The 109,830-nt window shown below is 62.9% G+C and carries 116 protein-coding genes, 1 tRNA gene, 1 other RNA gene, 1 pseudogene and 1 other annotated feature (2 of these 120 running past the window's edge); of the genes and pseudogenes, 78 read left to right on the forward strand and 41 right to left on the reverse strand.

Going from position 1 to position 109,830, the window contains the following annotated elements; genetic code table 11:
* The 13 genes from murG to JEQ47_RS03470 form a co-directional block, all read left to right on the forward strand.
* Positions 1-144: the final stretch of an undecaprenyldiphospho-muramoylpentapeptide beta-N-acetylglucosaminyltransferase gene (gene murG, locus JEQ47_RS03410; protein ID WP_198874981.1), read on the forward strand. The gene continues 975 nt to the left of window position 1, outside the view; 144 of the gene's 1,119 nt are visible here — the last part of the coding sequence; its start codon lies off the left edge, out of view; its stop codon occupies positions 142-144.
* Positions 141-1,559 (forward strand): UDP-N-acetylmuramate--L-alanine ligase, encoded by a 1,419-nt coding sequence (murC, locus tag JEQ47_RS03415; RefSeq protein WP_198874982.1) that lies wholly within the window; start codon positions 141-143, stop codon positions 1,557-1,559. Before murG ends, murC begins: the two co-directional genes overlap by 4 nt.
* Positions 1,556-2,476, forward strand: coding sequence for a D-alanine--D-alanine ligase (locus tag JEQ47_RS03420; RefSeq protein WP_198874983.1), 921 nt, complete (start codon positions 1,556-1,558; stop codon positions 2,474-2,476). The genes murC and JEQ47_RS03420 overlap by 4 nt, the downstream gene beginning before the upstream one ends.
* Positions 2,464-3,351 carry a cell division protein FtsQ/DivIB gene (locus tag JEQ47_RS03425; RefSeq protein ID WP_198874984.1) on the forward strand — a complete coding sequence of 296 codons (888 nt, stop codon included), beginning with the start codon at positions 2,464-2,466 and terminating at the stop codon, positions 3,349-3,351. Before JEQ47_RS03420 ends, JEQ47_RS03425 begins: the two co-directional genes overlap by 13 nt.
* Positions 3,348-4,661, forward strand: a complete 1,314-nt coding sequence (gene ftsA, locus JEQ47_RS03430; protein WP_198874985.1) for a cell division protein FtsA — start codon at positions 3,348-3,350, stop codon at positions 4,659-4,661. The genes JEQ47_RS03425 and ftsA overlap by 4 nt, the downstream gene beginning before the upstream one ends.
* Positions 4,662-4,928: 267 nt before the next feature.
* The gene (gene ftsZ / locus JEQ47_RS03435; RefSeq protein WP_198874986.1) at positions 4,929-6,596 is read left to right on the forward strand and encodes a cell division protein FtsZ; all 1,668 of its coding nucleotides are present in this window, start codon (positions 4,929-4,931) and stop codon (positions 6,594-6,596) included.
* Between the two features lie 108 nt (positions 6,597-6,704).
* Positions 6,705-7,661 carry a UDP-3-O-acyl-N-acetylglucosamine deacetylase gene (gene lpxC, locus JEQ47_RS03440; protein WP_198874987.1) on the forward strand — a complete coding sequence of 319 codons (957 nt, stop codon included), beginning with the start codon at positions 6,705-6,707 and terminating at the stop codon, positions 7,659-7,661.
* A 93-nt stretch (positions 7,662-7,754) separates the two neighbouring features.
* Positions 7,755-8,591 carry an outer membrane protein assembly factor BamD gene (locus JEQ47_RS03445; RefSeq protein WP_198874988.1) on the forward strand — a complete coding sequence of 279 codons (837 nt, stop codon included), beginning with the start codon at positions 7,755-7,757 and terminating at the stop codon, positions 8,589-8,591.
* Between the two features lie 172 nt (positions 8,592-8,763).
* Positions 8,764-10,434 (forward strand): DNA repair protein RecN, encoded by a 1,671-nt coding sequence (recN, locus tag JEQ47_RS03450; RefSeq protein ID WP_198874989.1) that lies wholly within the window; start codon positions 8,764-8,766, stop codon positions 10,432-10,434.
* Positions 10,435-10,600: 166 nt separating this feature from the next.
* Positions 10,601-12,817: an NAD-dependent DNA ligase LigA gene (ligA, locus tag JEQ47_RS03455; protein WP_198874990.1), complete on the forward strand. Its 2,217-nt coding sequence runs from the start codon at positions 10,601-10,603 to the stop codon at positions 12,815-12,817.
* 16 nt (positions 12,818-12,833) lie between these two features.
* The gene (locus tag JEQ47_RS03460) at positions 12,834-14,120 is read left to right on the forward strand and encodes a hypothetical protein (RefSeq protein ID WP_198874991.1); all 1,287 of its coding nucleotides are present in this window, start codon (positions 12,834-12,836) and stop codon (positions 14,118-14,120) included.
* Positions 14,120-14,635: a hypothetical protein gene (locus tag JEQ47_RS03465; protein WP_198874992.1), complete on the forward strand. Its 516-nt coding sequence runs from the start codon at positions 14,120-14,122 to the stop codon at positions 14,633-14,635. The genes JEQ47_RS03460 and JEQ47_RS03465 overlap by 1 nt, the downstream gene beginning before the upstream one ends.
* 99 nt (positions 14,636-14,734) lie before the next feature.
* A complete protein-coding gene (locus tag JEQ47_RS03470; RefSeq protein ID WP_198874993.1) occupies positions 14,735-15,604 on the forward strand; it encodes a hypothetical protein in 870 nt (289 codons plus the stop codon).
* Positions 15,605-15,704: 100 nt separating this feature from the next.
* Here JEQ47_RS03470 and JEQ47_RS03475 read toward each other — a convergent pair whose 3' ends face one another.
* Positions 15,705-17,522 (reverse strand): aminopeptidase P family protein, encoded by a 1,818-nt coding sequence (locus JEQ47_RS03475; protein ID WP_198874994.1) that lies wholly within the window; start codon positions 17,520-17,522, stop codon positions 15,705-15,707.
* Positions 17,523-17,643: 121 nt separating this feature from the next.
* On the opposite strand from JEQ47_RS03475, the gene JEQ47_RS20900 reads away from it, so the two are divergent.
* Together JEQ47_RS20900 and JEQ47_RS20905 are read left to right on the forward strand one after the other, a co-directional pair.
* Positions 17,644-17,778, forward strand: a complete 135-nt coding sequence (locus JEQ47_RS20900) for a hypothetical protein (protein WP_268905698.1) — start codon at positions 17,644-17,646, stop codon at positions 17,776-17,778.
* A gap of 118 nt (positions 17,779-17,896) precedes the next feature.
* Complete coding sequence (locus JEQ47_RS20905) at positions 17,897-18,028, forward strand: hypothetical protein (RefSeq protein WP_268905699.1); 132 nt, start codon at positions 17,897-17,899, stop codon at positions 18,026-18,028.
* A gap of 202 nt (positions 18,029-18,230) precedes the next feature.
* Here JEQ47_RS20905 and JEQ47_RS03480 read toward each other — a convergent pair whose 3' ends face one another.
* Positions 18,231-19,100 (reverse strand): 50S ribosomal protein L11 methyltransferase, encoded by an 870-nt coding sequence (locus tag JEQ47_RS03480; protein WP_198874995.1) that lies wholly within the window; start codon positions 19,098-19,100, stop codon positions 18,231-18,233.
* A 94-nt stretch (positions 19,101-19,194) separates the two neighbouring features.
* Between JEQ47_RS03480 and JEQ47_RS03485 the strand changes: the two genes are divergently transcribed.
* On the forward strand, positions 19,195-19,485 hold the full coding sequence (locus tag JEQ47_RS03485) for a putative quinol monooxygenase (protein WP_198874996.1): 291 nt from the start codon (positions 19,195-19,197) through the stop codon (positions 19,483-19,485).
* Positions 19,486-19,511: 26 nt separating this feature from the next.
* Here the strand turns inward: JEQ47_RS03485 and JEQ47_RS03490 are convergent, their stop codons facing one another.
* A complete protein-coding gene (locus JEQ47_RS03490) occupies positions 19,512-21,854 on the reverse strand; it encodes an ATP-dependent helicase (protein ID WP_198874997.1) in 2,343 nt (780 codons plus the stop codon).
* 206 nt (positions 21,855-22,060) lie between these two features.
* Between JEQ47_RS03490 and JEQ47_RS03495 the strand changes: the two genes are divergently transcribed.
* Positions 22,061-24,241 carry an esterase-like activity of phytase family protein gene (locus tag JEQ47_RS03495; protein WP_198874998.1) on the forward strand — a complete coding sequence of 727 codons (2,181 nt, stop codon included), beginning with the start codon at positions 22,061-22,063 and terminating at the stop codon, positions 24,239-24,241.
* 77 nt (positions 24,242-24,318) lie between these two features.
* On the opposite strand, the gene JEQ47_RS03500 is transcribed toward JEQ47_RS03495, so the two are convergent.
* The gene (locus JEQ47_RS03500; protein ID WP_198874999.1) at positions 24,319-24,693 is read right to left on the reverse strand and encodes a tudor domain-containing protein; all 375 of its coding nucleotides are present in this window, start codon (positions 24,691-24,693) and stop codon (positions 24,319-24,321) included.
* Between the two features lie 273 nt (positions 24,694-24,966).
* On the opposite strand from JEQ47_RS03500, the gene JEQ47_RS03505 reads away from it, so the two are divergent.
* Positions 24,967-28,605, forward strand: a complete 3,639-nt coding sequence (locus tag JEQ47_RS03505; protein WP_198875000.1) for an AsmA family protein — start codon at positions 24,967-24,969, stop codon at positions 28,603-28,605.
* 127 nt (positions 28,606-28,732) lie between these two features.
* On the opposite strand, the gene JEQ47_RS03510 is transcribed toward JEQ47_RS03505, so the two are convergent.
* The 3 genes from JEQ47_RS03510 to ssrA all read right to left on the reverse strand — a co-directional run bounded on the left by JEQ47_RS03510 (position 28,733) and on the right by ssrA (position 29,914).
* On the reverse strand, positions 28,733-28,945 hold the full coding sequence (locus tag JEQ47_RS03510) for a ribbon-helix-helix domain-containing protein (RefSeq protein ID WP_198875001.1): 213 nt from the start codon (positions 28,943-28,945) through the stop codon (positions 28,733-28,735).
* Positions 28,946-28,957: 12 nt separating this feature from the next.
* Positions 28,958-29,440 carry an SspB family protein gene (locus JEQ47_RS03515; protein WP_198875002.1) on the reverse strand — a complete coding sequence of 161 codons (483 nt, stop codon included), beginning with the start codon at positions 29,438-29,440 and terminating at the stop codon, positions 28,958-28,960.
* Between the two features lie 115 nt (positions 29,441-29,555).
* Positions 29,556-29,914: a transfer-messenger RNA gene (gene ssrA, locus JEQ47_RS03520) on the reverse strand.
* Between the two features lie 64 nt (positions 29,915-29,978).
* On the opposite strand from ssrA, the gene JEQ47_RS03525 reads away from it, so the two are divergent.
* A complete protein-coding gene (locus JEQ47_RS03525) occupies positions 29,979-30,506 on the forward strand; it encodes a thermonuclease family protein (protein WP_236020634.1) in 528 nt (175 codons plus the stop codon).
* 17 nt (positions 30,507-30,523) lie between these two features.
* On the opposite strand, the gene JEQ47_RS03530 is transcribed toward JEQ47_RS03525, so the two are convergent.
* Positions 30,524-32,002, reverse strand: coding sequence for a SulP family inorganic anion transporter (locus JEQ47_RS03530; RefSeq protein WP_198875003.1), 1,479 nt, complete (start codon positions 32,000-32,002; stop codon positions 30,524-30,526).
* Between the two features lie 66 nt (positions 32,003-32,068).
* Positions 32,069-32,124, reverse strand: a sequence feature (sul1 is cis-regulatory element that is thought to sense ions involved in sulfur or methionine metabolism; They are found in Alphaproteobacteria).
* Positions 32,125-32,226: 102 nt separating this feature from the next.
* Entirely contained in the window at positions 32,227-33,465 is a 1,239-nt protein-coding gene (locus JEQ47_RS03535) for an alpha/beta hydrolase family protein (protein ID WP_198875004.1), read from the reverse strand.
* Between the two features lie 155 nt (positions 33,466-33,620).
* Between JEQ47_RS03535 and JEQ47_RS03540 the strand changes: the two genes are divergently transcribed.
* Positions 33,621-34,172 (forward strand): hypothetical protein, encoded by a 552-nt coding sequence (locus JEQ47_RS03540; protein WP_198875005.1) that lies wholly within the window; start codon positions 33,621-33,623, stop codon positions 34,170-34,172.
* A gap of 155 nt (positions 34,173-34,327) precedes the next feature.
* Here JEQ47_RS03540 and JEQ47_RS03545 read toward each other — a convergent pair whose 3' ends face one another.
* On the reverse strand, positions 34,328-34,567 hold the full coding sequence (locus JEQ47_RS03545; RefSeq protein WP_236020635.1) for a YdeI/OmpD-associated family protein: 240 nt from the start codon (positions 34,565-34,567) through the stop codon (positions 34,328-34,330).
* Positions 34,564-34,962 (reverse strand): RidA family protein, encoded by a 399-nt coding sequence (locus tag JEQ47_RS03550; protein WP_198875006.1) that lies wholly within the window; start codon positions 34,960-34,962, stop codon positions 34,564-34,566. Before JEQ47_RS03550 ends, JEQ47_RS03545 begins: the two co-directional genes overlap by 4 nt.
* 157 nt (positions 34,963-35,119) lie before the next feature.
* On the opposite strand from JEQ47_RS03550, the gene JEQ47_RS03555 reads away from it, so the two are divergent.
* From JEQ47_RS03555 to JEQ47_RS03570, 4 genes are all read left to right on the forward strand, one after another.
* A complete protein-coding gene (locus JEQ47_RS03555) occupies positions 35,120-35,914 on the forward strand; it encodes a thymidylate synthase (RefSeq protein WP_198875007.1) in 795 nt (264 codons plus the stop codon).
* Positions 35,911-36,240 (forward strand): nucleoside triphosphate pyrophosphohydrolase family protein, encoded by a 330-nt coding sequence (locus JEQ47_RS03560; protein ID WP_328768085.1) that lies wholly within the window; start codon positions 35,911-35,913, stop codon positions 36,238-36,240. Before JEQ47_RS03555 ends, JEQ47_RS03560 begins: the two co-directional genes overlap by 4 nt.
* Positions 36,241-36,272: 32 nt before the next feature.
* Positions 36,273-37,280, forward strand: coding sequence for a DUF4424 domain-containing protein (locus JEQ47_RS03565; RefSeq protein ID WP_198875008.1), 1,008 nt, complete (start codon positions 36,273-36,275; stop codon positions 37,278-37,280).
* 116 nt (positions 37,281-37,396) lie between these two features.
* Positions 37,397-37,891 (forward strand): GNAT family N-acetyltransferase, encoded by a 495-nt coding sequence (locus JEQ47_RS03570; protein WP_198875009.1) that lies wholly within the window; start codon positions 37,397-37,399, stop codon positions 37,889-37,891.
* Here JEQ47_RS03570 and JEQ47_RS03575 read toward each other — a convergent pair.
* On the reverse strand, positions 37,888-39,021 hold the full coding sequence (locus tag JEQ47_RS03575) for a YihY/virulence factor BrkB family protein (RefSeq protein ID WP_236020636.1): 1,134 nt from the start codon (positions 39,019-39,021) through the stop codon (positions 37,888-37,890). The two genes, JEQ47_RS03570 and JEQ47_RS03575, sit on opposite strands and share 4 nt — an antisense overlap.
* 103 nt (positions 39,022-39,124) lie before the next feature.
* Here JEQ47_RS03575 and JEQ47_RS03580 point away from each other — a divergent pair, with 103 nt between their 5' ends.
* From JEQ47_RS03580 to arr, 3 genes are all read left to right on the forward strand, one after another.
* The gene (locus tag JEQ47_RS03580) at positions 39,125-39,475 is read left to right on the forward strand and encodes an ArsR/SmtB family transcription factor (protein WP_198875716.1); all 351 of its coding nucleotides are present in this window, start codon (positions 39,125-39,127) and stop codon (positions 39,473-39,475) included.
* Positions 39,468-39,971, forward strand: a complete 504-nt coding sequence (locus tag JEQ47_RS03585) for an SRPBCC family protein (RefSeq protein WP_198875011.1) — start codon at positions 39,468-39,470, stop codon at positions 39,969-39,971. The genes JEQ47_RS03580 and JEQ47_RS03585 overlap by 8 nt, the downstream gene beginning before the upstream one ends.
* A 115-nt stretch (positions 39,972-40,086) precedes the next feature.
* Complete coding sequence (gene arr / locus JEQ47_RS03590; protein ID WP_198875012.1) at positions 40,087-40,506, forward strand: NAD(+)--rifampin ADP-ribosyltransferase; 420 nt, start codon at positions 40,087-40,089, stop codon at positions 40,504-40,506.
* Positions 40,507-40,588: 82 nt separating this feature from the next.
* Here the strand turns inward: arr and JEQ47_RS03595 are convergent, their stop codons facing one another.
* Complete coding sequence (locus JEQ47_RS03595; RefSeq protein WP_198875013.1) at positions 40,589-41,134, reverse strand: hypothetical protein; 546 nt, start codon at positions 41,132-41,134, stop codon at positions 40,589-40,591.
* Positions 41,135-41,370: 236 nt separating this feature from the next.
* On the opposite strand from JEQ47_RS03595, the gene JEQ47_RS03600 reads away from it, so the two are divergent.
* The 3 genes from JEQ47_RS03600 (at position 41,371) to hflC (ending at position 44,178) form a co-directional block, all read left to right on the forward strand.
* Entirely contained in the window at positions 41,371-41,892 is a 522-nt protein-coding gene (locus JEQ47_RS03600; protein WP_198875014.1) for a dihydrofolate reductase, read from the forward strand.
* Positions 41,893-41,955: 63 nt separating this feature from the next.
* The gene (hflK, locus tag JEQ47_RS03605) at positions 41,956-43,056 is read left to right on the forward strand and encodes an FtsH protease activity modulator HflK (protein WP_198875015.1); all 1,101 of its coding nucleotides are present in this window, start codon (positions 41,956-41,958) and stop codon (positions 43,054-43,056) included.
* Between the two features lie 3 nt (positions 43,057-43,059).
* Entirely contained in the window at positions 43,060-44,178 is a 1,119-nt protein-coding gene (gene hflC / locus JEQ47_RS03610; protein ID WP_198875016.1) for a protease modulator HflC, read from the forward strand.
* A 67-nt stretch (positions 44,179-44,245) separates the two neighbouring features.
* On the opposite strand, the gene serB is transcribed toward hflC, so the two are convergent.
* The gene (gene serB / locus JEQ47_RS03615; RefSeq protein ID WP_198875017.1) at positions 44,246-45,118 is read right to left on the reverse strand and encodes a phosphoserine phosphatase SerB; all 873 of its coding nucleotides are present in this window, start codon (positions 45,116-45,118) and stop codon (positions 44,246-44,248) included.
* 27 nt (positions 45,119-45,145) lie between these two features.
* Between serB and miaA the strand changes: the two genes are divergently transcribed.
* A complete protein-coding gene (gene miaA / locus JEQ47_RS03620; protein WP_328768092.1) occupies positions 45,146-46,039 on the forward strand; it encodes a tRNA (adenosine(37)-N6)-dimethylallyltransferase MiaA in 894 nt (297 codons plus the stop codon).
* On the opposite strand, the gene JEQ47_RS03625 is transcribed toward miaA, so the two are convergent.
* Positions 46,036-47,460, reverse strand: a complete 1,425-nt coding sequence (locus JEQ47_RS03625) for an MATE family efflux transporter (RefSeq protein WP_198875018.1) — start codon at positions 47,458-47,460, stop codon at positions 46,036-46,038. The two genes, miaA and JEQ47_RS03625, sit on opposite strands and share 4 nt — an antisense overlap.
* 83 nt (positions 47,461-47,543) lie before the next feature.
* Here JEQ47_RS03625 and JEQ47_RS03630 point away from each other — a divergent pair, with 83 nt between their 5' ends.
* The 4 genes from JEQ47_RS03630 (at position 47,544) to JEQ47_RS03645 (ending at position 49,330) form a co-directional block, all read left to right on the forward strand.
* Positions 47,544-47,912 carry a DUF423 domain-containing protein gene (locus tag JEQ47_RS03630; protein ID WP_198875718.1) on the forward strand — a complete coding sequence of 123 codons (369 nt, stop codon included), beginning with the start codon at positions 47,544-47,546 and terminating at the stop codon, positions 47,910-47,912.
* Between the two features lie 62 nt (positions 47,913-47,974).
* Positions 47,975-48,244, forward strand: a complete 270-nt coding sequence (locus tag JEQ47_RS03635; RefSeq protein WP_198875019.1) for a YMGG-like glycine zipper-containing protein — start codon at positions 47,975-47,977, stop codon at positions 48,242-48,244.
* Between the two features lie 307 nt (positions 48,245-48,551).
* Positions 48,552-48,767, forward strand: coding sequence for a cold-shock protein (locus tag JEQ47_RS03640; protein WP_046104661.1), 216 nt, complete (start codon positions 48,552-48,554; stop codon positions 48,765-48,767).
* Between the two features lie 104 nt (positions 48,768-48,871).
* Entirely contained in the window at positions 48,872-49,330 is a 459-nt protein-coding gene (locus tag JEQ47_RS03645) for an NUDIX hydrolase (protein WP_198875020.1), read from the forward strand.
* A 27-nt stretch (positions 49,331-49,357) separates the two neighbouring features.
* Here the strand turns inward: JEQ47_RS03645 and JEQ47_RS03650 are convergent, their stop codons facing one another.
* A complete protein-coding gene (locus JEQ47_RS03650) occupies positions 49,358-50,860 on the reverse strand; it encodes an inorganic phosphate transporter (RefSeq protein ID WP_198875021.1) in 1,503 nt (500 codons plus the stop codon).
* 380 nt (positions 50,861-51,240) lie between these two features.
* Between JEQ47_RS03650 and JEQ47_RS03655 the strand changes: the two genes are divergently transcribed.
* The 4 genes from JEQ47_RS03655 (at position 51,241) to JEQ47_RS03670 (ending at position 55,039) form a co-directional block, all read left to right on the forward strand.
* Positions 51,241-53,010: an acetolactate synthase 3 large subunit gene (locus JEQ47_RS03655; protein WP_198875022.1), complete on the forward strand. Its 1,770-nt coding sequence runs from the start codon at positions 51,241-51,243 to the stop codon at positions 53,008-53,010.
* A 23-nt stretch (positions 53,011-53,033) separates the two neighbouring features.
* On the forward strand, positions 53,034-53,588 hold the full coding sequence (gene ilvN / locus JEQ47_RS03660; RefSeq protein WP_198875023.1) for an acetolactate synthase small subunit: 555 nt from the start codon (positions 53,034-53,036) through the stop codon (positions 53,586-53,588).
* Positions 53,585-54,214, forward strand: a complete 630-nt coding sequence (locus JEQ47_RS03665; RefSeq protein ID WP_198875024.1) for an Asp/Glu racemase — start codon at positions 53,585-53,587, stop codon at positions 54,212-54,214. Before ilvN ends, JEQ47_RS03665 begins: the two co-directional genes overlap by 4 nt.
* A 78-nt stretch (positions 54,215-54,292) precedes the next feature.
* Complete coding sequence (locus tag JEQ47_RS03670; protein ID WP_198875025.1) at positions 54,293-55,039, forward strand: pyridoxine 5'-phosphate synthase; 747 nt, start codon at positions 54,293-54,295, stop codon at positions 55,037-55,039.
* 24 nt (positions 55,040-55,063) lie between these two features.
* Here the strand turns inward: JEQ47_RS03670 and JEQ47_RS03675 are convergent, their stop codons facing one another.
* A complete protein-coding gene (locus JEQ47_RS03675; RefSeq protein WP_198875026.1) occupies positions 55,064-55,390 on the reverse strand; it encodes a hypothetical protein in 327 nt (108 codons plus the stop codon).
* A 393-nt stretch (positions 55,391-55,783) separates the two neighbouring features.
* Between JEQ47_RS03675 and JEQ47_RS03680 the strand changes: the two genes are divergently transcribed.
* On the forward strand, positions 55,784-56,401 hold the full coding sequence (locus JEQ47_RS03680) for an NADPH-dependent FMN reductase (protein ID WP_198875027.1): 618 nt from the start codon (positions 55,784-55,786) through the stop codon (positions 56,399-56,401).
* A gap of 157 nt (positions 56,402-56,558) precedes the next feature.
* Complete coding sequence (locus JEQ47_RS03685) at positions 56,559-58,481, forward strand: potassium transporter Kup (RefSeq protein WP_198875028.1); 1,923 nt, start codon at positions 56,559-56,561, stop codon at positions 58,479-58,481.
* 36 nt (positions 58,482-58,517) lie between these two features.
* Here the strand turns inward: JEQ47_RS03685 and JEQ47_RS03690 are convergent, their stop codons facing one another.
* Positions 58,518-58,952 carry a hypothetical protein gene (locus tag JEQ47_RS03690; RefSeq protein WP_198875029.1) on the reverse strand — a complete coding sequence of 145 codons (435 nt, stop codon included), beginning with the start codon at positions 58,950-58,952 and terminating at the stop codon, positions 58,518-58,520.
* A 105-nt stretch (positions 58,953-59,057) separates the two neighbouring features.
* A complete protein-coding gene (locus tag JEQ47_RS03695; RefSeq protein ID WP_198875030.1) occupies positions 59,058-60,179 on the reverse strand; it encodes an NADH:flavin oxidoreductase/NADH oxidase in 1,122 nt (373 codons plus the stop codon).
* A gap of 148 nt (positions 60,180-60,327) precedes the next feature.
* Here JEQ47_RS03695 and JEQ47_RS03700 point away from each other — a divergent pair, with 148 nt between their 5' ends.
* Entirely contained in the window at positions 60,328-61,212 is an 885-nt protein-coding gene (locus tag JEQ47_RS03700; protein WP_198875031.1) for an alpha/beta hydrolase family protein, read from the forward strand.
* Between the two features lies 1 nt (position 61,213).
* Here the strand turns inward: JEQ47_RS03700 and JEQ47_RS03705 are convergent, their stop codons facing one another.
* Together JEQ47_RS03705 and JEQ47_RS03710 are read right to left on the reverse strand one after the other, a co-directional pair.
* A complete protein-coding gene (locus JEQ47_RS03705) occupies positions 61,214-61,705 on the reverse strand; it encodes a putative immunity protein (RefSeq protein WP_198875032.1) in 492 nt (163 codons plus the stop codon).
* A 44-nt stretch (positions 61,706-61,749) separates the two neighbouring features.
* Complete coding sequence (locus JEQ47_RS03710) at positions 61,750-61,977, reverse strand: hypothetical protein (RefSeq protein WP_198875033.1); 228 nt, start codon at positions 61,975-61,977, stop codon at positions 61,750-61,752.
* Positions 61,978-62,050: 73 nt separating this feature from the next.
* Here JEQ47_RS03710 and JEQ47_RS03715 point away from each other — a divergent pair, with 73 nt between their 5' ends.
* From JEQ47_RS03715 to JEQ47_RS03730, 4 genes are all read left to right on the forward strand, one after another.
* The gene (locus tag JEQ47_RS03715; RefSeq protein WP_198875034.1) at positions 62,051-62,839 is read left to right on the forward strand and encodes an exodeoxyribonuclease III; all 789 of its coding nucleotides are present in this window, start codon (positions 62,051-62,053) and stop codon (positions 62,837-62,839) included.
* A gap of 48 nt (positions 62,840-62,887) precedes the next feature.
* Positions 62,888-63,193 carry a TM2 domain-containing protein gene (locus JEQ47_RS03720; RefSeq protein WP_198875035.1) on the forward strand — a complete coding sequence of 102 codons (306 nt, stop codon included), beginning with the start codon at positions 62,888-62,890 and terminating at the stop codon, positions 63,191-63,193.
* Between the two features lie 216 nt (positions 63,194-63,409).
* A complete protein-coding gene (locus JEQ47_RS03725) occupies positions 63,410-64,303 on the forward strand; it encodes a sulfurtransferase (RefSeq protein ID WP_407931774.1) in 894 nt (297 codons plus the stop codon).
* A gap of 206 nt (positions 64,304-64,509) precedes the next feature.
* Positions 64,510-65,691, forward strand: a complete 1,182-nt coding sequence (locus JEQ47_RS03730; protein WP_198875036.1) for a YeeE/YedE family protein — start codon at positions 64,510-64,512, stop codon at positions 65,689-65,691.
* On the opposite strand, the gene pepT is transcribed toward JEQ47_RS03730, so the two are convergent.
* Positions 65,688-66,917, reverse strand: a complete 1,230-nt coding sequence (gene pepT, locus JEQ47_RS03735) for a peptidase T (protein WP_198875037.1) — start codon at positions 66,915-66,917, stop codon at positions 65,688-65,690. The two genes, JEQ47_RS03730 and pepT, sit on opposite strands and share 4 nt — an antisense overlap.
* 159 nt (positions 66,918-67,076) lie before the next feature.
* Here pepT and JEQ47_RS03740 point away from each other — a divergent pair, with 159 nt between their 5' ends.
* The 15 genes from JEQ47_RS03740 (at position 67,077) to JEQ47_RS03805 (ending at position 80,897) form a co-directional block, all read left to right on the forward strand.
* Positions 67,077-67,913 carry a MurR/RpiR family transcriptional regulator gene (locus JEQ47_RS03740; protein ID WP_198875038.1) on the forward strand — a complete coding sequence of 279 codons (837 nt, stop codon included), beginning with the start codon at positions 67,077-67,079 and terminating at the stop codon, positions 67,911-67,913.
* A gap of 123 nt (positions 67,914-68,036) precedes the next feature.
* On the forward strand, positions 68,037-69,167 hold the full coding sequence (locus tag JEQ47_RS03745; protein WP_198875039.1) for an ABC transporter substrate-binding protein: 1,131 nt from the start codon (positions 68,037-68,039) through the stop codon (positions 69,165-69,167).
* A gap of 190 nt (positions 69,168-69,357) precedes the next feature.
* Positions 69,358-71,103 carry an ABC transporter permease gene (locus JEQ47_RS03750; protein ID WP_236020637.1) on the forward strand — a complete coding sequence of 582 codons (1,746 nt, stop codon included), beginning with the start codon at positions 69,358-69,360 and terminating at the stop codon, positions 71,101-71,103.
* A gap of 9 nt (positions 71,104-71,112) precedes the next feature.
* Entirely contained in the window at positions 71,113-72,147 is a 1,035-nt protein-coding gene (locus JEQ47_RS03755; RefSeq protein WP_198875040.1) for an ABC transporter ATP-binding protein, read from the forward strand.
* On the forward strand, positions 72,144-72,746 hold the full coding sequence (locus tag JEQ47_RS03760; RefSeq protein WP_198875041.1) for a histidine phosphatase family protein: 603 nt from the start codon (positions 72,144-72,146) through the stop codon (positions 72,744-72,746). The genes JEQ47_RS03755 and JEQ47_RS03760 overlap by 4 nt, the downstream gene beginning before the upstream one ends.
* A 140-nt stretch (positions 72,747-72,886) precedes the next feature.
* Entirely contained in the window at positions 72,887-73,534 is a 648-nt protein-coding gene (locus JEQ47_RS03765; protein ID WP_198875042.1) for a TetR/AcrR family transcriptional regulator C-terminal domain-containing protein, read from the forward strand.
* Between the two features lie 30 nt (positions 73,535-73,564).
* A complete protein-coding gene (ilvC, locus tag JEQ47_RS03770; RefSeq protein ID WP_198875043.1) occupies positions 73,565-74,584 on the forward strand; it encodes a ketol-acid reductoisomerase in 1,020 nt (339 codons plus the stop codon).
* A gap of 37 nt (positions 74,585-74,621) precedes the next feature.
* A complete protein-coding gene (locus JEQ47_RS03775) occupies positions 74,622-75,341 on the forward strand; it encodes an NUDIX hydrolase (RefSeq protein ID WP_198875044.1) in 720 nt (239 codons plus the stop codon).
* Between the two features lie 80 nt (positions 75,342-75,421).
* Positions 75,422-75,886: a GFA family protein gene (locus JEQ47_RS03780; protein WP_198875045.1), complete on the forward strand. Its 465-nt coding sequence runs from the start codon at positions 75,422-75,424 to the stop codon at positions 75,884-75,886.
* A 3-nt stretch (positions 75,887-75,889) separates the two neighbouring features.
* Positions 75,890-76,387 carry a heme-degrading domain-containing protein gene (locus JEQ47_RS03785; protein ID WP_198875046.1) on the forward strand — a complete coding sequence of 166 codons (498 nt, stop codon included), beginning with the start codon at positions 75,890-75,892 and terminating at the stop codon, positions 76,385-76,387.
* Complete coding sequence (locus tag JEQ47_RS03790) at positions 76,384-77,265, forward strand: PhzF family phenazine biosynthesis protein (RefSeq protein ID WP_198875047.1); 882 nt, start codon at positions 76,384-76,386, stop codon at positions 77,263-77,265. The genes JEQ47_RS03785 and JEQ47_RS03790 overlap by 4 nt, the downstream gene beginning before the upstream one ends.
* A 286-nt stretch (positions 77,266-77,551) precedes the next feature.
* Complete coding sequence (locus JEQ47_RS03795; RefSeq protein ID WP_198875048.1) at positions 77,552-77,986, forward strand: hypothetical protein; 435 nt, start codon at positions 77,552-77,554, stop codon at positions 77,984-77,986.
* 100 nt (positions 77,987-78,086) lie between these two features.
* Complete coding sequence (locus JEQ47_RS20910) at positions 78,087-78,212, forward strand: hypothetical protein (protein ID WP_268905700.1); 126 nt, start codon at positions 78,087-78,089, stop codon at positions 78,210-78,212.
* Positions 78,213-78,326: 114 nt separating this feature from the next.
* The gene (locus tag JEQ47_RS03800; protein WP_198875049.1) at positions 78,327-79,889 is read left to right on the forward strand and encodes a 2-isopropylmalate synthase; all 1,563 of its coding nucleotides are present in this window, start codon (positions 78,327-78,329) and stop codon (positions 79,887-79,889) included.
* A gap of 63 nt (positions 79,890-79,952) precedes the next feature.
* Positions 79,953-80,897 (forward strand): endonuclease/exonuclease/phosphatase family protein, encoded by a 945-nt coding sequence (locus tag JEQ47_RS03805; RefSeq protein WP_198875050.1) that lies wholly within the window; start codon positions 79,953-79,955, stop codon positions 80,895-80,897.
* Here JEQ47_RS03805 and JEQ47_RS03810 read toward each other — a convergent pair.
* Positions 80,882-81,991, reverse strand: a complete 1,110-nt coding sequence (locus JEQ47_RS03810) for a pyridoxal phosphate-dependent aminotransferase (RefSeq protein WP_198875051.1) — start codon at positions 81,989-81,991, stop codon at positions 80,882-80,884. The genes JEQ47_RS03805 and JEQ47_RS03810 overlap by 16 nt on opposite strands.
* Positions 81,992-82,252: 261 nt before the next feature.
* Here JEQ47_RS03810 and JEQ47_RS03815 point away from each other — a divergent pair, with 261 nt between their 5' ends.
* The 7 genes from JEQ47_RS03815 to JEQ47_RS03845 all read left to right on the forward strand — a co-directional run bounded on the left by JEQ47_RS03815 (position 82,253) and on the right by JEQ47_RS03845 (position 85,706).
* A complete protein-coding gene (locus JEQ47_RS03815; protein WP_198875052.1) occupies positions 82,253-82,471 on the forward strand; it encodes a hypothetical protein in 219 nt (72 codons plus the stop codon).
* 157 nt (positions 82,472-82,628) lie between these two features.
* Positions 82,629-82,704: transfer RNA gene (locus JEQ47_RS03820), tRNA-Lys, on the forward strand.
* Between the two features lie 1,251 nt (positions 82,705-83,955).
* Entirely contained in the window at positions 83,956-84,255 is a 300-nt protein-coding gene (locus JEQ47_RS03825; RefSeq protein WP_198875053.1) for a hypothetical protein, read from the forward strand.
* Positions 84,256-84,305: 50 nt separating this feature from the next.
* Positions 84,306-84,557, forward strand: a complete 252-nt coding sequence (locus tag JEQ47_RS03830) for a sunset domain-containing protein (RefSeq protein WP_198875054.1) — start codon at positions 84,306-84,308, stop codon at positions 84,555-84,557.
* 261 nt (positions 84,558-84,818) lie between these two features.
* A complete protein-coding gene (locus JEQ47_RS03835) occupies positions 84,819-85,049 on the forward strand; it encodes a hypothetical protein (protein ID WP_198875055.1) in 231 nt (76 codons plus the stop codon).
* Positions 85,050-85,102: 53 nt separating this feature from the next.
* A complete protein-coding gene (locus JEQ47_RS03840) occupies positions 85,103-85,477 on the forward strand; it encodes a response regulator (RefSeq protein WP_198875056.1) in 375 nt (124 codons plus the stop codon).
* 25 nt (positions 85,478-85,502) lie between these two features.
* Complete coding sequence (locus tag JEQ47_RS03845) at positions 85,503-85,706, forward strand: hypothetical protein (protein WP_198875057.1); 204 nt, start codon at positions 85,503-85,505, stop codon at positions 85,704-85,706.
* 41 nt (positions 85,707-85,747) lie between these two features.
* On the opposite strand, the gene JEQ47_RS03850 is transcribed toward JEQ47_RS03845, so the two are convergent.
* From JEQ47_RS03850 to JEQ47_RS03860, 3 genes are all read right to left on the reverse strand, one after another.
* A complete protein-coding gene (locus JEQ47_RS03850; protein ID WP_198875058.1) occupies positions 85,748-87,826 on the reverse strand; it encodes a hypothetical protein in 2,079 nt (692 codons plus the stop codon).
* Entirely contained in the window at positions 87,813-87,989 is a 177-nt protein-coding gene (locus JEQ47_RS03855; protein ID WP_198875059.1) for a hypothetical protein, read from the reverse strand. Before JEQ47_RS03855 ends, JEQ47_RS03850 begins: the two co-directional genes overlap by 14 nt.
* Before the next feature lie 71 nt (positions 87,990-88,060).
* Positions 88,061-88,240 carry a ChuX/HutX family heme-like substrate-binding protein gene (locus JEQ47_RS03860; protein WP_198875060.1) on the reverse strand — a complete coding sequence of 60 codons (180 nt, stop codon included), beginning with the start codon at positions 88,238-88,240 and terminating at the stop codon, positions 88,061-88,063.
* 113 nt (positions 88,241-88,353) lie between these two features.
* Here JEQ47_RS03860 and JEQ47_RS03865 point away from each other — a divergent pair, with 113 nt between their 5' ends.
* Positions 88,354-88,800 carry a hypothetical protein gene (locus JEQ47_RS03865; protein WP_198875061.1) on the forward strand — a complete coding sequence of 149 codons (447 nt, stop codon included), beginning with the start codon at positions 88,354-88,356 and terminating at the stop codon, positions 88,798-88,800.
* A gap of 1,485 nt (positions 88,801-90,285) precedes the next feature.
* On the opposite strand, the gene JEQ47_RS03870 is transcribed toward JEQ47_RS03865, so the two are convergent.
* The gene (locus JEQ47_RS03870; protein WP_198875062.1) at positions 90,286-90,708 is read right to left on the reverse strand and encodes a hypothetical protein; all 423 of its coding nucleotides are present in this window, start codon (positions 90,706-90,708) and stop codon (positions 90,286-90,288) included.
* 115 nt (positions 90,709-90,823) lie between these two features.
* Between JEQ47_RS03870 and JEQ47_RS03875 the strand changes: the two genes are divergently transcribed.
* Entirely contained in the window at positions 90,824-91,000 is a 177-nt protein-coding gene (locus JEQ47_RS03875) for a hypothetical protein (RefSeq protein ID WP_198875063.1), read from the forward strand.
* 86 nt (positions 91,001-91,086) lie between these two features.
* Here JEQ47_RS03875 and JEQ47_RS03880 read toward each other — a convergent pair whose 3' ends face one another.
* The 5 genes from JEQ47_RS03880 to JEQ47_RS03900 form a co-directional block, all read right to left on the reverse strand.
* Positions 91,087-91,605: an HK97 family phage prohead protease gene (locus JEQ47_RS03880; RefSeq protein WP_210337932.1), complete on the reverse strand. Its 519-nt coding sequence runs from the start codon at positions 91,603-91,605 to the stop codon at positions 91,087-91,089.
* Positions 91,592-91,777, reverse strand: a complete 186-nt coding sequence (locus tag JEQ47_RS03885; RefSeq protein ID WP_198875064.1) for a hypothetical protein — start codon at positions 91,775-91,777, stop codon at positions 91,592-91,594. The genes JEQ47_RS03880 and JEQ47_RS03885 overlap by 14 nt, the downstream gene beginning before the upstream one ends.
* Positions 91,770-92,357 (reverse strand): hypothetical protein, encoded by a 588-nt coding sequence (locus tag JEQ47_RS03890; RefSeq protein ID WP_198875065.1) that lies wholly within the window; start codon positions 92,355-92,357, stop codon positions 91,770-91,772. The genes JEQ47_RS03885 and JEQ47_RS03890 overlap by 8 nt, the downstream gene beginning before the upstream one ends.
* Positions 92,358-92,360: 3 nt before the next feature.
* Positions 92,361-92,876, reverse strand: coding sequence for a hypothetical protein (locus JEQ47_RS03895; protein ID WP_198875066.1), 516 nt, complete (start codon positions 92,874-92,876; stop codon positions 92,361-92,363).
* A gap of 158 nt (positions 92,877-93,034) precedes the next feature.
* Positions 93,035-93,961: a hypothetical protein gene (locus JEQ47_RS03900; protein WP_198875067.1), complete on the reverse strand. Its 927-nt coding sequence runs from the start codon at positions 93,959-93,961 to the stop codon at positions 93,035-93,037.
* 333 nt (positions 93,962-94,294) lie between these two features.
* Here JEQ47_RS03900 and JEQ47_RS03905 point away from each other — a divergent pair, with 333 nt between their 5' ends.
* Positions 94,295-94,900, forward strand: coding sequence for a hypothetical protein (locus tag JEQ47_RS03905; RefSeq protein WP_198875068.1), 606 nt, complete (start codon positions 94,295-94,297; stop codon positions 94,898-94,900).
* 284 nt (positions 94,901-95,184) lie between these two features.
* On the opposite strand, the gene JEQ47_RS03910 is transcribed toward JEQ47_RS03905, so the two are convergent.
* The 8 genes and pseudogenes from JEQ47_RS03910 to JEQ47_RS20915 form a co-directional block, all read right to left on the reverse strand.
* On the reverse strand, positions 95,185-95,910 hold the full coding sequence (locus JEQ47_RS03910; protein ID WP_198875069.1) for a toll/interleukin-1 receptor domain-containing protein: 726 nt from the start codon (positions 95,908-95,910) through the stop codon (positions 95,185-95,187).
* A gap of 129 nt (positions 95,911-96,039) precedes the next feature.
* Complete coding sequence (locus JEQ47_RS03915; RefSeq protein WP_198875070.1) at positions 96,040-97,860, reverse strand: DUF3987 domain-containing protein; 1,821 nt, start codon at positions 97,858-97,860, stop codon at positions 96,040-96,042.
* Positions 97,850-98,104: a hypothetical protein gene (locus tag JEQ47_RS03920; RefSeq protein WP_198875071.1), complete on the reverse strand. Its 255-nt coding sequence runs from the start codon at positions 98,102-98,104 to the stop codon at positions 97,850-97,852. Before JEQ47_RS03920 ends, JEQ47_RS03915 begins: the two co-directional genes overlap by 11 nt.
* Before the next feature lie 117 nt (positions 98,105-98,221).
* On the reverse strand, positions 98,222-98,518 hold the full coding sequence (locus JEQ47_RS03925) for a hypothetical protein (RefSeq protein WP_198875072.1): 297 nt from the start codon (positions 98,516-98,518) through the stop codon (positions 98,222-98,224).
* The gene (locus JEQ47_RS03930) at positions 98,515-98,748 is read right to left on the reverse strand and encodes a helix-turn-helix transcriptional regulator (RefSeq protein WP_198875073.1); all 234 of its coding nucleotides are present in this window, start codon (positions 98,746-98,748) and stop codon (positions 98,515-98,517) included. The genes JEQ47_RS03925 and JEQ47_RS03930 overlap by 4 nt, the downstream gene beginning before the upstream one ends.
* Before the next feature lie 88 nt (positions 98,749-98,836).
* Entirely contained in the window at positions 98,837-99,199 is a 363-nt protein-coding gene (locus JEQ47_RS03935; protein WP_198875074.1) for a hypothetical protein, read from the reverse strand.
* Complete coding sequence (locus JEQ47_RS03940) at positions 99,192-100,100, reverse strand: tyrosine-type recombinase/integrase (protein WP_236020712.1); 909 nt, start codon at positions 100,098-100,100, stop codon at positions 99,192-99,194. The genes JEQ47_RS03935 and JEQ47_RS03940 overlap by 8 nt, the downstream gene beginning before the upstream one ends.
* Before the next feature lie 12 nt (positions 100,101-100,112).
* Positions 100,113-100,397, reverse strand: a pseudogene (locus tag JEQ47_RS20915) (Arm DNA-binding domain-containing protein); the annotation flags it as partial.
* A gap of 432 nt (positions 100,398-100,829) precedes the next feature.
* Between JEQ47_RS20915 and JEQ47_RS03945 the strand changes: the two are divergent.
* The 4 genes from JEQ47_RS03945 to JEQ47_RS03960 all read left to right on the forward strand — a co-directional run bounded on the left by JEQ47_RS03945 (position 100,830) and on the right by JEQ47_RS03960 (position 105,220).
* Positions 100,830-101,714 carry a dioxygenase family protein gene (locus JEQ47_RS03945; RefSeq protein ID WP_198875076.1) on the forward strand — a complete coding sequence of 295 codons (885 nt, stop codon included), beginning with the start codon at positions 100,830-100,832 and terminating at the stop codon, positions 101,712-101,714.
* Between the two features lie 161 nt (positions 101,715-101,875).
* Positions 101,876-102,577 (forward strand): YjbE family putative metal transport protein, encoded by a 702-nt coding sequence (locus JEQ47_RS03950; protein WP_198875077.1) that lies wholly within the window; start codon positions 101,876-101,878, stop codon positions 102,575-102,577.
* Positions 102,578-102,725: 148 nt separating this feature from the next.
* Positions 102,726-103,901 carry a lipid II:glycine glycyltransferase FemX gene (locus JEQ47_RS03955; protein ID WP_198875078.1) on the forward strand — a complete coding sequence of 392 codons (1,176 nt, stop codon included), beginning with the start codon at positions 102,726-102,728 and terminating at the stop codon, positions 103,899-103,901.
* Positions 103,898-105,220 (forward strand): lipopolysaccharide biosynthesis protein, encoded by a 1,323-nt coding sequence (locus JEQ47_RS03960; RefSeq protein ID WP_198875079.1) that lies wholly within the window; start codon positions 103,898-103,900, stop codon positions 105,218-105,220. The genes JEQ47_RS03955 and JEQ47_RS03960 overlap by 4 nt, the downstream gene beginning before the upstream one ends.
* Positions 105,221-105,423: 203 nt before the next feature.
* On the opposite strand, the gene JEQ47_RS03965 is transcribed toward JEQ47_RS03960, so the two are convergent.
* Positions 105,424-105,987 carry a GNAT family N-acetyltransferase gene (locus tag JEQ47_RS03965; RefSeq protein WP_198875080.1) on the reverse strand — a complete coding sequence of 188 codons (564 nt, stop codon included), beginning with the start codon at positions 105,985-105,987 and terminating at the stop codon, positions 105,424-105,426.
* Between the two features lie 182 nt (positions 105,988-106,169).
* Here JEQ47_RS03965 and acs point away from each other — a divergent pair, with 182 nt between their 5' ends.
* The 3 genes from acs to JEQ47_RS03980 form a co-directional block, all read left to right on the forward strand.
* Positions 106,170-108,122 carry an acetate--CoA ligase gene (gene acs / locus JEQ47_RS03970; protein ID WP_198875081.1) on the forward strand — a complete coding sequence of 651 codons (1,953 nt, stop codon included), beginning with the start codon at positions 106,170-106,172 and terminating at the stop codon, positions 108,120-108,122.
* 214 nt (positions 108,123-108,336) lie between these two features.
* Positions 108,337-109,419 carry a glycoside hydrolase family 3 protein gene (locus JEQ47_RS03975; protein WP_198875082.1) on the forward strand — a complete coding sequence of 361 codons (1,083 nt, stop codon included), beginning with the start codon at positions 108,337-108,339 and terminating at the stop codon, positions 109,417-109,419.
* Between the two features lie 189 nt (positions 109,420-109,608).
* Positions 109,609-109,830, forward strand: partial view of a UDP-2,3-diacylglucosamine diphosphatase gene (locus tag JEQ47_RS03980; protein WP_198875083.1) — the beginning only. It continues 579 nt past the right edge of the window; the window shows 222 of its 801 coding nt (coding positions 1-222); the start codon lies at positions 109,609-109,611; its stop codon lies beyond the right edge, outside the window.

Here is a 109,830-nt window from a genome sequence, read left to right on the forward strand (position 1 = left end):
CTGTTGACCGATCCGGCCCAGCTCATCAACGCCGCCGCTGCCGCTCAGACGCTGGGCCAGCCCCGGGCCGTCGAAAAGCTGGCGGACCTGGCTGAAATGCTGGCCGGCAAGCATACCCAGATCCAAGGGAGTTCCAGACCATGAAGATGCCCCGCAATATCGGGCCGGTCCATTTCATCGGCATTGGCGGCATCGGCATGAGCGGCATTGCCGAAATCCTGCACAACCAGGGTTATGTGGTGCAGGGGTCCGACGCGGCGCTCAATCCCAATGTGCAGCGCCTGCGCGACATGGGCATCACCGTCGAGATCGGCCAGAGCGGCGATAATCTCGGCAAGGCCGAAGTGGTCGTCGTCTCCTCGGCCATCAAGAAGGACAATCCGGAGCTGATGGCGGCGCGGGCCCGCGCCCTGCCGGTGGTCCGCCGCGCCGAAATGCTGGCCGAGATCATGCGCTTCAAGACCGCCATCGCCATTGGCGGCACGCATGGCAAGACCACGACGACGACGCTTGTCGCGACGCTGCTCGATGCGGGTAATCTCGACCCCACCGTCATCAATGGCGGCATCATCAATGCCTATGGCACCAATGCGCGCCTGGGTGGCGGCGAGTGGATGGTGGTGGAGGCCGATGAGAGCGACGGCACCTTCGTCAAGCTCCCGGCCGATGTGGCCGTAATCACCAATATCGACCCCGAGCATCTCGACCACTATGGCGATTTCGAAGGGGTAAAGAAGGCCTTCCACCAGTTCGTCGAAAACGTGCCCTTCTACGGCTTTGCGGTGATGTGCCTCGATCATCCCGTCGTGCAGTCGCTGGTGGGTGACATCCGCGATCGCCGCGTCATCACCTATGGCCGTAATCCGCAGGCCGATGTGCGCCTCGTGGAGCTCGAAAATCGCGGCGGCGTGCAGCATTTCTCGGTCGAGATCCGCGACCGTATCCGCCAGACGCAGCTCCGGATCGACGGGCTCGAACTGCCGATGCCCGGCATTCACAATGCGCTCAATGCCTTGGCCGCCATCGCGGTGGCCGACCAATTGCACGTGCCCGCCGAAGCCATTCGCAAGGGGCTGCGTGGCTTTACCGGGGTCAAGCGCCGCTTCACCAAGACCGGCGAAGTCGCCGGTGTCACTGTAATCGACGACTATGGCCACCATCCGGTGGAAATCGCCGCCGTGCTCAAGGCCGCACGCCAGTCGGCCAAGCGCGACGTGGTCGCCGTGGTGCAACCGCACCGCTATAGCCGCGTCCACGACCTGTTCGACGATTTCGCCGCCTGCTTCAACGATGCCGACACCGTCATCGTCGCGCCCATCTATGCCGCCGGCGAGCAGCCGCTGCCCGGGGTGACGCACGAGGAACTGGTCAACCGCATCCGCGCCCGCGGTCACCGCGACGCCCGGGTCATCGACCGCCCAGAAGCGCTCGCGCCGCTGCTCGCCTCACGCGTGGGCGAAGGCGACTATGTCGTTTGCCTCGGCGCCGGCAACATCACCCAATGGGCCGCCGCCCTGCCGGGCGAGCTGGAAGCCCTGATCGGCGAGGGCGGCAAATGACCAAGCACGTCGCCGTCCTCATGGGTGGGCTCTCCAATGAGCGACCGGTCTCGCTCAGCACCGGCAAGGGTTGTGCGGAAGCCCTGCGCCGGGCCGGCTATCGCGTGACCGAAATCGACGTCGGCTACGATATTGCCGAGCGCCTGCGCGACGTCGCGCCGGATGTGGCATTCAACGCGCTGCACGGGCGCTATGGCGAGGACGGCACCATCCAGGGCGTGCTGGAATTCCTGCGCATTCCCTATACCCATTCGGGCGTGCTCGCCTCGGGCCTGGCCATGGACAAGCACCAGGCCAAGATCATGCTCAAGGCTGCCGGCATTCCGGTGACCGACCATGTCATCGCCAGCCGGGCCGAGGTCGGGCGTGCGCATGTCCTGCCGCCGCCCTATGTGGTCAAGCCGATTGCTGATGGTTCGAGCTTCGGCGTCATCATCGTCAAGGCCGGTCAGTCCCATCCGCCGCAGGAAATCCTCGGCGAGGAGTGGAATGGCGGCGAAGAGCTGATGGTCGAGCGCTATATTCCGGGCCGCGAGCTGACCTGTGCCGTCATGGGCGATGTGGCCCTGCCGGTCACCGAGATCGTCACCGATCTCAGCTTCTACAACTACGAAGCCAAGTATGCGGCAGGTGGATCACGTCACATCCTCCCAGCCGAGGTTAAACCTAAAATTTACGACAAAGTGCAAAAGCTTAGCCTGGCTGCGCATGCGGCTCTCGGCTGCCGGGGCATTACGCGGACGGACTTCCGCTACAATGACGCGGTGGGCGAGGATGGCGAGCTGGTCTGTCTGGAAATCAATACCCAGCCAGGCATGACGCCGACCTCGCTGGCGCCAGAGCAGGCCGCCCATGTGGGCCACAGTTTTGAAGATCTGGTCTCCTGGATGGTGGAGGACGCGAGTTGCAACAGGTAAAGAGCGAGACCTTTCTCGCCGGGGCGCGGTTGGTGGACCCCCGCGCGCTGCCTGTTCCGACCCGCACGCCGCGTCAGAAACTCGCCAACCGCTTCAACCGTGCCTTCGTGCTGCATGGCGGGCTGATCCGCCGAGGGGTCATGATCGCCGCGCTGCTGGCCGGCTGCGTCGCCCTCTATCAGGTCCGCGAGCCGATCGGGATGCTGGCCAACACGGTCGTCGGCCTGGCGCAGGGCCATTCCGCGCAGGCGGGCCTCGCCATCGGCGAGATCGTCATCTCTGGCCAGACTCTCACCAGCGAGCAGCAGATTTTCGATGCGCTGGGCATCCAGCCGCACACTTCGACGCTGGGTTTTGACGTGGAAGCGGCCCGGCAGCGCATTGCCGAATTGCCGGCCGTGGAAACCGTCACCGTACGCAAGACCTATCCGGGCGACGTCGCTGTAGTGATCACCGAGAAGGAACCGGTGGCGCGCTGGGCCGTGGATGGCATCACCTTCCTCATCGATGGCCGGGGCGACCAGATCGGCGAGGCGCAGGGCGCCTATCAGGAATTGCCGCTGGTGATCGGCGATGGCGCGGCCGACGACGCGCTGGTGATGATCCGGGCGCTCAACGGGTTTCCGCTGTTGCAGGAAGGGCTCGTGGCCCTGTCGCGCATCGCCGACCGTCGCTGGGATCTCATCTACGACACCGGCCTCAGGGTGCAACTGCCCGAACAGGGCGTGTCCCAGGCCATGACCCGCCTCGTGACCTATCAGAACGATTACCAGCTTCTCGACCGCGACGTGTCCATCATCGATCTTCGGATCGACAACATCGTTGCCGTTCGCCCTAACAAGCCCGCCGAAGACACCGAAGACTCTGAATCATGATGACCGATGCGATGACCTCCCGGCTGCGGCCGGTTCAGCCGGGCAAGACCACGCTGGTGGCAGTGCTTGATATCGGCTCCACCAAGATCTGCTGCGTCATCGCGCGTCTCAGCCCGCGCCCCGAGGGCAGGGCGCTCAAGGGGCGGACGCACCAGGCCGAGGTCATCGGCTTTGGCTACGGCCCGTCCTCCGGGGTCAAGAGCGGCGTCGTCACTGATATCGAAAAAGCCGAGCATGCCATCCGCAATGTCGTGGGCATGGCCGAGCGTGCCGCCGGGCTGACACTTGAATCCGTGCTGGTTAATGTCACGGCCGGCCGGCTGGGTTCGGAAACCTTTTCGGCCGCGGTGTCGCTTGACGGCCAGGAAGTGGAAAAGGCAGACATTTCTCGCGTCCTCAAGGCGGTCAACGCCCGCTCGGTGCGCCCCGAGCGGTCCATCATCCACGCCCTGCCGATCGGCTATGCGCTCGATGGTCAGAAGGGCATTCGCGATCCCAAGGGCATGGTCGGCGAAAAGCTCGGCGTCGATGTCGCCGTGGTTTCGGCCGAGACGCTGGCCATGCGCAATCTCGAACTGGTGCTGCATCGCTGCCACCTGCAGATCGAGGCGTTGGTCGCCACCCCTTATGCCTCGGGCCTCGCGACCCTGGTCGACGACGAAGCCCAGCTCGGCGTCGCGTGTATCGACTTCGGCGGCGCGACCACGACAGTCTCGGTCTTCAATGACGGCCATATGGTCTATGCCGACGCCATCGCCATTGGCGGCCATCACCTGACCCTCGACATTGCCCGCCAGCTTTCCGTCAGCGTTGCCGATGCCGAGCGCCTGAAGACCCTCCATGGCTCGGTGCTGCCCGGCCAGGCGGACGAGCGCGAGATGATTGCCATCCAGCCCGTTGGCGCATCGCATGACGAGGCGCCGGGCCAGATCCCGCGCGCCGTACTCACCCGCATCATGCGCCCGCGCATCGAGGAAATCCTCACCGCCATCCGCGACCGCATGCAGGCCACCGGCATGATGGATGTTTGCGGCCGCCGTTTCGTCTTGACCGGTGGCGCGAGCGAAATGACCGGCCTGCCGGAAGTCGCGCGTCGCACGCTTGCCCGCAATGTTCGCAACGGCCGCCCGATGGGCATTTCCGGTCTGCCCGAGATCGCCAAGAGCGCCGCCTTCGCCACCATGGCCGGCATGCTGGTCTATCCGCAGGTCTGCTCGCAGGAATATGCCGAGCCCCGCGGTTCGCGCAAACTCACCGGTACAGACGGCTATATTGCCCGCGTCGGCAACTGGCTGCGCACCAGCTTCTAGGCAGGCGCGCATGGGCGAGTTTGCTCCAACAGCGCCATGATCACATTTAACGTCGCTGATCACGCGATGTGCCGTCCGGGCTGCCTGGCCCGGATGTCACATCCGTCCCAGCATGCCTGGAGTTTTGGCGTGGTTAACGCCTCGTGAATGCGTAACGCCGCCGTGTCGCAATTTGCGCGGAAGTTAACGCGATCGATGCACTTGTTAGGCTGGAGTTAACGAATTGGCGGGTAAATCTTAACCAACCACGCCACTATGGGGCCACCTATGACCATCAATCTCACCATTCCAGACATCCAGGAACTGAAGCCCCGCATCACCGTGTTCGGTGCCGGTGGCGCCGGCGGCAACGCCGTGAACAACATGATCGAGTCCGGCCTGGATGGCGTCGACTTCGTCGTTGCCAATACCGACGCGCAGGCCCTGGCGCTTTCCAAGGCGCAGCGCATCATTCAGCTCGGCGTCGGCGTTACCGAAGGTCTCGGCGCTGGTTCGCACCCGGAAGTGGGTCGTGCGGCAGCGGAAGAAAGCTGGGATGAGATCAACGATCACCTCTCCGGCTCGCATATGGTATTCATCACCGCCGGCATGGGTGGCGGTACCGGTACCGGTGCGGCTCCGGTGATCGCCCGCGCGGCGCGCGAGCAGGGCATCCTGACGGTTGGCGTGGTCACCAAGCCGTTCAATTTCGAAGGCAATCGCCGTGCACGTCTGGCTGAGGACGGCATCGACGAGCTGCATCGCCATGTCGATACGCTGATCGTCATCCCCAACCAGAACCTGTTCCGCGTCGCCAACGAGAAGACCACCTTCGCCGATGCCTTCGCCATGGCCGACCAGGTGCTGTTCTCCGGCGTCGCCTGCATCACCGACCTGATGGTCAAGGAAGGCCTGATCAATCTCGACTTCGCCGACGTGCGCGCTGTGATGCGCGGCATGGGCAAGGCGATGATGGGTACCGGCGAAGCTTCGGGCGAGGATCGTGCCCGTCACGCCGCCGAAGCCGCCATTGCCAATCCGCTGCTGGACGACGTCTCGATGCACGGGGCTCGCGGCCTGCTGATTTCCATTACCGGCGGTCCGGACCTCACCCTTTACGAAGTCGACGAAGCGGCCAGCCGCATCCGCGAGGAAGTGGACGCCGACGCCAACATCATTCTCGGCGCCACCTACGATCCGAACCTCAACGGCACCATCCGCGTGTCCGTCGTGGCCACCGGCACTGATGCGACCATGGTCCAGGCCATGGAGCCGCCCAAGCCTAACGCGTCGCGCACCCCCCTTTCGGTCAAGCGTCACGTGCCGGCCGAGCGCTCGGTAATTCCTCAGGCTGTGGCTACTCCCGCTGTTGCCGAATTCGAGGTCGAAGAGATCGAGCATCAGGTCGAGGCCGCCGTGGCTGAAGCCTTCGCCTCGCATCAGACCGCTCCGTCCTATGCCCACGAAGACGACGGTATCCTGGTCGAGCCCTATGTCCCGGCTGCGGAATCACTGGCCGAGCCCGAAGACGTTCCGGTTGCTCACGAGCAGCCGATTCCCAGCGTCTACGTGCCCTCGCACGCCGCTCGCCCGGAAGGGCAGCGCCGCATGCCTCGCACCGAGGAGCTTCCGGTTGTTGCGCGCCGGACACAGGAGGCGCAGGAACGTCATCAGGACGAGCCGCGCAATGCCCGTGCGCTGTTCAAGCGTCTGGCCTCCAATGTGGGCCTGAACCTTGGTCAGCAGCAGGCCGAGACCCGTGCCGAACCGAAGTCGGAAATGGCTGACGATGCCGCTGCCCGCAGTGCCATTGAGGCAGGCGGCGCAAGGACTTCCCGCGTGGCTCCGGCCAGCGAGGGTGCCCGCGGCCAGCTCGACAATCAGGGTCGTGCCCCGGCCGCGCCCGCCCAGAAGGATCACCTCGAAATTCCGGCCTTCCTGCGCAAGCACGGCTAATCGGGCGTGGATTGTACCCAAAAGCTCACTCGGTGCGGCTTCCGCACCGAGTTTTTTTTGGCTAACAGTTCACAAGAGTGAGAAATCACCGGTGGAGCAATTCCAGGCATGAACAAACTATCCACGCGCCAGCGCACGCTTGCCGGCGAAGTCAGCTTCGCGGGCTATGGCGTTCATGGGGCGCAGCCTGTGACCCTGACGATGGGCCCTGCGGCCCCCGACAGCGGCTACATGATCCGGCGCGATCTGGGCAATGGCAACTTCACCAAGCCGGTGCAGCTTCATCATTCGCGCGTGACGCGCACGACCCTGTGCACGACTCTCGACCTGGGCGACAGCATCAGCGTGGCGACGGTCGAGCATGTCGCTTCGGCCCTCTCGGGCATGGGCGTCGACAATGCCCTCATCACCCTCGATGGCCCGGAATGCCCGATCATGGATGGTTCGGCGCATCCGTTTGCCTCTGCGATTCTGCGTGTGGGTCTGGAAATTCAGCCCGCGCAGAAGAAATTCCTCAAGGTGGTCCGCGCTGTTACCGTGCGCAACAACGACGCCTTTGCCGCGCTTGAACCCTATAATGGCCGTGCCCTCGATCTCGAGATCGACTTCGACTCCAAGGTCATCGGCCGTCAGCGCATGATTTTCGATTGGACGCCGCGCCGCTATTACGAAGACGTGGCCCAGGCCCGCACCTTCGGCTTCGTTCGCGATGCAAAGATCCTGCGCCAGGCCGGGTATGCGCTGGGCTCCAGCCTCGACAATTCGATCACCCTGCACGAGGACCGCGTCCTCAATCCGGGTGGCCTGCGTTACGAAGACGAATTCGTTCGTCACAAGCTGCTCGACGCGATCGGTGACCTGTCGCTGGGCGGACTCGCCATCTGGGGCAAGTTCCGCTCCTACAAGGGCGGGCACGCGCTCAATGCGCATGTTCTGGCCTCGCTCTTTTCCAGCGAAGCCAATTATGAAATAGTCGGCGCAGAAGACCTGCCGCTGGAATTCGAGAGTTTCGAAGATCAGCCGGATGGTCTGGAAGTCCACCACTACTTGCGGTCCGTTCGCTGACGGGGCCCAGTGCTCCTCCGCCGCGCCACAGTTTTGATCCATTTGCCAAATAGGCCCGCAGACCTATTGCGGTATGATTTTACGGGGCAGTTCGTGAAGCTTGACGTCTTGAGCCAGTTTTCCAGCCGGGCTGCCCGGATCGTTGCCATCGGGCTTGTTGCTGCAGCGCTTGCCGGCTGCAGCATGTTCGGTCCGCCCAAGATCAAGGAAGAGCCGATCGTGCCGGCCCAGACGCTCTATCAGGGCGCGCTGGATGACATGGATCGCCAGTACTACCAGACCGCGATCACCAAGCTCGAAAAGCTCGAGCGCCAGCACCCGCGCGATCCGTTGTCCGAGAAGGGCAAGCTGATGCAGGTCTATGCGAACTATCGCATCGGCCAGTTCGACGAGGCCATTCTGGCCGCCGACCGCTATCTCGCGCTTTATCCGCAGAATTCGGAAGTTCCCTATGTGCTCTGGCTCAAGGGCACGTCCTACTTCGCGCAGATCAAGGACATCACCCGCGATCAGCAGCTTTCGCGTGATGCCATCGACACCTACAACCTGCTGATCAGCAATTATCCCCAGTCCGAGCACGCCGCGGACGCCAAGGAAAAGCTGCTTACCGCCTATGACCAACTCGCCGGCAAGGAAATGTCCGTCGGCCGCTACTACCAGGGCAATGGCCAGTATGCCGCCGCCATCAACCGCTTCCGCGAAGTGGTGGAACGCTGGCAGACCTCGACCCATATCGAAGAGGCGCTCTATCGCCTGACCGAGACCTATCTGCTGCTCGGCCTCACCAACGAAGCCATGTCGGCCGCCGCTGTCCTCGGTCACAATTATCCGGCCAGCGACTGGTACAAGCGCGCCTTCGAAACTTTGGGCAAGCAGGGCCTTGCTCCGCAGCTCAACTCGGGGAGCTGGCTGGCGTCCCACCGCACCTGAGGGCGGTCGCCGCAATATCGATGTTGCTATTTTGTTCCGGGGCGCTATCATGCGTCCCGGTTTCGTTTGTGCGGGCCTAAACTGTGGAAGCGGCCGGCATGGACCAGCCAGCCACGGCAGGCAGTGCTACAAGCGGAACTGAACAGTGGGGTCGCCACGGGAATTTCGCGCAATGCTCACCGCGCTATCAGTCCGCAATATCGTCCTCATCGACCAGCTCGACCTGGCGCTTGATTCCGGCATGACCGTGCTCACGGGCGAGACCGGCGCCGGCAAGTCTATCCTTCTCGATGCCCTGACACTTGCGTTGGGTGGCCGAGGCGACGCCTCGCTGGTGCGACAGAGGCAGGAGAGCGGGCAGGTAGTGGCTGTGCTCGAGCTGTCAGCCGACCACCCGGCGCGGGCCCTCTTGCGCGACAATGCCATTGCCGACGACGAGGACGTCATCCTGCGCCGCGTACAGTTCGCCGACGGGCGTACCCGGGCCTTCATCAACGACCAGCCGGTCTCTGCCTCGATGCTGCAGAAGGTGGGTGGGCAGATCGTCGAAATTCATGGCCAGCACGACGACCGCGCCCTGGTCGATGTCGCTACCCATCGTGCTGCACTCGATGCCTTCGGCGAGCTGGCGGTCGAGGCCAATGCCGTGCGCGAATGCTGGGCGCGGCTGGCGGAGGCGCAGCAGGGCGTCGCCGAGCAGCGGGCACAGGTGGTCGCTGCGCTGGCTGCCGAGGACTATGCGCGCCACACGGTGGAGGAACTGGGCAAGCTCAAGCCAGTAGTGGGCGAGGAGGACGAACTGGCGGAGCGCCGGCAGCAATTGCAGCAGGCGGAAAAAGCTTCATCCGACGTGGTCGAGATCGACGAGATCCTCAATGGGCCCAATGCGCCCACACCGGCCCTCGCTTCCCTGATGCGCCGGCTGATGCGCAAGATCGACGGTGGCGCAAACCTGTTCCAGCCTATTGTCGATGCGCTCGACGCATCGCTCGCCACGCTCGATCGTACCACCGACGCGCTGGACGAATTGAAGCGCGAAATGGCTTTCGATCCGGGTGAGCTGGAAGCGGTCGAGGAGCGGCTGTTCGCGTTGCGCGCCGCCGCCCGCAAGCACCAGACCACACCGGACGAGCTGGTCGCAGTGCTGGACAAGTATCAGTGCGATCTCGATACCCTGCAGAGCGGGGAAAGCCGCCTCAAGGCGCTGGAGGCCGAAGAAGCCACGGCCCGCGCGCGCTATCGCGAAGCCGCGGATATTCTCAGCACCGGCCGCAAACAGGCTGCCAAGGCGCTGAGCGCGGCTGTCGAGGCCGAATTGCCCGATCTGAAGCTAGGCGCCGCAAAGTTCATCGTCGATCACGAGGTGAATGCCGACCGCGTTGCCGCTACGGGTTTTGACCAGATCGCCTTCCATGTGCAGACCAATCCGGGCACCGCCGCCGGTCCGCTGCTGAAGGTCGCATCGGGTGGCGAGTTGAGCCGCTTCCTCCTTGCCCTCAAGGTGGTGCTGGCCGATCGCGGTTCGGCACCGGTGCTGGTGTTCGACGAAATCGACACTGGCGTTGGTGGAGCCGTGGCCGATGCCATCGGCCGGCGGCTGGCGCGTCTCGCCTCGACCGTACAGGTGCTCACTGTCACCCACGCGCCGCAGGTGGCTGCTCGCGCCAACCGGCACCTGCTCATCGAAAAGCAGATGGTGGAGGAGGGGGCCTTCATGCGCACCCATGTCCGCCCGCTCGACAAGCCGGCCCGCCAGGAGGAAGTCGCCCGCATGCTGGCCGGCGCCGAAATCACCAACGAAGCCCGCGCTGCTGCCAGGAAATTGCTCAACGCGGTGGGATGAGATCCCGGGTTTCCCCCTCTCCCCTTGCGGGAGAGGGTGCCCGAGGGGCGGGTGAGGGGTTGCCTTGATCGCTCCGATAGACCAACCATCGCTTACCCCTCATCCGGCGCTACGCGCCACCTTCCCCCGCAAGGGGAGAAGGAAAGGCCGTTGATTGAGTATCCCCATGTCCGACCTCCCCCTCAAAGACGTTTCCGATCTCAGCGAAGACGAGGCCCGCGGCGAGCTAGAGCAGCTTGCTGCCGCGATTGCCGCGGCCGACCAGGCTTATCACCAGAACGATGCGCCCGAGATCACCGATGCCGAATACGATGCCCTGCGCATCCGCAATGCCGAGATCGAGGGTGCCTTTCCCGAGCTGGTTCGGTCCGATACGCCCACCGGCAAGGTCGGGGCAGCGCCCGCCGAGGGCTTTTCCAAGGTGCGCCATGCCGTGCCGATGCTCAGCCTCGCCAAGGCGTATACCGATGAGGACGTGGCCGATTTCATCGAGCGCGGCCGGCGCTTCTTCCAAAAGGACGAGGGCCTCGAAATCGCCTTCACCGCCGAGCCCAAGATCGACGGTCTGTCCGCCTCGCTGCGCTACGAGAACGGCGTTTTCGTGCAGGGCGCGACGCGTGGCGACGGTTCGGTGGGCGAGGACATAACGGCCAACCTCAGGACCATTGCTGATATCCCGCACAAGCTGAAAGGCTCGGGCTGGCCCGAAACCATCGAAATCCGTGGCGAGGTCTACATGACCTATGCCGAATTTCAGGCGCTCAAGGAGCGCTCCGCCGCGGTGGGCGGGCAGGACTATGTCAATCCGCGCAATACTGCTGCGGGCTCGCTGCGCCAGAAGGACCCGTCCGTCACCGCGAGCCGCAACCTCAAGTTCTTCGCCTATGCCTGGGGCTTTACCACTGCCGATCCGGCGCCAACCCAGTTTGAGGCCGTGCAGAAATTCAAGGATTGGGGCTTTGCCATTTCCCCGCTGATGGAGCGGGCGAAGTCGGTCGAGGAGTTGATCGCCCACTACCACCGGATAGAGGAGCAGCGCTCCTCGCTCGGCTACGACATCGACGGCGTCGTCTACAAGGTCGATCAGCTCGAGCTGCAGCGCCGATGGGGTTTCGTCACGGGCGAGCCGCGCTGGGCGGTGGCCCACAAGTTCCCGGCGGAACAGGCGACGACGCGCGTGCGCGATATCGAAATTCAGGTCGGCCGCACCGGCACGCTGGCGCCTGTCGCGCGGCTCGACCCGGTCAGCGTCGGCGGTGTCACCGTGGTCAATGTCACGCTCCACAACGAGGACTACATTGCCGGGCGCGACAGCAACGGCCTGCCCATCCGCGAGGGCAAGGATATCCGCATCGGTGACACGGTGACCATCCAGCGTGCCGGCGACGTCATCCCGCAGATCGTCGACGTGCTGCTCGACAAGCGCCCGGCCGATGCCTCGCCCTACGAAATGCCCCATACCTGTCCGGTCTGCGGGTCGCCCGCCGTGCGTGAGCTCAACGAGAAGACCGGCAAGGAAGATTCGCGCCGCCGCTGCACCGGCGAGCTGGTCTGCCCGGCCCAGGCGATGGAGAGCCTCAAGCATTTCGTGTCGCGCGGCGCGCTCGACATCGAGGGGCTGGGCGCTGAAAATATCGAGCTCTTCTTCAGCAAGGGCCTGGTCAAGACCCACGCCGACATCTTCCGGCTCAAGCACCGCCGCGCGGATGTGCAGCAGGCCCTTGCCGAGCGCCGCGAGGAGCAGGCGCGCGCCCGCGAGGCCGCATCGGGCAAGGCCCGCAAGAATGTGCGCTCGGTCGAGGATCGCAACTATGAGGGTCTCGACAAGCTCTTTGCGGCCATCGACGCGCGGCGCGATCCCGAACTCGACCGCTTCATCTTCGCCCTGGGCATCCGCCATATCGGCGAGACGACTGCGGCCGTGCTGGCCCGCACCTTCTCCACCATCGGCGAATTGCGCGCCAAGGGCATTGAGGCGGCAGCGGCCGGTGGAGGTCTCCACGACGTGTTTCCCTCGGTCAATGGCCTGGGCGACACAGTGTGGGAAGCGCTGCGCGACTTCTTCGACAATGAACGCAATGTCGAAGCCTTCGACCAGTTGCTCACCGAGGTGACGCCAAAGGACTACGTCGTCACGATTTCCGCCGACAGCAAGGTGGCCGGAAAGACGGTGGTGTTCACCGGCACGCTCGAAAAAATGTCACGATCCGAAGCCAAGGCTATGGCCGAACGGCTCGGGGCGAAGGTCGCTGGGTCCGTTTCGGCGAAAACCGATATCCTGGTGGCCGGGCCCGGCGCAGGCTCGAAGCTCAAGACGGCACAGGAGCATGGTGTCGAAGTCATCACCGAGGACGAATGGTTCGAGCGCGTCGGCAAGTCGTAAACCCGGGGAGTGGGACATGAAGCAGTGGATGGTGGCTCTGGCCGCAATGCTGGCGGCCGGTTCGGCCCAGGCTGGCGAAAGCGGCGACCAACTGGCGCAGAGCCTTTACGACGGCACGCTGCGCACGCTTGCCGAGGGGGCCATTGCGCCATGCCAGGCCGGCGAGGGTGACGCCTGCTTCGTGCTCGGGCTCGATGGTATCGTCACCGCTTATGAAACGCTGGCGCAAGGCTTTTATCGCCATGGTGCGGTGACGCCTGACACGCCGGCGGCCGCGATGCTGCTCGGCATGGGCTCCGATACCCCATCGGCACCCGCCAATCCCGTTCCGGAACCTCTGAGTTACGAGCAGTTCGTCGAACTGCTCGACGGCTTCGTCGCCACGCTCGATGTCGCGGCCGGCCATATGCGCCAGGCCGGTGAGGGCAGCGCCTTCGTCATCCCGATCGATCCGCTCCGGGTACGGATCGACCTCAATGGGGACGGCGAGCGTGACGAGGGTGAAACGCTGGCCATTCTTCTCGTGGGCCTGGGCGAATTCTCCGAGATCCCGACGCCCGATGCGGTGCCGCAATCGAGCAAGAGCAAGTCCAAGGGCGTTGAACCGATCCCGCCCGACGCCACGGTCGGCTTCGACAATGCCGATGCGATCTGGTTCGCCGGCTATGCCAATGTCACCGCGGCGCCGGTGGACCTGACGCTGGCCCACGATTTCTCCGACTTCTTCGCCGCTTATATGCATCGCATCTTCCCTGAGGCCGGCCTGCCCATGCAGGATTACGCGCGGGGCGGTACAGTGATGATGGATCCCGACAGCGATGCCTTCGTCGCCGATCTCATCGCCGCCATCCATACGGCCGAATTCCCGGTCACCGACCAGGCGCGCCTAGCCGGTGTCCTGGAGCGGCTTCGGTCCATCACGACGCTTTCCCGCCAGCACTGGGAAATGATCCTCGCCGAGACCGACGACGACAGGGAGCTGGTGCCGTCGCCCAGCCAGACATCGCTCGTGCCGGGCCGGGAGATTACCCAGGAGGTGGTCGGTGCGTGGCTGGCAACGCTTGACCAGGTTGACCTGATCCTCGACGGCGAGCTGCTGCTGCCGCATTGGCGCTTCGACCAGGGCTTCAATCTCAAGACTTATTTCGAGACCGCGACCGAGACGGACCTCGTCATGCTCTTTACCGGCCACGACGCTCTGCCCTATCTCGATGACGGCCCGGTCGCCGATGCCGCCGACTTTGCCGAACTCAACCGTGTCATGGGCGACGACTGGCCCTTCTTCGCAATCTGGTTCAATTGATGCGCAAAACGCTCGCTCTGCTGCTGCTCCCGTTCCTTGCCACGCCTGCGCTGGCGGACCCGATCCCGACCTTTCATAGTCCCGAGGCGCTGCTCGACGGCGTCTACGGGCAGATCGAGGCCTCGCTCGATTGGGAGAATTATGATTGGGAATCATCCTTCTCCGAGCATGAGGCATTCTCCGCCCGGCTGACCTCGCTGCTCGAAGAGGCCAATGAAAAGTTCTACGCGGCCGGTGACGAAATCGGCGCGCTCGACTTTTCGGTCTTCAGCTACTCTCAGGATCCGGGCGGCATGGAGTTCACCTTCAGCGACGCCAAGACCAAGGGTGACCGGTCGATCATTACCGTCGATATCGCGCTCGAGGGCAAAGCCTGGCACAGCCTGACCTTTTTCCTGGTCGATGAGGGGGCCGCCGGCTGGAAGGTCGATGACGTGCTGTTCCCGCCCTTCGAGGAAGATGCGGGCGAGCCCTGGAAGCTCTCCGAATATCTCGCCGATCCGGACCTGCCCTGAGCCTCCTGCCAGAGCCTTTGTCCCGCACGCATAGCGCTGGGCGCGGGACCGCCCGCCGCGGCAGGTCTATCACCGATCCGTCCATATCGGGAGGGATCCATGCGCTTCTGGCTCTTTGTACCAGGTCTCACACTCGCCCTCTCGGGCATGGCCCATGGTCAGACCGACCATTTCGCGGGCAATGACCGGGTGAGCCTTCACGTGCAGATCACGCTCGATGGCAGCGATCGCAAGGACCTGCCCAATGGCGTCGAATGGTTTGCCATCACGGCGCATCGCGAGCTCGACCTTACCTATTCGCTGGTGGATGTCGGCATGGATGGCGTGCCCATCGTCGGTGGCGTGCGCGAGGGCGCGGTCTCGGACGAGATGAAGGACCTCGAAGCCAGCCTTGCCGAATGCGGCGAGAACCAGATTTGCCTCGCGGGCGTGATGATGCAGTTCGCCCAGAGCGGGCAGGGCGGCACCAACCCATTCGAGGCCATGACCGGCATGCAGCCGGGCCGCTATCGCAATTTCGCCGGGGATCGCGCCGGCACTTGCGCCGAGGGCAGGGTGGTGGTGTCAGACGTTCTGGAAGGCGTCGTCATTCCGCCGCCCAATCCTGCCGTCGCCTACAATTTTACCCGCAAAGGCCAGCTCGACCTGCCGCAATCGGATGCCTCGATGGCCGACGGTATCTGCGGAGCGGAAGTGACGCTGGATGTGGCCACCGGTGCGGTCAGCCTGCGCCTGCCGCTCGGCGCCATCACCGTGCCAGTGACCATGGGACCGGGTGCGTTTACCCATGAAAGCGGCGTCGCTTTCGCCGAAGGCAATGCAACGGTGGAACTGCTCGACCAGGCGAGTTCAGGCACTGGCGCCTTTTCGGGTGAGACACCGATCAGGATAGGCTCGGCGTCACACAATTCCGGCCAGGTGGGGGCCGGTCTTTCCGGCCGGCTGCACTGGAGCCTGGTGGTCGAGTAGCGGTTCGCGGCGCCAAACCTTAGCGCGTCATCCCGGCCTTGAGCCGGGGTGACAATCGAGTGGGTGAAAGGTTCAGTTCGACATTAAGGCTCCCACAACTCTAAATCGCGGCCGTCGCCGCCTTCAGCCAATCCTTGACCTCGCCCGTTACGCGCGGCCCGATCTCGGCCCATACCTTTGCGTGGAAGGCGTTGAGCCAGTCCGTTTCCGCGGCGGTCAGCAGGCTCCGGTCGATCAGTCTGACATCGATGGGCGCCAGGGTGATGGTCTCGAAATCGAGATAGCCGGGATAGGCCTCGGCCTCCCGGACCACTATCAGGTTCTCGATGCGGATGCCGTATTCACCGGTCTTGTAATAGCCCGGCTCGTTGGAGAGCACATTACCGGCCTCGAGCGGCGTATGGTAGCGCGACGAGATGCCCACCGGACCCTCGTGCACACCGAGGAAGTGGCCGACACCATGGCCGGTGCCGTGATTGTAGGTGACGCCATCCTGCCACAGGAACTGCCGCGCCAGCACGTCGATCTGCGCGCCCGACGTACCCTTGGGAAAGCGCGCCATGGAAATGGCGATCATGCCCTTGAGAACGCGGGTATAGCGGTCCTTCTGCTCGGCCGTCGCCGAACCGGTAAACAGCGTGCGGGTAATGTCAGTGGTGCCCGAAAGGTATTGCGCGCCCGAATCCACCAGCATGATTTCGCCCGCCTTGAGCGTGCGGTCGGTCTTGGTGGTCACGCGGTAATGGACGATGGCGCCATTGGGTCCGGCGCCGGAAATAGTGTCGAAGCTGGCATCGACGCAGGTCTCGTCTTCCCGCCGGAAGCTCTCGAGCGCGGTGACGATGCCGATCTCGGTCAAGTGGCCCTTGGGTGCTTCCTGGTCGAACCAGTGCAGGAATTTTGCCAGCGCCACGCCGTCCTGCCTGTGGGCTTCGCGCATGCCTGAAAGTTCGACCTCGTTCTTGATCGATTTCGGACCCAGCACCGGATCGCGCTTTTCGATGATTTTCGCGCCTGCCTTGCCCAGCGTATCGGCCACGGCAATCGGCGCGGTCTGCGGGTCCACCAGCACAGCCTTGCCGCCCAGCCCCGCCAGGGCGTCGCCCAACGATGTCGCCTCGGCCACGGATGCAATCCCGTCCAGCGCGCGGGTCAACTCCGGAGTGATCTTGGCCTTGTCGAGGTAGAGCGTGGGCAGCCCGGCAGCGGGGACGATGGCAAAGCCTAGCACGAAAGGCGTATTGGGCACGTCGCGGCCGCGCATGTTGAGCAGCCAGCAGATGCTCTCGGGGAGGGTGAGCACCACCGCATCTGCCGCATCGGCCGCCAGCGTCTTCTGCAGGTCGGCAATCTTGTCGGCAGCCGATTTGCCGGCACGATTGTGCCCCAGGAATTCGATGGAGCTCACCGGCGCATGGGGACGATCCGTCCAGATGGCGTCAACCAGATTGGCATGCGGCACCACCTCGGCATGGCCAGCCAGCTTCTGCGTCACGTCGCGTACTTCGCCCGGTGTGTGCAGCCAGGGGTCGTAGGTCAGCTTGCCGCCCTTGCCGACATAGAGCCGGATATCGTCGTTGACGCCACCCTGGCCGGTTTCATGGACGGTGACCAGGGTGGTGTCGGTCTGCGCCGGCGCCTGCAGGGTGTAGCGGCTGTCGACGAAAAGCCCCGCTTTGTCCCTGCCCACCACGGCCAGGCCCGCCGAGCCGGTAAAGCCGGTGATATAGGCAAGCCGCGCTTCGCTCGCCGGCACCGACTCGCCGCGATGCGCATCCGCCCGCGGGATCAGCACGGCGTCGATACCCGCTTTTTGCATGGCTGCCCTCAGCGATGCGAGGCGTGGCGCCACGTTGCTGGGGTCTGACTTCTCCGAAAAGCTTTGAAAAACAGCGGGTTCAAAAGTCTTCTTGGTCATTGGCTGTCCTGGGCGCTGCCGATCGTGCAATGCAAATCCGGCATGGCTGTTCTGAGGTCTTGTCTCTGGTTCGGCGCTCTGCTGCGCCTATCTTAGGGGCAGAAAACAGGAGACAGATGAAATGAGCAAGCAGAACAACAACCTCTTCCAGCGTGCCTTCGACGCCATCATTGAAGGCCGCACCCGCCAGGCACAGCGCTATGTCGCTCAGTACGAGCGCGACCACGCCGCTGCCCGCAAGGTAAACGAGCGTTAAGCCTGCCTTGCAGGAACGGCATGGCTGGTCTGCCGGCGAAGGGCTAACAGGCCTAACGCGAACAGCCTAGATAGGCACTGTCGGATGGCAATAGAGCATCCGGCGCATGGAGTAGAAGATGACTGAGAGCAAGAATGGTTTCCGCAGCGCTTTGGGTGGTCTGATCGACGCTCGTGGCCGCGAAGCCTCCCGCCAGGTCAGCTACCGCATGCAGCATCAGTTGATCGGCGCGGTCACCAAGCGCCCGTAAGGCTGCCGCTGTAACAAAGCTGACGATCAAACCCGATCCCCGAAGCCTGCTTCGGGGATTTCTTTTTGTGCGCGGACGCACCAACCAGCACGCTCCGCCTTCGGGCTTGACCCGAGGGCCGTTCTTCCCCGGGCGCGATGTGCATGTTGAAACTGGTCCTCGGGTCAAGCCCGAGAACGGCCCGCGTGGCTCTAAAGCGCCGCTAGTTCTTCTCCAACACCAGCGTCGTCCAGTCCTTGCGCTGGAGATGATCCCTCAGCGTAAAGCCGGCGGCCTGGTAGGCCGCGATGACACCATCGGCCTGGGTGTTGAGAATGCCCGAGAGAATGGCGGTCCCGCCCGCCTGGGTAATGCCGCCGACACCCGGCGCCAGGTCGGTCAACGGACCGGCCAAGATATTGGCGACGACGAGGTCATAGGGCGCACGCGCGAGGATTTCCTCGTGGTCGAGCCCCGTCGCCTCGATCGCGTCGATCCGGTCGCCCACGCCATTGTCAACCGCATTGTCCACGGTCGTGGTCACGGCGATGGGGTCGATGTCGGTGGCGAGGATCACCGCGTCCAGCCGTTTGGCCAGCGCAATGGCGAGAACGCCGGTTCCCGTGCCGATATCGATCATGCGGGTGGGGGTGCGCGTTGCCAGTAGGGTCTCGATGGCCTCGAGGCAACCGGTCGTGGTTTCGTGGTGGCCGGTGCCGAAGGCCTGGGCGGCGTCGATCTTCATCGGCGTCAGGCCCTCGGGGATCGGCCCGGTTTCGTGGCTGCCATAGACATAGAAGCCACCGGCGATGACCGGCGCCAAGCCTTCGAGCGATTTGGCCACCCAGTTGATTTCAGGGTCGATGGCATCCACCGAGAAGGCGACGTCGCCCCCCAGCACCTGCCGCGCCAGCGCGTTGAAGGCTCCAAGGTCCGGCGGGCTGTCGCAGGTGGCCTCGAAAATCCACTCGCCGGTCTCTTCATTCTCATGCGCCGATGCGGTCAGCGCCAGGTCGTCACGTTCCGACACGGCGTCGACCAGCGCATAGGCCTGCTCCTTGGTGAGCGAAACGGAGAGCTGGTCTACTGACATGGTTTGGTTCCGGTTTGACTAAGCCTCCAATGGCGCACGAGAAGCCGGCAAGTCAATGGCGGCGCCGGGACGCCACGAGACAATGGAGAATACAATGTATGGATTGATCGGACGAATGCTGGCCACCGAGGGTCAGCGCGAGACGCTGCTGTCGATCATGCTGGAGGGGAATGCGCCCATGCCGGGCTGCCGTTCCTACGTCATCGCCCGCGATCTGGCCAGCGACAACGGCATCTGGATCACCGAGGTCTGGGATAATCAAGACCAGCATATGGCCTCGCTGCAATTGCCGCATGTGCAGGCAACAATCGCCAGGGCGCGGCCCCTCATCGCCGGCTTTGACCAGCGGTTCGAAACCGAGCCGCAGGGCGGGGTGGGAATATAGGGGTCACGACACGCGGCAGCGTAGCGTCACCCCTTGCGAATAAAACTCTCCAGCACCTTCTTGGTGCCGGCCTTCTCGAAATCGATGGTCAACTTGTTGCCTTCGATATGAGTGACTTCGCCATAGCCGAATTTGAGGTGGAAGACCCTTTCGCCCAGGGCATAGCCGCTCGACTGACCGCCCAGGTCCACCGAGCGGGCAACGAGTTCGCCTTCGATGGTCAGCGGACCGCCGCCCTTGCGCGATTCCTGGTTGGCGCGGGCGCGTTTCCAGCCCGGCGTTTCATAGACGCTTTCAAACGGATCGGCCTTGTTGAAGCGGCTCGATGCGCCCCCGCCATAGCCATAGCCGCCATAGGCAGAGCCCTTGTCGGTCACCTCCACCGCGTCGGGCGGCAGTTCGTCGATGAAGCGGCTCGGAATGGCCGATTGCCAGAGGCCATGGATGCGCCGGTTCTGCGCCGCCGAGATGCGTACGCGTTTACGCCCGCGGGTAATGCCAACATAAGCAAGGCGCCGTTCTTCCTCGAGGCCGGCGCGGCCGCTCTCGTCCATCGAGCGCTGGCTGGGAAAGGTGCCATCCTCCCAGCCGGGCAGGAAGACGGTATTGTATTCCAGCCCCTTGGCCGAATGCAGCGTCATGATGGTCACGGCGTCGCTGGCATCGGCGCTGTCGCGGTCCATGACCAGCGCGATGTGTTCGAGAAAGCCGCCAAGGGAGTCGAACTCTTCCATGGCGCGGCTCAGTTCCTTGAGGTTTTCCTTGCGGCCCTGGCTCTCGACCGATTTGTCGGCGTTGAGCATGTCCATGTAGCCGCTCTCTTCGAGGATGTTCTCGACGAGCTGGTAGGGTTGCATGTTCTCGGCGCGCCAGGCCCAGTCGTCGAACTGCGCGACCAGTGAACGCAGCGTGGTGCGCTGCTTGGGCTTCAGCTCCTCGGTCTCCAGCAGGGCGCGGGTGGCCGAAAGCAGCGGCATGTTCATGCTGCGCGCCGTTTCCATCAGCATCTTTACGGTCGAGTCGCCGATGCCGCGCTTGGGCACGTTGACGATGCGCTCGAAGGCGAGGTCGTCGGCCGGCTGGGCCACAAGCCGCAGATAGGCCAGTGCGTCGCGGATTTCCTTGCGTTCGTAAAAGCGCGGGCCGCCGACGACGCGGTAGTTGACCCCGAGGGTGATAAACCGCTCTTCGAATTCGCGCATCTGGAACGAGGCGCGCACCAGGATGGCCATGGAATTGAGATCCTCGCCCTGGCGCTGGTACTGCTCGATCTCATCGCCGATGGTGCGCGCTTCTTCCTCCGAGTCATAGACCTGGGTGAAGGAAACGAGTTCGCCACCCTCGGCTATGTCGGTGAACAGCGTCTTGCCCAGCCGCCCCTCGTTGAAGGCGATGATGGTCGACGCGGCCTTGAGGATATTAGCGGTGGAGCGGTAGTTACGCTCGAGCTTGATCACCTTGGCGCCGGGAAAATCGCTCTCGAAGCGCAGGATGTTGTCCACTTCGGCGCCGCGCCAACCATAGATGGACTGGTCGTCATCACCCACCACGCAGATATTGGCTTCGCTCGCCGGCTTCCCCTGAGCCAAGAGCCGCAGCCAGAGGTACTGGGCGGTGTTGCTGTCCTGGTATTCGTCCACCAGCATGAATTTGAACTTGCGATGGTATTCGGCCAGCACGTCCGGGTTTTCGCGGAACAGCCTGATACATTCGAGCAGGAGATCGCCGAAATCGGCGGCGTTGAGCGCCTTCAAGCGCGCCTGATAGTCGTAGTAGAGCTTGCCGCCCTTGCCATTGGCGAAATAGTCGCTGTCGTGCGACGGCACGTCCTTGGGCAGGAGGCCCCGGTTCTTCCAGGCATCCAGCATGCCGGCGAACTGCCGGGCCGGCCAACGCTTCTCATCGATATTCTCAGCTTCCAGAAGCTGCTTGATGAGCCGGATCTGGTCGTCAGTATCGAGAATGGTGAAGCTGGATTTGAGGTCCACCAGCTCGGCATGCTTGCGCAGGATGCGCGCCGAGATGGAGTGGAAGGTGCCAAGCCAGGGCATGCCTTCCACCGACGAACCGACAAGGTGGCCGATGCGGTCCTTCATCTCGCGGGCGGCCTTGTTGGTAAAGGTCACCGACAGGATTTCCGAGGGCCAGGCGCGCTTGGTGGTGAGGATATGGGCAATGCGCGTCGTCAGCACGCGCGTCTTGCCCGTGCCCGCGCCCGCCAAAACCAGCAGCGGTCCATCGACCGACAGCACGGCGTCACGCTGCTCCGGGTTGAGCCCGTTCAGATAATCCGGCTCGCGCTGCTGCCGGCCCAATTGGCTGGTAATCGGTCCGGCTTGCGGGCGGGGCAGGGGTGTGTTTTCGGCCATGCTGCTCTGGTGTTCCAAGGGTCCGCGCCCGTTGGGGCAGGGCGCAGCCAGACCTTGACGAATCTCATTTTGTTCTGGTGCGCAATATAGGTGTCCCAGGTGCTCCTGTATAGAAGTCAGGGCTGTCACGGCATTGTCACCTGAGCGTCATCCAACTGTTTTGCCGCCCGCCTAATCGGGGCCCGCATCATTCCGGGGGACCCACCATGATTGCCCAAAAGCGTCTTGCTGCGCTCAGCGCGGCCCTGCTTCTTTCCACGGCCGGCGTTCAGGCCGCACCCTATTTCAATCGTATTGCCAGCTTCGCCGTCGCGCTCAATACGCCCGAGCTTGAAGTCGGCGCCGAAGAGAATTCCGCCGAAATCATCACCGCCACCGAAGACGGCAACATGCTCGTCTATTCCAACGCGCTGGTCGGCGGCGTCGGCTTCATCGACATCACCGATGCGAGCGCACCCAAGGCCGACGGCTTTGTCCACCTGGATGGCGGTCCCACCTCGGTCGCTGTGATCGGCGAAAAGGTGCTGGTCACCGTCGACACGACCGAAGATTTCACCGCCCCAACCGGCTATCTGTCGATCATCGACATCACCACCAGGGAAATCGAGGCGACCTGCGATCTCGGTGGCCAGCCCGACGCTATTGCCAAGAACCACGACGGTTCGCTGATCGCCATTTCGATGGAAAATCAGCGCGATGAGGACGTTGGTGATGGCGGCCTGCCGCAATTGCCGAGCGGCAACATCACCTTCTTCGACGTCGCCGAGGGTGGCACGGTCGATTGCGGCACGCTGCGCGTCACCGAACTGGCCGGCATTGCCGACGTTGCGGGTGAAGATGCCGAGCCTGAATATACCGATTTCAACGGCGCCAACGAACTGGCCGTCACACTCCAGGAAAACAACCACATCGTCATCATCGATGGCGAAACCGGCGAAGTCACCTCCGACTTCTCGGCCGGTTCGGTGACGCTGGAAAACATCGATGCCACCGAAGACGGGCGCCTGAGCTTCTCCGAAACCCAGGCTGACCGCGTTCGCGAACCAGACGCCGTGCAGTGGCTGGATGACGACCGCATCGTCATCGCCAATGAAGGCGACTGGAACGGCGGTTCGCGCGGCTTCACCATCTTCAGCAAGGATGGCACCGAGCTCTACGAATCTGGCCCATCGATGGAATATATCGCCGCCCAGCTCGGCCACTATCCCGAAGGCCGTTCCGACGCCAAGGGCGTCGAGCCCGAAGGCATGGAAGTGGGCACCTATGGCGAAGACACGCTGATTTTCGTCAACCAGGAGCGCTCCTCGCTCGTCGCCATCTACAAGGATACCGGCGCCGATCCGGAATATATCCAGTCGCTGCCCTCGGGTGTTGGCCCGGAAGGCGCGCTGGCCATCCCGGACCGCAATCTCTATGTCACCGCCAACGAGACCGACCTCAGCGTCGATGGACTTGCCGGCGCCCATGTCATGATCTTCGAGCGTCAAGATGTCGACGCGCCTGCTTATCCGCAGATCATGTCCGACATGGATGAAAATGGCCTGCCGATCGGCTGGGCCGCCCTTTCCGGCGCCGTTGCCACCGAGCCGGACAAGCTGTTCGCCGTCAGCGACAGCGCTTTCGTTGAAGCCGCGATCTACGAGATCGACGCCACGGCCTCCCCGGCCAGGATCGTCAAGAAGACCGTCGTCACCCGTGACGGCGCTCCGGCCGAATCCCTCGATCTCGAAGGCATCACCTCGGATGGCAATGGCGGCTTCTGGCTGGCTTCGGAAGGTGATACCGAGGAAGACATCCCGCATGGCCTCGTCCATGTCGATGCCGATGGCGCCATCATCGAGGAAGTGGCCTTCCCCGAAGCCCTTCTCGCCCATGAAATCCGTTCGGCCAGCGAAGGCGTGACCGCCATCGGCACCGGCGACGACATGACCCTCTGGATCGCCATCCAGCGCGAATGGAAGGATGACGAGAAGGGCTTCGTGAAGCTCGTTTCCTACAAGCCCTCTACCAAGGAATGGGGCGCGGTGCGCTACAAGCTCGAAGCCCCCACTGCCGGCTGGGTCGGCCTTTCGGAAATCACTGTCCACGGTGACCACGTCTATATCATCGAGCGTGACAACCAGATCGCCGAGCGCGCTACGCTCAAGGCCATCTACCGCGTCCCGGTCAGCGAGCTGGTTCCGGCCGAGCTCGGTGGCGACTTGCCCACCGTCAGCAAAGAACTGGTGCGCGACCTGATCCCTGATCTTGCCGCAAACAACGGCTATGTCGTCGACAAGGTCGAAAGCCTCGCCATCGACGCCGACGGCAAGGCCTATGTGATCACCGACAACGACGGTGTCGATGACAGCTCGGGCGAAACCTTCTTCTGGACCTTCAACCTCTAGGGTCCAGCCCAGACCAGGTCACCTCCCTTGACCTTGATGGACGGCCGGGCACCTGCCCGGCCGTTTGCATTTTCGCCTCAGCGAGAGCGGCACATGGCGGTCTGCGTGGTTTCGCGGTCACCATCGTCATAGTCGATGTTGAGGCGCTTGCCGTTGGCTGCTGCAATCGTGCCGGGGTACCAGGTGCCGGCCCCTTTCCAGTTGCAATCGACACGCGTGCCTGCCGCCCAATTGTAGGGGCGGATCGCGCGCGACGAGACAGTCTCCACGTCGCCGTCGTCGTAGTGGATGGTGTAATTTTTGCCGGCCGCTTCCGCGATCACGCCGGCAAACCAGTAGCCAGTGTTCTGGTAGTTGGCGAGCACCCGGTCGCCCGCCGATTGGGCGAGGGCGGAGCCAGTGGCAAATCCGAGAAGTAATAACGCGGTTGTGGCGAGTAGAAAGGGACGCATTGTTTTCTCCAGAACGGCCCGGCACTGGGCGGGTGACAATGCATACGAAGAGGAAAATGCCGTAGCAACGGTTCTGTTTGGACGTTGCAGAAGATCGCGGCTCCAGGGGATCCCTGCTGCCGCGCAGCCCTCGGCTTGACTGATGGCCACCGTCCCCGTCGCAGCCCGTGGCGATCCGGCTGTTTCCTTTGCTCAAAAGCCCCGGAGGCGGCTTGCGCAACACTCGCATCTGCCTACACTCACACCGTTTTCAGCCGGGGCAGATCAGGCACAGTGCTCAATCGCATCTATATCGTGGTCGGCATCTTCGCCATCGTGGTGCTGGCCGGCGCATTTCTCGCGCCGCGCTTCATACAGTGGGGCGACTATCGCGATCGGATGGAAGTGCTGGCCACCGGTGTGCTGGGCGCCGATGTGACGATTCGCGGCGATATTTCCTTCTCGCTGCTGCCCAGTCCACGCCTTGCCTTTACCGATGTCGTTGTCGGGGATGCCGAATTCCCGGCCGCGACGGTGGGCGCCGTCGAGGCCGAATTCGTGCTGATGGACTTTTTGCGTGATATCTACACTGTCACGGCGCTCAACCTGCAGACGCCGGTAGTCTACCTGACGCTGGACGAAAACGGCCTCCTCAACAGCGGCGTCGATCCGTCTGGTGCAGGCCCCGGCGTCGCGCTGGGGCATACACGGATCGCCAATGGCAGTATCCGGCTCGAAGACCTGCGCTCGGCCGAGACCTTTGCCATCACCCGTCTCGACGGGGAATTGCGCCTGGCGAGTCTCGTCGGGCCGTTCCAGTTCCAGGGCGGGGCTGACTACGGGGGCACCCGCTATGACCTCCGCATCAATTCCGGCACGGCCGATGCGGAAGGCAATACGCGGGTCACGAGCTTCATCCGTGAGGCGCTCGGCGCCTTCTCGCTCAATACCGATGGCACGCTGAGTACAGGCGCGGCACCCCGCTTTGCCGGCACCATGGTCTACCGGCAGGCGCCGCCCGAGGCCGAGCGCGCCGACGAGATCCGTGGCGACCTCGTCCTTGAAAGCGAGCTGACGGCCAATACCGATCGCATCGTGCTGACCGGCTATACCCTGCGCCCCGACGAGAACCGCGCCGGTATGCGCCTTACCGGGGCCGCCAGCATCCGCCTGGGCGAACGCCGCAGCTTCGACGCGGTGGTATCGGGAGGGGTGTTCTCGCTGCCGCCGCGTGACGCGACCGAGGTCGCAAGCGAACTGCCTTATGACTTCGTGCGCATGCTGTCCGAAATCCCCGCGCCGCCAATTCCGCCTATGCCTGGTCGCCTCGGCATCGATCTGGCCGAAATCGGGCTGCGCGGCTTTGCGCTGCGCGAAGTGCGCGTCGATGCCACCACCGACAGCACAAACTGGACATTGGAGCAGGCTGTGGCGCGCCTGCCGGGTGAAAGTGAACTGCGGCTTTCCGGCACGCTGGCCAATGAGGCCGGCACTGTCGGCTTCCTCGGCGACGCCAGTATCGCTGCGGGCCGGCTCCAGGCGCTGTCGCAGCTCTGGAAGCGGCCGATCGAAAACAATCCGCTTTTCAACATGGCCGGCTCCCTCACGGGGCGGGTAATGCTGGCTGGCGACGCTTTCGGGCTCAGCAATGGACGCCTGGTGCTCGATGGGCAGGAACACGGTTTCGAATTGCGCATCGGTTTCGGCGCCGAGCCGCGGCTCGATACGGTGCTGACCCTGGGCAGCCTCGACGCGCAGCGTACGGCCGCGCTGCTGGCACTGGTCCCCGATGTGGCCAGCGACACCAATTTCGGCATCAGCTTCCCCGATGGCAGTTTCTCCATTACCGCGGCGCAGGTCGATGTGTTGGGCCTGCCGGCGATGGACCTCGTGGCCGAAGCGCAATGGTCGCCCGAGGCCATTCGCTTCTCTCGCCTTGCCGCCGGCGATTGGGGCGGCGTCTCGCTCGGCTCGACGGCACGCTTTTCCGGCACCCTGACCGCGCCGCGGGTCACCGGCTCCGGCCAGCTCGCCGTCGCGACGGCAGACGCACCGGGCCTTGCGCTGATATACGAAAGGGCCGGCATTCCCGCAGGTTGGCAGCAGGGGTTGGCGGGCGTCTTCCCGGCCGACCTCCAGTTCATTCTCGCCGATGCCGATAGCGGTTCGGGCCAGGTGTTTACCCTGGGCGGCGATGCCGGCGACACGGCGCTCGACCTGCGGCTCGAAATGGCGGCGGGGCTGCCGGGGCTTGCCACCGACGACATGCGCCTCGTGGTGTCGCTCGAGGCGCAGGACGGCGCTGCGGCTCTGGCGCAGTTTGGCTGGCAGGGTGCTCCGCTTTTTGCCGGCGACGACGGGTTGGTGGCGAGCCTTTTTGCCGAGGGCGGACTCGACGACGGCTTCGATGCGCGCCTCGCGCTCAGCCAGGGCGGGCAGTCGCTGAGCTATTTTGGCGGTCTTGAACTTGCGGATGATGGAACGGTCACCGGCGAGGGTACGGTGGACGTGTTGCTCGACCAGGCTTCCGGTCTTGCCGCGCTGGCGGGCGCGGGGAGCGCCACGCTGCCCGGCCTCGAGGCCAGTGCCGGCATCCGCTTTGAGGGCGTCAGGAGCCTGGCGCTTGACAGCATTTCGGGGGTTGCCGGCAATATCGGTTTCGGCGGCGATATCGCCATGGATCGCGTCGGGCAACTGCCCGGCTTTGCCGGCCAGATCACCGCCGACAGCCTCGATGTATCGGGCATTGCCGCCGCTCTCTTCGGGGCAGAAGCACTGATCGGCACAGCCGAGGGCGTGTGGCCGGAAGGGCCGCTGGCCGTCGACACGACCCGGCGCCCGTCGCGCGGCGACCTGGTCATCAGCGCCGGGCGATTGACCGCCAATGGCGCGCCGCTCATGGGCCAGCCCAGCTTCAACTATGTCTGGAATCCCGAGGCAATGTCGCTCAAGAACTTCTCGAGCGAGATCGGCGGCGGCACACTGACGCTCAGCCTTGACCATTGCTGCGCCGGGACCCTGTCGCAACGTACCGTTTCCGGCCAGGCCAGCCTTGCCGGCGTCGACATCGATGCCATCGCCCCGCCGGAAGTCGCCGCGAGCCTGGCGGGCCTGGTGGACGGTGGCGTGCGGTTCGAGGGCACCGGGGCCAGCCTTGCTGAAGTCATGGCCAATATGACCGGCGAGGGGAATTTCGCCATTGCCGACTTTGCCGTCGAAGCCCTGTCGCCGGAGGTCTATCCGGCGATCGCACGCCTTGAAGACGTCCTCAATACCGAGGCCGACGCGCTCGAAACGCTGATCAGCCTGGCCCTTTCCCAGGCGCAGTTCACCGCCGATGCGGCCCAGGGCGCCTTCACAATTGCCGGGGGTACGCTGCGCCTCGCCAACTTCATCGTCGAAGGGGACGGCGCGCGGCTCGCTGGCAGTCTGGACATGCTGCTGGAAACGCTCGGCCTCGACGGACGCTTCGTGATGACGCCGCGCGATTTCGCCGATGCCGAGGGCCTCGTGCAGCCGGACCTGGCCCGCATCATTCTCGCGGTCACCGGCACGGTTATCGGGCCGCAGGTCAGTGTCGATTTTTCAGAGATCGTGGCGGCCATTCTGGTGCGCGCCAATGAGCTCGAAGTCGACCGGCTCGAAACCCTGCGCCTCGAAGATGAGGCCCGCCAGCGCGCCGCGGCGCAGGAACGCAATCGCCTGATCGAGGAGCAGCGCCGTCGCGCCGAGGCAGCGCGGCTGGAGGAATTGCGCCGCCTCGAAGAGGAACTGGACCGGGTCGACGTGCCCCCCGAACTCTCCACGCCACAGCCCGCGCCGGCGGAACCGTCGACACCGACGGGCCCGCTCAACCTCGGCTTCCAGCCCGGCGTCAACCAGCCCATCGGCGCGCCTGTCAACGAACCGATTCAGCTCTTTCCGAGCCCTTAGCAGTTGCCCTCGCTGTGCCGTCCTCGGGCTTGACCCGAGCACCAGTCGGCACGGCTGCTATTTGGAAACAGGCTCTCGGATCAAATCCGAGGGCGGGACGGTGTTGGGGGGAACGTGGCGTTATCGCCTAACGGCCCCCGCCATCCCGATACCAGGCCAGCACCGCCAGCCGCACGGCCGAGGACAAATTGGTCACCGTGCGCGTCTCGTCGATGTCGCGGATCAGCCCGGCAAGGCTCGTCTTGCGATCGGCTGCCATGGCCTCGAGACCCGACCAGAAGTCGGGCTCCAGCGCGATCGAGGTGCGATGCCCGGCAATGGAGAAGGAGCGCTTTTCCATGCCGGTGGAAGATCAGGGCTTCTTGCGGAAAGCGTCGAGGCTCACGACCTTTTCGCCGCTGGCCTCCGGAGCCTCGACGTCGGCCGCTTCGGCGCTGGCATCGGCTGCCTCTTCGTCGGCATCGCGCTCATCAGGCGCCGTTGCCGGATCGAACTGCAGGCCGAACTGCACGGAGGGGTCGAAGAAGCCCTTGATGGCCGAGAATGGAATATGGAGCATTTCGGGCTGGCCGTTGAAGCTCAGGCCCACTTCGAACGCAGACTCGGTGACCTTGAGGTCCCAATACTGGTTCTGCAGCACGATGGTCATTTCCTTGTCGTACTGCTTGAGCAATTCTTCCGAGAGCCGCACGCCGGGCGCGCGGGTGGCGAAGGAAATGAAGAAGTGGTGGTCTCCGGGCAGGCCGGTGCGCGAGACTTCCGCCAGCACCTTGCGCACGACGCCGCGCAGGGCTTCCTGGGCGAGAATGTCGTATCGCATGTGGTCTTCGGCCATTTTGCCCCTCGTAGACTGGTCGCGTCGGGTCGAATCCCGAACGGCCCATATCAGCCTTACGTTCCGCGATATTTCAAGGACAAAGGCCGAAGAAGCCTGCGGCAATCGGGAATTGAGTGCAGGCTTCTGTTGCCAGGTGCCTGCGAACCCCGCCTGACGCCCGGCTAGGAGCGGAGGACTTTAATTCCCAGTGCTAGCACCGCTTAGGCGGCGAGAGCGACCGGAGCCTTATGGTTGTCATTGGCAACTATAAGTTTTAGCCCGATAACGGCGGTACAATGCCGAGCGAAAGCACACTCTTTACGCCCTCGTCGATCCTGTTTCGTCCCCCAGTGGCTCCCCCTTGGCGGGAGGAGATGGTGGAGACGCCGGGTACTGCCCCCGGGTCCGATGGGTTTATTACAATGACAGTTTATCGCCATAGCCCTTGCGGGCACTCCCTATATAGGGGACCGGTCGGCCCGATGCAAACCCGCTCGGGTCAATTCAACTCCGATTAACAGCTCTTGCCCATTCTCCCTCCGAAACGGAGGCGATCATGGGCGCGACGAGTCGGAGTGTTGGGCAGCGGCGGCGGCGTCTCGGCAAGTGGCTCGGCCGCGCTTCGGTCGTGCCCACGGCCATGCTGGCCATGATGCTCGGCTCGCTGGCGGTGCTGGCCCTGCAACAGACCGAGTTCGGCCAATGGCTTGCCACGTCCACGCCCGCCGCCAATGCTGAAATCCACACCAGCTTCGCCCCCTGCGGCTCGGATCGCATCACCTGCGTCGTCGACGGCGACACATTCTGGCTCGACGGTGTCAAATACCGTATCGCCGACATCAACACGCCCGAAGTCTCATCCCCGCAATGCGCCAGCGAAGCCGACCGGGGCCGCGAGGCCGGTCTCCGCCTGGCCGAACTCCTCAACGAAGGACCCTTCACCCTCGCCCCCGCCGACCGCGACGAAGATCGCTATGGGCGGAAGCTGCGGGTAGTCGAGAGGGATGGCCGGTCCATCGGCCGGCAGCTTGTGGCCGAGGGCCTGGCGCATGAATGGCAGGGGCGAATGGAAGGGTGGTGCTGAAGGGGAGGTGGTCCCCGTCAGTGCCCAAGCATGCGCTCCATTGCCCCGGGTTGGTCGTGGACGGCAAACTTATCCATGATCGTGGCGCTGGCCTCATTCATGCCGATGACTTCAACGACAGCGCCGGCACGGCGGAATTTCAGGACAGCCACGTCGATCGCCTGCACGCCGGTAAGGTCCCAAAGGTGTGCGTTGGTGAGGTCGATGTGAACCTGCTCCACCTCCTCACCGAAATCGAGTGATTTGAGGAAGTCTTCTGCGCTCGCGAAGAACAGTTGCCCCTCGACGCGGTAAGTGCGCACCCCATAGCCCAGCGAGGAGGTGACCCGGAAGATTTGAGCGACCTTCCAGGCGAAGAAGATGCCGGAGAGCAGCACCCCGACGCCGACGCCAAGAGCCAGGTTGTGCGTCCCGACGACTGTCAGCACTGTCGCAAGCATGACAACACTGGAACGGCGCGGATGGTGCGCCAGGTCGCGCAAAGACGTCCAGTTGAACGTCCCGATCGACACCATGATCATGATAGCAACCAGCGCAGGCATTGGAATCAGCCCCACCCAATCGCCAAGAACCAGCAGCAAGAACAAGAGGATTGCTCCGGCGGCAAATGTCGAAAGGCGGGTCCGCCCGCCCGATTTCACATTGATGACCGATTGTCCGATCATGGCGCAGCCGGCCATGCCGCCGAAGAGACCCGAGGCGATATTGGCAATGCCCTGGCCGATGCTTTCGCGGTTCTTGTCACTACCGGTATCGGTCATCTGGTCGACGATCGACGCCGTCAGCAGGCTTTCGAGCAAGCCCACGGCGGCAACCGCGATGGATGTGGGCAAGATGATCATCAGCGTATCGAGCGTCAGCGGTACGCTTGGCAACAGCAGCGACGGCAGAGCGTCGGGCAGTTCGCCAAGGTCGGCCACGCTGCGCGTGTCGATATTGAAAAGCAGTGCGGCTGCTGTCAGCGCAAGAATGCAGACTAGGGGTGAAGGGATTGCGCGCGTCAGGCGGGGGAAAAGGTAGATGATTGCCAGACCAGCCGCGATCATGCCGTAGGTCTGCCAGGATACCCCGACCAGTTCCGGCAACTGCGCCATGAAGATCAGGATGGCAAGGGCATTGACGAAACCGGTCATTACCGAGCGTGAGACGAAGCGCATGACATAACCGATGCGCAGCCATCCAGCGGCCATCTGGATCATGCCAGCCAGTATCGTAGCAGCCAGAAGATATTGGAGGCCATGTTCGCGCACGAGCGATCCGAAAAGGACGGCTGTCGCAGCGGTCGCAGCCGAAATCATTGCCGGCCGGCCACCGGCGAAGGAGATGACGATCGCGATCACAACCGAGGCGTAGAGCCCGACCTTAGGGTCTACTCCTGCTATGATCGAAAAGCCGATGGCCTCGGGGATGAGCGCCAAGGCCACAACAATACCCGAGAGAATGTCGCCGCGAGTATTGGAAAGCCAATTGCGGCGTAAAGTGTTTGCAAAAGTCATGAAGGGTCCAGACGACTGGGGTCGCTGCGAAAGCGAGAGCACGTTGTGAGCTTGAAAAGCGTACTGGATTGTCTGGCGGATCGGCGGCCAGAAGAGCCACCCGGAATTGCACCGGGTCCTAGGGGACTGATTGTTCAGTCGCTTAACTTCGTCGGAAAAGCAAGGGTACGGCGCGCAAATCCGGCTAGCGCGCCGCAAAGTAGATGGGCCAAAGCCCTGGAGGTCTATTCGATTGGTAGGATCTCCCAAACCAGCCCGCGCGTCGTCCGCTCGCCGAACCCCTTCCAAGCCCGGTCACCCGCCGGTTCGTTCCACGATCCGCTGCCCACCGCCAGATAAGGCTCCATGGTCTCATCGCCTTTGAGATGCAGGCCCAAAAACGCCGTCACGAAATGCTGGGCGATGTTGTTCATGCGCGCATTGTCCCAGACGAAATCGGCATAGTGTTCGAAGGGGCTGCCCGGTCCGCCTTCGCTGGCTTCCACGGGTGGCGGCATGGGGGCGGCGGCGTTGTGGCCGGCGCCCTGGAAGGTGAGGAGGTAGCGGTCCGAATTCACCGCGCCCTCAAAGATACGGCGGATGCCGGTCTCGTAGTTTGACACCTCGTCAAGCGAGCCGCCCATGACCAGCAGCGGTATTTCGATGCCGGCAAACCCCACCTCATCCCAGAGGCCGACCTGTCCGCCCCAGGGTCCGATCGCCACCACGGCCTTGACGCGCGGGTCGAGATGTTCGTCATAGCCATCCGAACCCGCCATCAGCCCGGCCAGTGCCTCGGGTGAAGCCATGCCCATCTGGCCCGCGGCCGGGGCGAGGCCCGCGCCGCCGCTGATCAGGGCGCCATAGCCGCCCATGGAGTAGCCGATGATGGCGCTGTTCTCGCCGTCGACCATGCCATCGAGGAAATCTTCGCCACTGGCGATCGCGTCGAGCACGAAAAGCTGGTCTGGCGAGCGGTTGGCCAGTGTGCTGGCAAAGCCGAGCTGGTTTTCATAGGTGCTCTCGAAATGGTCGATACTTGCGACCACAAAACCCTTGCTGGCGAGGTTTTCGCCGAAATGGCTGATGAGGAAGCGGTTGCCGGGAAAGCCGTGCGAAAGGATCACGAGCGGGTAGGGACCATCTTCGGCCAGCGGCGCAGCGTCGCGCACTGCCTGGCCGTGCAGCGTGATTTTCTGGTCGCTATTGGCCATCTGCACATCGACATAGTCGCCGCCCGCCGCGCCGCCCTGAAGGTCAGCGGGGTACCAGACTTCCACCGTCACCGGCCGGTCATATGTGCCTCCAGCCAGCACGTTGGGCACGTCCTCGCGCACCAGGTCCAGCGTCCGCACACCGATATCGTATGGTCCTGGCGCCGCCAGCTCCGGCGCGTCCGGACGTTGGATGTCGATCCTGTTGTCGTCGGCCACGCTGATTCCTCCCAGACCCACAAGGAACGCCACTGCCAGTACAAGCCGCATGTCTGCCTCCTCTTTTGCGTCAACCTAGCGCCTCAAAACGAAAGCACAATGATTTCCTTTGCTTTCGTAAGGTTTCGTTTGGCAGGGCTGGACAGCCCGAGCCCCTTCCGCTTCACTCGGAGCGGGGAGGCGGAGACGAAAGTGCCGGGTTTGCAGTGTCACTGACGATCATCGAAGGCCGCGAATGCGGTCGCTGTACGGCGTGCTGCGGGTTTGCACCCATTCGCACCGATACCCTCCGCAAGCCGGCCAACTCCCTCTGCCTCCACTGCGCGGAAGGGCAGGGCTGTACGGTCTATGATGTGCGCCCGCAGGTCTGTCGCGGCTTCTACTGCGGCTACTTCTTCCTGCCCGAACTCGGACCGAACTGGCATCCGGAAAACAGCGGTGTCGTCATTCGCTCGGAAAGCTTCAACAACGACACCATCACCATCCTGATCCTTCGGCTCAGCGAATTCCTCATTTCCGAAGAGTTTGCCGGCATGGTCGGCGCCTGGGTACAGGCCGGCATTGCGGTCGAGTTCGAGCGCGTCGGCCCCGAAGGCCACCTGCCGGCGAAGATGGAAATCAACGACTTCCTCGAAGACGCCGTCGCCGCCGGGGACCTGCGCGAAATGCAGAAGGTGTTTGCCTGGTCGCTGGCCTATATCGACCAGAACCACACCTGGGAGCGAGACGACACCGCGTTCTGGAGCGCGCTGAACTGACTGAACTATCAAGCCTGTGGGTCGCGCGGCACATCCATTCTTCACTGGGTCAACCCCGCGAAGGCGGGACCTCCGTTTTCGACGGGCGCGGCTGTTCTGAAATAGGGGTTCCCGCTTTCGCGGGAATGACACTGTAAGTGGGAGCGACCTGAGCCTTAGGCCTTCCACTTCATACCCATATAGGTGTCGCCGTCCTCGAGCTCTGCCAGCATCTGCTCGAGATGCTTCTGCTTGGTCTCGTCCCGCTTCACCTTGTTGATCCACAAGAGGTAATCGTTGCGCTGATAGGGCGGTCGCGCATCGTATTTGCCGCGAAGCCCACGCTCCTCAAGCGCCTCACGCACGAAATCGGGCATGTCCTCGCGCTTGCGCAGCGGACGCAGTTGCGGGCTCATGGCAGCACCGCCATGGCTTCGATTTCAATGAGGAAATCTGGATTGGCCAGCGCCGTCACCCGCATGGCAGTGACCAAAGGCGGGTTTGCTCGGCCGCCCCACACCTTCATCCACTCGCCGAACCCGGCCTGCAGGTCGGCATCGTCGCGCATGATGATCGTGGTCTTGACCAGGTGTTCGACCCCAGCGCCCGCAGCCTCCAGCACCTGGACCATATTGGCCAGTGCCTGCGCCGTCTGCCTGGCCATGTCGCCCTTGTGCACGACTTCGCCCTTGTCGTTGACGCTGTTCTGCCCGCCGATCAGCACGATGCGCGCATTGGCCGGCAGGACGATGCCTTGCGAGAAGACCGGATTGTTGTGGAGGCCGGGCGGATTGAGGTGCTTTACCGTCATCGTCGTGTCCTTTCGTGGTGGGGCAGGGGCACCGTCACTCCAAACGCCGACACCCTGTGTCAGGATGCCTTGCGGTATTAGATTACCGCTGCGGAAGCGGTGAAGTACATGGCTCCCGGCGCCCCGCTGCTACCCGAATCGCGCTAGGCTTGCGCCCATGCAGCCCTATCTGAAACTTCTCTCCGACATCCTTGAAACCGGCGCCGATAAGTCGGACCGCACGGGCACGGGCACGCGCTCGCTGTTCGGCTACCAGATGCGCTTCGATCTTTCGCAGGGCTTTCCGCTGCTGACCACCAAGAAGCTGCACATCAAATCCATCGTTTATGAACTGCTCTGGTTCATCCGCGGCGAGACCAATGTGCGCTGGCTGCAGGAGCACGGCGTCAAGATCTGGGACGAGTGGGCTGACGAGAATGGTGATCTCGGTCCGGTCTATGGCTCGCAGTGGCGGAGCTGGCCGGCGCCCGATGGCCGCCATATCGACCAGTTGCAGAATGTCATCGACAGCATTCGCACCAAGCCCGACAGCCGCCGCCACATCGTCTCGGCCTGGAACCCGGCCGAAGTGGACGAGATGGCGCTGCCGCCGTGCCATTGCCTTTTCCAGTTCTACGTCGCTAACGGCAAGCTCAGCTGCCAGCTCTACCAGCGTTCCGCAGACACCTTTCTCGGTGTGCCTTTCAACATCGCTTCCTACGCGCTCCTCACCCATATGATGGCGCAGGTCTGCGATCTCGAGGTGGGCGATTTCGTCCATTCCTTCGGCGATGTTCACCTTTATTCCAACCATTTCGAGCAGGCAAAGCTGCAGCTCACCCGTGAGCCGCGCCCGCTGCCGAAACTGGTGATGAACCCAGAGCGCAAGCGGCTTGAGGATTTCGCCTTCGAGGACTTTGCCTTCGAGGGCTACGATCCGCATCCTCATATCAAGGGCGCGGTGGCAGTGTGAGCCGGAGCCTCGTCGAACTCAGCGAGCTGGTGGCGCAGGTTTCCGACATGTATGCGCGCGAAACCGGCGTCCATCGCGACGACGATTGGTATGCCCTCAAGATGCAGGAAGAGCTGGGCGAACTCATCGCCGAGCACCTGCGCCTCTCGGGCCGCGGCCGCCGCAAGGGGCAGGACGACGCGGCCATCACGTCTGCCCGCAATGACGAGGCCGCGGACCTCCTCGCTTTCCTCCTCCTCTATGCTCGCCACAACGGTATCGATCTCGACGCGGCGCTGGATCGAAAATGGTTTCACTATCTTCGCCGCGACGCAGAAAGCCGCTAGAACTAGGCCCGATCGAGAGGGAGTAGGGGTCTATGCGTCTATCCGCCACTGCATGCGCGTTTCTCGCCTTTGTGCCATCAGCCGTGGCCAATGACACGGCTGCCGTCCTGACCACGGGCGGATTGGAATTCGTCAATCAATCGCAGATCGCCATGGAGCGCGAGGAGCTGTTCATCTCCAAGGACGAGATCCGCGTCGTCTATACTTTTCGCAATGACAGCGACGTCGATCACGACCTGCTCGTCGCCTTCCCCATGCCCGATATCGTACCCAATCACTGGTCGCCCGTCGCATTTCCGATGGGGCCCTCGGACAATCTCTTCGAGTTCGAAACCACCTTCAACGGCGAGAGGGTCGATGCGACCCTACACGAATATGCCATTGCCGCCGGCGTCGACCGCACCAAGCTGCTGCAGAAGCTCGATATTCCCATCGTCCCGATCAGCCAGGAGGCCATCGACGCCGTCGACGCGCTGGATGACCAGACCACCGCGCAATTGCTGCATCTGGGCATGGCCGTGCCCGATGAGTTCGACGCCGGCGAAGGCTGGGAAAAGCATCACTGGCCGATGTGGACCTATCGCGCCACCTATACCTGGGAGGCGACTTTCCCGGCCGGCGAAACGGTCGAGGTCGTGCATCGCTACAAGCCCAGCGTCGGTGGCACGGTGGGCATCGCCTTCCTTTCGGAACCTTACGAGGACTACGATCCGGCTGCCGAGTATCTCGACAAATACTGCACCGACGATGCTTTCATCGCCGCCGTGAAGAAGACCATGACCAATCCGGACGAGCCGTGGACGGCGCCGTTCACCGAAAGCTGGATTTCCTACATCCTCACCACCGGCGGTAACTGGGCTGGCGGCGCCATCGAGAATTTCCGCCTCGTCATCGACAAGGGCGACGAGGCCAATCTCGTCTCCTTCTGTGGCGAAGATGTCAGGAAGATCGGCCCCACCACTTTCGAAATGGTCAAGACCGATTTCTGGCCCGAGAGCGAGCTCAACATCCTGATCCTCGAGCGACAGGAGCAGATGTGACCCTACATCCACGGCTCCGCCCTCGGGCTTGACCCGAGGGCCACTTTCAACGACGTGGGCGTGACGACTGGTCCTCGGGTCAAGCCCGAGGACGGCACCGCATTCAGGAACCACTTTTGAGCGAAACTTCCTCCCTTACCATCCGCCTCGCCACACCAGCCGATGCTGGCCTCATCGTGGATTTCATCCGCGAACTGGCGGTCTACGAAAAGCTTGAACACGAGGCCAAGGCCACGGAGGCCGACATCGCACGTGATCTTTTCGGGGCCGATCCAAAGGTGTTCTGCGAAATCGCCGAGTGGGCGGGGAAGCCGGTCGGCTTTGCGCTCTGGTTCTATACCTATTCCACCTTCCAGGGCCGCCACGGCATCTGGCTCGAGGACCTTTTTGTGGATCCCGCCCTGCGCGGCAAAGGCATCGGCAAGGCGCTCCTCGTGCACCTGGCCCGGCGCTGCGTGGCCGGAGGACTGGGGCGGTTTGAATGGTGGGTGCTCGATTGGAACGAGCCCAGCATCGCCTTCTACAAGAGCCAGGGCGGCGTTATGCAGGACGAATGGACCAAGGTTCGCGTCGATGGCGAAGCGCTGCTGAAGCTGGGCGAAAGCGGCTAGTTCCGCCGCCGCCGGCCCATCGCGCCGAGCGCAAGGGACAAAGGCAGCGCAGCCGCCATGGCGCCAAGCGAATGGCGGCGCGCCGGCTTGAACCGGCTCCGCGCCGCGTTGAAGCCGTCGATCCATTCCGGGCTCCTGCCGGCAAGCTCATCATCGCTTTCACCAACGGCTTCGCCTACCGTGTCGGCGACCACGGCATCGCGATAGCCCAGCGGCGCGTCCGCTCCGACCGTCGAGTCCCGCCTTGTCTGCCGCTCGCTCTCGGAATTGAGCTCGGCGCCGATGATGACGGCGGTGACGCTGATCCACATCCAGGTGAGAAGGGCAATGAGCCCGCCCAAGGAGCCATAGGTCGCGTCATAGTTGCCGAAATTGGCGGCATACCAGGAGAACAGTAGCGACACGACGACGATGATCGCCGATGCCAGCAAGGCGCCCGGTGATACCCAGCGCCATTTGGCCTGTTGCCTGCTCGGACCGAAACGATAGAGCGCGGCAAGGGACAGCATCAGGACCAGGGCGAGCAGCACGTAGGACCCTACGCGCAACATTCCTTCGATCCCGGAACGCAGGCCGACAAAACCGAGCACAGCAGGCACTACCACCGCCGTCGTCGCCATGACCATCCCGGCGACAATGCCGGCCAGGGTGAACAGCAGCGCGGTGCCGTTGAGGACGAAAAAATTGCGCTTCTCGGTTTCGTCATAGGCGACGTTCATTGCCTCGAACATGGTCTTGATCCCGGCGCTGGCGCTCCAGAGGGCAATGGCGAGCGATATAAGGAGCGCCATGCCAAGTGTCGTGTTGCCGGTGCTGGCGAGCCGCGTGATCTGCTCGTCGATAATGGCCATGCCGCCCTCCGGCACCACCGCGGCCAGCAGCCTGATATGCTCACCGACCGTCGCCGGCGAAACGAAGAGCCCATAGATCGACACGAATGCGGTCAGCGTGGGGAACAGCGCCAGCAGAAGATAATAGGTGACGGCGGCGGCGATCAGGGTGACCCGGTCGTCGTTGATCTCCCGATAGGTGCGCCAGAGAACGTCTTTCCACCCGGTCGGCGGAATGTTCTGCGGGCTGTCGGCATGCCGGCCGTGACCGCTCTCGTGGCTCTTGTTCCCGGATGTCAAATTTTGTCTCCCGATTCTGGCGGGCAACGGTGCAATGGCCGGACCGGTTGCCATCCAATGTCTGGAGCTTGCAATCCATCGACCGATGTCTATACTGAACCATATGGTTCAGTTACATGATGCTCGTTTCGATACGACCTTTGCGGCGCTCTCGGATGCCACGCGACGTGGCGTGCTCGAGCAGCTCGGCCGCTCCGATGCCTCGATTACCGCTCTTGCCGAGCGCTTCCAGATGACCCTGACGGGGATGAAGAAGCATATCGGCGTGCTCGAGCAGGCCGGGCTGGTCCAGACCGAAAAGGTCGGGCGCGTGCGCACATGCCGGCTCGGCAGCAGCCGTCTCGAGCAGGAGGCTGAGTGGATGGAGCACTACCGCCGGCTCTGGGACGCCCGTTTCAACGAACTCGACAAGGTTGTCGAGGAACTCAAACGCAGGGAGAACAGTGATGAATGACAGGCAGCAGGATGCGGCCCCGGCCGGCGGCACGGTGGTGAAGCGGGTTTCCGATCTCGAACTGGCGGTGACGCGTGTTTTCGATGCGCCGCCCCGGATCGTCTTTCAGGCCTGGACCGATGCGGCGCTGTTCAAGCGCTGGTGGGCGCCGAAATCCATGGGCATGGTCCTTCGGTCCGTCGAAATGGATGTGCGCACCGGCGGGACTTACCGCCTTGAATTCGGCAGCGACGCCGAAAACACCTTTGCCTTTTTCGGCAAGTATCTCGAAGTGGTGCCGCCCTCAAAACTGGTCTGGACCAATGAGGAAGACCCCGATGGCGGTATTTCCACCGTCACCTTCGAGGAACAGGGCGGCAAGACGCTGGTGACCTTCAGCGAGACCTATCCGAGCGCAGAAGCGCTCGAAGCCTACAAGGGTGGCCTCGACGGCACGCCCGAACAGTTTGCCCAGCTCGACGAGGTGCTGGCAGAAATGGGCGCCAGCGGCGGCTGACTGGTTTCACCGCAGACGCCTCATATGACTGCGCATCACCCTCGGGCTCGACCCAAGGGCGTTACACTATGCGCCCGCGGAGCTAAAGTTGGCAGCGTCAGCCAGGATGATCGCAATGACCGAGACACTGGACGAAGGCCCGTTCTTCCACGGCACTATCGCCGACCTGCGTGCAGGTGACCTGCTCGTTGCGGGCTACCGGTCGAACTACCGTCCTGAAATGGTGATGAACCACATCTACTTCACTGCGCTTGTCGACGGCGCCGGGCTTGCCGCCGAGATCGCGGCAGAACTTGCCGGCGTAGGCACGCCCCGCGTCTACGAAGTCAAGCCGACCGGACCCTACGAAAACGACCCCAATGTCACCGACAAGAAATTCCCGGGCAATCCCACGCGCTCCTATCGCAGCAGCGCACCGCTCAAGGTTATGGGCGAAGTCACGGAGTGGACGCGGCTCACGCCCGAGGCTTTAGAGATGTGGCGTGAACGGCTGGCAAGGCTGAAGGCGGACAGTTCGGCGCAGATCATCAATTGATACCTCGCCGCCGGTTTCGGCGGCCATGGCATAGGCAGGGCTGCCGGCGACGACAGCCCTGCCCACGCGTTGAGCGAAGCGATCAATCGAAGTTCAGTGGGCCTGGGTCAAAGCCGCGCGGATGCTCCGGAGTCTCGGGCTGGAAGGCGTAACGCGTCATCGCGGTCCAGGGAATACTTACCCTAGGCGGTACAACCACCTGCGGTACGGCCGGCTGTTGCGGCACGACCTGCTGCGGCGGCGGAATTACAGGCCGGACAACCACCGGGGGTGGAATCACGGGCTGTGCCGGCGGGATAATCGCCGCGACCACTTCGGGCGGCACGTCGAGGTTTTCCAGGTCTGACAGGGCATCGGGAAACTCGTCATAGACCTCCTTGTAGTGATGCCATGCGGGGCAATACAGGCGGCGCTCGAGGGCGTTTACGGCGTGGGTCTCTTCCATGCGCACCAGCACGTCGCAGCAAGCTGCGTCATGCATCGCCGGAAGCAGATCATCAGTTATCGTCTTTCCGAAGAAGCTCTGGCACTGTCCTGCAGCAACCTTCTTTGCAGGCACGTAGGTCCCGGCAAGGTCTGCCGCCGAGACTGGTAGTATAAAGGCGGCAAGAGCCAAGATCGTCGCCAAATCAGTCCTCAAGCGCATGTTTTTTCCAGTCACTATTAGGTAAAATTATTGGGATGGGAGGTGCCCGCATATTGCATACGACTATCGTCCGTCGAGGTCACTCTGCAGAACTGCAGTGCATTAACATTCGCTTTAGAAAGTGCATCGCATGCCATAAAGCTGGGATTCACTGCTCACTTGCGGTTGAAGGCGTCCCGCCACTTACCTTCCAGCCCTGTTCCGGCTAGCCTTTGGTCATGACGATCATCTCCCTCATCGCCGCCGTCGCCCGCAACAATGTCATCGGCGCGGATCAATCGATCCCATGGCGCATTCCGTCGGACTTTGCCTGGTTCAAGGCAACCACCATGGGCAAGCCGATGGTGATGGGCCGCAAGCAGTTCGAGACCTTTGCCAAGCCATTGGCCGGGCGGCCGCATATCGTGGTGACGCGCAGGCAGGACTATGCGCCCGAGGGCGTCATCGTGCGCCACGATCTCGATGAGGCGCTGGGGGTGGCGCGGGGGCTGGCGGAGAGCGCCGGAGTGGACGAAGTCATGGTCATCGGCGGCGGCGACATATACGCGCAGGCCATCGGGCTGGCCGACCGGCTCTATATCAGCCATGTGGACCTCGCGCCCGAAGGCAATGTGCGCTTTCCGCCCATCGATCCTGCCATCTGGCGGGTTGTGGAAGAACCGGACGTGCCGCGCTCGGAAAAGGACCAGGCGCCATATTCCATAAAGGTCTACGAGCGCGTTCACGGCAGCGCGCATTGATTGGGCTCGCGCCTTGCCTATATATGGCAGCACAGATTTTTCTCAGACACCGAAAGGAATACGATGCCTTGGGAGAATAATGGTGGCGGAGGTGGGCGCAACAATGGCGGCCCCTGGGGCCAGGCGCCGGGTGGAGGCGGCGGCGGTCCTCGCCGTCCGGGCAATAATACTCCCAATCTCGAAGACATTCTGAATCGTGGACGCGACCAGTTCCGCGGCGGTCTGCCGGGCGGCCGCTGGCTGCTGATCGGTGGCGTGCTTGTTCTGGGCGCCTTCTGGCTGCTCAACTCGGTCTACACGGTCGAAGAAGCCGAGGTCGGCGTTGAATTCCGTCTGGGTGAACCCAAGCCCGACCTTTCCACCGCTGGTCTTCATTTCCACCTATGGCCCGTCGAAACCGTCGAGAAGGTCAGCACCGCCGTCAAGCAGACCAACATCGGCACTGCAGCCGGGTCCGGGTCGCGCGCCAATGCCGATGACGGCCTGATGCTCTCCGGCGACCAGAACATCGTCGACGCGCGCTTTGCCGTCGTCTGGTCGGTCATCAATCCGGTCGAGTACATCATCAATGTGCGCGATCCCGAGGCCATGGTCCGCAACGCTGCCGAAAGCGCCATGCGCGAAGTCGTCGGCCGCCGTCCGGCCCAGGACATCTTCCGTGATGACCGCGCCGGCATCGCCATCGAGGTCCAGCAGATCACGCAGGCGATCCTCGACAGCTACGGCATGGGTGTTTCGGTCAACCAGATCTCCATCGAGCAGGCCGCTCCGCCGGCCGAAGTGGCCGACGCCTTCAACGAAGTGCAGCGCGCCGAACAGGACGAAGATCGCCTTCAGGAAGAAGCCCGTTCCTACGCCAACACCCTCTTGGGTGACTCGCGTGGTCAGGCTGCGGCCCTCCGCGAAGAGGCTGCCGCTTACGCCAACCGCGTGGTGCAGGAAGCAACCGGTGAGGCCGAGCGCTTCAATGCCGTGTATGCCGAATATGTCAACGCACCTGAAGTGACCCGCAAGCGTCTGTTCCTTGAAACCATGGAACAGGTCCTCGGTTCGTCCGAAAAGGTGCTGGTCGAGAATGGTGCCGGTGGCTCGGGGGTCGTCCCGTACCTGCCGCTGCCCGAACTCGGCTCGTCTTCCCGCGCAACCACCAGCACGGGGCAGTAAGTCATGAGCAACCGTCTTTTCATCATCGCCGGCGTCGTTCTCGTCGCCCTCTATGTGCTGTTCTCGTCGATCTATGTGGTCAACGAGCGCGAGCAGGCCATTGTCATGCGCTTTGGCCAGATCACCGACGTCCGCACCGAGCCGGGCCTTTACTTCAAGATCCCGACCGACGTGGTCGACAGCGTGCAGATCATCGAAGATCGCCTGCTGCGTCAGGACATTGCCGACATGACCGTGCAGGTCTCCGGCGGCGCGTTCTACGAAGTGGACGCCTTCCTCACCTACCGGATCACCGATCCGGTACTGTTCCGTCAGCGGGCCCAGGGTTCGCTGCAGGTCGCCGAAGGCTTGATCGCCACCCGCTTCGACGCGGCCCTGCGCCAGGTCTACGGTCTGCGGGAATTCAACGCCGCCCTTTCCGAGCAGCGCCCCCAGATGATGCGCGAAGCCCGCGACCTCATCCGTCCGGAAATGGCTAATCTCGGCATCGAAGTGGTGGACGTGCGTATTCTGCGCACCGATCTCGCCAGCGAAGTGTCCGAGCGGACCTATGAGCGTATGCGTGCCGAGCGTCTTGCCGAAGCCGCATTGCTCCGCGCCCGTGGTCAGGAACAGGCCCAGAGCCTGCGCGCCATTGCCGAACGTCAGGCAGTGGAAATCGTGGCGGCCGCCACCCGCGACGCGGAAATCATCCGTGGTACGGGCGACGCCGAACGCAACCGCATCTTCGCGGCGGCCTATGGTCAGGATGCCGAATTCTTCGAGTTCTACCGCTCGATGGAATCCTACCGCACCGCCCTGGGCAATACCGGCACGACCATGGTCCTGTCGCCCGACAGCGCCTTCTTCCGCTACTTCGGTTCGGATGGGGAACTGCCGGCCGCCAACACCAACCTCGCGACCCCAATCCAGCCGCAGACCGCTCCGGAAGTGCTCAGCACCGACGAAGAGGCTCTGGATGGTCTGGGCATCGAGGAAACCACCTCGCCGAGCATGACGCTGGAAGACGGCTCGCAGCTCGAGCCGACTGTTGGCACCGAGGCTCCGGCCCCGGCGCCGGAAACGGCTCCGGCCGCAGCCCCGGCTCCGGCGACAGCGCCTGCTCCGGGAACCGCCCAGTAAAGGGGCAGCTTCGCAAACAACAAGGCCGGTGCAGCGATGCACCGGCCTTTGTCATGTGAGGGTGTCGTTAGCGGACGAAGTCGTCTTCGGCATAGCCCTGAAGGTAGAGCAGGGCGGTGAGATCGCCATGGTCGATGCGGATACCGGCGGCCGCCGCCACCACCGGCTTGGCATGGATGGCGACGCCGAACCCGGCCGCGCCGATCATGTCGAGGTCATTGGCGCCATCGCCCACGGCCATGGTCTGCGCAATGTTCAGACCGCGTTCATCCGCCAGGGCCAGGAGCCGGTTCCGTTTTGTGTGCTTGTCGACAATGGGCTTGGTCACAGTGCCGGTCAGCCGGTCGCCGTCGAATTCGAGCACATTGGCAATCGCCTCGTCGAAGCCGATCCGCCGCGCGAAGTAATCGGCAAAAAAGGTAAATCCGCCAGAGACTAAAGACGTATAGGCGCCATAGGCTTTCATGGTCTGGACAAGCGCCCGCCCGCCAGGCATCAGGGTAATCGCCTCGCGCCGGATTTCCTCGATTTTTGCACGCTCCAGGCCCTTCAGCAGCGCCACGCGGGTATCCAGCGCCTGCTCGAAATCGAGCTCGCCACGCATCGCCCGCTCGGTGATTTCGGCCACCTGTGGCTTCAGGCCCAGCGCAGCGGCGAGCTCGTCGATGCATTCCTGTTCGATCATGGTGGAGTCCATGTCGGCCACCAGCAATTGCTTGCGGCGCCCTTCAGTCGGCACCAGATTGGCATCGACGGCCTTGTTGCCGACGATATCGCGAGCCCGTTCAAGGGCTTGCGGCGCGGTCGGTTCGAGAATATCGCAGGCGACACCGTGGTTCAGCCAGTTGAGTTCGCCGCCGGTCTCGGCCAGAACGGCCTGGGCCAGGGCCGCGTCCAGTTCGGGATCGGCGGGATTGGCGATAAGGCTAAGAACCGGCATGGTGACAGCAACTTTCGGGAGAACCTGGTGACGGGCCAGAGGCGCGCAGTGCTGATAGCGGGTCCGACTGCCAGCGGCAAGTCGGCGCTGGCGCTCGATCGTGCTCGAGCGGGCAGCGCGGTCATCGTCAACGCCGATTCCATGCAGGTCTACGGCACCTTGCGCGTGGTCACCGCTCGTCCGAGCGCGGCGGACGAGGCGCTTGCCGAGCATCGGCTTTACGGCGCGGTCCCGGCCTCCGAGCGATTTTCGACGGGGCAGTGGGTGCGGGCGGTGGAAGCCGTTCTTGGCGAGATCGATCCGCAGAGAGAGGTGATTTTTGTCGGCGGCACGGGACTTTACTTCACTGCTCTGACAGACGGATTCGCCGACGTGCCGGAAATCTCCACCGCGCTGACGCTTGAAGTTCAACAAGAGATTCAGGATCTGGACGAGCCGCAACGCATGCGCATGCTTGCCGCAGAGGATCCGGAAACGGCGCAGCGGCTCAAGGTGGCCGACCCGCAGCGTGTTGTCCGCGCGATTGCCGTCAAGCGGGCCACCGGTCGCGCCTTGTCGAGCTTCCAGGAGGATCAGCAGCCCGGCCTTCTCGTAGGCTGGGACATCGAGAAGTTGGTGCTTTCGCCCGATCGCGAGGTGCTGCGCGACCGCATTGCGCAGCGCTTCGCTGCCATGTTCGACAATGGTGCGGTGGAAGAAGTGGAAGCCTTGCGCCAGCAAAAGCTTGATCCGTCGCTGCCAGCGATGAAGGCCATCGGCGTGCGCGAGATTTCCGACTGGATGGACGGCATCCACAGTCGCGATGAGGCGATCACGCTCGCCACCATCGCCACCCACCAATATGCCAAGCGGCAGCGGACCTGGTTCCGCAACCGCATGGGCGACTGGCCCCGCCTGGGGCTGGGCGGAGCGCCGCTCTAGGCCCGGCTGACGCCGATCTGCTCCAGCAGCCCCAGCCGCTCGCGCAGCGCGAAGCGCGTCGCCAGAACAACGGCAACGAAGGCGAGACCAACGGCGAGACCGGTCCAGATGCCGATGCCGCGCCAGCCGAGCACGATGCCCAACACATAGCTGGTCGGAAGGCCGACCAGCCAATAGCCGAGGATCGCCAGCAGCATCGGGATTTTGGTGTCGCTGAGCCCGCGCAGCGCGTGGGCCGCGGTGACCTGCGCGCCGTCCACAAGCTGGAAGATGCCGGCAATGGCAAGGAAGCTGACGGCCAGGCCGACGGCATTGGCATTGGCTTCCACTTCGGGATTGAGGAAGAGCGACACGATCGGGCGTCCGAAAGCGAGGAAGGCGAGGCAGGACAGGACCATGAAGCCGGTTCCGAGCATGAAGGCCATCCACCCAGCCTTGCTGATGCCTTCCGGATCCCTGCGGCCATAGGCAACACCGACGCGCACGGTGGCCGCGATGCCAAGCCCGAGGGGCACCATGAAGGCCATGGAGGCGCATTGGAGCGCGACGGCATGTGCCGCGACCTCGTCGGTGCCGATGCGGCCCATCATCAGCGCGGCCGCCGTGAACATGCCGACTTCGGCAAGCACGGTGAGGGCAATGGGCGTGCCAATGACGAAGATCGAGCGGAAATAGCCCCAGTCCGGCTTCCAGAAGCGCATCAGGATATGAAAGCGCCGGAACCGCTTGTGCCGGATCACGTAGACCAGCATGACCAGGAACATGATGATGTTGGTGATCAGCGTGGCGATGGCGGCGCCGCGCAGTTCGAGCCGCGGCATGCCGAAATTGCCGAAGATCAGGGCATAGGCAACCAGTGCATTGACCACTACGCCCAGCACGGTGATGACGAGCACGGCGCGCGTCGCGTCGAAGGCGGACAGAAACGAGCGCAGGGTGATGATGCCGATGGCCGGAAAGAGCGACCAGGCGACGATTTGGACAAATTGCTCGGCCATCCCGGTCACCACAGGGTCCTGGCCAAGGAAGTGGTAGATCGGCCTGATCTGCATAACGATGGGCAGCAGCAGAGCGGCCAAGAGGATGGCGACCCAAAAGCCCTGGCGCACGATGCGGCGAATGGCCTTGATATTGCGGGCGCCCCGGGCCTGCGCGACGAGCGGGGCCACGGCGCCAACGACGCCGACGCCGAAAAGCAGGAACGGCATGAAGAAAGTCGTGCCCAGCGTGCCCGCTGCCAGATAGGTCGGGCCAAGCCAGCCGAGCAGGATCACGTCAGTGGTATGCAATGCATTCTGCGCCAGTTGCGCGATCACCAGCGGCCAGGCCAGCGAAAAGGTGGCGCGCAGCTCCTCGGCCCAGCCATTGCCGGCCGGAATAGCATCTGGCGCCGGGTTTGCCGGCGCGACGTTGTCACTCATGGTCGTATCTCTCACTCGCGCGCCATGCTGTAGTGCAATCCGCGGCGCTGGGAAAGCCGAGTGAGCAGGAAGGGGCGTTGACGATGCTGGCAGCCAGAGTGTTCCTGGTCCTTGCGGGTCTACTGGGCGCAGCGGGCGTCGCTGCCGCCGCCGGGGCATCGCATGGCGAAAGCCGCAACCTGTCCGCCATTGCCATGATTTTTCTGGCGCATGCGCCGGTGCTGCTGGTGTTGGCTCTTTATGGCCGTGGACGCATGCTGCTGGCTGCTGGTTTCTTGCTGGCGATTGGTACTGCGCTGTTCGGCGCGGACCTCGCCATGCGCGAATGCCTAGGTCATGGGCTGTTCCCGGGAGCCACCCCGCTGGCCGGTGGCGCCATGATCCTGGGTTGGCTTGCACTGGCCGTAGCGGGACTTTTCGGCCGTTTTGGAAGTCGACTTAATAAAGATTAAAATGCCCGTGGAACCCTTCCGAGCAAAGCGCGTTTTCAAGCGAGTACTCGTTGGAGGAATTCATGCACAAGATCCTGATTATCGCCGCAACCGCGCTCTCGCTGGCTGCCTGTACCTCGACTGAAAAGGGTGCCGCCATCGGCGCCGTCGGTGGTGGCCTTGTTGGCGCTGCCGTTTCCGGCAATGCCGTGGGCGCCGCCGTTGGTGCCGGCATTGGTGCGGTTACCGGCGCTGCTGCCGGCGAACTGCTTGGCTATCACGGCGCCAGCCGTACCGAGTGCGTCTATCGTCGCACCGATGGTACTCAGTTCATCGCGCGCTGCCCGAGCTAACGCGATCCTCCATACCGCAGCGCCCCCTGCGGTTAAGCGCCCCCAGGCGCCAGACACCCGGTCGGCCCCCCGACCGGGTGTACTTTATAGTGGCGTTCTATTCTTGCGTGCACAGAGTAAGGCCTTGAAAAATCAGCCGAGAACAGATACTAAGCGGCACGTGCCACTTGTCTTGCGCTATCTAACGACCGGTTCTTCCGGAAACTTGGCTACCTCCTGATCTCGTGAACCGTAAGTCCGGACTTGCACACCCCGGACAAACCCTTCCGCCGCATCAGCGGCACAACAGACCAAGAGGATAGTCTCCATGGCCGCAATCACCGGTACCGTGAAGTTCTTCAACACCACCAAGGGCTACGGCTTCATCTCGCCTGACAATGGCGAGAAGGATGCGTTCGTTCACATCTCCGCCGTTCAGCGTTCGGGCCTGCAGGGCCTCTACGAAGGCGACAAGGTGAGCTTCGAGCTGCAGACCGGCCGCGACGGCAAGGTCTCGGCCACCGATCTGACCCTGCTGAGCTAATCCCCAGAATTGATAGGGCCCTTCGGGGCCCTTTCCTTTGTCGCGTGGACTTTGATTGTCCGGTTGTGTCAAACAGCCGGACAACGACTTTTTGCGGAAGCCAAATGCGCGAATTTCTCAAGCACTGGAGCCCCCGGGTCGAGACCCAATCGGATCTGCGGCAGGCCGGTGCCTTGCCCTATGCGATCGTAGAAGGCCGCGTGGCGTTTCTGCTGGTCACGTCGCGGCGGAGCGGCAAATGGATATTTCCCAAGGGCGCCATCGAGCCTGATATGAAGCCTTGGGAGAGTGCGGCCCTCGAAGCTCTGGAGGAAGCCGGCGTTTCGGGCACGATCGAGCAACAACCCATCGGCAGCTACCGCGCCAGTGTGGGCGCCGATGGAGTCGCGCTGGTTGACGTCGATCTCTATCCGCTGCTGGTCACTCAGCAACTCGACACCTGGCGTGAACAGGGCCAGCGTCTGCGTCACTGGGCGACCCTCTCCGAATCCAAGCGCCTCCTGACGGACCCGGCCCTCGGCCGCCTGGCCCAGCGACTGCATACGCGGCTGATCCCGAACTGATTGAAGCTTTGTGCGAAGCGTGAGCCGCTACTGCGGGATCACGACGCTCAAAACGAAGTAGAGTACGCCTGCCAGCGCGGCTGACGCCGGAACGGTGACCACCCAGGCGGCAGCGATGCTGAACACGTGATGACGCCGGACCAGCAAACGCGACTCCACCTTGCGGGCTTTCGCCAGCGCTTCTTCGGGCGTGGCATTGAGCTGGCTGGCGTCGACCATGCGAGCATTCACCGGCACGGCAGAGCCTTCCATGTCGCGGCGCGAAATGTATTCGCGCAGGAAGCCGACACCGAACACGGCGCCCACTGCGATATGGGTGGATGACACCGGCATGCCCATTGCGGAGGCGACCAGTACCGTGACGGCCGCCGAAAGCGCGGCGCAGAAGGCACGGATTTCGTTGAGCTTGGTGATCTGCTCGCCCACTGTGCGGATGAGACGCGGCCCGAACAGGGCGAGACCCAGCGAAATGCCGATGGCGCCGATCGCCAAAACCCAGAAGGGCAGGGAGATGCCGGCGACTTCGCCATGACCGGTCTGGATGGTGGTGACGATGGCAGCGAAGGGGCCGATGGCATTGGCCACGTCATTGGCGCCATGGGCAAAGGACAGCAGCGCCGCCGAGACGATCAGGGGCAGGCGGAACAGGCTGGCCACGTGCTTCTTGCGGTTCTCCATGTGACGCGACTGCCGCCGTACCCATGGCATGGCAGTGAGCCAGCCCAGGGCGCCGAATGCAATGCCCAGAGCGAGCGTGGTCGGCAGGTCGGGCTTCCACACCCGGCTCAGGCCCTTGGTGGCCAGGTACATGGCAAAGATGCCTGTCATGGCGGCGACAAAAATGGGGACCCAAACGCGTGCCGCGGTGATCTTGTCGAGGCGGGTGGTGATGGTGGCGCGGATGATGATCAGGAACAGGGCGGCGATGATGCCGCCCATAACCGGAGAGATCACCCAGCTCGCGGCAATGGCGCCAATCATCGGCCAGTTGACGATGGCAAAGCCGGCTGAGACCACTCCGGAACCGACAACGCCTCCCACCACGGCGTGGGTGGTTGAAACCGGAGCGCCGATATAGGTGGCAAGATTGACCCAGAGGGCCGATGCCAGAAGCGCCGCCATCATCACCATGATGAATGTGCGGGCTTCCATTTCCGGCGAAATCAGCAGGTCGCGGGCGACCGTGTTGACCACATCGCCGCCCGCCAGCAGCGCCCCGGCAGCCTCGAATATGGCGGCGATCACCAATGCACCGGCCATGGTGATGGCGCGGGCACCAACGGCCGGACCCATATTGTTGGCAACGTCATTGGCGCCGACATTGAGCGCCATATAGCCGGCAATCAGGGCGCCGATGACCACCACATAGGTGCCCGGACCCTGGCCCATGGCAAAGGCTGCCCACACGCCCGCGAGCAGGAGGAACACCAGCGCTATGCCGGGGGCAGCGAGGGAGCGACCCAGGGCGTTGCTTGCGGATTCGTAGCCGGAAACCTGCAACAGGTCCTTGTCCAGCGCGCTTTTGCTCATGTCATCGAACTGTCATATTTGAGTTGGCTTCGCCCTTAGCATCTCGGGTCGGCTCTGCCAGCAACTAATTGCCGAAATGACATCGCTGTGCACGGAAACCCGGCCGGCGGAGCCTCATGGCCGTGTGAGCGCTTGACTTTTGTTTGCCGCTCACCCTATCAATGCGCCGTCTTAAAGTTTGGAGAGGTCCCGTGCGGGCACTCATTCTCGTAGTAGGTAGGCGCATCGGCAACGTGGGGTAACACCCCGCGCGTAAGCTGGTGCGCCGAAAACAGGTCCCTGACGGGGCCTTTTTTATTGCCTTTTTTCCGGCAAAGCGGTTTTAAGGCGGCAAGGACGTAACGCCCGGTACGGCGGGCCCGAGGAGTAGGAAAGCGCAAATGGCCGAGAAAATGACCGGCGCGGAAATGGTGATCCAGGCGCTGACGGATCAGGGTGTTCAGCATATTTTCGGCTATCCGGGCGGTGCAGCCCTGCCGATCTACGACGCCATGTTCCAGCAGGATTTCGTCCAGCACATCCTTGTGCGGCACGAGCAGGGCGCGACGCACATGGCCGAAGGCTATGCCCGTTCCACCGGCAAGCCCGGCGTGGTGCTGGTGACCTCCGGCCCCGGCGCGACCAATGCCGTCACCGGCCTCACCGATGCGCTGCTCGATTCCATACCGCTGATCTGCATCACCGCGCAGGTGCCGACCAATCTGATCGGCTCGGACGCGTTCCAGGAATGCGACACCGTAGGCATCACCCGCTCCTGCACAAAGTACAATTACCTCGTGAAGAACGTCGCGGATCTGCCGCGCATCATGCACGAGGCCTTCCATATCGCCACAACCGGCCGCCCCGGCCCGGTGGTCATCGATATTCCCAAGGACGTGCAGTTCGCCCTGGGCGAATACTACAAGCCCGACCTCGCCACGCTCCGCCACCAGTCCTACCGCCCGCAGATGGATGGCGATGCAGCCGCCATCGAAGCGGCCGTGGACATGATGCTCAAGGCCGAGCGCCCGATCTTCTACACCGGCGGCGGCGTCATCAATGCCGGCCCGGAAGCTTCCGAGCACCTGCGCGAACTGGCGGAACTCACCGGCTTCCCGGTGACCTCGACGCTGATGGGCCTCGGCGCCTTCCCGGCCTCGAACCCGCAATGGATGGGCATGCTGGGCATGCACGGCACCTACGAAGCCAACCTCGCCATGCATGACTGCGACGTCATGATCAATATCGGCGCGCGCTTCGACGACCGCATCACCGGCCGCATCGATGCCTTCTCGCCCCATAGCCGCAAGATCCATGTCGATATCGACCCGTCCTCGATCAACAAGGTCGTGCGCGTCGATATTCCGATCATCGGCGATTGCGAGCGCGTGCTGTCCGAAATGGTGCGCATCTGGCGCTCCAAGACCAACCAGCCGCGCACCGAGGCGATTGCGCCATGGTGGAAGCAGATCCAGAAGTGGCGCGATGTCGGGTCCCTGAATTTCAAGAACTCGGACACCGTGATCAAGCCGCAATGGGCCATCCAGCGTCTTTATGAGGCGACCAAGAAGCAGGGCAAGGAGGTGTTCATCACCACCGAGGTCGGCCAGCACCAGATGTGGGCCGCCCAGCACTTCCACTTCGACAAGCCCAATCACTGGATGACCTCCGGCGGTCTCGGCACCATGGGCTATGGCCTGCCGGCCGCGGTCGGCGTGCAGGTGGCGCATCCCGATGCACTGGTGATCGACATTGCTGGCGAAGCCTCGGTGCAGATGACGATGCAGGAAATGTCGACGGCGGTGCAGTACCGCCTGCCGATCAAGATCTTCATCCTCAACAACGAGCGCATGGGCATGGTCCGCCAGTGGCAGGATCTGCTGCATGGTTCGCGCTATGCGCATTCCTATTCGGAATCGTTGCCAGACTTCGTCAAGCTGGCCGAAGCCTATGGCGGCAAGGGTATCCGTTGCGAGAGCCCGGCCGAGCTCGATGCGGCCATTGCCGAGATGATCGACTATGACGGCCCGGTGCTGTTCGACATCATCGTCGAGAAGGACGAGAACTGCCTGCCGATGATCCCGTCGGGCAAGCCGCACAATGAAATTATCCTGCCCGATACGGCCAATATCGGCGACATCATCGACGAGAAGGGACGCCAGCTGGTCTGACGGCCGGCTGCGGAGGATTTGCCATGAACGCACATTTGCAGCCGACCGGTTCGGCCTACTTCCTGACCCAGGAAACCCAGCAGGCCGAGCGCCACACGCTGTCCGTCCTCGTCGACAATGAGCCGGGCATCCTCGCCCGGGTCGTGGGCCTGTTCTCGGCCCGCGGCTACAATATCGAGAGCCTGACTGTCAGCGAAACCGAGCACGACAGGCGACTTAGTCGCATCACCGTTGTCGTCATCGCCACGCCCAAGGTTCTGGTGCAGATCAAGACCCAGCTCGAACGGCTGGTGCCGGTGCATCGCGTGCATGACCTGACTGCCGAGGGCGCCTATCTCGAGCGCGAACTGGCGCTCATCAAGGTGCGTGGCAGCGGCGATCATCGCGCTGAAACGCTGCGCCTGGCCGACGCCTTCCGTGCCCAGATCGTCGATGCGACAGTCGAAAGCTTCGTCTTCGAGGTGACCGGCAAGCCGTCCAAGGTCGACAGCTTCATCGCCCTGATGCAGCCGCTTGGGCTGGTGGAAGTGGTCCGCACGGGCCTGGCCGCCATCTCGCGCGGCCCCGAGGGCATGTGATCCGCATCGCCTGCCTCCACACCGCTCCGTCCAATGTGGCGGTGCTGGAGGCAGCGGCGGCCGCCATTCGTCCGGGCGCCCTTGCCCTTTCGCACACGCTGCGGGCAGATCTGCTCGCGGACATGGAGGCGGCCGGCGGCCTTACGGCGGATATCCGGGCGCGCGGCTCGGCGGCGATCGATGCGCTGCTGGCCGACCACGACGGCGTGCTGATCACCTGTTCCAGCCTCGGCGCGCTGGCAAATGGCGCAAGCGTGCAACGCGTCGATGCTGCGCTGGCGCGCGCCGCCGTCCGGAGTGGCAGGGCAGTCACCGTGCTCTGCGCTTCCCCGACCACCGTTCGGCCGACGACTGACCTCTTCGCGGCTGCGGCCGTGGAAACCGGTGCGGTGGTCGACACGCGCATGGTGGATGGCGCCTGGCCGCTGTTTCGCGGCGGGGATGTTGATGCCTACCTGCACCGTATCGCCGAGGCGGCGGCGATGGCCTTGTCAGATGGCGCGGATGTGGTGGCGCTGGCCCAGGTCTCGATGAGCGGCGCTGCGGAGTTGGTGGTTGATCCGCGGGGCAGGGTGCTCGCTTCTCCTGCCGCGGCGTTGCAGGCCTGGCTCGATAGCGTAACCTGATCGTTCATATCACAAGGTTCGATTGGGCCTTGTGCCCCGGGTAGTGTATGGCAGGGCTCGACATTCTCGAGTGCTGCCATGACCCTGCTGTCCGTCAATCTCAATGCCGTCGCCCAATTGCGCAATCGCCGCGACCTCCCATGGCCGAGCGTCACCGGCATTGCCCGCGTCGTGCTCAATGCCGGCGCCAGCGGCATCACCATTCATCCGCGCCCCGATGAGCGCCATATCAGGCGCACCGATGTCTTCGACCTGTCGGCGCTCCTGCGGACCGATTATCCGCAGGCCGAGTTCAACATCGAAGGCTTTCCGAGCGACGACTTCCTCGAGCTCATCGAGGAGGTCAATCCGGAGCAGGTGACGCTGGTCCCGGACGATCCGGCGCAGGCTACCTCGGACCACGGCTGGGATTTCGTCGGCCAGGGCAGCTTTCTCACCTCCGTGGTGGAGCGGTTGAAGGTCCCCGGCAGGCGGATTTCCCTGTTCTGCGACCCGGATGCCGGCGCCGCAGGAATCGCCGGTGCCAAGGCCACGGGGGCGGACCGGGTGGAATTGTTCACCGGGCCCTATGGCGCCTGTTTCGACGATGCCGCGGAGGCCGAGCGGCAATTGGCGATGCTGGCTGATACGAGCCGCGCCGCACTCTCGGTGGGCATGGGCGTCAATGCCGGACATGACCTGACGCTGGCCAACCTTCCTGCCTTCCAGGTCGCCGTGCCCGGCGTTGCAGAAGTGTCGATCGGACACGGCATCACGGCCGATGCCCTGCTGATCGGCTTTGCCGAGGCAGTTCGCGCCTATCGCCTGGCGCTTGAAAGCAACTAGGGCGCCACTTGGGCGCCCCGGTCGTCAATCGGTGTAGTTGAACTCGGCCAGTTCGCAGACATTGTTGCCGTATTTTTCCAGCTCGTCTCCGTCCTCGAAGACGGCCTTGAAGTCGAAGATACAGTAGCCTGTGCCGTCGTCGATATTGATCATGACGCTATGGCCGGCCCGCAGGATCGTACGGCCCAGAATATCTTCCTGCCAACTGTCTGCATCCCTGTGCGATGCATAGAATTCGACGATGTCATAGGATGAGTGGTTGTTAATTCTGACGCGACGATCAAGCGCCGCAACAGAACCTACGCTCGCCGCCACCATTATGACGGCCAGAGCAATCCTTGCGAAATTCATTTGTCCCTCCAAGCAACCCCGCGCCAATGGCGTATGCCTGTGCGGAAATTTCGTCAAGATTGGCGAGCACTATTGTATATTGCGCATCTGCCGCCAGGATTTATTTCGTCAGGCAAAGTCGGTTGGCGCGTGGTGAGCGCACAGCGCCGAGGCAGGCCGGAACCCCATTGTCACGTTCCGCTGAACAGTCCGTCCATCGAGATGTCAAAGTGCGCGTCTGCGGGGATGCACGGTGGGCGTTTTGGTCAAATATGTTGAGTTTTCCTACACTTACCTTTTTGTGCCCGGGGCACCCTGATGTCCCCGGCTGACAGCAAGGTGCCCTCTTGAGGTAAATCGTGACAGGCACATATATCGCCTCAGTTACGATTTGTTACCAAGGAGGGCACGCAAATGTCCAAGCTCAAGATCGGCGTCATCATCTCGTCCACCCGTCCCACCCGTTTCGGCGAAGTGCCGGCCAAGTGGATCGTGGAAAAGGCGAATGAACGCCCGGAAATCGAGGCCGAACTGGTCGACCTCCGCGACTTCGATCTGCCGTTCTTCGACGAGATGGCTTCCAACCTGTGGATGCCGTCGAGCAATCCGCAGGCTGTCGCCTGGCAGAAGAAGGTCGGTCAGTATGACGGCTTCATCTTCGTCGTCGCCGAATACAACCGCGCCATTACCGGCGCTCTGAAGAATGCGCTTGACCAGGCCTATAACGAGTGGAACCGCAAGCCGTTCGGCGCTGTGGGTTACGGTACTGTTGGCGGCGCCCGCGCAATCGAAAACCTGCGCACCATCGGTGTCGAGCTGCAGATGGTTTCAACCCGCTCGGCCGTCCACATTGCCGGCGCCGATTTCATGGCGGTTCATCCCGGCTTCGGCGGCACCAAGACGCTGACCGAAATCGAAGGCTCGATCGGCAATTCCACCAAGGACATGCTCGACCAGCTCGTCTGGTGGGGCCAGGCCACCAAGGCTGCCCGCGAGGAAGCCGCTGCGCAGACGGCACAGGCTGCCGAATAATCACGGAGACCCATCGGGTCCTCGTTTGCCTGACAGGGGTCGTCCGGAAACGGGCGGCCCCTGTCGGTTTTGAACTATTCGGATTGCCGGGTGTTGTCTGTGACGGGTGGCGGGTGTATAGCGGCGCCCGCCTATAACAGCGAGAGCCTCAAAGCTCATGACGCAAGCGGACACGACCGGCCATGCCGCCGGTGCGGGTGCAACCGACCAGGCTGGTCATGTGCGCAGCAATCTGCCCTTTCTGACTCTCGGCGCCATCGGCGTGGTCTATGGCGATATCGGCACCAGCCCGATCTATGCCTTCCGCCAGGCAATGGCCGTCCGGCCCGGTGCCGCGGCGACCAATATCGAAGTGCTCGGGCTGCTCTCCCTCATCGTCTGGGCTTTGACGCTGACTGTTGCGGTCAAATACGTTTTCTTCGTCACCCGCGCTGACAACAAGGGCGAGGGCGGCACGCTGTCTCTCATGGCGTTGGCCCGCAAGACCTTTACCAACCCACCCGTCTGGATCACGGCGCTCGGGGTGCTCGGCGCGGCATTGTTCTTCGGCGACGCCATCATCACCCCTGCCGTCTCGGTGCTTTCGGCGGTCGAGGGCGTCGAACTGGTGCAACCGGGCATGACCCGCTGGGTGGTCCCGATCACGCTTGTCCTGATTCTGGGCGTTTTCGCCGTGCAGCGCTTCGGCACCGCGCGCGTCTCCATCGTCTTCGGGCCCGTCACCAGCATCTGGTTCCTGACCCTTGGCGTCGCCGGGGTGGCACAGATCATTCAGCATCCCGAGGTGCTCTGGGCCCTCAATCCGCTCCTGGGCGTGCAGTTCCTGGCGACGCATTTCGGCATTGCCTTCGTTGTCATCGGCGCGATTTTCCTGGCCGTCACCGGCGCCGAGGCGCTCTATGTCGATCTCGGGCATTTCGGCCGCAAGCCGATCGTGCTGGCCTGGTTCGGCCTGGTTTTCCCCTGCCTGCTGCTCAATTATTTCGGGCAGGGCGCCTTTGTCATCAGCCACGGGGTCGAGAATGTCTCGAGCCCGTTCTTTGAGATGATCCCGGAATGGGGTCTGCTGCCCTTCGTCATTCTCGCCACGATGGCGACCATCATTGCCAGCCAGGCCGTGATCACGGGCACGTTCAGCCTCACCCAGCAGGCCATCGCCCTCAACATGCTGCCGCGCATGGTGGTGCAGCACACCTCGGCGATGCAGAGCGGGCAAATCTACATGCCCCAGATCAATACCATGCTGATGATCGGCGTGCTGGTGCTGGTGGTTACGTTCGGAAGCTCGGCGGCCTTGTCCAACGCCTATGGCATTGCCGTGTCGGGCGTAATGATCGTGACGCTGTCGCTGCTGGTGGTAGTGATGTGGCGCAACTGGAAGTGGCATCCGCTTGCCGTGATCCTGTTCGGAGCGGTCTATCTCCTTATTGACGGCGGATTTTTTGCCGCCAACGCGGCCAAGCTGTTCCAGGGTGGTTGGGTCCCGGCGGTCGTCGCAATCGCCGTCGCGCTGGTCATGTGGAGCTGGATGGCGGGGCGGAAACGGCTGGCCGAGAAGACCCGGCGGGACGAGGTGCCGTTGCAGTTCCTGGTCGACAACCTCGCCAAGAAGAAACCCAATACCGTGCCCGGTACGGCCATCTTCCTTACTTCGGACGTCGAAGGTGCGCCCACGGCGCTGCTGCATTCTCTCAAGCATTACAAGGTGTTGCACGAACAGAACGTCATCCTGACGGTGCGGACCTCGACCTCGCCGCGCGTGCCTGACGATGAGAAGGTGACGATCGACGCCTATAACGAGCTGTTCTTCCGGGTGATCGTGACCTTTGGCTTCATGGAAGAACCCAATATTCCCAAGGCCTTGGCGCTGGCGCGGAAGCTGGGATGGAAGTTCGACATCATGTCGACCTCGTTCTTCCTGTCGCGCCGCTCGCTCAAGCTGGGACAGAAGTCCGGTCCGCTAAGGTTCTGGCAGGACAGGATTTTCATCCGACTGGCGCGCAATGCCAGCGATGCGACCGAGTATTTCCACATCCCCACCGGACGCGTGGTGGAGATCGGCACCCAGGTGGTCATCTGAGGGTAATTTGCTAGCGGACTGTTAGCGCTAGCAGGCTCACTTGGGCATGTCGGGGCAGAGATAGGGCACATCAGCGGGAATGAACCGCTGTTCTTCGGCGCCACCGACCAGTTTCAGGTTGAGCACCAGTTCGTCTGCGGTCAGCGAAGCGATATCGGCGCTGATGGTCGTGCCATCCTCCTCCCATGAGATTTCGCTGTCTGAAACCTGTTGCCAGCTCGAGAGCCGGTAGGTTTCCCAGCAACTGTCCGAGACCAGCGTCCCGTCTGCGAGGAAGATGTGCATGGTGCCGGGCACGACCTCGCTGTCCGCCGCCTGGCGAACCCAGACGCGGTTGAGGAGCGGGTTGGCCTCGCTCGCCTCCGTCTCCTCCGCCTGGGGGTCTGCCTCTTGCGCCATCGAGGGCACGGCTGCACAGGCGCCGACGCCCCAGACGGTCATGAGGGCGAAAATTGCGGCTTTGGTATCCATGCGTCTCTCCCTTGCGCCTGCGTCAGGTGGTGCTCGGCGAAGCAGGCGACAAGAGGAGCGGGCGAAGAGGGCGAAATTTGGTTCGCCCCGTGTCCGTTCGCGGATTTAGGCGCGCGTTCCCAAGACCTGATCCCGACCGGCAACACGGCGGGCCTGGACCGGCCAGAGATCGTAGACGCCATCGAGCTTGCGGGCGGCATGGACGGCCCAGTTGGGATCGTCGAGTGCGCCCCGGGCCAGGGCAATGAAGTCGGCCTCGCCGTTTTCGAGAATTGCTTCGGCCGCCTCGATGTCCCCGAGCAGGCCGACGGCCATGGTGGCAATGCCAGCGCCGTCGCGCACCGCCTTGGAGAAGGGCACCTGATAGGCTGCCGCCGAAGTGATGCGACCTTGGGCCATGCCGCCGCTCGAGCAGTCCACGGCATCGACGCCACGGGCCTGGAGTTCGCGGGCCAGCACGATGCTGTCCTCCGGCGTCCAGCCGCCCGGCGCATTGTCGCTGACCGAGAGTCGGACGAGCAGGGGCTTTTCCGCCGGCCAGGCAGCCCGGACGGCCTCGGTAACTTCGAGCACCAGCCGCATGCGATTTTCGAGGCTGCCGCCATAGTTGTCGGTGCGGTGGTTGGAAAGCGGGCTCAGGAACTGGTTGAGCAGGTAGCCGTGAGCGGCGTGGATTTCGATCGTGTCGAAACCGGCCCGGTCGGCGCGCCGCGCAGCGGCAACGAAGCCGTCGATGACGCGACGGATGCCCTCGGCATCGAGCGCCGTGGGCACCTGGAAATCGGGATTGGCCGGATCATGCGACTCGGCGCTGGGCGCGACCGGCACCCAGTGTTCATAGCCGGCGGCGCGGCGCTGTTCCTCGGTCGCGAGATCATCGGGGCCACGCCAGGACACCGGCGTCGACGCCTTGCGGCCGGCATGGGCGAGCTGGATGCCTGCGGCAGAACCATGATCGTGGAGGAAATCGACGATACGGGCCAGCGGCGCGATCTGCTCATCCTTCCAGAGGCCGAGGTCGCCATAGGAAATGCGGCCCTCGGGAACGACGCCGGTCGCTTCCAGCAGCACAAGGCCGAAGCCACCCAGCGCGAAGCGTCCCAGATGCACGAAATGCCAGTCATTGGCGAAGCCGTCCACGGCGGAATACTGGCACATGGGCGCGACCACGGCGCGATTGCGCAGGTTCAGATTGCGGAGGGTGACGGGCGAGAAGAGCTTCGACATGGATATTCCTTGGCCGGGAGGGCTGGTGCGTCCGTTACATGCAGTGTTTGCACTTCATCGGCAAGTGCCGATGGTTGAACGCTGTGTTGCGAGAAATGCATTTTGCTCTAGGCTCCGCGCGCGGATCGTCCGCGTCGAGGAGTCGTTCATGTCCATCACTGCCGCGCGCTTTCGCGAACTGCTGGGCTATGAAGATCGCGGCGTCGCCCGGATATCCAAGGACATCGAGGAGCGGCACGACTATGTCGTCGAACACCTGCGCCTCAGGATCGGCAACGAGGACGTGCGAGGCATCCTGACTCGCCCGGCCAATGTCGAAGGGCGCCTGCCGGCCATTCTCTACGGTCACTCACATGGCGGCGGCTATGCCATAGGGGCGCGCGAACTGCTGGATGGACGGGATTACCTGGTGAGCCCCCTGGGACCGGTCTTCGCTCGTGCGGGTTACGTGACGCTCTGCGTGGACATGCCGGTCTTTGGCGAGCGGGCGACAACAACCGAAAGCTTTGCAGCCAAGGCGCTGCTCTGGCATGGCGAATGCCTCTTCGGTCAGATGCTGTCCGACCATGGCGCAGCTCTGACCTATCTCGCCGGGCGTCCCGATGTCGATGCCGGCCGGATCGGGGCCTTCGGCATGTCGATGGGGTGCGTGCTGAGCTACTGGCTGGCGGCTATCGACAGGCGCATCGCCGCCGTGGCGCATCTCTGCTGCTTTGCCGATTTCCGTACCATGATCGAGCTGGGGGCCCATGACGGGCACGGCATCTATCTCACCGTGCCCGGTCTGTTGCGGGAGGCCGACGGGGGCAGCATCGCGGCCCTGGTCGCCCCGCGCCCGCAATTGATCTGCGTGGGCGAGGCCGATCACCTGAGCCCGCCCGCCGCCGTGGCACGCGCCATGAGCGAATTGCGGCCTGCCTATGCCGCCGTGCCGGATCGCTTGGAATTCCTGAGCGAGCCTGGTGTGGGGCACCAGGAGACGCCGGCGATGCGCGCGGCGGTGCTGGACTTTTTCGCGCGACGGCTGGGCTAGGTCAGCGCGCTCCGCCCGCGCGAAGGGCGGCGTCGAGTTTCTGGAAGAGTTGCTTCAGTTGCGTCCGCCCGCCGGGCTGCGGCGGGAACAGCAGCAGCAGGCGAATAAGCTCGGGTGGCGCGTCGGCGACGGCCTGGTCAAGCAGGTCTTCTGCCCCGAGGGCCATGGCCGCATAGACGACGGGACCGAGCAGGTGCTGCGCTTGACTGATGCCCTGATCGCCTTCGGTCAGATCGGTATGCGTATAGGCCACGGCCGCCGTGAGCATTGCCGCGCGGGCAGCGTGCTTTGCCAGCGCGTCCGGCGCCCTGCCGGCTGCCTTGTGCGCTGCCCAGGCGGCGGTGCGCAAAGCCTTGTCCCGCGTAGCACCCTCGGCAAAGGCGCGGCCGGCCGCGACGGCGTCCCGCGGACCCGGGTCACCAGGGTGCTGGCGCTCGAACACCGGCAAAGCCCGCGCCGCATAGCCGGCCGCCCAAAGCGCGACCCGGCGCAAGTCCCCCTGGTGTTCCGCGGAGGGCGCTGACTCCAGCGGCGTCGTCATTGCAGGTTGAGCATGGCTTGGGCTTGGCTCCACAGGTCTGCGGCCAGCTCCGGATTAAACCAGAGAAAAGCGAGAAGGCCGACAATGCCCGCGATCAGGGCGAGCCCAAAGAGCTTCTTGAGCACGGAAAACACCAGCCAGAGAACGATGACGGCGCCGACGCCCAGCGCCAGAAGGGTTGAAGTCTCTGGCGGCATAGGGGTCTCGCTTGTGGAATCGGTCAACGGGTCGGGGTTCCTGCTTGCCTCGTTTCCGGGGCAGCGTGAACCCAAATGTATGAGCCGGTGTTTAGGCTGCATGAGGGTCGCGACATTCAACATCAACGGCATCAACGGCAGGCTGGGCCTGCTGCTGGAATGGCTGGAGGAAACCGGCCCCGATGTCGTGTGCCTCCAGGAATTGAAAGCGCCGGACGACCGCTTCCCGGCCGATGCGCTCGAAAAGGCCGGCTATGGCGCCATCTGGCATGGGCAGAAAAGCTGGAACGGCGTCGCCATATTGCAGCGCGGCGGCCAGCCGGTGGAAACGCGGCGCGGCCTTCCCGGCGACCCCGATGACAGCCATTCGCGCTATATCGAGGCGGCGGTGAATGGGGTTCTCGTGGGCTGCCTCTACCTGCCCAATGGCAATCCCGCGCCGGGTCCGAAATTCGACTACAAGCTGAGATGGTTCGAACGGCTCCGGGCGCACGCACAGTCCCTGCTGAAAACCGAACTGCCGGTGGCGCTGGTGGGCGACTTCAACGTCATGCCGACCGATCTCGACGTCTACAAGCCCGAGCGCTGGCGCGACGATGCGCTGTTCCGGCCAGAGGTGCGGCAGGCCTATGCCGACCTCGTGGCGCAGGGCTGGACCGATGCGGTGCGCCATCTGCACCCCGACGAGCGCATCTACACGTTCTGGAAGTACTGGCGAAATTCCTTCGAGCGCGATGCCGGCCTGCGGATCGACCATTTTCTTCTCAGCCCGGGGCTGGCGAAGCGCCTGAAGTCATGCGGCGTCGACCGGCAGGCGCGGGCACAGGACGGATCGAGCGATCATGCGCCGGTCTGGGTCGAGTTCAAGGCCGCACGCAAGGCATCTTGAAGTGGGGCAGGGCGGTCCCCAATTAAGTCGCGAACACAGGAGAGACCATTGTCCACCGACCGCAGCTACGCACAGTATGACATCGAGAAGAAGTCGCTTCTCGTCGCCTACCTGCTCTGGTTTTTCCTGGGCTATGTGGGCGCACATCGTTTTTACCTCGGGCGGCCGCTCAGCGGCTTCATCATGCTGGCGCTCAGCGGCGTGATCCTGTTGCTGACCGTGATCAGCTTTGGCTTCCTCAGCTTCCTTTGGGCCATTGTCGGCCTCTGGTGGCTGATCGACGCATTGCTCATTCCCGGCATGGCCGCCGGCCGCAACAGCGACATCGCCGACCGGCTGCTCGGCCGGCGCTAAGCGCACGGGCGGCTCATAGTCTATAAACTTAATAGACAATATTGCTCAGTCAGCCGGCCTTCGGGCCGGCTATTTTGTTTTCCGCAAAAGAACTTTAGACGCCTGTGCTTTGAAACAAGGATGGAAAGATTGCCATGATCCTGGGCGAAGCGGCGCTGGGCCGCCGTCAGGAACAGGAGGCATTCCTTGAAGTCCATTTCCCGCAATCTGGCCGTTCTGGCCACGACCCTCGCCCTTGGCGTCGCGCCGGCCATTGCGCAGGACGGCCCGCTGGTCACCGCCGACTGGCTGCAGCAGAACCTCAACGATCCCAATATCCGGATCTTCGAAGTCAGCGTCGATACCGGCGTCTATGAGCGCGGCCATATTCCGGGCGCCGTGAACCTGGCCTGGCATACCGACCTCGTCGATACCGTCCGCCGCGACATCGTGTCGAGTGAAGGGCTCGAAGCCATCCTGCGCGAAGCCGGGGTGACCGAAGACACGACCGTCGTGCTTTACGGCGACAACAACAATTGGTTCGCCGCCTGGGGCGCCTGGGTGTTCGACATCCACGGCATCCATGACGTGAAGCTGCTCGATGGCGGCCGCAAGCTCTGGGAGGCCGAAGGCCTGCCGCTCGATACCGCGACGCCCGAATATGCCGCTTCGGAAATCGACCTGACGGAAGAAGCGGCGCCGCTGCGCGCCCGCCTCGCCGATGTGCTCGAAGTGGTCGAGGGCGGCGCCGACGTGTCGCTGGTCGACATTCGCGGGCCCAAGGAATATTCGGGCGAAATCTTCGCCCCCGAAGGCGTGCAGGAACTTTCCATCCGCGCCGGCCACATTCCGGGCGCCGTGAATTTCCCCTGGGGCGGCGCAGTCAACGAGGACGGAACGTTCAAGACGGCGGATGAGCTCAAGGCCGCCTTTGCCGCGATCGGCATCGACGGCTCCAAGCCGATCATCACCTATTGCCGCATCGGCGAGCGCTCCAGCCACACCTGGTTCGTGCTGTCGCGCATCCTTGGCTACGACGTGCGCAACTATGACGGCTCGTGGACCGAGTATGGCAATGCGGTCGGCGTGCCGATCGAAAACCCGACGGGTACCGTGTGGGGCCGGATTTAGTCCAGAAACGGTCACCCCACCCTCGGTCCCTCCCCCTCAAGGGGAGGGATGCACAGGAGCCGTGCCATCGCGAGTGCCGCTGGTTTTGCTCATCGCCTCCCTCCGCTTGAGGGGGAGGGAATGAGGGTGGGGTGATGTCAAGGACGCGGAGCCACAATCTATGTTCAGGCGGGCGCCCGGGCGCCCGCTTCGTTGTTGGGGGAAGAATGACGCATCCGACCATTCGCTTTGGCCTGCCGCTGCTGCTGGCATTGGCTTTGGCCTGGGGTTTTGTGACGCTGAACGGGCAGGGGGTGGAAGGGCGGCCACTGGCGCTGTCGCTGCTGCTGGGCGCGGGTTTCGGCGCGGTGCTACAGCGCAGCCGCTTCTGCTTTTACTGCAACTTTCGCGACCTCATCGAAAAGCGCGAAGCGTCGGGCGTCATCGCTATTCTCGTGGCGCTGGCGGCCGGTGCGGCGGGCTATACGCTGATTTTTGGCGCGTGGCTGCCGACGCCGGCACTCGACCGGTTGCCGCCCACGGCCCATATCGGGCCGGTGAGCCTGACCCTCGTCATTGCCGCCTTTGCCTTCGGCATCGGCATGGCCGTTTCAGGCTCGTGCCTCTCGGCACATTTTTATCGGCTGGCCGAGGGATCGGTGATTTCGCCATTCGCGATCATCGGTGCGCTGCTGGGTTTTGGGCTCGGGTTTCTCACCTGGAACCCACTGTTCCTGGCCATGACCAGCAATGCCTTCATTCTCTGGCTGCCGCATCACCTGGGCTATGATGGCGGGCTGCTGCTGACGCTGGCGGCGCTGGCGCTGCTGGCCGTGGCGGCCCTCTGGTGGGCGCGGCCTGGCATTCCCGCGCCGGCCGTGCCGCTGACACTGCGCGAGGCCGTGGAGCGGGTGTTCGTCACGCGGTGGCCCGCTGTCGTTGCGGGGCTCCTGGTGGGCGGCATCGCGACGCTCGCCTATTTCCGCGTTGCGCCGCTGGGCGTGACGGCCGAGCTGGGCAGCATCGCCCGTACCGTCGGCACCAACCAGGGCTGGCTGCCATCGAGCCTCTTCGGACTCGATGGGCTCAGGGGCTGCGCCACCGTGGTCAAGGAGGCGCTGCTGTCCAATAACGGTCTCTTCGTCATCGGGCTTGTCGCCGCCAGCTTCATTACCTCATTCCTCGCCGGCCAGTTCAAGCCACGGCGGCTGACCGGCAAGGATGTGGTGCGGGGGCTCACCGGTGGCGTGCTGCTCGGTTGGGGCGCGATGACGGCGCTGGGCTGCACGGTCGGCGTGCTGCTCTCGGGCATTCAGGCCGGATCGCTGTCGGGCTGGGTATTCCTCGTGACGATGTCTGCCGGCATCCTCGCCAGCTGGAAAGTGGCGAGGATGCTGCGGCTGAGCTAAGACCGCTCTTCCCAGACCTTGGCCAGTTCCACGATGGTGGTGACGGCCTTGTCCATGTCCTGGCGGCTGATCCACTCCAGCGGCGAGTGGAAGGCGTGGCCGCCGGCGAAAATATTGGGGCAGGGCAGGCCCATGAATGAGAGCCGCGAACCATCGGTGCCACCGCGGATGGATTTGCGGATCGGCGTCATGCCGGCGCGGCGGATGGCTTCCTCGGCATTGGCGACGATTTCGGGGTGCTGGTCCACCACCTGCTTCATGTTGCGATACTGTTCCTTGCGGGTCGCCGTGAAGGACGAGCCGGGGAAATCGGCGAGCACGGCGCGGGCAATGTCTTCGACCATGGCGTGTTTTTCGGCCAGGCCCGCATCGGTGAAGTCGCGGACGATGAGGCTGATCGCGGCCCCTTCCATGGAGCCGGAAATGCCCACCGGATGGACGAAGCCCTCGCGACCCTCGGTGCCTTCCGGCGAGACGTCGCGCGGCAGGCGGGCGACGATGGATGAGGCGATCTTGATGGCGTTTTCCATGCGGTCCTTGGAAAAGCCGGGATGCATGGCAACGCCGGTGATGTCGATGGTAAGGGCGTCGGCGGAGAAGGTTTCGTCTTCGAGGGTGCCGGCGGTTTCGCCATCGAGCGTATAGGCGAAGCGGGCGCCGAGCTTTTCGAGATCGACCTTATCGACGCCGCGACCGATTTCCTCGTCGGTGGTGAAGAGCAGCTTGATCGTGCCGTGCTTGATGGATGGATCCTTGAGCAGGATTTCGGCGGCGGTGACGATCTCGGCGAGGCCCGCCTTGTCGTCGGCGCCGAGCAGGGTGGTGCCGTCAGTGGTGATGACGTCGTTGCCGATCTGGTTTTTCAGCTCGGGATGCTCGGCGACGCGGATGGTGCGGCCGGAATTGCCTAAGACGATATCGCCGCCGGCATAGTTCTGGACGATGCGCGGCATGACATTGGCGCCTGAGAAATCAGGCGCGGTATCCATGTGGGCGCAAAAGCAGATGACCGGCACGTCCTTGTCGGTATTGGCTGGGACGGTGGCATAGACATAGCCGTGCTCGTCGAGATGCGCGTCCGTGAGCCCGATGGCCTGCAGTTCTGCGGCGAGGATGCGGCCGAGATTCTTCTGCTTTTCGGTGGAGGGTTGGGTGTCGGACGCCGGATCAGACTGCGTGTCGATGGCCACATAGCGCAGGAAGCGGTCGAGAACGGTGTCGGTCATGTCGGAATTCCGCGTGAAAAGTTGAGGCTAAGGACATAGCCTCATGGCGCAGGATTGCAAATGACTCGAATTGCAGCTTTCGCTGCACGAAAACTTGCAAGAAAAATAATCATTGCAATGAAACGTGCATTGCCTTAGGGAATGTCCAGGGAGGATGCGATGTCGGTACTAGAACGCGTCAAGGAAGTGGCGGAAAGCCTCACGCCGGCAGAGCAACTGCTGGTCAAGCAGGTCATTGCCAGCCCGCGCGACATTGCCCTTGGCACGGCCAGCGACCTGGCGCAGCGGATCGGCGTCCACGAAGCCACCGCGTCGCGCCTCGCCAAGAAACTCGGTTATGCCAGCTATGCCGGCTTCCGCAACGCCATCGCCGAAGAATTCATCGTTCGCACCGATCCGGCCACCCGCGTGCGCAATACGCTGGTGCAGACCAGCACGGCGGGCCTGCTGAGCGATCTCGTCGCACGGGAAGTCGAGGCCCTTGCCGGGCTGGAACGCTATGTCGACGATGCACGGCTGATGGCGGCGGCCGATGTGCTGCTCAAGGCGCGCCGTATCTACATTTTTGCCCGTGGCAATGCCGAGGCCCTGGCGGTGCTGGTCGATCGGCGCCTGCGCCGCATGGGGCGCGACACGGTCATGCTCGATGGCGACGGGAGAGACCTCGCCGAACAGGTGTTGGGTCTCGGAGCAGGGGACGCCATTGTCGGCTTCGCCTTCCGGCGCCAGCCCACCCATTACGCGCCGCTCATGCAGCATGCCCGCAACCGCGGCGCCGCTACGGTGGTGATCTCAGGCAGTGTCGGCCCGTCGTTGGTGCCCGCTGCCGACCACCTGCTGTTCGCGCCGCGCTCGGGCTCGCAGGACGCCTTTCAGACCCTGACCGTGCCTATGGCCATCTGCAATGCCCTGGTGCTGGCCATGGCCAAGCAGGACCCGAAGGCTTCGCTGGAAAATCTCGAGGCCCTCGGGCAGTTGATCGACGCTTTCGACTAGGGTGTGTGAGGGAGGACCGTTTCGCACGCCCAATTTCTGCAAGTTCACATGCATGTCGCATCCATCATGCAAATGCATGTGCATCCATAAGGCGCAAAGGGCGCCATTCCTGAGGAGGATTTGATGGACAAGAAACTGCTTATGCTCACCACAGCCTTCGTTGCGCTGGCCACTCCCGCTTTTGCCCAGAACTACGATCCAGCGCTCGACGCCATGAGTGCCGAGGAACTGCTGCCGCTGGCGCAGGCCGAAGGCACCGTAACCGTCTATGCCTTCACCAGCCGTATTGCGGCCGTGGAAGCGGCGTTCGAGGCCGCCTATCCGGGCATCGACATGGTCAGCCACGACATGAGCTCGACCGAGCAGATCACCCGCCTCAAGGCGGAAGCCGCTGCCGGCATTGCCAGCGCCGACGTCGTCTATATCTCCGATGCCCCGGTGGTCTTCGCCGAGCTGCTCGGCCCCGGCCTCGTCACTGCCTATGTGCCGCCGCGCGTGGTGCCGCTGCTCGACGCCAACGAGCGCGAGCCGCTGCTGGCCCAGCGCCTCTCTACCAAGGTGCTGATGTATAACGAGGAAGCCAATCCCGATGGCGCCCCGGTCAGCAATCTCTGGGAGCTCACCACCGAGGACTGGACCGGCCGCGTCATCATGGTCGACCCGTTGCAGCGTGGCGATTATCTCGACCTGATGACCGAAATCGTGCTGCGCTCCGATGAAATGGCCAGCGCCTACGAGGCCCAGTTCGGTTCGCCGATCACTCTCGATGACGGCGTCGAAAATGCCGGCCAGCAGTTCATCGTCGACCTCTTTGAAAACGACCTGATCCTCGTGTCCTCGACCGACGACGTCAACGCCGCCGTGGGCGCGCTGGGCCAGGACAATCCGCCCGTCGGCTTCACCTCCTATTCGGATCGCCGCGACAATGAAGACGAGGGCTGGGCGCTGCAGGTCGCCAATGACGTCGTGCCGTCCAACGGCATCATCTTCCCGGCCGTGCTCGGCGTCTCGTCCACTGCCACCCATCCGGCGGCGGCCCGCCTCGCCATCGACTTCCTGATGGGCGATGACAGCGAAACCGGCGGCGAAGGTTTCAAGCCGTTCTACGTGGCCGGCGACTATGCGACCCGCAGCGACATCGTCAGCCATCCCGATGCCGTGCCGCTGGACCAATTCAGCGCCTGGTCGATCGACCCGATCGCCACCTCCAACCTGCGCCAGGAAGTGGGCGACCTCGTCCTTTCGCTGCAGTAGTCCACTGGTCGAGCCCACCCTCCCCCTTGAGGGGAGGGGAGTGGGGTCCATCAAGGAGCCACCCGACCACCCCACCCTCGGTCCCTCCCCTCAAGGGGGAGGGATGCGAAAGAACCGGTGCATCCAAAATCGTCGATGCAGCCAAGATAAACATTCTGGCCTTCGGGCCGGTAGCCGATAGGCAAGTCATATGTCCACCGACACTGCCCGTCCCATGACGCGGCCCATCCGCATTGACGGAAAGCTGGTGCTCAAGCTGGTCGTCCTGGCCATTCTGGGCGTCCTCATCGCCGCGCCGCTGCTGCGCATCCTGTTCGAAACGCTGTCGCCCGACGCCATCGAGGCGTGGAGCGACGTCACTTCCGGACGGCTGGCGCGAAACCTGCTGTGGGTGCCGCTGGGCAATACGCTGATCCTCGGCGTCGCTGTCGCCTGCGGCTGCGTTCTGATCGGGGGTTTCCTCGCCTGGCTGGTGGTGATGACCGATGTGCCGTTCCGCCGCACGATCGGGCTGATGGCCACGCTGCCCTTCATGATCCCGAGCTTCGCCACGGCGCTGGCCTGGGGTTCGCTGTTCAAGAATTCCCGCGTTGGCGGCCAGACCGGCTTTCTCGAAGGCCTCGGGCTCACCATCCCGGACTGGCTGTCCTGGGGCATGGTGCCGACGCTGATCGTACTGATCGCACACTATTATTCGCTGGCCTTTACGGTCATCGCCGCCGCACTCGCCACGGTCAATTCCGACCTGGTCGAGGCCGCGCAGATGGCCGGCGCCAAGCGCGGCCGCATCCTGATGGGCATTGTCCTGCCCGTCGCCTTGCCAGCCGTGGTCGCCGGCGCGTCGCTGACCTTTGCTGGTGCGGTGTCGAACTTCGCCGCACCCGCCCTGCTGGGCCTGCCGGTGCGCATGCAGACTATGGCGACCCGCCTTTATGGCCTCATCGAGGTCGGACAGACGGCGCGCGGCTATGTCATCGCTATCCTCCTGATTCTCGTCTCGGCGCTGTTCCTGTGGCTGGGCAACAAGGTGATTTCCGGCCGCCGATCCTATGCCACGATCACCGGCAAGGGCGGCCGCGCCAAGCGCTTCACCCTCGGCGCAGCACGCCTGCCGCTCCTTCTGCTGGCCGGGCTGATCTGCCTCCTCACGACAGTCGTGCCGGTCGTCATACTCATCGCCTCGTCGCTTGCCCCTTCGTCGTCGGCGCTCTTTTCCAACTGGACGCTCCACTACTGGACCGGTGTATCCGATCCATCGATTGCCCAGGGGCAGGCGGGCATCTTCTCCAACCCGTTCATCGTCTCGGCTACCGGGCTCACCATGAGCCTTGGCGTCGCGGTGGCCATCACCACCACAATCATCGGGCTCATCGTGGCCTATGTCCTGGCCCGCGATGGCAAGGGGCCGCTGGCCGGCATCATCAACCAGGTGAGCTTCCTGCCGCTGCTCGTTCCCGGGATTGCCTTCGGCGCCGCCTATATTGCTCTATTCGGCGCGCCCATCGGGCCGTTCCCGGCGCTTTACGGCACCTTCACTCTCCTGCTCATTGCCGGCACGGCCTATCTGCTGCCGTTCTCGGTGCAGACTGGCCGCGCCGTGATCCAGCAGGTTTCGGGCGATCTCGACGAGAGTGCGCGGATGACCGGCGCCGGGTTTCTCCGCCGCCTGACCTCGATCACCGTGCCGCTGGCCAGCCGTGGCCTCGCGGCAGGCGGGCTCATCGTCTTCGTCAAGATCATGCGCGACCTGTCGCTTGTCGTGCTGCTCTTCACCCCGACCATGCCTGTGCTTTCCGTTCTCGCCTATCGCTACGCCTCCGAAGGCTTCACCCAATTCGCCAATGCCATAACCGTCGTGATCCTCGTGATCTCGATCGCCGCGACCCTGCTGGCCAACCAGTTGCAGTCCAAGTCGCAGCCCTGGCTCAAATCGTAAGTCACGCCCATGATCCGCATCGACAACCTCGTCAAATCCTTCGGCCCATCCAACGCTGTGGACGGCATTTCCTTCGACGTCCCGCAGGGCGCCTTCCTCGTGCTGGTCGGGCCCTCGGGCTGCGGCAAGTCCACCATGCTGCGCATGCTGGCCGGCCTCGAACAGCCGACATCGGGCACCGTGACCTTCGGCGAAAAGGTCGTCTCCGACGGCGCCAAGGGCTGGACCATCGACCCCGCCCAGCGCGATACCGGTCTGGTCTTCCAGTCCTATGCACTCTGGCCGCATATGACCGTCGCCGGCAATGTCGACTGGCCCCTCAAAGTCGCCGGCATGGGCAAGCCGGAGCGCCAGGCGCGCGTCACCGAGGTGTTGAAAATGCTCGGCATCGAGGCGCTGGCGGCCCGCTACCCAAACGAGATCTCGGGCGGACAGCAGCAGCGTGTCGCCATCGCCCGGATGATTGCGCCCCGGCCCTCCATCCTCCTGTTCGACGAACCGCTCAGCAATCTCGATGCCAAGCTGCGCGTCGAGATGCGCACCGAATTGCTGCGCGTGCATCGGGCCACCGGTGCCACCTCGGTCTATGTCACTCATGACCAGGTGGAGGCGATGACCATGGCCACCCATGTTGCCGTGCTCAACAAGGGCCGGGTGGAACAGTTCGGTACGCCCGAGGAATTGGTGCAGAACCCGGCGACGGCCTTTGTCGCCACCTTTGTCGGCACGCCGCCGGCCAACCTCGTGCCGATCTCGATCCTTCCCGCCGCACGCCGTGGCGGCCTGCCTCCCGATGGTCTTGCCATGTATCGCCCCGAGGACATCGGCGTGTCCGAAGTGCCGGACGCTACCACCGTGGCGATGGATTTCGCCGAAGCCAGCCCGGTGGCAGGGCGGACCATGCTGACCGGCATTTCTGGCGCGTTGCGCATCACCGCCGTTGTCGATGCCAAGCCGCGCCTCACGGTCGGCGACCAGGTGCATTTCGTGCTGCCTGAAACGCCGGCCGCGCTCTTTGCCCCATCGGGGGAGCGTCTGTCATGAAGCGTCTCTTGCTGGTGCGTCACGGGGAATCGGAATGGAACGCGTCACGACGCCTCCAGGGCCAAGCCGATATCGGGCTGTCCGAGCGGGGCAGGGAGCAGGCCCTGGCGCTGGCGCCCGTCATCGCGCAACTGGCCCCCGATCGCACCATCGTCTCGGACCTGCGTCGCGCGCGCGACACGGCAGACTTGCTCGGCTGCAAGGATGCCCAGCCGCATGAAGGGCTGCGTGAGATCGATGTGGGCGAATGGACCGGTCGCGCCATTGCCGACATCATTGCCGATGATCCGGAGGGCTATCGGGGCTGGCGCGCCGGCAGCTTCGCGCCGCCGCGCGGCGAAATCTGGCAGGCCTTTGCCGATCGCACCGCCAAGGCGACGCTCGACGGGTTCGAGACGGCCGAACGTCTCCTCGTCGTGTGCCATGGCGGGGTGATACGGGCCCTGTTACAGACACTGCTGGGTCTGCCGCCCAAACGCATCATTCCGGTTGGTCCGGCAAGCGTCACCGTCCTTGCCAACCGGCCGGGCGAAACCGAGATGCGGCTCGAAGTCTTCAACTTCTCGCCGCAGGGACCAATGCTCGACGCCCCGGACTAAGCGGCAGACAGCTTTCCCCAGCGGCAGGAGGCCGACACGCGGCGCCATAAGATTTCGCTTGCTTCGAACCGTACCGTACGGTACGCCAGCGAACGGAAAGACGCCGAGGCGTTCGGCAGCCGATCATTGGGAGAGTTCCCGTGGCCCTGGCCATCAAGGTCAACGAAGAGACGTTCACCCCGCGCCAGCAAGCTGTGCTGACGGCGGCGCTGGATCTGCTCGTCGAAAACGGCGACGGGCTGACCATGACGGCGGTGGCGCGGCGCGCCTCGTGTTCCAAGGAAACGCTCTACAAGTGGTTCGGCGACCGCGACGGCCTGCTGACGGCCACGGTGCAGTGGCAGGCGGCCAAGGTGCGCATGCCCTTTGTCGACCGCAGCCACATCAATCTGAAGGCGCTGCGCGGCAGCCTCGAACAGTTTGCGCGCGACCTCCTGACCACCATCATCGGCGAAGTCTCGATCACCCTCAACCGCACCGCCATCACCCATGCGGCGCAGGAAAAGGATGACCTGGGCAATATCGTGCTGGAAAACGGCCCCATGGCGATCAGGCGGCGCCTGAAGCCCATTCTCGAGGCGGCCCGCGATGCGCGCCTCCTGCGCTTCACCTCGAGCGAGGAAGCGTACCGCACCTTTTTCGGCCTTGTCGTGCGCGATGTGCAGATCCGTCTGCTGCTCGGCGACAAGAGCCTGACCCAATCCAATGTCGAGGCCAACATCGAAGCCGATGTGAAGGCCGCGGCGGACCAGTTCCTGGCCCTCTACGGGGCCAAGGCAAACACTTAAAACAAATCGCAGAATCCAGGGAGAACCCCAATGCGCGTCTATTACGATCGTGATGCCGACATCAACATCATCAAGGCCAAGAAGGTCGCCATCATCGGCTACGGCTCGCAAGGCCATGCCCATGTGCTGAACCTGCGCGACTCGGGCGTCACCAATGTCGCCGTCGGCCTGCGCCCCAATTCGCCGTCGGCCAAAAAGGCCGAGAGCGAAGGCCTCAAGGTGATGAGCGTTGCCGAGGCTTCCGCCTGGGCCGACGTCATCATGCTGCTGACCCCTGATGAACTGCAGGCCGATATCTACAAGAAGGACATCGAGCCCAACATTCGCGACGGCGCTGCCCTGGCTTTCGCCCACGGCCTCAACGTGCACTTCAACCTGATCGAACCCAAGCCCACCGTCGACGTGATCATGATCGCGCCGAAGGGCCCGGGCCACACCGTGCGCGGCGAATACCAGAAGGGTGGCGGCGTGCCGTGCCTGATCGCCGTTCATCACGACGCCTCGGGCAATGCCCATGACATCGCGCTGGCCTATGCTTCGGGCGTTGGCGGCGGCCGTTCGGGCGTCATCGAAACCAATTTCCGCGAAGAGTGCGAAACCGACCTGTTCGGCGAGCAGGCCGTGCTCTGCGGCGGCCTCGTCGAGCTGATCCGCGCCGGCTTCGAAACGCTGGTGGAAGCCGGCTACGCTCCGGAAATGGCCTATTTCGAGTGCCTGCACGAAGTGAAGCTGATCGTCGACCTGATCTACCAGGGCGGCATTGCCAACATGAACTACTCGATCTCGAACACCGCCGAGTGGGGCGAATATGTCACCGGCCCGCGCATCATCACCTCGGAAACCAAGGCCGAGATGAAGCGCGTGCTGCACGACATCCAGTCGGGCAAGTTCACCTCGGACTGGATGCAGGAATACAAGGGCGGCGCCTCGCGCTTCAAGGCGACCCGTCGCCTGGCCGACGAGCATCCGATCGAGGAAGTCGGCGCCAAGCTGCGCGACATGATGCCCTGGATCAAGGCCGGCGCCCTGGTCGACAAGGCCAAGAACTAAGATTTGGAACGGGGGCTGCGGCCCCCGTTTTCATCTGATGACCATCGACATCGTCCCCATCACCGCCAGCGATTTCCGGCTTGCTCCCGGCGCCTGGCCCATGCCGGCTGAGATTCGCGCCAAGGTGCCTGGCATCTGGGCCGAGGTGGTGGCAAAGAACCCGCATGTCTGGGACGGGCGCATCCTGGGGTTCACCCCGCCGGTGCTGGATGGCGAAGGCGTGTTCCGCTCGGAGGCGCGGGAAGACAGTTACTCCGCCTTCCTGGCGTGGCGGGCACTCGGTTTTCCTGACATCGGCACGGTCCATATTTTTGGCACGACGCTGATCGAGAGCGCCGACGGGGCGCTGATCTTCGGCGTCATGGGCGGCAAGACCATCAATGCCGGGCGGGTCTATCCGCCGGGCGGGGCGCTGGAGCCGCGCGACGTCAGGGCCGATGGCGTGGTCGACGCCGAAACCTGCATTGCTACCGAACTGCATGAAGAGACGGGGCTCCGCATGGAAGACGGCAGGGCAGGGCAACTGCTTGCCATCGTCGACGGGCCGCGCATCGCCATCGCCCGGCGTCTCAGTTTTGACCTCAGTGCAGAAGCACTCGTGGCGCGCATCCACGCCAATCTCGCTGCCCAGGACGATCCGGAATTGTCCGATGTCGTCGCCTGCCGCAAAGCTGCCGACGGGGAGGCGGCGGGTGATCTTGCCCCCTATGCGCGCGTCGTGCTCGACGCCTTTGCCGCCGGGCGGCTCTGGGTCTAGTCCGGTTTCACAGTCCCCGCCACCTTTCCCCGCGCGCGCAACTGGCCTAGAAGTTTTCGCGCAGATGCGGGAGGCGAGTCATGGCATTGCCGGAATTTCCAGTCGATGGCGGGTGCTCGTGCGGTTCGGCGCGCTATCGGCTCAAGGCGGCGCCGCTCAGCGTCTATAACTGCCACTGCAAGGACTGCCAGCGCTATTCCGGCGCAGGCTGGTCGATGTCGGTGCTGATCAAGGGCGAGGACCTGGAGCTCGTATCGGGATCGGTGGTCCAGCATCTGCGCAGGGCCGACAGCGGCAATGTCATCACCATGAACTTCTGTGCGGCCTGCCATACCTGGCTCTGGAATGACCCGGCCTCAGGTCCCTACAAAGTGCTGCGCGCCGGGTCGCTCGACGATATCGACTGGGCCGCGCCCGTGGGCAATATCTGGACCGACAGCAAGGCCGCCTGGGCAAAGATCGATCCGGCGCAGGTCAATTTTCCCAAGGGCGCGACCGATCGCACCCCGCTCATCGACGCTTTCACCCGCCTCCATCAGGACTGACCCATGACCACCCATGACGATATCGAACGCGTAAAGCGCCAGGAGTTCGAGCTGGTTCTGCCGGCTTTCGACGAGGCGGTGGCCTTTGCCATCGGCTCGGCTATCCGCGAGCGGGCGCTCAGCGAGGGTCTGTCGCTAGTGGTGGATCTGAGAACGTGGGACCGCCAACTGTTCTTTGCCGCGACGCCCGGCACCAGTTCGGACAATGCCGAATGGGTGCGCCGCAAGATCAATTCGGTCCGCCGCTTCCAGCGCGCCAGCTACCGGCTGGTGCTGGAGCGGGGCGAGGCGCCGTTTTCTCCGCAATCAGGCGCCGATCCGGCTGACTATGTCATTGCCGGCGGCGGCTTTCCGATCCGGGTGCCCGGGGCGGGGATCATCGGCACGCTGACCATTTCCGGCCTGCCGGGCCGCAAGGATCATGCGGTGGCCGTGGATGCGCTCTGCGACCACCTCAACAAGCCGCGCGCCGACTATGCCTTGCCCGAGGTGGCCAATTGAAGCTGCCTTATCTCATCCTCGATGTCTTCACGGCGACCCCGCTCAAGGGCAACGGCCTCGCCGTCATTCCCAAGGCCGACGGGCTGATGGACAACGAAATGCAGGCCATCGCGCGCGAGTTCAACCTCAGCGAGACAGTGTTCATCTGCAAGCCGCAGAACGAGCGCAATTCGGCGTCGCTGCGCATTTTCACGCCTTATGAGGAACTGCCCTTTGCCGGGCATCCGACCGTGGGTGCCGCGGTAACGCTGGGGCTCAACAGCCGCGCCTCGGCCATCCGCATGGAGGAAAAGGTCGGGCTGGTAACGGCCCTGTTCGAACGCATCGACCGGCGCACCGGCGACGCGCGCTTCACCCTGCCGCGGCTGCCCGAACGCATTGCCGACCTGCCGGACCGGCTGGCAATCGCCCAGGCGCTGGGCATCGAAGTCGACGAGATCGGCTGCGACATGTTCAAGCCGGCTGTGTTCTCGGCGGGTGTGACGTTTCACCTGATCCCGGTGCGCGACGCAAAAGTGCTGAAGAAAATCTCGGTCAACCGGTCGGCATGGGAAGAGGTATTCCACCACGACCACCACTCGGCCTATGTGTTCACCCTGACGCCCGAGGACCCCGACAATGATATCGCCGCCCGCATGTTCGGCATGGGGCTGGGCGAGGATCCGGGCACCGGTTCGGCCGCCGCCGCGCTGATCGGGCTCCTGGCCGAGCAGGAAATGGGTTCGGGGCAGTCCGACTATGTGCTGCGCCAAGGCCACGAAATGGGCCGCCCCTGCCGGATCACGCTGCAATCGCGCAAGGACAATGATCGCTTGGTCCACGGCGCCATCGGCGGCCAGGCGGTGGTCGTGGCCGAGGGTGTGCTGGATCTGGACTGAGGGCGGTGCCGCCAACCCCCACCCTTGATCCCTCCCCACAAGGTGGAGGGGGACGGTGAACACCGGAGCGGTAAAAGTTCGAGGGTTGTGCAGTGGGGCGAGAGCCACACACACTGGGGTCATTCCCGCGAAAGCGGGAACCTCTGTTACTTGGCCATTCGAAACGGAGGTCCCCGCTTTCGCGGGGATGACGGCGCAGCGGGGAATGACATCTCCGAGATAACTCCATCTTCCTCCTGCTCGCAAAACCCCCTAGTCTCTCCGGCGGGGACTAGCAGCAGGGGGCATGGCGATGGATGTCGTCATCAATCTACTCATTTTCGTGCATATCGTGGCGTTTGTCGCCGGCGGCTCCAATTCGGTGGTCGGGCCGGTGATCGGATCGCGCATGGCGACGGCCACGCCCGAGCTCAGGGCCGGCTATTTCGGGGTGACGACTGCGCTGGGGCAGGTGGGCAAAGCGGCGATGGCCACGCTGCTGATCACTGGGCCACTGATCCTGTTTCTCAAGTATGGCGGTCTCGATGGCGCGTCGGTCTGGTTCTGGGCCAAGATGGCGCTGGTCGTGGTGATGCTGACCAGCATCATCTATGGCGGTATCCAGTCCAAGAAGTCCTTTGCCGGCGACGTGGCCGCGGGTCAGCGGGCAGGCCTGGCGCACCGCGTGACAGGCCTCGCTTTCCTCGGCGTGCTGCTGACGGCGGTGCTGGCCTTCAACTAGGCCTGGTAAAGAAAAGTAACATTATCCGCCCAACCGGTCTTGCACCGGGGGGCAGATTCGCGCATTCTCATCGGACCGACCAGCGTACCAGAGCGTACTCATGCAGCGCCGCCGCGCCCAAGCCATTGCAATCGCCAGAACTCAGGAGCGTAACCGCGCCCTGATGATTGCTGCCGGCCTGCTGCTGCTTCCCGCCGCGCTTCTTCTCCTTCTTATCAGCCCCTGATCACCGGCAGCTCGACAGTCGAGCGGGTCGTCAGGGGAATGCGCCATAAACCGAACACTCAAATGTCCGGTCCAGCGAGCCATTGCCTCGGGGCCGATAGGAAAAGAGCCTGATATGTCTGCTGCCGCCACCAATTCCAACAAAGAACGCGTCTTCATCTTCGACACCACCCTGCGCGATGGCGAGCAATCGCCCGGCGCGACGATGACGCTGGAAGAAAAGCTCCAGGTCGCCGAGACTCTGGACGAAATGGGCGTCGATATCATCGAAGCCGGCTTCCCGATTGCTTCCAATGGCGATTTCGAAGCCGTGGTCGCCGTGGCCAAGCAGGTCAAGAAGGCGACGGTGGCGGGCCTGGCGCGCGCCATAACCGCGGATATCGACCGGGCCGGCGAGGCTGTCCGTCACGCCCGGCAGGGCCGCATCCACACCTTCGTTTCCACCTCGCCCATTCATCTGGCTCACCAGATGAAGAAGACCGAGGACGAGGTGATCGAAATCATCGCCCGGACCGTGGCACAGGCGCGCAACCTGGTGGACGATGTGGAATGGTCCGCCATGGACGCTACCCGCACGCCGCTGGAATTTTTGAAGCGCTGCGTCGACACCGCCATCAAGGCTGGCGCCACCACGATCAACCTGCCCGATACGGTCGGCTATGCGGTGCCGGAAGAGCATTTCCGCATGTTCAAGACCATTATCGAGAGCGTGCCCAATGGCGACAAGGCGATCTTCTCGGTGCATTGCCACGATGACCTCGGCATGGCGGTGGCCAATTCGCTGGCGGGTGTGGCCGGTGGCGCGCGGCAGATCGAATGCACCATCAATGGCCTCGGGGAACGCGCCGGCAATGCGGCGCTGGAAGAAGTGGTGATGGCGCTGCGCACCCGCGGCGACGCCATGCCGTTCTACACCGAAATCGACTCGACGCAGCTCAGCCGCGCCAGCCGCGTGGTGTCGGCGGCGTCGAATTTTCCGGTGCAGTACAACAAGGCCATCGTGGGCAAGAATGCCTTCGCGCATGAAAGTGGCATCCACCAGGACGGCATGCTGAAAAATGCCGAAACCTACGAGATCATGACCCCGGCCAGCGTCGGCATCAAGGAAACCACCCTGGTCATGGGCAAGCATTCGGGCCGCGCCGCCTTCAAGGACAAGCTCAAGGAACTGGGCTACGAGCTGGGCGACAATGCCTTCCAGGAGGCCTTCCAGCGCTTCAAGGACCTGGCCGACCGCAAGAAGCATGTGTACGACGCCGACATCATCGCCCTGGTCGATGACGAAGTGGGCTCGGTGGGCGACCGTATCCGTCTGGTCGACATGGAAGTGGTGTCCAAGACCGGCGGCGTCCACAAGTGCAACCTGGTCGTGACCATCGACGGCGAGGAGACCAGAGTCAGCTACGAGGGCACCGGCTCGGTCGATGCGATCTTCAACGCCATCAAGAAGGCCGCCGGGCAGGAGCCGCATCTGGTGCTCTATGCCGTGGACGGCGTCACCGGCGGCACCGACGCCCAGGCTTCGGCGCATGTGCGCCTTGAAATGAATGGCCGTATCGCCTCGGGCAATGCCGCCGAGCCCGATACGCTGGTGGCTTCGGCCCGTGCCTATCTCAACGCGCTCAACCGCGTCATGATCGAGCGCGGCGCGGCCGCTCAGGGTGCGCTGGCCGGCTGAGGCCGATCCAATATTCGGGGCCCGGCATGCGCCGGGCCTTCCGCCTGAATGGCCGGGGGTAGCATGCTGAGCTGGGGCGAGTTTCGCGGAGGGCTGCTGGCGCTTGCCGGCCTGCTGCTGCTTGTCTTCGCGGTTATCGTGGTGCAGCCGGGGCTGCCCGGCGAGCAATTGCTGCAGACGCTGCGCTTCCATCTCGTGGCCGCAGGCTTCGGGCTGGCTCTGCTGCTGGCGTTGACGGGAGCGCTGTGGCGGTCGCTGGTCCTGGGCATCCTGGTTGCGGCAATGGCGGTGCATTCGGCGACCTATGTGGTCGAGTTCCAGTCGCGACGGCTGGAGCAGGCGGCCTCGCCGGCCGCCCGGTTCGACTTCCTCAGCTACAACGTGCTCGCATTCAATTCGCGGGCCGAGGAAATGGTGCAGTCCATCCTCTCGGACCCGCCTGACGTCGCCCTGATCATGGAATCGCGGGCGATCCGGCCCTATCTCGACCAATTGGCGGAGGTGCTGCCCTATCGGATCGGCTGCGACGCCGCCGAGGCCTGCGACATTTCCCTCCACTCGCGCTTTCCGTTCGAATCGCGCGGGCTCGAGCCGCTGTCCTCACTCTGGGGAGATCGCTACGTAGCGGGCGGCATCGTTGTGGACGGGCAGCCCGTCACCGTGGTGGGGCTGCATCTGACCAAGCCCTATTACGACGACATCGCCGAATTCGAGCTCGATCGGGCCAGCCGCTGGATGGGCAGGATCGAGGGGCCGCTGGTGGTCGCCGGCGACTTCAACGCGGCCCCATGGTCGGATGCGGTGGCCGAGTTCGGCAGGGCCCAGGGGCTGGCCTCCGGGCCGACAATACCGGCAACCTGGCCGGTGCGGCTTGGCCCGCTGGGCGTGCCGATCGACAATATGTTCACGCGCGGCAATGCGCTGATCATGAGCCTCTCGTCCGGAGAAAACCACGGCTCGAACCACCGGCCGCTGCGGGCCGAAATCGGGCTTTACGGTGCGGACTGAGCGTGGGCGAGCGCCACGGGCAGAGCGGCCGCCAGCACATCGAGCGCGGCATCGGGGCCGGCGCTGATGCGGATATGCTGGTCGAGACCCGGCGCGGCCGGCTTGCGCACGAACACGCCTTCCGCGGCCAGGGCCTTCAGTACGGCTAGCGCATAGGCGCCGTCGCGGCGGCAATCGACGGCGACGAAATTGGTGGCCGAGGGCAGGGCGGTAAGGCCATTGTCTTCGGCAATGCGGGCTATGCGCGTGCGGGCGGCCGCAATCGCATCGACGGCCCAGTGCAGATAGGCCTCGTCCGCGAGGGCTGCCAGGGCGGCCACCTGCACGGCCTTGTTGACGCCGAAATGGTTGCGGATGCGGTTGAAGGCGCCCACTAGGCGCCGGTTGCCTATGGCATAACCGCAACGCAGCCCGGCCAGGCCATAGGCCTTCGAGAAGGTGCGCAGGCGGATGAGATTGGGCCGCGCCGTGTCGATCGGCACTGGCGCTTCAGGCGCCGTTTCCAGGTAGGCCTCGTCGAGCACGATGACGCAGGTGTCGGGCACGGCGGCGATGAATCGGGCAATGTCGGCGGCTGGCAGCGCCGATCCCATGGGATTGTCGGGATTGGCCAGATACACCATCTTGGCGCCGGTCTCGCGCGCCAGGGCGGCCAGCGCCTCGGGGTCCTCGTGGACGCCGGCATAGGGCACGAAGCGCAGGTCGCCGCCATAGCCCACGACATGATAGTTGAAGGTGGGATAGGCGCCGAGCGAGGTCACCACGACGTCACCCGGTTCGATGAACAAGCGCACGAGCTGGCCCATCAAGCCGTCAATGCCCTCGCCGATGGCGATCTCGTCGCTGGCAATGCCGAGCCGGGCGGCGAGCGCCGAGCGCAACTCAAAATTCTCCGGATCCGGATAGGTCCAGAATTCCGGTGTGGCGTCGCGCAGGGTAGCGATGACTTTGGGGCTGGGACCGAAGCCGGATTCGTTGGCGCCCAGCCGGGCCCGCGTCGCAATGCCGGTTTGCCGTTCGATCGCTTCCGGCCCGACGAACGGAACGGTCTCGGGCAGGGCTTCGACGATGGCGGTAAACGACGGCTGAGCCACGGCAGGTGCTCCAAGTGCGATTCCAGACGATCATAGCGCGAAGCCTCTCCGCTGGAAGCCATGGCGGCACTCCGGTCCGGGCGGAGCTACCACTGTTTTGCACAGCCGGCAGAGCCCTTGCCAGGGACGGAAGGCCGGCGAACCGGCGCTTTCCGTGAGGCTGGGCGTCGCGAACAATTTGACTTAAATGCCACGCAGGGGCGCAAGGTGTCGAAAACTATGGCGGCTCACCCTTGGGATGCGCCGACTCCCCGGCGATTCGTGATCATCATCATCTCAAGGAGACTGCGGGTGCCCCCCACCTACGTGCTTGCGCGTGACCATCTGCAACGAGCCGTCACCATTCTTCAGGGAACGGACCAGCGATCGCGCCAATTGCGTCACATCATTGAACGCACGATCGGGCTCATGGACGAAGTTCGCCCCGAGCCACCCATGCCGTCCACCAATGTGGTGGAACTGAACGACTACAGGCGATAATGCCAATTCGACGCCCGGCGGCGGCCGGGCGTTCGCCGCCTGCGACAGGAGGGCACTCCAAGTTTATCCACATAATGTGACCGTGGGTGCTGGACAGGGGAGAATCCCTTCGCTATAGAGGCGCCACTTTGGTGACGGCGGTTCACGAACCGCCCTCGGGTGCATAGCTCAGATGGTAGAGCAGCTGACTCTTAATCAGCGGGTCCAAGGTTCGAGCCCTTGTGCACCCACCAAAGTCCTCCTGTAACTCGTTGAAGTTGCAAGAGAATATACAAAGGGCGCCGCTGGCGCCCTAAGTTTTTTCATAAGGTAGCTCAGTGTGCCCTAGCCGGCCTTTCGCTGCAGCCGGCCGTAGGCGCTCCTGCTCAACATCCAATCTACCTCGACGCATTCGCCACCGAAGCTGGGCGGTGTCACGAACGTCGCCCGCACGATCACGTGCGGTTCATGGCTGGTGAGTTGGTCGGGTGTGTAGACGAGTGGGCGCGAGGTCGCGCGGGTAGGGAGGGTGTGCATTGGTCTTGTCCTGTCTTTGGCTTCTGACGGCCATGCCAGCGGTATGCTGGCACCGGGAGCTTCAGAACGTGGACAGCTGACACGCCCAATCGCTTTTCCCAAAAATGGGTCTTGTATGGCGACCGGACTCCCGGCATAAGAATGCCAGGCACGCCAACAAGTAGTTGGCGTGTGAATGACAGTCACCTTCTTGGCGGAAGATAGCTGTTATGGTGGCAATGGGTTTGGCGACCCAGCTGCGGGAGGTTCTGAAGCTCCGCAATTACGCTGCCTCTTTCCATTCTTTTCGAGAAGCGATGAAACTGCCCTCGCGGGCAGCGAATTTGCTTTTTTGACGTTGACATGCGAAACGACTCCATTGGCAGTAAGCCAATCGAATACTTGCGAATATTTGTCATCGGGTCGCATGAAAACGAATGACTGATCTCCCTCCCACCATTCTAACCCTTGCCGAAGCCGCCGAACGCCTTCGCATGTCGCGCCATGGCCTGGCCAGGGTCGCGCGTCGCACTGGCCATTGTTCACAGGCAGGCAGGGCGCTGTTGTTCTCCGAGCAGGATTTAGCGGCCATCTGGCAAGCGATACGCCTCCCAGCTTCGGAGACGCACCAGGATGGGCCTTCGCTGGCCGTGGCGTCCATCGGTATTGAGGAGCGGGCGCGGGAGTTGTTAGCGAGGCCTAAGCGAAAACGAAGACCTGCTAGCGCCGACTAACCCATGCGGCTGCAACAAAGCACGCCGTCGAGACCGCGAGTCCAGTTGCCGCCACTGGCCATGCCAACGTCCCCGCCGCCATCGGCGCTAAGACAAGGGTGGCCACGGAAGCCACCGACAGGCCGGCCATTACCTGCAGAAACATCTTTGTTAGAACTCGTTTCGTCATGTGAGCACCTCCTGCAGACAATCTACGCCGTGCTGGCAGCGCGGGGATAAGGTCGCTAAGTTGATGCTCAAGTTGGTGGAGTGCCGATGGTGGACGACCTCGAGGAGCTGCTACAGCCGCAAGCCGCCGACGATGATCGGCCCGCATTGCCGCTCTACTCGCTGCCGGAGGCGGAGGTCGACAGACTTATCAGCCAATGCTCCGCGGCGCTCCAAGCGCACGGCCGCGATTTCGAAACCGCCGGAGCGGCAGATAAGGGCGACTTCTTAGCCGCATTTGAGTCGACGATGGTGCTCCTTCTGGAGCTGCGCGACCATTACCCCCTCAAAGCTGGTGACATTGATGTCATATTGGCGGCGTCAGGTTATCCAGTTCGGGAGAACTAAGTTGACACCTGGTGGCCATCCCGGCTTAGCTTACGGCAGGGGGACTTTTCATGCGCATCATTAGTTTAGCCGGCATCGCAATGGCCACCACCGCCCTTCTGGCCATCGCCATGGCGCCCGCCATGGCGCAATCGAACGGCTGCGTCATCAAGGGTAACGTCAACACTAAGGGCGAGCGCATCTATCACGTGCCCGGCCAGAAGTACTATGAGGAGACCCGCATTCAGGCCTCCCATGGTGAGCGTTGGTTCTGTACCGAGGAAGAGGCTCGAGCGGCCGGCTGGCGTAAGTCGAGGGTTTGATCCGCAGTGACCGATAAACCATTTGAGGACATCGTAGTCGAGGCCACACGTCGCGCCCGTGAGCTTTCGGTCTTGCTGACAGAGGCGGAAGCAATGGGGAAGCCCATCGAAGTCGAGGTGAAGCGGGTTGATGTGGCTGGCCGTACGCCGGTCGTGTCGGTCGTCGTTATGCCGACGAGGCCGTAGAGAACAGGCTTCCCTTGTTGCCTGATTGCCTGCGCGCCTCCAACATGGCTGAATGCCACGAGGGAGGAGCGTCATATGCAGGTCAATGTTTTCATCTCGTCCCCGGAACACGACGGCTCGCCAACGAAGGTGCTGGTGCTGCCGGTCGGGCCGGAAGCCTCCATCCCAAAGCATCTCCAGCACATCGACTGGAAGTATTTCGCCACCACAGTGGCCGGCGACAGCGTGATCGGCGCCGACAAGGGCGAAGTCGAGGTCGCCTTGGCGTCCGACGGATACCTGCTCACGCGGCCGGGGTCGATTTAGGCGGAACAAATCTTTCTCCCTGCCGTTGCCCCGTATCAACCGGAAGCCCCCTCTTGCCCGAAATCAAAACAATATTGCTCGTTGATGACGAGTTCCTTTTGCTCACCCTGATGGAAGATCTGCTGAGCGAGCGGTTCTCGGTCATCTCAGCGCCCGGGGGCACCCAAGCGATCGATCTTCTCAATGCCGAGCCGGAACGCAAATTCCACGGTCTGGTCACCGATATCCGCATGCCGGGCGCAAGTGGCTGGGATGTGGCCCGCAAGGCACGCGAACTCCACCCGGATATCGCTGTCATTTACGTGACTGGCGACAGCTCGGCGGACTGGCGCGACAACGGCGTGCCCGGCAGCAAGATATTCGGCAAACCGGTCAAACTGGAGGATCTCCTCGAAACGCTGACCGGGATGCTGACTACGCCGGCCTGAGCCGGCACTCCTTGGAGGAAACGCTATGGTTGAGTTTCGCATCGTCGATCTGCGCGAGCCCGCCCGGGCAGAGTGTACCGAGACCCATATCACGCCCCAAGGCGCGGCCTCCCGCGCCTACAACCTGAAACTGGTGCGAGCCGGGCACCCCTCCCGTCTCGTCTGCAAGGTGTACTGGTCAGACGGAACCAACACCAACATGGTGCGGCTCTACGAGGCAGCGCACTAGCTGGAGGCAATCTACGACAGCCGGGGCTCAGGCTATCACGGTCAATCCCAGTAAAAGTAAAGGTCGTGCAACTCGACCGACTTGTTACCGAGTGTCTTGAACCGCCAGCGCGGAGCGGTGCCGGTCGGCTGCCCGCTAACGTCTGTCGCGGCCGCATCTACCACCCGCAATCCTGCGCTTGGCGAGCCCGATGTGAACAGTTCGGTTAACAGCATTGAAGTCCAGGTTCCGCCCCCATCTCGACTACACTCGAGCGTGTAGTCCGTGCCGGCCACCGCGGCTTCGATCTCCTTGACGCGCAGCAGCGCCTTGACCTGGGTTGGTGCGGAGGAGGACGAAAACGAGGCGGAACGCACTGTGAGGTTATTCACACCACCGCTACGGTAGGCGTAGCGAAGCGGGAACATCGCCGATGTGCCGTTGGTCCATCCTGAAGTCGAGCCGACGCCGGCATTGCCGGCCAGATAACCAGTTGCGACTCCAGTGGCGACGTCGCTCGATCCGTTGAAGTAAGCACCGAGCAGGATGGTGCCCGCGGGAACCGTAAACGGCGTGGTCAAATGCAAATCGGCCCAACCACCGCCGGGGTGATTGAACGATTGCGAGATGAGGATGTTCTGGGTGCCCGGTGCGTTTTCGTCGGCGATCTTGAGCGTGAAGGCCCGCGCCGACGCCGAGTAAACCCCTAGTCGCTCGATGACGCGGCCTGCCACCAAAGTCACAGAGCGATCGAAATAGGTGTAGTCCCCCATGCTTCCTGATGTGGCAGGCCCATTGAGCGTGATTGCCGTCAGAATGTTGGAAGGCTTCAATGTGCCGGCAGTCGAGCTATCCAGGTTTGTCGCACCTGCGGCGTCCACATAGGTCAGGGCGTCGAAGCTGTCAGCTACGCGATTGCCGCTATCGCCAAGGAACAACGCCACATTCGTGTTGTCCGCGACCTGAAGCGCCAGGAGTGAGAGCGTAACTAGGAAGTCTTCGCTGACAGAGACCACAGGCGCGGTCGGATCGTCAGCATTGATCGAAATGCCGGCGCCGGCGACGATCTCGCCTACAGTGCCGGTGCCGCCAGGCCCACGGATATCCGCGGCTTCGGCAATGTTCGCCGTCCATGTGCCATCGCCCTTGCGGTAGAGGCCGACATTGTCGGTGGGCGGCGTGCCGGTGCCGCCGACATAGCCGGCCAGCTTTTCGACCCGCCGCGCGCCATCGGACACCGTCACGAGGTTCTGCGCCCAGCCAATGCCCTGCGGCCCCACCATGCCCGTGTACCGCGCCGCCAGTTCCCAGTCCGGCCCTGCCACCAGGCGAACCACACCGGAGATACCGGAGAATGGACCGAGATCGGTGCCGAGGTCGGTCACGAAGACAAGAAAGCCGGGATCCTCGTCTTCATAGGCGCTGAGCGCGGCAAAGTTGGCCACCGCGGCATCGGTCACAAACCCGTCGCCGGCATCGCCGGTGGCGGCAAAGGCCACCATCAGCTCGTCATCGGCCGCGAAGATCCCGGAGCCGCCGATATGGGCCAGCGCCAACTTGCGATAGCCGGTGCCATTCACCACGGCGCCGGTGATCGCATAGGCCCGGAATGTCGCCGGATCGGCAATCGAGCGGAGATATAGCGTGCCCTTGCGCAGCGACGAGCTGTCGTCCCAGGTGTCGATTTCGCCCGAGACGCTCGCCCCATTGGCGTCGAGCAGGTCGATATAGGCCGCGGTCGCCAGAGCCGGATCGGCATTGCCCAGCCGGATATACCCGGCGCCCGGATCGGCATCGGCCGTGGTATCGCTGAAGCGATAGAAAAGGCCTCGGCCATTGGCTTGAACTACCGTGAGGTTGGCCAGCAGGTCACGCAGCCGGGCGGTGTTAGACGTGGCATCGCCTACCGTCAGGATTTCATAGGCAACGCCAGAAAGCGCGTCGCCCGCCCAGGGCGTGATGGACAGCGCCGTGTTGCTGGTCGGGTCGGCCGTCACACGCGCCTGCAAGCCTTGGGCCGGCACGAAGAACATGTCGTTCTTGCGCACCTTCCCGACCCAGAAGGTGTTGGTTCCGGTCATGGTCGTGCCGCCGTTGGCCACCGTGACGGTGCCGACGTTGTAGGGTTCAGCACTGGCCATGCGGCTTGCTCCAATATTCAATTTCATCGTTGAGGCGATTTCGATCTTCGGCGGTTATTGGCCAGCCGGCATCGACGCGAGCTTTTGTGGCCAGTAGGCCAGCCAAGACATGTGGCGCCATTTCGTCGCGGATTTCGCGCAGGCGTGGGCTTAGGTCAGCCATCAAGGCCTCCATGCATGAAAAAGCCCGGCGCGAAGGCCGGGCGATAGGGATGGTTAGGTGTGAGATTCGTGTCACGGAATATTCAGCTTCCGTCCCCGCTTCTGACCTGGCTGGCGATATGCGAGTGCTGCCTTCACCTGACTCAGTGTGACCCCTAGCCGTGACGCCAGGTCCTCCTGGGACAACTCGGGATTGGCTGCGCGGGCTCTGCGGATTTGTTCGGCTGTGTTGAGTTTGATGGCAATGGTCATTTGGGGCTCGCTCGTCTGACCTCCATCATAATCGGTGAACAAAAAGAGAACAACCGCTTGACGGTCGAATGACTCGGTTCTTCAATCTGAGGATCGATCCAAGGAGCGGCACAATGCGCAATACATGGCAGTGGGTGTACCGACACCGCAATCCAAATCACCCGGACTTAAAGGGCGTTTGGCCGAATGAGGCTGAAGCCCGGGAATGCAACGGGCTGATTTTGGTACCCATGTACGACCCGCACCGCGGATCGATACTGCGTGATTGGTGGGAGCTTCGACACAAGAATAGCGGGACGGCGCTGTTGTTCATCAGGGCTGAGGGCGATGAACTGGCCGAGGAGTACGCTACTCCCGTCGCAGAGAGGGCCAATTGGGCGTACATGCGAGATGTGCCGGAATGGTCGGCGCCTCCACATTCCCTCGAGTTGATTGAGTATCTACGCTCCAAGTCAGGTGTATTTTATGAGCCGAACTTTAGCTCATTGTTCAAGCAAATGACCGGCGAGTCCGAGCCCCCCGATTGGCACCAGGATGTGCCATACGCTGGCGAAGTGTAGGCGTCGGGTACACTAGCCCTTACCCGTATCGCCGGTTCGGGTTACGGTCGTGCTGCTGTAGAAAATCGGGAATTTGTCGTTTCATTTCTCGGGTAAACCCGCGCGCAAACTCTGCGCCGTCGGCGTGGACCATCAACTGGACCACGACCCTTTCATTACTCTGCATGTGGGATTCCTATCGGCTGCGATTGGTCGCGCCGGTCATGAAAAAACCCGCCGGAGGGGGCGGGGACAATCGCTGTGGATTGGTGCGGCAATGCACCGCATGGACCGAACGAATCGGGTACATCTGGGCGTGCAGTCGACAGCAATTTCGCTTGTCGCAGAGGAGACCCGATATATGGGCAAAAACTCTCACACCCAGCACCGGTCCAATGGTACCGGGCGGTTTGTTCCTAATAGCTATGGGGAGAAGCACCCTAAGAGCACGACGCGTGAACAGGTGCCTAATCCTGGCCGGGGCGACACTGACCGGAAATAGTCCCTAGTCGCCCGACAAAGGATTCCATGCAAGACTCGCCTGCGCTCCCGACAAGGGCGCGGGCATTAGTCGGTAGCGTAAGACTCTACAATCGAGAGATAATCGCTGAACGTCATTTCTTCAGGCTGCAGAGTCAGTCCCTGCAGGATTGCCGGTAGTTGCAGTTGAAAGTCCGCAAATTCGGCTGCTATCGCCGCGCCGCCCGGGATTGTGGTTCGACCCGACTTATTCCGCAACCAAGCCGCCACTCGTGCAATTGCCTGTGCTACGTCCCCATTGTGGTACTGGATGTCTTGCCCGGCGATGTCTGAGATAAATCTCTGATATCGGTACGGGGTCGTATCCAATATCAGAGCGCGCTTATCCCTATGTTGCCTCCCACCAAAGCGCCGAGAACCGATAAACACTCCCAGCTCTAGAGGCATATTGAACCTGGGCAGTGGTGGGTCACCGTCCGATTCTGTCCGAGAGATATCGTGAATGCCATATCTGCATTCGCTAATTATCGATTGGATTTTCGCAAACCGGTTGTCCAGGGCGTCGTCGGCTTCAAGCGCACATCTGGCGCGAAAGCCCGATCGCACAACCGTAAAAACTATGCCGTGAAAAATCGGCTCGAACTGCCGGTCGAAAGGGCAGTTAACAAACACGTCGCTAGGTGAGGATACCAGTGCTCCGGCTATTTTGAATCGCCTCTGCCTGGCACCGGGACCCGCTCCAAAGAAGTGAACCGACCAGCTTTGACGTTCTCGACCACCTTTTCAGCAGAGCGGCGCGTGAAGCTATGCGGATTGATGGCTTGCTTCAGAATGGTCACGCCGTCTTTTGACTTACCGACGGACACAAACCTTCCGGTCGTGCTGTCCCGTTTGCCGATGTGGGAATGCTTTTGAGCCATATGGGCAATATGCCTTTGTGTACGTAGACTTTCAAGGCTCTCCCGACAGCACGAACCGTCGGTGGGGTTCGTCGTCTCCTTGGAGGTCCGACCCCCCCTCTCGGCGTCAACCCGTAGCCAGGGACGCCACCGTCCGAAAGACTGAAATCATAACTGCAGAAGCCCCACAACAGCCAACGGTGAGCCCAGCTGCCGTAGCCGCGTTTTTCAAAGCCCTAGCGGAGGCATCCATAGATGCCCGATTCTTTTGCAGCATTTTTTCATAGTGGTGCAACTGCTCCAGCAGTGCATCCGCCATAGGCTTGTCTTCTGCGATGTCATCGAACCATGCCGAAGGGTATCCGCCCACGAACTCAAAGGGGATTGGCTTGGCTGCGCTGTACGCAATGGCACCTGAGATAATGAAGCCGATGACGCCGACACTTGCTATGACTGTAATTTCAAGTGGCCAGCCGGTTACCTCGAGCGCCGCTAGTGCCACACCGATCAGGAATACAGTGATTGCCCCGATAAAGGACAGGAACTGCATTGCGCGAGAATCTGCTGCGAGCGCCGCTGTTAGTTGGGCACTCAGCCTTGACTCCGCTTGGCGCATCGTCTCGTTTAGGAGTGATATTCTATTCTGATCAATAGGAGGCTTGGTCATGATGCACACTGAATACCATTTTCAGCCCAAAGAATCCCCTACGGAAAGCAAAGACAACGTCAGGCAGCCGTCGAACAATGATGAGCGGGGCCGGGTTATTAAAGAGGATCACGACAGAACAAGCAAAGAGGATCGCCGAGATCGGAACGAGAAAAGCCGCGAGCGTGACGACTGACTTCGGTCGGACCGCACGACCACGACGGTTTGGCGATCACCGCGTTGTTCGCGGTAGACCTTGGTTTTGCATGGAATTGTAATTCCTTAAACTGGAATACCACGAGCGCGCATGGCCGCTTCGGCACGGCGTTTCGACTCCATTACTCGGCGCCGGGCGTTGGCTCCATTGTCCTGCACAACAGCAGCGCTGGTGGTGGGGTAAGCTGGGAATGCGGTCAGCGTGCACTCAAACAAGTTGAGGTCGGTAATGGTGCGGAGGGGCAACCTGCGTCCCCCATCCTCCCAACGTTCCGCTTTGACGCTGAAACCAAAACTACAGCCCGATACATCGCCCCGGCCAACAGTGCCTAGCGCGGTCTGACCTTCTGGCGTCGTCTCATCCACGTCCAATTGGAATCGGAGACCGATTTGATCTTCCTTTAGGTGCAAGGTGCCCGCGCTCACTCGACCAAGAACGCGGCCGGAGTCGTGATCAAGGATCATAACAACATCGCGCTCTGCCAACGAACGGGCAAATGCACCTTGGGCTATCCGCTCCCGGAACTCCCCGGCGATCGTTGTGACGTCGCCAAAGCGGGCAACATATCCTTCAATTCGCGGCAAGCTTTCGCTCCAACGCACCGAGCTCAGATTTTGCCCGCAGCGCTTTTGCGATCGCCGTAGGGTCGTCGTTTCCGTAGTATTCGGTCATGCCAGGCACCTTGATGCGTCGTTCAGAACCAGGCCGGCGAAAACGGGTGTCTGCACGCTCCATGCGGATTTCGGTTTTAGACATAACCGTGCTCCATGGCTTCGCGTGCCATACGCTCAATATGACCGTCACCGCGTTCACCGAGAAAGTTAGGCTCGAATGGTCCCAGACGAAGCCAGGCAATTTCCTTGCGGTCCAGTTCGTCCAGTAGCTCCCGGTATCGAGCTCGCGCCTCGGCAGCTGACTGCAACGCGTTGACCATTGCCGCCACTCGACGAGCATATTCCGGCTTCACCGCCTCACAGGCCGCGATGGTCGCTTTGCCTTTCACCTCTTCAACGCGCGCAGATTGGAGCGCAACAGCCGCTTGATGATCCGCGATTTGCTGCTGCACCTCTCTAAACCGAGCGGAAAGCGTCGCACGCTCATCAAGCGACTCCTCGCCCAGAAGAGCCGCCACCGCCGGGCGAATCTTTGGTCTAGGTGTGTCACCTAGTTGCTTTTCTAACCTTACGGCTTCTGACCGAAGGTCGCTGAGTGCAACTTGTAGCTCGATCAGCTTTGCCAGGCGCTCCCCATACTCTGGGTGATAGTCACCCAGAGACCTGACAGTGAAAGGCTCGGCTTCGGAGGAGGTAGCGGTCCTGGATTTTAGCAATCCCATAGATCAACGTCCTTTGAAAATGGCGCGCACGCAGTCGCGGAAGGCAGCGCCGTTTATTGTGGTTGAGGTGCGATGGCCGGCGGCCTGCCAGTGGTAAGCATTGGCGCCGACGGGCACGAAACGAGTTTTGCCCTCCAAATGGCGAATGACCACTTCCGGCCAGGATGCGACCACTTCGATTGAGACGGCTGCAAGGTCACTCGGGTATTCGAGCGCAGTTTCGGCCAGGGTCAGGATTTCCACGCCGAGGCGCACCACAGATGTGGGCGCACCATCTAGGGAAACGCCGCGGGGTGTGGCATCGAGATACTTGGCAACTGCGACGCCGACCTCGGACAATGTCTTGTCGGACGCTAGGCCAATGAACAGCGCAATAAATCCGTCAAAGGAAATGCGGGGCGCTACGCCAGGCGCGCCGCGTTCAATGTACCCAGCTTCCTGGAGCCGGGAGGCGACCGTACGGCCACGAGAGATTGGAAAACCTAAGTGCCGCTCGATCGCGGCTAGGGCGTGATTCAACGTAGGCACATGCGCGCCCTTTCGAAATGTCTGGATTTTTGGGATGGATGGGCCAAAAAAAGTCCCCGCCGTTGAAGCGGGGACTTTCGGAGGCGCCACCAAAATGGAGAGGCTGCGGCCTCTCAACCTATATTGACGCCGACACACTCATTTTCGGGCTATGAAGCCAAAAATTCCTGCCAGGCTTCTGCGGCGGATCGGAACCGGCGCTTCCCCGTGCCATTGTCATTGCTGGCCACCAGGTCGCCCATGCTGCCGACGTTGGCTGCCGTGGCCAAGGTGGCATAGTGGTAAGGAAAGGCTTCGCGAAACTGTTCGGTCAGAGCATGCTCAAGGATGGCTTCCGATGCTGTGAATGCCTCGGGATCCGGCCGACGCGCGGCGTGCTCATCGCTATCGTCGCCGCCGCTGGAGCTTGAGCCGCGACCTGCGACAAGACCGGAAAAGATTTCCCTCGGCGCGCAGTAAGGAAGGCCAGGCCGCTGAGGGTAGTTATGTCTCACCGGGAGACCGCAGGAGGCGCGGGCCTGATCTAATGGAACATGACCGCCCACCTTCGCGCTCCATTCAGTCCAGTCAATCGGCGGCGCCTTCTCACGGCGCCTGAGTGTCTTCGGGACGCTATTGTGCTGCTCTGCATTCAGAACACAGCAGAACCAAGCAGTCGACCGGGCCTCCGCGTCTAGGGCCGCCTCGCTCTTACTCTTCCGAGTGTCGCCCATCTCTTGGATAACTTGCCTCCCCCAGATGCTTGTGATCGCGCCGGCTGGCACCGTGTAGGTGCGGGGTTCAAGCTTTCCATTTTCCAGGACGAACTGAACTCGCCTGTGTTCTTGGCTGGCGATTTGGACCTTGCCGGCACTCCAAGCCTTCAGAAGGTCGGCGCAATACGCACCGTCGGTATCGAAGCGCCGATCCAGTACTGCCGGCACCTTCGCGTTATCGTTCGCGGCGGTACCCAGGAGGTCAGGCCTGTAGTCGAAGGCGGCATAGAAGCGAGCCAGGGCGGGCAAAAGCGGAAAAAGGTCCGCGTGCCTGCCAGTATACGCGGACGCAACTGCGCCCGCCGGTAGGGCAGGTGTCATTGGATCGTATCCGTGGTGGTGGGAGGAAAGCCGCTTCGCGGTCTTAGTTTTGGCCCGGCCCATTGGCCGCTGACATTACGAATTGTGGTTGTGTGTGTTTTCGAATGTCAATGGGGCGGTGGATAGGTTTTGGACGGTGTTAAAGTGGGATTCGAGAGGCCATTCGAGGGTAGTGAGGCGACTGTCGGTTTCTGCAGGTTCACGCACACAGCGGAGATTATCCACATCTGCAAACAACCTAGCGAGCCAGGCCGCGCTCTGGTGCGGCCTGGCTCGCTAGCCTCGACTATTCAGACAGTGTATGAAAATGACGGGTCTTTTGGAGATAAGTGCGTGCTGGAATATTTTACGGCGGCCAAGACATTGATCGACTGTTTCGGCGCCGTGAAAGAGCATGCAAAGCGCGGGCAGAGTGGAACAAGGCAAGATTTTGACCAGCTCGTCACACCTATCTATGACGCACTGCCACCCTTGATCGACAACTATCTTTTGATCTTCACGACTGCAAAAAAGGCAATTCGTGCGGCCCAAACCTTTCAGGATGTCGTCGTGGCGTCTGAAATACTCAGGGACCAGAGAGCGAAGTTTCTGGCCACCCGTATTAGAGTTAGGGGAGAGGCCGACGCTCTTTATTACATCGTCAAAGATCCTGAAATTCGCCGCTTCATGTATGCCGTTGCCAGAATTTTTGACGCGCCATTTTACGGTGTATCGCGGAGCGGCGAACGGAAAATGTCGGCCTCCGCGTATGTAGAGGGCATGTTCTCAGACCTAGAACATCTGCGCCCAGTTGCGGAGAATTGGAACGATTCCCGCCAACAGATAGATGCCTCAATAGTCGCAGCACAAAATTTTCTAGAGTTGAACTGGGCTAAGGTAGTTCAGGAATACAGCGCCATGAAGGGTGGCCATTTGGTAAAGTCCGAACGACTCAATTAAGCTAGCTTTAGTTCGGCATGGGCGCGCGATCGATTGTGGCCATTTAAGCCAGCGCTATTCCCCTCCCGTCACACCCGGCCTAATCGGCGACAAAAAAACTTTCAAAACCTGCGGGATTTAACGCGATAGACCAAGGGCGGTCCCGGAGTCGGGTCGCCGCGGGGATCTGACCCGCCCCCCCCTCGGGTAGGGGGTGACTGAGGCCCGCCGACCAGCCAGGGGCGGACCGGCAGGGTAAGCAAACTTTTGCGTCCGCAAAATTCGGAATCGTGACAGGTGCTTCGCTAGAATGGTAAGTTGTCCTCGATGTGCGGACTTATCTCCCTCTTTCCCTCGTCCAGCCGCGCTGAGGTGCGGGGATCGTCGGCCAATATGTCGCTTATCTCTTTCGCGATGTCTTCCGCGGGTCTGTTGCGCCTGGCGATCGCCTGGTGTTTGCCGATAAATCCGGTCGGATCTTCGCCCATCCTCAATGAGATTATCTTGACACCACGACCTAGGGCGAAGCCAACTTCCTGCTGACACCAAATGCTTTTCGAGAAGTCTGGCGTGTGGATGGCAACAAACGCATCCATCGCCCACAGGGCGCGCTCAATCTCGCTCTGCCACTCCAGCGTGGGATGTATGTCTTCATGCGCGACGAACCCTGCGACGCCATATGGAGCCAGGCAATCCTTCAGCCTTTTGGCTTTTGCCTTTTCGACTGCCAAGTGACTGATGAATAGTCGGAAGGCCTTGGTTCCCGACCAGTTCTTCGGAGGAGCTAACGATGCCGATGCTGGTGCCCCTCCGACCGGCATGCCGAGTTCCGAGGCGATACGCAAAATGGTGTCTTCGGGACAGCCGCGTAAGGCTTCCTTGGAATAGACCCACTTACTGCCCCAGTTACCATCGCTTGGTGGGGTAATTCCGAACTCTACCAAGAACGAGTCGATCTCATCGAACGTATATCGGGACTGCAGCTCTCGACCGATGCTGCTGACCAGTTCGAGTTTTTCGGAAATGCGCATATGGTAGGGTCCGGGACTTTGCCACACTTTGCCCTTACGCGCGCGAAACGCCTAGACCCCTCTCAAATAGAAGAAGTGCCAAAGACAATCTGTGTCTCACGCGCGCAAGGACAAAGTGGCACAAAGTCCCTACTTGCCGTCGGCGATGATCGCCCTAACGTGCTCTCGCCGCCTTGCTTCAGCAGCAGCGCGCTCCGCAAAGATGGTGTGGACGGCGGCTGTAACCTTGTAACGGGTCGACGTGGCGTTGCGCGCGCTTGGAGCTGCTAGAGTCAGCCATCCAAAGGCATCAAGCTTCCCAAGTACCTCTTTCGCCTTGTCCTCGGTCATCTGGCGCATCTTGCGATCGCCGCGCCGCGCCTCACTGACCGAGATGGATTCCAGTCGGTGCGCCAGGATGTAACCCGCAACGGCCGTCACCTCGTCCTGGTCGTCGGCTGCGCCCAAAACGTTGGTGTAGAACGCTAGGAGATGACGATAGATGTAATCATCCATGAACGCGGCAACGCGCTCCGCAACGTCCTCGCCTATCTCATCGACCGGCACATCGCCGTGCATCTCGTCGAGGCAATGAAAGACGATACACAGGCGAGCAAACAGGGCGTCGTACTTGCCTAGGTGTGCGCCAATCTTCCGGTTGACCGTCTCCCATGCCATTGCCAATTCGTGGTGGCGCTTCTCGCGTTCCGCCCGGATACTGTGAGCGCTAGGCGAGAAGCGCAAAGCGTCACCTCTCGACCTCAGTCGGCGCATGCGGCTGATCGCATCGCGATAGTCGCCCACTTCGCTACCCGCCGGCGCATCTGTCCCGACACTGGCCGACCCAAGGCAAATGGGGACAAGTCGCTGCATGAGACCGTCATCTGCCAAGTCCTTTGATATGGCGCGGATGGGTTCAGGTTGAATGCCACCCAAGAGCGAAACCGAGAGATTGGGAACAAGGGCCGCACCGCGCCCAACCCGGTTGACCGCATACGATCCACCGTTGAACGCCTGCAGCCAGAATCCGCGGTCAGATGCCGACGCCTTGGAGCTCCCATATTTCTCCATGGATCCGAACCAGGCCGATAGCTCGTCGCGTATCAGCAGGAGTCCTTGCTCGTTGTCGGCGAGCACTTGTTGCGCCGCCTCAACGGTAACATCCTCAATACGGGTGCGCTCTTGGCGTGGCGGCGGTGTTAGTGCCTTCTGAGCCTTGTCCAGACGCTCCCAATCTACCATCCGATCGACGTAGCTCCGCAACAAGCCGTCATCGATTTGGCGCAGCGGTGCTGACGCGATGGAGATTGTGGGACTCTTCTTCGTGCTGGGCGAGCCAATCAACGCGCACCACAAGCGGGCGGACTCCGTCCATGACGGATCGTGGCGTTTCACTTGCAGCTTGACCGAGTCCGGAATTGCAGCCGCCGCGACGGTAAGCGCTGCCATTGCCAAACCACCAGGATCCACGCCCATAAGTTCACCCTGACGGCGAGCAAAGGTCTCGATAACCGGGGGTAGCAGGTTCGCGGGTAGAGTGGGGCGAGCGCGTTCGGCCCAGATGTCGACGGGCGCCGTGTTGGCGTTGTCGGCTTCTGCAGGGTGCGCCAGATAGAATTGCACGATTGCCAGGTCCAGGGCTTGGTCGGCGACATAGAACGCATCTTCGGCCGCGGTAACATCCTCGCCGGTTTCTAGAGCCAACGCCAAGATATGACGTGCGTGGTTGCGCGCCTCGTCGGCTTCCATGCACCTGTCATCAAAGAGCCAGCGGTTAGCCTCGACGCGGTCGCGGCGCCACCAGGCTTCGAGTTCAGCGAGGGCGGCTTCGCCGTGGTCTGAAGGACCGACGCTTGTACCTGCAGGTCGACCAGTGGAGGGGGGACATTGTGCCAAACGCTGTTCGTGCGTCAGCAACCCCCAGTCGCGAAGCTGGCTCTCATCCGGGTGGCGCTTCAGTTCAGCGGTCATTCGCCGGCACCCCAATCGCTTCGATCGCCATCCGAGTCAGCCTTTCCGTTAACTCTGGGGAGAAGGTCGCTGCACGGCGCTTGCCGGCGTGGGGTGCAAACAGTCGAATTGCGCCATCGCGCATGCGCAGGAGGCGCAAGCCGTATAGACGGGCATCGGGTGTGAGCTCGACGTCGATAGTGCCGAGGCACAGGTGACCGCCCTTGTCAGGCTCAGCGAGCGGGCGGGCAAATAGAAGTTTCATGGTCGTGTCTCCATGTTGCTGGCAGTGTGCCAGGCGAGTTGAAGGGCGCCGCGGGTTGGCAGCGGGGTACGGCCACCGGCACGATGCCGGCGGCGAATGGTGTGGGTTGGGGAGGGGCTAGGCGGAGCGGTGCGCGCCCTCGGCTATACAGGCCGACAAATAGCTTGCGATCGATCCATCGACTTGGGCGAAGCTGGAGCGTATGACCGCATCATCGATCTCTCCGGTGTGGTCGCAGAGCCTTTGATATTGAGCAAGCAGAGAACTATCGATTGGGCCGTTCTCCCTGAGCGCATCGGTAAGCTCCTGAAGTTTGGCCAGCTTCGCGATAAGTCTGCGTTTTTCGGCATCCAGCCGAGGCGCCAAGTCCCATTCCAACGGCGGATTGGGGTGCACCATCTTAGCCTTGTTCATGCCGCCACCTCGTCACGGTGTGCATTGTCGTTGGCCGGTCGCGCCGCGATGCGGGCGTCGATCCAGGCTTGTACCTCGGCGCGCACGAACCCGATGCGCTTCTCCCCGAGTTGGACAGTGGTTGGGAAATTACCAGCAGCTCGGATTTTTGAGATGGACGCTCGGCTCAGGCTGGTGAGCTTGCATACATCCTTGACCGAGATGATGAGAGGAAACTGGTTATCTGGCATAGACGCCTCCACTTGTTGATGGCGTCATTTATGTCTGTGTGTGTTTTCGAAAGTCAGGACCACAAAAGCCCCCATCTTTCGTAGCTACTTACTCGTCCTCGGCCCGAGCTCTGTTGTACATCGATATACACTTTTTGAAATGTGCATCCGAGTAGTGGAGGTTGTGCGGTTCCCCACGCATCTTTTCGTTTCGGAGTGCTTGCGGCTTCACGCCTTCGGCTTCAAGCCAATAATTGACATGGCCGATCTCCATCCATTTTTCAGGTCCGGTTTCAGGCCTATGGGCTTTGCGTACCAATAGAGTCACGGCGAGCTTTTGCGTTTCGGATTTAGCAGATCCGGCCTCTAGCGTTTTCACGGCCAAATCAGTCGCCTCTGCCAAACGCTTATGGTTGATCAACCGCCGGATCTCCACAGCGACCAAATCGACACTATCGGGAATCTTAGCCATTGGCGCCCCCTCCAGTACAGAAGGCCGCCCAGTCCTCCATCAGCGAGCGTCGCTTCTCGAGGGCGTCGCCGCGGCGATAGGCTCGCTCGGTGGCGTCACCCACTGCATGGCTTAGTGCGGCTTCAGCGACCTCGCCGGGATGGTTGGTAGTTTCAGCAACCCAGTCTCGAAAGGTACTTCTGAAACCGTGAACGTGAACGTCCACCTTCAGCCGACGCAACACTGCGGTTATCGACATATCGCTAAGGGGGCGGCCGGGTCGCTGACCACGAAACACCCAGTCTTCTGGCGTCCGGTCTTTTAGCTTGACGGACTGCAAAACCTCAATCGCAGCGTTGGTCAAAGGTACTCGGTGCAGCCGCCCCTCTTTCATGCGCTGGGGCGGGATGGTCCACAACTTTCCCGACAAGTCCATCTCGCTCCAAGGCGCTAATCGCGCTTCTCCGGGCCTTGCTGCCGTCAGGATTGTGAAACGAAGTGCTGCAGCACCCGAGCCTTCGACCTCAGCCAGCCGCTGCCAAAATGCCGGCAAATCGGCATATGGCAATGCGATCATGTGCTTTTTGGTTTTGTCCTGGGCCGCGAGAAGGTTGTGAATGTGACCTTTCCCGCGTGCTGGGTTAAGCGCGCTTCGGAGTCCCTTTGATCCGGCATAGTCGAGAACAGATTCAATTCTCATACGGACGCGGCGTGCATGTTCTGGCATTTCGGTCCAAATGGGCCGAAGTATGGACAGTACGTCATCCGTTTCGACTTTATCGATTGCGATTGACCGAAGGGGCTTGCAGACTTCCTTTAGCGTCCGCTCCCACTGCCGGACGTGGTTGTCGTTCGACCAGCCAGGGCGTTTGGCATCAAGAAAGTCGTCGGCGACTTGTCCGAAGTTCTGGATGCCCTGCATTCGCCTCTTCGCGGCAATGGGGTCAATGCCGCGGGCCAATTGATCGCGCGTCGCCTGAGCCTTCTCGCGTGCGAGAGATAGACTCACCGGCGCCGTTCCGGATCCATATGCCCCCAGTCCTAGCTCACGACGCTTCCCATTAAGGTGGAATACGAAAACCCATGAACGGGATAGTGTCCCGGCTTTGGACATGGTGGTCCTTAGGTAGAGACCATCCCCGTCTGCTATTATCCCCGCGGTCTTTGTCGAAAGTTGCGTAGATTTCAGACGATGTCTGCCAACTCGAGCGCCAGCCATTCATAAGTTCTTTCATAATACGAACGGTTGTCACTATGAGCATGTGCAGACAGTATGCGCAAGCCTGCCGCTCGAAAGGCCCGGAAATCCAGCGTTTTGGTTTGTCACTCTTGCCATTGGTGCCCAAGGTTCGAGCCCTTGTGCACCCACCAAAGTCCTCCAATCCGTCCAGTAAGTTACAGTCGCTCTTTCATGAAGGGCTTCACGCTGGTTCTTGGCTTGTCCAGGTGACGTCGAGTTTCGGTGCGTGGATGGTCAGGGCGTTGCTGGCTCCGCCATTTGGACGTATGCCCGCCATTTTCGTTGTTATCTTGCCGACCTGTCCAAATCGTCATGCGGTGGATGTGATCTGGACATGTTGGCTGGCTTATCGGTGCCTAGACCACCGACAGGTGGTGCCAACCTGATTGCCCCCTCAGCAAGGACACCGCGATGACTTCCCACGATGATGATCACCATGACCACGACCTGGGCTTTGCCCATGACCTGCCCCTCATGCTGGGGCGGCGCAAATTGCTCGCCCTGATGGGCGGGGTGGGCCTCGTGTCGCTGACCGGCGGTGCGGCCGCAGCCCTCGAATGCGTGGCGCTGCCGTGGGAAACGGCCGGCCCTTATCCGGCCGATGGCACCAATGTGCGGAACGGCCAGGTGGTCAACGCGCTGACCGAGCAGGGCGTCATCCGCCAGGACCTGCGCACCTCGTTTGGCGCGCTGACGCCGGTGGCCGACGGCCTGCAGCTCGATCTCGAGCTGACCCTGGTCAATGCGGATGGCTGCACGCCGCTCGCGGACCATGCCATCTATCTCTGGCACTGCGACACGACCGGGAATTACTCGCTCTACGATCTTCCCGATGCTAATTTTCTGCGCGGGGTCGGCGTGGCCGATAGCGAGGGAAAGGTTCGGTTCACCACCATTTTCCCCGGCTGCTACGATGGCCGCTGGCCGCACCTGCATTTCGAGGTCTTTGAAAGCGTCGAGGCTGCCGTCAGCGGGGAGGCGTCCATCCTCACCGCGCAGATTGCCCTGCCGGAAGGCGCCAGCGCCGAGGTCTATGCGACCGACGCCCGCTACAGCAATGGCACGCAGAATCTCAGCCGCATTTCGATCGCGACAGACATGGTCTTTGCCGACAACAGCGCCGACGAGATCGCGCAGCAGACGCTGGCACTGGTTGGCGACCCGGCAAGCGGGTTCCGGGGGACGGTGACGATTCCGGTGGATCTGACTGCCGAGCGCAGCTCGGGCGGCATGATGGCGCCACCCGATGGCATGGGCGCCGGTGGTCCGCCTCCGGGCCAGCCGCCCCGGAGCTGATTGGGGGCGCCAACCTGTCACCAAGCTGACGGGAGCAGCGCCGAAACCCCCACGAAATGGAACTTTCGGATTGTTTGATCGCATGCCCCCTTGATGTGCCGGACGCGCGGCAGTAGCAGCGTGGTCACGACTTTGTTATGCGCCCCGCAAGGACTGTGCTCATGTTCGGTATCGATCCGAGTTTCCTCTCTTCCCTCCTCCAGGTCATCATGATCGACCTGGTGCTGGCGGGCGATAATGCCGTGGTCATCGGCCTTGCCGCTGCCGGCCTCGCCCCCGACCTGCGCCGCCGGGCCATCCTGATCGGCATCCTGGCGGCGACGGCGCTGCGCATCGGCTTTGCGCTGATCACCACGCAGCTCCTTTCGCTGGGCGGTGGCCTCTTGATCGCGGGCGGCCTGCTGCTGCTCTACGTCTGCTGGAAGATGTATCGCGAGCTGACCGTTCCGCACGAGGAAGAGGGCGAAGCCACCGAGGCGCTGTCGGACGCCGACCACAATGCCGACGGCACCGTGGCCGGCAAGGCGCCCAAGAAGACGCTGCGCCAGGCGGTCATCCAGATCATCATTGCCGACGTTTCCATGTCGCTCGACAACGTGCTGGCGGTGGCCGGCGCGGCTCAGCATCACTTCGAAGCGCTGATCTTCGGCCTTGCCCTTTCGGTCGTGCTGATGGGCGTGGCCGCGACCTTCATCGCGCGCCTGCTGCATCGCTATCGCTGGATCGCCTGGATCGGCCTCATCATGATCCTCTTCGTGGCCATCCGCATGTTCCTCGAAGGCCTCGGCGCCTTTGTCGACATCCCAGCCATTCCGCTGCTCTATACGCCGCATGCCGAAGCTGCCGCTGCCGCGGCCCACTGAAGCGCCGAACCCGTGAATGGCTCCCCGGAGCCATTCACCCGCCGCTAACCAAGGCGCGATGTTTGCGGCATTGTACGGGCGGTAATAGGGAAATCCTCACCCTGCTTGTCTAGCCTTCGCTCAACTGATCGAGCCGGAAGCTACGCCAATGTCCGCCACAGCAGGATTTACCATTGCCGCGCAGAACCTGGCCGCGCCGACGGCCGGTCGTGCTTCCGTCCCAGCGCTGACGACCCGCAAGGTCGATGGGCACGAATGGGACGCTGTCATTTCCCGCTTCGACGGCGTCTGTCAGGAACAGCTCCATGCCTTCGCGGCGATCCGCTGGCCCGGTGTCACGCCAGAGCCGCGCCTCTTCGAGCGGCAGGGCCGCTTCGTCGGTGGTGCGCTGGTCATGGTGCAGCGCCTGCCGCTGGGCCTTGCCAGCATTGCCATAATCAAGTGGGGCCCGATGCTGGCGGACGCCAAGGCGGCCGACGCTGCCGCCACCTATGCGGGCATGATGGAAGCGCTGGTTGCCGAATATGCCGTCGAACGGGGCATGATGCTCTCTGTGCTGCCGCATGCGGCCCCCGGCGAGCGCAATGACGAATATCATGCGCTCAGGGCACGCGGGTTCAAGCGCGGCGCAGTGCTGCGTTTTCCCGATCGCTATCTCGTCAACCTGCGCCTCTCCGACGAGGCGCAGCGCAAGAGTTTCGACCAGACCTGGCGCCGCCAGCTCAACAAGTCGGAAAAGTCCGAACTCAGTTTCGAGCACGCTGGCGCCGAGCGGATCGACGAGTTCAAGACGCTCTATGCCGCGATGAGCGACCGCAAGCAGTTTCCTGATTATTCGGCCTTCGACACGCTCGACGCCCTGATGGCGCTCGACGAGCCGCTGCGGCCCGAGCTGTTCTTCGTTCGCCATGCGGGCGAGGTCGTCTACGGCGCGCTGATCTTCAAGGCAGGCCAGCGGGCCGTTTACCTCTATGGCGCCAGCAATGACCAGGCCCTGCCGTTGCGGGCCGGTTACTTCATGCACTGGCACATCATCCGCTGGCTGCGCGACCATACCAATGCGAGCTGGTATGACCTGGGTGGCACCGACGGCTTTCAGGGCCTCCATCAGTTCAAGAAGGGCATGGTGGGCGCCGAGGGCGTCATCAGGCCGGTGCCGCCTGTCGCCAACTATGCCCACCGCCCCCTGGCCTATATGCTGGGCGCCGGCGCATTCGGGGCACGCGAACTCTACAACGAGCTGCGCCGCCGCGTGGAAATGGTGCGCCCGTCGCGGGCCAGGCCCGACCAGCCGCCAGCATCGCTGCCTGCGGACCTGCAATGAGTTTCGCGCGGCGCCTGGCGTCGCAATCGACCATCATCTTCGCCGGCCGCCTGTTCGGCGCGGGCCTGATCTTCCTGGTGCAGGCGTTTATCGCCCGGGCCTGGGGTGCGGCGCTTCTGGGCGAATATCTCGTCGTCATCGCCACCGTAAACCTCATCGCCGTCGCCATGCCGCTCGGCTTCCAAACCATCGGCACCTATTTCGCCGCCGAATACCGGGCGCGCGGGGACCGGTGGCAACTCGTGGCATTCCTCGTCCGCGCCTATGGCCATGTGCTCGCGGCGCTGGTGTTGCTGCTGATTGCCGGCCCTTTCGTCATGGAGGCGCTGGGGCAGGGCGGGCAGGTGCTCTCCACCTATTTCGTGCCGGTCGCCTTGCTCGCGCTGGCCACGGCGCTGGTCTATGTCAATGGCGCGGTGCTGGTGGGCCTCAAGCGCCCGTTTGCCGGTTTCTTCGCCGACGGCATTTTCCGTCCGATGATGGTTCTCGGCACCGTTTTGGGCTGCGCTGCCTTTTTCGGCACGCCTGAGGCTGCCTTTGGTGCCATGCTGTGGATCACGGCCTTCGGCTATGTCGCCATCGCCCTCGTGCACCTGGGCTTCGTTCTGTTCACCCTGCCAAGGGTCCAGGAAACCGCCGAAGGCCGCCCGGCGGAAGGGCGCCGCTGGTGGCGCTTCGCCGCGCCCTGGGTGCTCATCACCATTGCCACCGACTTTTTCTTCGACATCGACCTATTGCTGCTGGCCAACCTGCTTGACCGCGAGGAACTGGCGATCTTCGGCGTCTGCACCCGCATCTTTGCCCTCGTGTCCTTCGGCGTGGCCGCCGTCTATGCGGTGATCCTGCCCGACATGTTCGAGAGCGAAGCCAAGGCCGACCGCGCCGCGTTCCACCGCAAGGTGGGCGAGGCGAACCTGGCGGCGAGCGTGGTATCGCTGGCCCTGTTCGCCCTGGTATTGGTGGGTGGTCCCTTTGCGCTGATGCTGTTCGGGCCGGAATTCACCGACGGCGCCCTGCCGCTGGCGATCCTCTGCCTGGCTCTGGTGGTGCGGTCGGCCATGGGGCCGGCTTCCATGGTGCTCTCCATCCATGACCGGCCCTGGGCGAGCCTGCCGGCCGTGCTGCTGGGCGTGGTCATGCTGGTGCTGGGCAATATCGTTCTGGTGCCGATGCTGCACCTGGTGGGCGCTGCACTCGCCGCCCTCATCGCCATCGCCGTCTGGTCGCTTGGCCTCTGGCTCATCGCCATGCGCACGACCGGGATCGATGTCTCGATCCTGCAATGGTTCAAGTCGCGGAAGCTGGTGGCGGCGGAGTAGGTCGCCTACGCTCCCTGACAGCCTCTTTCACCCGTTCAATCGCTTCTTCGAGGGGGACGGGTGGGCGTGGATCTGCCAACGAGCGAGCGATGCGATCCCGAATGTCTTTCACAGATGCGGGCTTTTCAAAGTCGCGCATTGTCTGTCGCCTCACACAGCGTAGCAATCGAGCGCGACAACAATTGCATTGAGTGGCGGTGAAGTCACGCCCCGACCAATCCCTTCAGCCGGTTCTTGATCCGTCCGAGGCGGCCGACATAGCCTTGGTCGTAGGCGACGTCGGGGCGGGTATAGAACTTTTCGATAAGCAGATAGTCCTGGCCGAAGATGTGCTGCTCGAGCAATGCGGTCTCGCGGTAGCCGTAGCGCTTGAGCAGGGCCCGGGCGACCTCGTTTTCCGGCCGGACGAAGGTATAGGCCTTGTGGAAGCGGGTATTGTCCCAGTGCTCGTCGAACTGGCGCATGCCGAAGAGCCCGAGCTTGCTCTGGCGGTGGCTGGGAAAGACCCAGCTCCAGTAGCGGAAGATGGAGCCGCATTCAGGCCCCGACACCATGGCGCCGCCCGGCACCCCGTCGGCGCACATGAGCATGATGTGCCAGGGATCGATGGCCATCAGCCCCTTGAGGAAAGCCTTGTTGAGCCGCGCGGCCTCGTGCGCCTTGAAGCGATCATTGTAGTGCGGCGAGGTCAGGATGACGTCGCTTAACTCGCGATGGACGAGGTCGAGGTCCGCATGAGTGGCGGCCCTGATGGTCATTTCAGCCATGATGCGGCTCCTCACCGGCGAAGGCAGGCGGAAATCCTAGCCCCTGCGGGTTAACAGGCTGTGCCCTGCCAAACCGGCAAACACCCATGCCCGAAATAGAAATGGAGTTGGCGACCCCGGCCCTTGCCGCCATGGGAGTGGAACACTAGAACGGTTGATGGGAGAGATAAGGGAGGATGACGATGAGCGACCCGCTCACATTCCAGCCAAGCGCGGCCGCGATCGCGCACACCCATACGACGGCTGAACAGTATGATGCGCTCTACCAGCGCTCGATCCAGGATCCGGACGGCTTCTGGGCGGAACAGGCCAAGCGCCTCGACTGGGTGAAATTTCCCAGCAAGATCAAGAACACCACGTTCGCCTATCCCGATGTCTCGATCAAATGGTTCGAGGACGGCGTGCTCAATGTTGCCGCCAATTGCATCGACCGGCACCTGGCCGAGCGGGGCGACGATATCGCCATCATCTGGGAGCCCGACAATCCCAATGACAAGGCAGAATACATCACCTACCGGACCCTGCACGAAAAGGTCTGCCGCTGCGCCAATGTGCTGAAGTCGCTGGGCGTGCGGAAGGGTGACCGCGTCACCATTTACCTGCCGATGATCCCGCAGGCCGCCTATGCCATGCTGGCCTGCGCCCGCATCGGCGCGGTGCATTCGGTGGTCTTCGGCGGTTTCTCGCCCGACTCGCTGGCCGGCCGCATCAACGATTGCGACTCGGCCGTGGTCATCACCGCTGATGAAGGCCGCCGCGGCGGCAAGACGGTGCCGCTTAAGGCCAATGTCGACAAGGCACTGGAAGACTGCCCCGGCGTGCAGAAGGTGCTGGTCGTCCACAATACCGGCGCCGAAGTTGCCATGAAGGGCAGCCGCGACGTGTGGTGGCATGAGGCTGCCGCGGGCGTCGAGCCGTTCAACGATCCCGAGCCGATGAATGCGGAAGATCCGCTGTTCATCCTCTATACCTCGGGCTCGACCGGCAAGCCCAAGGGCGTGCTGCATACCCAGGGCGGCTACCTCACATATACCTCGCTGACCCACGAGCTGAGCTTCGACTACCGCAAGGGCGAAGTGTTCTGGTGCACGGCCGACGTGGGCTGGATCACCGGCCACAGCTATATCGTCTATGGCCCGCTGGCCAATGGCGCGACGACGGTCATGTTCGAGGGTATTCCGTCCTGGCCCGATGCCAGCCGTTTCTGGCAGGTGGTCGAGCGCCACAAGGTCAATATCTTCCACACCGCGCCCACCGCCATCCGCTCGCTGATGGGCGCCGGCCCGGAATTCGTCGACAAGCACGACATGCCCTCGCTGCGCCTGCTCGGCACCGTGGGCGAGCCGATCAACCCCGAAGCCTGGATGTGGTACCACAACAAGGTCGGCAAGGGCCGCTGCGGCATTGTCGATGCCTGGTGGCAGACCGAAACCGGCGGCCACATGATCGCGCCGTTCCCCGGCGCCATCCCGACCAAGCCGGGCTCGGCAACCAAGCCCTTCTTCGGTATCCAGCCCGAAGTGCTTTCGCCCGAAGGCAAGCTGCAGGAGCAGACCAAGGCCGAAGGCGTGCTGGTCATCAAGGAAAGCTGGCCGAGCCAGGCGCGCACCATCTGGGGCGATCACGGCCGGTTCGTCTCGACCTATTTTGAGACCTACAAGGGCAACTACTTCACCGGCGACGGCTGCCGTCGCGACGAGGACGGCTATTACTGGATCACTGGCCGCGTCGACGACGTTCTCAACGTCTCCGGCCATCGCCTCGGCACCGCCGAAGTGGAAAGCGCGCTGGTGGCCCATCCCAAGGTTTCCGAGGCCGCCGTGGTGGGCTTCCCGCACGACATCAAGGGGCAGGGCATCTACTGCTATGTCACGCTGATGGCCGGGGAGGAGTATAACGACGCGCTGCGCGGCGAACTCCGCAACTGGGTGCGCAAGGAAATCGGACCGATCGCCTCGCCCGACTACATCCAGTGGGCGCCGGGCCTGCCCAAGACGCGTTCGGGCAAGATCATGCGCCGCATCCTGCGCAAGGTGGCCGAGAACGATTTTGGCGCACTGGGGGATACGTCCACCCTGGCCGATCCGGCGGTGGTCGACGACCTCATTGCCAACCGGCAGAACAAGCCGGCTTGATCGAACAAAAAAAACGGGCGGTGGCACCACGTACCGCCGCCCGAAAGTTTTGGCGCGGGTCACGGCGAAGGTTGAAAACGCCGAACCCCTTGCACCATGGCCGAAGAATTGCGCGACGGAATTTATTCCGCATGACGCATTTGGGTCATGAAACATGGTGTCGCCGCGTTTTGCTGATCACATTGCTCGTCCGTTTTTCATTTCCGGTGTTTGCTTGCTTCGTTTCGCGCTGATTTCCGCCGCCACCCTCATGTCCGTCACCACGCTCCAGGCCCAGACGCTGGAGCAGATGGCAGGGCAGATGATCATTGTCGGGTTCGAGGGAGACAGCGCCGGCGATGCCGGGGTCAAGGCCGTGACCGATGATCTGGCGGCCGGGCGGCTGGGCGGCGTGATGTTCCTCAAGAAGAACGTCGCGAGCCTCGATACGGTCAGCGACATGAACGCCCAGTTCCGCGCAGCCTCGCCGGACCTGCCGCCCTTCATCACCATCGACCAGGAAGGCGGCGCGGTCGAACGGCTCACCAAGGATGTCGGCTTCACCGAAATCCCCAATGCCGCGACGGTTGCCGAGCGCGACACTCCCGACGAGGCCGAGGCCCTTTATGGCGAGATGGCCGCGAGCATTGCCGAGCTCGGTTTCACGGTCAATTTCGGGCCGGTGGCCGATCTCAACACCAATACGGAGAACCAGGTCATTGCCCGCTTCGGCCGATCGTTTTCGGCCGATCCGGACGTGGTGACCGCCTATGACACGGCCTTCATTGCCGGGCACCGGGCAGCGGGCGTCGCCACCGCGCTCAAGCATTTCCCCGGCCATGGCTCGTCGACCGCCGACAGCCATGAGGGCTTTGTCGACATCACCGAGAGCTGGGATGCGGTGGAACTCGAACCCTACCGGGCGCTGATCGCCGCCGACATGGTGGACATGGTCATGGTGGGACACCTCTACCATGCCGATTATGCCGACGCGGACGGGGAGACGCCGTCCTCGCTGTCGCCGCGCTGGATCGACGGTGTGCTGCGCGAGGAACTGGGCTTTGCGGGCGTGGTGATCAGCGACGACCTCGAAATGGGCGCCATCCGCGATCACTTCACGCTCGAGGAGACGGTGACCAAGGCGGTGCGCGCGGGCATGGATATCCTCTTGTTTTCCAACACGGCCGACTACCGGGCGGGCCTCACCGATGAAGTGCTGGCCATCCTCTTGGCCGAGGCCGAGGCCGATCCGGACTTGGCCGCCCGCATCGAGCAGAGCTATGAGCGCATCGCGGCACTGAAGGCGCGGCTCGACTGATCCGGCTTTCCCCGGCTTTCCTGGTGACCGATATTTGCTAAGCCGGGCTTGGGCGATAAGATGCGTGCCCCGAGCGTCGTGTTCTCGTCCTGATTCACAAACGCGCTCTATCTGTTTGTCGAGCCTGTTCTTTTCGGAAATCCGGGAATTTGCTGTTCCGGGCCGTGCTCTTCAGGAGGCCGAAGGCTGATGTCGGAAGACCGTGAAATCCGGCGCGTTCGGGCGCTGTTCCTGTCTGACGTGCATCTGGGCATGAAGCCGGTCCGCAGCGCCCAGCTCGCCGATTTTCTGAAGGCACACGACGCCGAAACCATCTATCTCGTGGGCGATATTCTCGATGGCTGGCGGCTGGCCAAGCAATGGCACTGGCCGGCCCAGTACAACGAGCTGATCCAGCTCATGCTCGACAAG

The sequence above is a fragment of the Devosia sediminis genome (genome assembly GCF_016411825.1).
Taxonomy (GTDB): Bacteria; Pseudomonadota; Alphaproteobacteria; order Rhizobiales; family Devosiaceae; genus Devosia; species Devosia sediminis.

Excerpts from the sequence above, each read along its gene's own strand:
- JEQ47_RS03465 (WP_198874992.1), top strand. The coding sequence starts at position 14,120 with ATGCGCAAAACGCTCGCTCTGCTGCTGCTCCCGTTCCTTGCCACGCCT.
- hflC (WP_198875016.1), top strand. The coding sequence starts at position 43,060 with ATGAGCAACCGTCTTTTCATCATCGCCGGCGTCGTTCTCGTCGCCCTC.
- JEQ47_RS03535 (WP_198875004.1), bottom strand. The coding sequence starts at position 33,465 with ATGCGGCTTGTACTGGCAGTGGCGTTCCTTGTGGGTCTGGGAGGAATC.
- lpxC (WP_198874987.1), top strand. The coding sequence starts at position 6,705 with ATGAACAAACTATCCACGCGCCAGCGCACGCTTGCCGGCGAAGTCAGC.
- JEQ47_RS03700 (WP_198875031.1), top strand. The coding sequence starts at position 60,328 with ATGTCCATCACTGCCGCGCGCTTTCGCGAACTGCTGGGCTATGAAGAT.
- JEQ47_RS03775 (WP_198875044.1), top strand. The coding sequence starts at position 74,622 with ATGACCATCGACATCGTCCCCATCACCGCCAGCGATTTCCGGCTTGCT.
- JEQ47_RS20910 (WP_268905700.1), top strand. The coding sequence starts at position 78,087 with ATGCAGCGCCGCCGCGCCCAAGCCATTGCAATCGCCAGAACTCAGGAG.
- JEQ47_RS03600 (WP_198875014.1), top strand. The coding sequence starts at position 41,371 with ATGACGATCATCTCCCTCATCGCCGCCGTCGCCCGCAACAATGTCATC.
- JEQ47_RS03755 (WP_198875040.1), top strand. The coding sequence starts at position 71,113 with ATGATCCGCATCGACAACCTCGTCAAATCCTTCGGCCCATCCAACGCT.
- JEQ47_RS03555 (WP_198875007.1), top strand. The coding sequence starts at position 35,120 with ATGCAGCCCTATCTGAAACTTCTCTCCGACATCCTTGAAACCGGCGCC.
- ilvN (WP_198875023.1), top strand. The coding sequence starts at position 53,034 with ATGAACGCACATTTGCAGCCGACCGGTTCGGCCTACTTCCTGACCCAG.
- JEQ47_RS03835 (WP_198875055.1), top strand. The coding sequence starts at position 84,819 with ATGCAGGTCAATGTTTTCATCTCGTCCCCGGAACACGACGGCTCGCCA.
- JEQ47_RS03865 (WP_198875061.1), top strand. The coding sequence starts at position 88,354 with ATGCGCAATACATGGCAGTGGGTGTACCGACACCGCAATCCAAATCAC.
- JEQ47_RS03805 (WP_198875050.1), top strand. The coding sequence starts at position 79,953 with ATGCTGAGCTGGGGCGAGTTTCGCGGAGGGCTGCTGGCGCTTGCCGGC.
- JEQ47_RS03910 (WP_198875069.1), bottom strand. The coding sequence starts at position 95,910 with ATGCGCATTTCCGAAAAACTCGAACTGGTCAGCAGCATCGGTCGAGAG.
- JEQ47_RS03715 (WP_198875034.1), top strand. The coding sequence starts at position 62,051 with ATGAGGGTCGCGACATTCAACATCAACGGCATCAACGGCAGGCTGGGC.
- JEQ47_RS03925 (WP_198875072.1), bottom strand. The coding sequence starts at position 98,518 with ATGAACAAGGCTAAGATGGTGCACCCCAATCCGCCGTTGGAATGGGAC.
- JEQ47_RS03890 (WP_198875065.1), bottom strand. The coding sequence starts at position 92,357 with ATGGGATTGCTAAAATCCAGGACCGCTACCTCCTCCGAAGCCGAGCCT.
- JEQ47_RS03525 (WP_236020634.1), top strand. The coding sequence starts at position 29,979 with ATGGGCGCGACGAGTCGGAGTGTTGGGCAGCGGCGGCGGCGTCTCGGC.
- JEQ47_RS03695 (WP_198875030.1), bottom strand. The coding sequence starts at position 60,179 with ATGTCGAAGCTCTTCTCGCCCGTCACCCTCCGCAATCTGAACCTGCGC.
- JEQ47_RS20900 (WP_268905698.1), top strand. The coding sequence starts at position 17,644 with ATGAGCAAGCAGAACAACAACCTCTTCCAGCGTGCCTTCGACGCCATC.
- pepT (WP_198875037.1), bottom strand. The coding sequence starts at position 66,917 with ATGACCGACACCGTTCTCGACCGCTTCCTGCGCTATGTGGCCATCGAC.
- JEQ47_RS03550 (WP_198875006.1), bottom strand. The coding sequence starts at position 34,962 with ATGACGGTAAAGCACCTCAATCCGCCCGGCCTCCACAACAATCCGGTC.
- JEQ47_RS03635 (WP_198875019.1), top strand. The coding sequence starts at position 47,975 with ATGCACAAGATCCTGATTATCGCCGCAACCGCGCTCTCGCTGGCTGCC.
- JEQ47_RS03475 (WP_198874994.1), bottom strand. The coding sequence starts at position 17,522 with ATGACCAAGAAGACTTTTGAACCCGCTGTTTTTCAAAGCTTTTCGGAG.
- JEQ47_RS03745 (WP_198875039.1), top strand. The coding sequence starts at position 68,037 with ATGGACAAGAAACTGCTTATGCTCACCACAGCCTTCGTTGCGCTGGCC.
- JEQ47_RS03875 (WP_198875063.1), top strand. The coding sequence starts at position 90,824 with ATGATGCACACTGAATACCATTTTCAGCCCAAAGAATCCCCTACGGAA.
- JEQ47_RS20905 (WP_268905699.1), top strand. The coding sequence starts at position 17,897 with ATGACTGAGAGCAAGAATGGTTTCCGCAGCGCTTTGGGTGGTCTGATC.
- JEQ47_RS03675 (WP_198875026.1), bottom strand. The coding sequence starts at position 55,390 with ATGAATTTCGCAAGGATTGCTCTGGCCGTCATAATGGTGGCGGCGAGC.
- JEQ47_RS03825 (WP_198875053.1), top strand. The coding sequence starts at position 83,956 with ATGGTGGACGACCTCGAGGAGCTGCTACAGCCGCAAGCCGCCGACGAT.
- JEQ47_RS03515 (WP_198875002.1), bottom strand. The coding sequence starts at position 29,440 with ATGGCCGAAGACCACATGCGATACGACATTCTCGCCCAGGAAGCCCTG.
- JEQ47_RS03730 (WP_198875036.1), top strand. The coding sequence starts at position 64,510 with ATGACGCATCCGACCATTCGCTTTGGCCTGCCGCTGCTGCTGGCATTG.
- JEQ47_RS03855 (WP_198875059.1), bottom strand. The coding sequence starts at position 87,989 with ATGGCTGACCTAAGCCCACGCCTGCGCGAAATCCGCGACGAAATGGCG.
- JEQ47_RS03915 (WP_198875070.1), bottom strand. The coding sequence starts at position 97,860 with ATGACCGCTGAACTGAAGCGCCACCCGGATGAGAGCCAGCTTCGCGAC.
- JEQ47_RS03510 (WP_198875001.1), bottom strand. The coding sequence starts at position 28,945 with ATGGAAAAGCGCTCCTTCTCCATTGCCGGGCATCGCACCTCGATCGCG.
- JEQ47_RS03625 (WP_198875018.1), bottom strand. The coding sequence starts at position 47,460 with ATGAGTGACAACGTCGCGCCGGCAAACCCGGCGCCAGATGCTATTCCG.
- JEQ47_RS03480 (WP_198874995.1), bottom strand. The coding sequence starts at position 19,100 with ATGTCAGTAGACCAGCTCTCCGTTTCGCTCACCAAGGAGCAGGCCTAT.
- JEQ47_RS03965 (WP_198875080.1), bottom strand. The coding sequence starts at position 105,987 with ATGGCTGAAATGACCATCAGGGCCGCCACTCATGCGGACCTCGACCTC.
- hflK (WP_198875015.1), top strand. The coding sequence starts at position 41,956 with ATGCCTTGGGAGAATAATGGTGGCGGAGGTGGGCGCAACAATGGCGGC.
- JEQ47_RS03685 (WP_198875028.1), top strand. The coding sequence starts at position 56,559 with ATGACGCAAGCGGACACGACCGGCCATGCCGCCGGTGCGGGTGCAACC.
- JEQ47_RS03795 (WP_198875048.1), top strand. The coding sequence starts at position 77,552 with ATGGCGATGGATGTCGTCATCAATCTACTCATTTTCGTGCATATCGTG.
- JEQ47_RS03470 (WP_198874993.1), top strand. The coding sequence starts at position 14,735 with ATGCGCTTCTGGCTCTTTGTACCAGGTCTCACACTCGCCCTCTCGGGC.
- acs (WP_198875081.1), top strand. The coding sequence starts at position 106,170 with ATGAGCGACCCGCTCACATTCCAGCCAAGCGCGGCCGCGATCGCGCAC.
- JEQ47_RS03945 (WP_198875076.1), top strand. The coding sequence starts at position 100,830 with ATGACTTCCCACGATGATGATCACCATGACCACGACCTGGGCTTTGCC.
- JEQ47_RS03780 (WP_198875045.1), top strand. The coding sequence starts at position 75,422 with ATGGCATTGCCGGAATTTCCAGTCGATGGCGGGTGCTCGTGCGGTTCG.
- JEQ47_RS03580 (WP_198875716.1), top strand. The coding sequence starts at position 39,125 with ATGGTTCAGTTACATGATGCTCGTTTCGATACGACCTTTGCGGCGCTC.
- JEQ47_RS03900 (WP_198875067.1), bottom strand. The coding sequence starts at position 93,961 with ATGACACCTGCCCTACCGGCGGGCGCAGTTGCGTCCGCGTATACTGGC.
- JEQ47_RS03940 (WP_236020712.1), bottom strand. The coding sequence starts at position 100,100 with ATGCAGGGCATCCAGAACTTCGGACAAGTCGCCGACGACTTTCTTGAT.
- JEQ47_RS03585 (WP_198875011.1), top strand. The coding sequence starts at position 39,468 with ATGAATGACAGGCAGCAGGATGCGGCCCCGGCCGGCGGCACGGTGGTG.
- JEQ47_RS03845 (WP_198875057.1), top strand. The coding sequence starts at position 85,503 with ATGGTTGAGTTTCGCATCGTCGATCTGCGCGAGCCCGCCCGGGCAGAG.
- JEQ47_RS03485 (WP_198874996.1), top strand. The coding sequence starts at position 19,195 with ATGTATGGATTGATCGGACGAATGCTGGCCACCGAGGGTCAGCGCGAG.
- JEQ47_RS03830 (WP_198875054.1), top strand. The coding sequence starts at position 84,306 with ATGCGCATCATTAGTTTAGCCGGCATCGCAATGGCCACCACCGCCCTT.
- JEQ47_RS03800 (WP_198875049.1), top strand. The coding sequence starts at position 78,327 with ATGTCTGCTGCCGCCACCAATTCCAACAAAGAACGCGTCTTCATCTTC.
- JEQ47_RS03740 (WP_198875038.1), top strand. The coding sequence starts at position 67,077 with ATGTCGGTACTAGAACGCGTCAAGGAAGTGGCGGAAAGCCTCACGCCG.
- JEQ47_RS03920 (WP_198875071.1), bottom strand. The coding sequence starts at position 98,104 with ATGAAACTTCTATTTGCCCGCCCGCTCGCTGAGCCTGACAAGGGCGGT.
- JEQ47_RS03680 (WP_198875027.1), top strand. The coding sequence starts at position 55,784 with ATGTCCAAGCTCAAGATCGGCGTCATCATCTCGTCCACCCGTCCCACC.
- JEQ47_RS03655 (WP_198875022.1), top strand. The coding sequence starts at position 51,241 with ATGGCCGAGAAAATGACCGGCGCGGAAATGGTGATCCAGGCGCTGACG.
- JEQ47_RS03490 (WP_198874997.1), bottom strand. The coding sequence starts at position 21,854 with ATGGCCGAAAACACACCCCTGCCCCGCCCGCAAGCCGGACCGATTACC.
- JEQ47_RS03530 (WP_198875003.1), bottom strand. The coding sequence starts at position 32,002 with ATGACTTTTGCAAACACTTTACGCCGCAATTGGCTTTCCAATACTCGC.
- JEQ47_RS03750 (WP_236020637.1), top strand. The coding sequence starts at position 69,358 with ATGTCCACCGACACTGCCCGTCCCATGACGCGGCCCATCCGCATTGAC.
- JEQ47_RS03760 (WP_198875041.1), top strand. The coding sequence starts at position 72,144 with ATGAAGCGTCTCTTGCTGGTGCGTCACGGGGAATCGGAATGGAACGCG.
- JEQ47_RS03785 (WP_198875046.1), top strand. The coding sequence starts at position 75,890 with ATGACCACCCATGACGATATCGAACGCGTAAAGCGCCAGGAGTTCGAG.
- JEQ47_RS03670 (WP_198875025.1), top strand. The coding sequence starts at position 54,293 with ATGACCCTGCTGTCCGTCAATCTCAATGCCGTCGCCCAATTGCGCAAT.
- JEQ47_RS03640 (WP_046104661.1), top strand. The coding sequence starts at position 48,552 with ATGGCCGCAATCACCGGTACCGTGAAGTTCTTCAACACCACCAAGGGC.
- JEQ47_RS03955 (WP_198875078.1), top strand. The coding sequence starts at position 102,726 with ATGTCCGCCACAGCAGGATTTACCATTGCCGCGCAGAACCTGGCCGCG.
- JEQ47_RS03650 (WP_198875021.1), bottom strand. The coding sequence starts at position 50,860 with ATGAGCAAAAGCGCGCTGGACAAGGACCTGTTGCAGGTTTCCGGCTAC.
- recN (WP_198874989.1), top strand. The coding sequence starts at position 8,764 with ATGCTCACCGCGCTATCAGTCCGCAATATCGTCCTCATCGACCAGCTC.
- arr (WP_198875012.1), top strand. The coding sequence starts at position 40,087 with ATGACCGAGACACTGGACGAAGGCCCGTTCTTCCACGGCACTATCGCC.
- JEQ47_RS03420 (WP_198874983.1), top strand. The coding sequence starts at position 1,556 with ATGACCAAGCACGTCGCCGTCCTCATGGGTGGGCTCTCCAATGAGCGA.
- murC (WP_198874982.1), top strand. The coding sequence starts at position 141 with ATGAAGATGCCCCGCAATATCGGGCCGGTCCATTTCATCGGCATTGGC.
- JEQ47_RS03850 (WP_198875058.1), bottom strand. The coding sequence starts at position 87,826 with ATGGCCAGTGCTGAACCCTACAACGTCGGCACCGTCACGGTGGCCAAC.
- JEQ47_RS03500 (WP_198874999.1), bottom strand. The coding sequence starts at position 24,693 with ATGCGTCCCTTTCTACTCGCCACAACCGCGTTATTACTTCTCGGATTT.
- ftsZ (WP_198874986.1), top strand. The coding sequence starts at position 4,929 with ATGACCATCAATCTCACCATTCCAGACATCCAGGAACTGAAGCCCCGC.
- JEQ47_RS03860 (WP_198875060.1), bottom strand. The coding sequence starts at position 88,240 with ATGACCATTGCCATCAAACTCAACACAGCCGAACAAATCCGCAGAGCC.
- JEQ47_RS03870 (WP_198875062.1), bottom strand. The coding sequence starts at position 90,708 with ATGCAGTTCCTGTCCTTTATCGGGGCAATCACTGTATTCCTGATCGGT.
- JEQ47_RS03690 (WP_198875029.1), bottom strand. The coding sequence starts at position 58,952 with ATGGATACCAAAGCCGCAATTTTCGCCCTCATGACCGTCTGGGGCGTC.
- JEQ47_RS03545 (WP_236020635.1), bottom strand. The coding sequence starts at position 34,567 with ATGAGCCCGCAACTGCGTCCGCTGCGCAAGCGCGAGGACATGCCCGAT.
- serB (WP_198875017.1), bottom strand. The coding sequence starts at position 45,118 with ATGCCGGTTCTTAGCCTTATCGCCAATCCCGCCGATCCCGAACTGGAC.
- JEQ47_RS03495 (WP_198874998.1), top strand. The coding sequence starts at position 22,061 with ATGATTGCCCAAAAGCGTCTTGCTGCGCTCAGCGCGGCCCTGCTTCTT.
- JEQ47_RS03960 (WP_198875079.1), top strand. The coding sequence starts at position 103,898 with ATGAGTTTCGCGCGGCGCCTGGCGTCGCAATCGACCATCATCTTCGCC.
- JEQ47_RS03460 (WP_198874991.1), top strand. The coding sequence starts at position 12,834 with ATGAAGCAGTGGATGGTGGCTCTGGCCGCAATGCTGGCGGCCGGTTCG.
- ftsA (WP_198874985.1), top strand. The coding sequence starts at position 3,348 with ATGATGACCGATGCGATGACCTCCCGGCTGCGGCCGGTTCAGCCGGGC.
- JEQ47_RS03885 (WP_198875064.1), bottom strand. The coding sequence starts at position 91,777 with ATGTCTAAAACCGAAATCCGCATGGAGCGTGCAGACACCCGTTTTCGC.
- ilvC (WP_198875043.1), top strand. The coding sequence starts at position 73,565 with ATGCGCGTCTATTACGATCGTGATGCCGACATCAACATCATCAAGGCC.
- JEQ47_RS03950 (WP_198875077.1), top strand. The coding sequence starts at position 101,876 with ATGTTCGGTATCGATCCGAGTTTCCTCTCTTCCCTCCTCCAGGTCATC.
- JEQ47_RS03645 (WP_198875020.1), top strand. The coding sequence starts at position 48,872 with ATGCGCGAATTTCTCAAGCACTGGAGCCCCCGGGTCGAGACCCAATCG.
- JEQ47_RS03935 (WP_198875074.1), bottom strand. The coding sequence starts at position 99,199 with ATGGCTAAGATTCCCGATAGTGTCGATTTGGTCGCTGTGGAGATCCGG.
- JEQ47_RS03630 (WP_198875718.1), top strand. The coding sequence starts at position 47,544 with ATGCTGGCAGCCAGAGTGTTCCTGGTCCTTGCGGGTCTACTGGGCGCA.
- ligA (WP_198874990.1), top strand. The coding sequence starts at position 10,601 with ATGTCCGACCTCCCCCTCAAAGACGTTTCCGATCTCAGCGAAGACGAG.
- JEQ47_RS03565 (WP_198875008.1), top strand. The coding sequence starts at position 36,273 with ATGCGTCTATCCGCCACTGCATGCGCGTTTCTCGCCTTTGTGCCATCA.
- JEQ47_RS03930 (WP_198875073.1), bottom strand. The coding sequence starts at position 98,748 with ATGCCAGATAACCAGTTTCCTCTCATCATCTCGGTCAAGGATGTATGC.